A 112,928-nucleotide genomic window follows, 5' to 3' on the forward strand; every position below is an offset into this window, starting at 1 on the left:
GTCCGGCCGACAGCGCGTCGAGCGGTGCCGCGGACTGCGGAGCCGCGGCGACCGTCCGCACGATCAGCTCCTGCAAGTCGCCGGCGCCGGCGAAGAGCACCTCGCGCTTGTCGGCGTAGTGCCGGAAGAAGGTCCGCTCCGTGAGCCCGGCGCTCTTCGCGATCTCCGCCACGGTGGTCTGCTCGTACCCGCGCTCGGCGTAGAGGTCCAGTGCGGCTTGCGCCAGGCGTCCGCGCGCGTCCGGCTCCCATCTTCCCATGCCGAGATCTTACGTGATGACAGGGACTGACATCAGGTGTAGCGTCTATGACAGTCACTGACATCGAATGTCTGGGGTCTCCCATGCGCATCTTCGTCACCGGCGCCTCCGGCTGGATCGGATCCGCCGTCGTACCCGAGCTCATCGAGGCGGGACACCAGGTCGTCGGGCTCGCCCGCTCCGATGCCTCCGCCGCCGCGCTCACCGAGGCGGGCGCCGAGGTCGTCCGCGGCACCGTCGACGACCTCGACGTCCTGCGGGACGCGGCCGCCGCGTCGGACGGGGTGATCCACCTCGCCTTCAAGCACGACATCGCCTTCAGCGGTGATTTCAAGGGCGCGGCAGAGGCCGACCGCCGAGCCGTCGACGTCATCGGCGAGGCGCTCGCCGGCAGCGACCGGCCCTTCGTCCTCGCCTCCGGCCTGGCGGGCCTCACGCCCGGCCGGGCGGCGACCGAGCGGGACATGCCGACGCCCGACGACTCGCCGGTCTCGATCCGCGCGACCACCGCACAGGAGGTGCTCGCATTCGCGTCGCGCGGCATCCGCTCCTCGGTGGTGCGGCTCTCGCCGACCTGCCATGGCGACGGAGACAGCGGGTTCATGGCGATGCTGGTCGCCACCGCCCGCGACAAGGGGGTCTCCGGCTACATCGGCGACGGCGCCAACCGCTGGCCGGCCGTCCACCGCCTGGATGCCGCGCGCCTGTTCCGCCTGGCGGTCGAGCAGGCCCCGGCCGGATCGGTGCTGCACGGGATCGCGGAGGAGGGCATCGCGATCCGTGACGTCGCCGAGGTGATCGGCCGGCATCTCGACGTGCCGGTGGTCAGCGTGGCGCCCGAGGCCGCGGCCGGGCACTTCGGCTGGCTGGCCGGCTTCCTCGGCATGGACCTCCCGGCGTCGAGCACCCTGACCCGCGAACTGCTGGGCTGGCAGCCGGCCCACCCGGATCTCCTCGAAGACCTCGGCAAGGGGCACTACTTCACCACCCCTGCCGCCGGCGCCTGACGGGACGCCCGGCTGGAGGCCCGATGCGCACAGGCACCCTCCAGCCGGGTCCGTCCCCACCGGCAGGAGCCACGTCCCGCTACGGCAGGACGCGGATGACCGCCACGTCGCCGGGAGCGGCACCACAGCCGTAGACGCCGATCACCACGGGGCCGAGCCCCGCCACGGCAGCCCAGGCGTCGCCCACCGGCAGGAACTCGAACTCGGTCCTGCCCTCGCCCACCCCGATGCCGGTCCTCGTCGCCCATGCACGCCGGGCATCAAGCCGTCCGGCCTCGCGGAAGCCCTCCTCGGCTCGGTCCCCGTCGGAGTCCCGGGGGAACGCCAGGTGCAGGGCGCCCGCGAGGCTGTCGACGCGGGCATGGGTGAGAGCCTCCACAGGCCCGTGCTCGCCGTACCGGTCGGCGGCGACGGGCCGCCAGGTCGATACGACGACGGTGGCCCCCGCGTCCGTACGGTGCCCGTGGCTCACGAACCACAAGGGCCGGTCCGGTCTGCCCTCGACGGTGCCCCAGCCTTCGAGCCAGCGGGTTTCTGCCCCGCGCGCGAGGCCATGACCGGGGAAGTCCCGTCCCTCATCCGGAAGTTCGGGCATCAGGCCTGGGCCTCTCAACTCGGCCAGGCACGGAAGCGCGTAGGCCCGGTCCCAGTCGCCCAGGCGGCCGACATAGCCACCCAGCATGCGCCGCAACTCCCAGGCGCCCTCGGCCATGTATTCCGGAGCGAGCCGGGCCAGCGCGTAGGCGCCGTCGATGTTGTCCGACTCCTCGACATAGCCCCGGTACTCGTTGACGACGAGCCGCAGGGCACCCACGGCGCCCACCAGGTGGTCCCCGCCCAGGCCGGCGCGGATGCGGGCGGCTTCGATGCGACGGTCGGAGCCGAGATCGTGGTTGCTGGTGAAGACGAGCCCGAGGCGCCGGGCGGCCTCGTCGGTGTACTGCGGTCCCAGGGCGATCAGGCGCCGGGCGCCTTCGAGTATCGCGTCGGCGTCGACCCGCCACTCGGTGCCGAGCAGCCGCCGCGCCTCGCGGACCTCCTCGGCCTCGACCGGTTCCCCGTCCATCGTCCGTACTCCCTCCTGGCCGACCGCGCGGCCGGTGTCAGTGGTCCAGTGGCGGGAGGCCGGCCAGCCCCGTGTCGTGCATGATGTGGTCGACCGTCTCCGCCAGGGAGCTGCCGGCGCCGATGACGGTCTCCACTCCCCCGGGCAGCAGGTCCCGCCGCCTGTACCACTCCCGCAGGTCGGCCTCGCTCACATGGTCGGCGATCGGCTTCGTCGCGTGGCGGGCCAGGGTCTCGCCGAACGGCACGTCGAGGTAGTAGCCGTGGGTCGGACCCCGGTGGTCGGCGCGCAGCCGGGCGAGCATGTCGCCGTAGCGGTCGGCGTACAGGATGCCCTCCACGACCACGTGATAACCGGCGTCCAGGGCATAGCGGGCCACGGTGTCGATCAGGCCGATGTTCGCCGCCCCCGGCCGGTCCCGCTCGCGCAGCACGATCCGGCGGAGGTTGTCCTGTTCCACCAGGGCCAGCCCACGGCCGAACCGGTCACGGATCCCGGCCGCGACGGACGACTTGCCCGAGGCGCTGTTGCCCTGCAGCACCACCAGCCGGGTCTGCTCCGTACCGACTTCCATCTGCCGCACAGTACCGGTCCGCGGGACCGGTCAGGACAGCGTGGCCAACTCCTCGGCCGTGGGCTCCAGTGCGTGGGGTGAGTAGGGCAACGGGAGGTAGATGATGGCGAGTTCGGCGCCCTTGAAGGTGGTGGTCTGTTCCGGGCCGAGGAGGCCGGTGAGTACTTCGCAGGCGGGTGGCGGTAGTGGATGCCGGTGACCAGCGTGCCCAGGCGCAGTCGCCGGGTGGCCTGGGCGAGTGCCGCCAGGGTGATCCAGCCCTCCAGGCGAGGGGGGTGGGGCCGGCTCCGTGCGTGGCCTGGAAGTGGTCGGAGGTCCATCCCGACTCGAAGGTGTCGATCTGGTCGGCCGCCCGCCACACGTGGAGCATGGCTTCCCACGAGGTGCCCTGCGGCGGCGTCTTGAAGGCGAAGCGCATCGCGCCGACTCAGCTCAGCCGTAAGGCCGTTCACAGGTGTGCGGAAGCGGGCGATGCAGCACGCACCGTGTGTCCGACGCCCTCGCTTCGACTCAGGTAGGCGCTGAGGTGTGTGGCCGCGTGCAGCATGGCGAGGCCCTGTGCGGTGAGTTTTCGCTGCCAGGCGTCCAGGGAGGCGGCGAGTGCGTCCGTGCCGCCGGCGGTGCGGATCTGCTGGACCACGGTGGCGATGTGGTCCAGCAGATAGCCCCCGCGTCGCAGGAGGTGTGCGAGCTCGGCGTCGCGGATGTCGTCGGCGCGGTAGACGCGGTATCCCGTGGCCGGGTCCCGGGTGGGGGTGACGATGCCGGCGCTTTCCCAGTTGCGCAGGGTCGCCGGGGTGACGCCGAGTTGGTGCGCGAGTTCGCCGACCGTACGGGTCCCGAGCTCCGGTGCGGGATCCGGCGCGGCCCCGGACTCCGCCGTCAGGTGAGGTACCGCGGTGCGCACCGCTTCGAGGGTTTCCCGGTCGCGCAGCAGTTGGCTGTGGCCTCGGTCGACGATCGTCAGGGCCTCGTCGAGTTCGTCCCGGTGGAGGGCTTTCATGATCTGGCCGCCGGCCGCGTACCCGTACGCCGGGACCAGCGAGAGGTAGGCGCGGAGCGCTGCCGCGTGCACCTCGGTGTAGATCCGGTAGCCGCTCCGGGTGCGCTCGGCGGGCGGGATGAATCCGTGCCGCTCGTAGTTGCGCACCGCCTGGGTCGAGATGCCGTGCTCGCGCGCGAGGTCGGTTGGTCGCAAGGTCCTCACCGGTTGAGACTTTACCGCAGGCCCGCCCGCTGAACACGGCCCATTTGCCCGCCGACGCCGCCCAAAGCCTCAAACGGTCTTTCAAAGATACGATTGAGGTCCATGAGTCAGGACATCCAAGACTTCGTCACCCCGTCATGCCACCTCTTGGCACTGGGTGAGCCGACACACCAGGAACCGGCCTTCGGGCGGGTCCGGAACGACCTGTTCGCCCAGCTGGCCGGCCGTGGCTTCCGGTCGATCGCGCTCGAGACCGATCGCGTGGCCGCGCTCGCCGTGAACGACTACGTCCAGGGGGGATCCGGAAGCATCGACGCGGTCATGCGCGAAGGCTTCTCCCACGACTTCGGAGACCAGGACGCCAACAGGCGGCTGGTCGGCTGGATGCGCGACCACAACCGGAACCGGCCGCCGGAGGAGCGCCTGGCCTTCCACGGCTTCGACGCGCCGATGGAGACCACCTGCGCCCCCAGCCCACGGACCTATCTGGAACACGCCCGCGACTACCTGCAACTGGACCTCGACATCGCGGGCCTCACCGGCGACGACACACGGTGGAGCCGGACGGAGGCAGTCCTGGACGCCGCCATGTCCCCCGGCGCCACGGCCGAGGCAGAGCGGCTGCGCGTGCTCGCGGACGACATGCTCACCGCGCTCTACGGGCGCGCCCCGGAACTGATCACGGCAACCTCCCGCGACGAGTGGTTCAGGGCCAGGACCCACCTCACCGCCGGCCTCGGTCTGCTGCGCTACCACAAGCAGTCGGCGGTGCCCCTGGAACCGAGTCCCCGGATAGCGGGCCTGGCCGCCAGCCGGGACGCGCTCATGGCCCAGAACCTCATGGACATCCGAGGCATCGAGGAGGAGCGGGGCGCGACCCTGGTCTTCGCGCACAACCTCCACCTCCAGCGCAACGCGTGCGTCTGGCGCCTGGGCGACCTGGGTGCCGACTGGTCCGGTGCAGGCTCCATCGTGTCGTCTCTGCTGGGCGAGCGGTACGTCTGCGTCGCGGGCAGCCTGGGCCGCAGCGAGACCCTCGGGCTGCACGACCCCGCGCCGGACACCTACGAGGGTCTCCTCCAGCGTCGTATCGCCACCTGGAGTCTGGAAACGGCCGCCACGGTCCCGTCCGCCCGCACCCGGACGGACACGCACCCCAGGCAGGGCTACTTCCCGCTCGACCGGGCGACACTCGACGCCGTGGACGCGGTCCTGCACATCAGCGACGGATCGACCGCGGGCACGCCGGTACACAGCTGACCGCGAGCCCGATCCGGCGCCGCCGGGCCGCACTTACGGCATGATGACGGTCATGCACACCCAGCGAAAGGCCCATGCCGCGTAAGCGGCCCGGCGCGCTGCGCGCCGCACAGTCTCCCCGTCCGGCGCGGGCACTGCCACCGTTGCGGATCCACGGCCTCTCCCCCCGGACGAGCGCCGCGATAGCGCTGGTGGAGGCCCTCTCGGACGACTACTACCTGTACCCCGGCGCCACCGACCGAGCGCTGCGCCGGTACCGGGCGTTCCTGCACCCACCCGGACGACGGCCCCGGTATCCGCAGGACGCGGAGTGCGGATGCCGTGGTTGCTCCTTCGACGACGTGCGGCACGCCCGCGACATCCTGGAGGACGTCGTACGGCAGTTGCCGCCCGCGGCACGGAACGAGCTGAGACGCCGCGTACGGGCCCTGGACGAGACATACGTCCGGCGGACCCTGCCGGATCCCTTCGCCGCCACGCGGCAGTGGCGATCCGACCTGTGGTGGCGGCGCCGACTGGCCGGCGGCTGGGAGACGGGTCGGCCGACGGCATGACCGTCACCGCCCGCCTGCGGGGCGAGCGGGCGGTCGGCCCGTAGGGTGGGTCCGTGACCGGCGAGACTGATCTGCACACCTTGCTCAGCGGCATGCGTCCGGAGCTGAATCCGGGCCGCTATGTCTTCACGATGGCGGAGGGCGGCGTGCCGTCCGGGGTCACCCCCGTGGTGACGGTCGCCGAACAGGAGGGCCTGACCCTCGTCGTGCCGCAGGCGGAGGCGGACGCGGCGGGGATGGCGTACGACTACGTGGCGGCGTGGATCACCCTGCGGGTGCACTCCGCGCTGGCCGCGGTCGGGCTGACCGCCGCCGTCTCCCGCGCCCTGGCCGACGCGGACCTGAGCTGCAACGTCGTCGCCGGATTCCACCACGACCACCTCTTCGTGCCGTACGAGGAAGCCGAGCGGGCCGTGGACGTGCTGCGGCAACTGGCGGGCGGCTCCGCCTGAGGTGGCGCCCAGCCGTGCGGCCAGTGCGCAGGGGCAGCTCCCTCCGGGCGTAGATCCGGGCGCCGAGATCCGTCCACGGCAGCGCCGCGCTGAACCGGAGCCTGCCGGCCCGCCACTCCGAGCGCCTTGACCTTGCCCCTGAGGGCAAGGTCTAGCGTGTGGGCGAGGTGAACGGCATGAAGATCAGCGAGCTGGCGCGTCAGGCCGGCGTGACGACCAAAGCGGTGCGGTACTACGAATCGCTCGGGTTGCTCACACCCGAGCGCCTGGCCAACGGCTACAGGGACTACGACGAGGACGACGTACGCCTGGTGCGCGAGATCAGGACGCTGCACCGGCTGGGCATCCCCGTCGAGCGCACCCGGCCCTTCCTGGAGTGCCTGGCGGCAGGACGCGCGCACTCGGACGACTGTCCCGCCTCGCTCGCGAGCTACCGCGAGGCCATCGACGAGCTCACCGAGCGGATCGAGGCGCTGACCGCCCGCCGCGCGACGCTGATCGCCAACCTCAACGCCGCCGCACTCCGGGGCAGCGGCGTCGCACCGTCCGAGGAGAAAGGCACCGGAGCCATGGACCATCTGACACTGCCCGCGGACCTGCCCGTCCCCGAGGACGACGGCGCCACGGACCACCTGCCCGGCACGCCGGCGCCGAACCTCACCCTCCTCGACACCGCGGGGCGAGCGGTCCGCCTGGACACGCTCGGCCCCCGTCGCACGGTCGTCTACGTCTACCCCCTCACCGGCCGCCCCGGCACGGACCTGCCGGAAGGCTGGAACTCCATTCCCGGAGCCCGTGGCTGCACGCCCGAGTCATGTGCGTTCCGCGACCACTTCCACGACCTCCTCGAAGCCGGCGCCGGCCGTGTCTACGGGCTGTCCAGCCAGGACACCGACTACCAACGCGAGGTCGTGGAGCGCCTCGGGCTGCCCTTCGACATGCTCTCCGACCCGGCCCTCGGCCTGGCCGACAGGCTCGATCTGCCCACGTTCGAGGCCGGCGGGATGCGGCTGTTCAAGCGCCTGACGCTCGTCATCCGCGCCGGAGTGATCGAGCACGTCTTCTACCCGGTCTTCCCCCCGAACGAGCACGCCCAGCAGGTGCTGACCTGGCTGCGCGAGAACCCTCTGTAGAGCCGCACCGGAGGACCGAACGACTGAGGACGACGCGGCCGGGGCGCACCGCGATCGAGGTCACGGAGCCTGGCTTCGTCGGCGGCCCCCTCGGCAGACTCTTCGCAACGCCGATCCGGCCGCGAACACCCTGGCCGCTGCCTGGAGTTGCGGCATCCGGTACTTCGACGACTTCGACACGTCGCCGTACTACGGCATCGGACACTCGGAGTGCCGGACCGGCGAGTGCTTCTCGTGGAGCAGGACCCGGCCGGGCGCCGTCAACTCCGGCCTGCTCGCCACACCCCGTCCCGCATGACGGACGCCGGTTCGCGGACCATGAACACGTCCACCGGGTCCTCGGTCTCCACGGTGAACCCGTGGCGCTCGTACAGCCGACGGGCCGGGCTGCCCTGGAGCACGTTCAACCGGATCCGGGTGCCGTCGCGGTCACACCGCTCCAGCAGCATCCTCAGCACGGCCGATCCGATGCCCCGGCCCTGCAGGCTCGGGTCCAGGTAGAAGTGCTCCAGCCGGTGGGCGTCGTCGGCCGGCCGCAGCGCCACGCATCCGGACGGCACACCGCCTGCCTCGATCACCCAGGTGTGATCCGCCGCGAACCCGTCGCGCAGCCGCTGCCTCACCCGGTGCTCGTCGTACCGCCCGAGGCGCTCCAGGTCCGCCCGCATGACGACGGCGCGCAGTTCGGCCACCGCCTCGACGTCGGTCGCCGAAGCGGTTCGTATCTCCCAGTCCGCCATGATCACGATGCTAGCGCGCCGGGGTCGACCTCACCGGCGCCGTCGTACGAGATGAAAGGTCCCATGGTGTTCCGCCGCGCAACCCACAGGATTCACTGAGTAGAAACAGGTCGACACATCCGTATCATCCATGTGTCAGGGGTGAATCCCGCAGGACAACTCCCGCTCTGCCGGGAACCCACACCACAACTCCCGCTCCCCGCTTACCACATCGGAAGGCAAAGGAGCGCGCCACAGTCTCGATTGGAGCGACAGATGCCTGAGCCCAGCGCACCCGTTACCGAGTTGACCTCGCAGTACGTCAGCCAGGTGACCAATGACCTCGAACGCAACGTCAAGGAACAGGAACGCATCACCGCGGAAATCGCGGCCCTGCAGGAGCAGTTGGCCGCGCTGGAACACGATCACACGATTCTGGTGAGCATGCGGCAGGCGCTCGGCGTCGCGAGCTCGATGAGCACGCCTGTCGCCACCGAAGGCGCGGTGGTCCCCGCCCCGCGGAAGCAGACCGTCACCACATCCGGTACACGCCGTGCGCCGAAGAAGGAGGCTCCGGAGCAGACCGAGGGCAAGAAGCGGCCCGCCAAGAAACCCGCGACGACGAAGCCCGCGACTGCGAAGTCCGTGTCGACGAAGCCCGCGGCGAAGAAGGCGGCCGGCCAGCCGGCTCAGCCGACGCTCGTCGAACTGGTCCGCCGCCATCTCGCGGAGCAGCAGGAGCCCCGCTCCGCGGCGGAGGTCGCCGAGGCGCTCGGCACGGCACATCCCGACCGGGAGATCCAGACCAAGGTCATCCGCACCACGCTGGAGAACCTCGTGGCCCGCAACAGCGCCCAGCGCACCAAGCAGGGCTCGTCCGTCTTCTACACCCTTCCCGCCGCGGCGGAGTCGACGGCGCCGAGTGCACAGGAGTCCGGGCCCGACGCTGCCGGGTGAGCCGTCACCGTCGCCCCGTCCTGAACGGGTCCGGGAACCGGAGGGCTGCGTCAGTCCGTAACGGGGGCCGGTGCCGATCGGCACCGCCGGGCGTCTCCGGGTTCCGGACGGGGCTGGTGCAGTGGGGCTGTGCCCCTCGGCACGATCGGCCGAATCAGCCGAATCAGCCGAGTTGACGATGTGTCAGCTGCACGTCTTACCGCTCATAGTCCGACGGTGGCCTTCTGCCGCGTCTGGTCGAACTCGGCCACCGGGTCGCCGACGGTCTCCCAGGGCCACGCGGTGACGATGCCGCCGACCGCCTCGAAGACGGCACGTGCCTCGCCGCGACGGTCCGCGGCCACCAGTGCGTAGGCGAGGAGGTTGAGGTCGGCGAGCGCCTTGGCGTGGCGGAGAAACCCCGGCTGGCCCCATGTGTGCGCCGCGCGGTCGAGCGCCTGGGTCGCCATCGCCTGGGACCAGTGGTTCCGCGCGACCAGTGCCTCGAAGCCACCGCGGTCCAGGATGGAGTGGTACTGGAGGACCTGGGCGGTGAGTTCGGTCGCCACGCACGGCGCGTTGGCGGGCATGCGGGCGCGCAGGGTGTCCACGAACTCCAGGACCTGGATGCGCGAGCCCGCCTCCTCGGGACTGAGGTAGGCCAGCATGTTCAGGTAGGCCTCGCGGTTCCAGCGATCGCGTGCGAGCACCTCGTTCCACACTCCGAAGACCTGGGACTGGTCTCGGCGTTCCAGGCGTGCCACCGCGAGGAGGGCGACCCAGGGAGTGGGGTCCTCCGGGGCGACTTCGGCAGCACGGAGACAGCTCGCGATGGTGCCGTCGGGGTCCTCCAGGCGCCCCTGGTCGCGGGCCTGTGCGACCTGGGTCCAGGCGTACAGGACGAGTGCGTTCGCGTTGCGGGGCTCACGCGTGGCCCAGGCCCGCGGCAGGTGCGATCCGGCGAGGTAGCCCGCCAGGACGTCCATCCGGTGCGTCCGGCGGTCCCAGTCGTCCGGTTCCTGCTCCAGGACGCGGGACATCTGCGCCACACACAGGTCGATGGTCGCGATGGTGCCGGTCCTGGTGGTCGCCACGAGTGACTTCAGGAGCCTGCCCAGGTCCTGGTCGTCGAGCTCCGGAGCGAGGCGAGCCCTTTTGCGGCGACTGGAAAGAAATGCCATGTCAGGAGGCTAGAGCGGATCGACGGGTACACAAGACCTCGGCCGAGATCGTTATGGTTTACACGTATCATCCGGCATCTGCCGGTCCTCCGGCATGCGGCCGTTCGCTGCCAGGCTGTGGCAGGCGTGCGTATATTCCCGTCCATGCCCGAGATACAGCTGCTCTGTCCGGCTCACGCCCCCGCGCTGCTCGCCTTCGAGCAGGAGAACCGGGCCTACTTCGCCGCGTCCGTCCCCGATCGGGGCGAAGAGTACTTCGCCCGGTTCGACGAGCGACACCGTGCCCTGCTCGCCGAGCAGGAGGCCGGTGTCTGCTACTTCCATGTGCTGGTCGGCAGCGAAGGCGAGGTGCTGGGCCGGATCAATCTCGTGGATGTGGCGGACGGCGGCGCCGCACTGGGGTACCGGATCGCGGAGCATGCCTCGGGCCGGGGGCTGGCCACCTGGGCCGTTCGCCAGATCTGCGAACGTGCCGCCCAGCGCTACGGGTTGACCAGCCTGCGCGCCGCGACCACGCTCGACAACGCGGCGTCCCGGGCCGTACTGGCCCGCTCAGGGTTCGCCGTGGTCGGCGAGAGACGGCTCTCCGGCCGCCCAGGTCTGTCATATGTCCGCAGCCTCGCGGACCTCACCTCTCCATCCGGTGCGCCGACTGCCGGTTAGTGTGTCTCGGCTGAAACCCGGCGAAGGCCCGCCATCACATGGGCCGCACACGGTCCTCCCGCGATCCGACGACGTGCAGCGGTACGGCACTGCAGACCAGCGCCGCGAAGGCCGCCACGCCCGCCGCCGTTGCCAGGGCGCCGGGGAGGGACCAGGACGCCAGCGGACCGGCGATCGCCGCGCCCGAGGCGAAGCCGGTGATCTTCAGGCTGGCACCGGTGGTGAAGATCTGGCCGCGCAGACGGTCCGGGGCCTCCCGGTGGCGTACCGCGAACAAGGCGGTGAGCTGCGGCCCTTCGCCGATTCCGGTCAGCAGCAGTGCGAGGACGAGCACGGCGGGGCGGCCGGTTGCCGCCAGGGCGAGTGCACCGGCCTGGATCAGGGCACCGGCCCGGATGACCGAGTCGGGGGCGAAGGACTGCGGGAACCGGGCCAGCACCGCGTTGGCCACCAGTGCGGAGACGGCCGCACAGGAGAGCAGCAGCGCGCCGCGTCCCGCACCGCCGAGGACACGTTCACCCAGCAGCGGCACACAAGCCGTCAGCATGCCCTGCGCGGCACAGCACATGATCGACACAAGGGTCGCCCGGGCCAGTCTTGGTGTCCTGGCAATGACCCGCATTCCGGCGGCCAGGTCGCCGATCAGCGACTCCGGCTGCGCTTCCCGCACCCGTGCGGGAAGCCCCGGCAGGGTCCACGCAGCCGGCGCCGCCGAGCCGATGAGAGTCACCGACACCGCGACGGCCACCGACGCCCCCAGTGCCTCGGCCAGGCCGCCGGCGAGCACGGGGCCGGCCAGGCTCGCCAGGCCGAAGGTCATGGCGTCCAGCGCGTTCGCCCGGGGCAGCCGGTCCCCCGCCGCCAACCGTGGCAGCTGGCCCGTCCAGCCGCCGGACAGCGCAGGCCCCAGCAGTCCGGTCACCACCGCGATCAGCAGGGTGACGGGGAACGGAAGCCGGCCGAGCCCCATGAGGATCACCGCGAGGCCGGTCGCGTACAGGACGAGGGCTGTGGCCAGCAGCCGTCCCGGCCGCCGCTGCCGGTCGAGCACCGCCCCGAGCAACGGACCCCCTGCCGCCGCCGCAGCCGTGATGCCCGCGAGCAGCGCCGACGCTTCGGAGGCCGAGCCCGCGACGGCGTATCCCGCCAGCATCAGCGCCGGTCCCGACATCTCGTCCCCGACGCGGGCGGCCATCGCCCCCGCGAAATAGGAGGCCATCGCGTAACGCCTGATCATCTGAGTGACGTTACGTATGTAACTCAAAACTCCGCAATATGCGTTACATTGCCGTGGTGCCCTCCAGCAACGATGCCGACGGTGACTGGTCCACCAGGCACTCCGTCCTGACCATGGCCCGTCGCTCCGCCGCCCTCCTCAACGCCCTCGCCGAGGACCACCCCGAACCGGTCCGCGTGGCGGAGGTGCTCCGCACATACGGCGAGACGGGTCCCGTGGACCTCACCTCCCGGGATGTCGCGCAGATGCGCGAGGTCGCCGCCCGGCTTCGGAAAGTCTTCGCCGCCGAGCACACCGACGATGCCGCCGTCGCCCTCAATCGCCTGCTGAACGAGCACACCGAACCGCTCCGCCTCACCTCGCACGGCGGCGGCACGCCCTGGCATCCCCACCTCGATCACGACGACGACGCTCCCTGGGACGAGTGGTTCCTCGCCTCGTCCTGCCTGGCCCTGACCGTTCTGATCTGGGACCGCCAGCTCCCGCCCGGCCGGATCTGCGCGTCCACCGCCTGCCGGAACGTCTTCATCACCCAGGGGCCCGGCCCCGAACGCCGCTACTGCTCGCGGCGCTGCGCGACTCGTGAGCGGGTGGCGGCCCACCGGCGCACCCGCTCCGCGGGATCATCCGGGTGACTGGCGTGCCCAGCAGCGTGGCCGCCGTTGCCCCACGGTGCACCGCGTGCGGAACCGGGGTGCCGTACCGCCGGTCCGGCCGGTTCCGGAGCCCGCACAACAGGCTCCGCCGGGTGTGCCCGCCACGGCCGCCCGCTAGGAACCGCTGCCGTCGCACATCGACCAGACCTCCCGCAGCAGGGCCGGATAGTCCTCGCCGTATGTGCTGATGCCCGCGTACACCGCGTCCAGGGCCGCCTGCAGTGGGTCGGGCTCGGCGGCGCCGAGCAGGGCGGGGAGGGCCATGTGCGGCTGTGACACGGGCAGGGACCGGTCCGGCTCGCCGATCGTGACCCGCAGGGTGTACCGCGTCGCTCCGGTGGGGTCGGGTGTCGCCGGCTCGGTCGGTTCCGGCGCCGGTATCCGGTCGGCTGCGGGCCCGACGGTCAGGCCGGTCGGGTCGGGTGCGGGAATCGGCAGGGACAGTTCGTCCCAGGCGTGTGGTGCGTCGAAGGGCGGGCGCTCGGGCGGCACGGCTTGGCCGACGGTCCTGTCAGGCACCCTCGGGTCGCCTTCGAGGGCCTGCCAGACCCGGGTCTCGTCATCGAGCGGTGGAGGCAGCGGTCGTCCCTCGGTGACGGCGGTGAGTCCCGCGGCGATCCAGTCCAGCTGCGCGAGACCCGCCGCCTCGCACGCGCGACGCGCGGCCAGCAGGGCCACCGCCCGCTGTGTGGCGGGGCCGGCGGCGTCAATGGCGTGGACGAGCGCCGCGTCGAAGTCGAGCAGGCCGCGCACGTTCCCGTCGACGTCGCGCAGCGCCTGGCTCGGCGACTGCCCGCCCCACTCCCAGCGTTCGTAGGCCAGTTCGCGTTCTCTGTCCGCCTGTTCCCGCGCGAGGCGGGCCTGGCGTTCGGCCTCGGCGCGTTCGGCCGGGGTCGGAGGGGGCGGCAGTCGGCGAGCGTAGTCGTGCCAGTACGCCGCCGCCTGCGAGGTCTGGTGCACCACACGGTCCGGTGCGGGCGGTGCCGGCCAGAACTGCAGCAGATAGGAGTCCAGTTGCGGCTCGTCGTCCAGTCGGGTGTCCTCCTCGTGTGCCGCGTCCATGCCCTTGGCGCAGTACCGCACCCGGTGGTCGGTCTCCTCCAGGTCCAGCTCCCAGAATCCCTCGCCTCCCCACAGCACGAGCGCCCTGTGGTCCGAGACGGGGCGGAAGGACACCTCCACGACGTCCTCCCAGCCGGGCTCCAACGGCGGTGCCTCGTCGTGCACTTCGACGGTGAAGCCGACGTTGCCCGTGTGGAGACCGGTCGTCAGCCACAGGGTTCCGGGAATCGCCGCGCCGCACAGCCCGGAGGACTGGCCCGCGAACGCCTCGGCGAGGTCCGGGCCGTAACTGTCCGGATCGCTCTCGACGTAGAGCTGACCGTAATGGACGTGGACTTCTCCCTCGACAGGCCTGCGCACCATAACCCCCATCACCTCCAACAACCGGGCCGCACTCCGCACACTACGGCCCGGCACTGACAACGCCCCGGTACGGCCTGCGTCAGGCAGGCGCGGATGAGTACTCCTCGGCGGCCGCCTGCAGCGCAACCAGCACGACGAGCATGGCCGGCGCCATCTCAGCCGGCAGCACCACGGGTATGGCCGCCGCGCGGAGCAGCCAATCGACCTGGTCACGGCGTCCGGGCCGGTGGTGGGCGTACAGACTGATGCGTCACCCCGGGCAGAGGTCTGCCTGCCACGCTCGGCCGCCAGGTCGAGGTCCGTTCGCCGCCAGCATCGTTCAGCTCCCGCCGGTGGGATGGACCCATGACTTCACAGGCAACCCTGAATGGCAAGAAGGCCCTGGTCACCGGCGGCAGCCGGGGCATCGGCGCGGCGACGGCACTGCGACTGGCACGGGAAGGCGCGGACGTGGCCGTGACCTTCGTGCACGGGAAGGAGGCGGCGGAGGACGTGGTGCGGGCCGTCGAGGCGCTGGGGCGGCGAGCGGTCGCCCTGCGCGCCGACGCCGCGGACGCGGAGGAGGCGGCAGGCGCGGTGGGCCGTGCGGCCGAGGCGCTCGGGGGCCTCGACGTGCTCGTGAACAACGCGGCCGTCGGACTGATGCAGCCGCTGGAGAACATGTCGCTCGCCGACGTGGACCGGCTCATCGCCGTGAACGTCCGTGGGGTGTTCCTGGCCGCCCAGGCCGCTGCCGCGGTCATGGCGTCCGGCGGGCGGATCATCACCATCGGCAGCTGTGTCACCCACCACACGCCGGGCCCGGGCGGCACGCTGTACGCGATGAGCAAGTCGGCCGTCATCGGGCTGACGAAGGCGCTGGCCCGCGAGCTGGGCGGGCGCGGGATCACCGCGAACGTCGTCCATCCGGGCCCGATCGACACCGACATGAACCCCGCGGACGGTCCCTTCGCGTCCGGCCAGGCGGCCATGACCGCCGTCGGTCGTTTCGGCACGGCCGAGGAGGTGGCGTCGGCCGTGGCCTACCTGGCGGGACCGGAGACGGTGTACGTGACGGGCGCCGAACTCTCGGTGGACGGCGGGTACGCGGCGTGAGCGGGCGGGCGCACCGGGCACGCGGCTCGGTGCGCCCCGCCTCGGCCCAGCCGACGTTTTGCCGGTGCCCGGCTTGCCGGCGCAGTCCCGGCAGATGAGTTCCTCGTCAACGTGCGCGGACCGACGGCCACTCAGCGCGCCTGCCACCCGCCGTGCGTCCTGATTGACCGCACCACCGGGGTGGGTTTTGATGTGGCGCATGTCGAGTGGAGCACGCGCGGGTGGAGCGCGGAGCGGGGCCGATCCGGTGCTCGCCTTCGCCACGCCGCAGGCGTGGGAGGAATGGCTGGAGGAGCATGACACCGACGTGCGGGGTGTCTGGCTGAAGATCCCGAAGAAGGGCTCCGGGATCGACGGCATCGACTACGCCGGAGCGCTGGAGTCGGCGCTCTGCTTCGGCTGGATCGACGGGCAGAAGAAGAAACTGGACGAGCGGCACTGGCTGCAGCGCTTCACCCCGCGGCGGCAAGGCAGCAGGTGGTCGAAGGTGAACCGGCAGAAGGCCACCGAGCTCATGGAGCGGGGCCGTATGCGACCGGCCGGCCTGCGGGAGGTGGAGAAGGCGAAGGCGGACGGCCGCTGGGAGGCGGCGTACGCGAGTCAGAGCGCGGCGACCGTGCCCGACGATCTCCAGGAAGCCCTGGATGCCGCTCCAGGGGCGCGGGAGTTCTTCTCCACCCTGGACAGCCGTAACCGGTACGCCATCCTCTACCGCGTTCAGGACGCCAAGAAGCCGCAGACCCGGGCAGCACGCATCGAGAAGTTCGTGACCATGCTCGCCGCGCACCAGAAGATCTACCCCTGAACGCACTTGCTTGTCGGCGTCCAGGGCTTCGGGGCCATGGGCATCAGCGCCGCCTACGGGCAGACCGACGATGCCGCGGCCCGCGACACTCTGGAGGCCGCCGTCGAGGCGGGCGTCACCCTCATCGACACCGCCGACATGTACGGCGTCGGCGCCAACGAGGAGTTCCTCGCACCGTTCTTGGCCGCGCACCGCGACGAGATCACCCTGGCCACGAAGTTCGGCATCGAATACCGTGCGGACGACCCTGGTTACCGGGCCATCCGCAACGATCCCGGCTATATCAAGAAGGCCGTCGAGGCGAGTCTGCGCCGCCTGGACGTCGAGGTCATCGACCTCTATTGCACAAGATCGCCGCCGATCACGGGGCCACCACGGCGCAGATCGCGCTGGCCTGGGTGCAGCAGCGGGCCGAGGTGCACGGTCTGACCGTGGTGCCGATCCCCGGCACCCGCAAGCGCGGCCGCCTGCTCGAGAACGCCGGGGCCACCCGGATCACGCCGAGCGCCGGCGAACTGGCCGTGCTGGAGCCGATCGCCGGCCAGGTCGCGGGCCAGCGCTACGCGGACATGTCGCTCACGTCCGCGGCCCGGGAGGCCCAGGCGTAGGCAGCCCTCCCGTCCCACCGTCCCTGCGCTGTGGAGAGGTGCCTTCGCCTCCGTCGCGGACTCCTGATCCTGGACGGAGGCGAAGGGCAGGTCTCTCACACAGCCGGTGCGGTGCTCAGTGGGCGTTGGCGAATCGCTTGAACGCGGCCTGGGTGCCGGAGCCGGCGATGCCGTCGATGGGGCCGGTGTAACCCCAGCTGTCCTTCAGCAGGCGCTGCAGGGCCTTGACGGTGCCCTTGCCGACGACGCCGTCGATCGGGCCGGTGTAGCCCCAGTACTGCTTCAGGCAGCGCTGGAAGGCCTTCCAGCTGTTGGGGCCGAGCTGGCCGTCGATGGAGCCGGTGTAGTGCCAGTACGTCTTCAGCCAGCGCTGGACCTTCTTGGCCTGGGTGGCGTTCAGGCCGAGGTTGTTCACGGCCTGCGGGGTGACGGCCCCGGTGCCGGCCGCCGGGTGGGTGGCCGCGGGTGCGGCGACGCTGGTGCCCGCGGCGGCGAGGCTGCCGGCAGCCAGGGCGACCGCGGTGGTGGCGGTGAGGAGCGCCCTGGTCAGGATGTTCGTTCGCATGGATTTCCCCCTGGTTGTCGAGTGCCTCTCGGCACGTCACACAAGGTATGGGCCGGCGCTTCCGCCGTCGCCAACCCGGGAGTTGACTCCTCGCTCCACCGGCCGCGGTAGTACGGCGCCACGTACAACCTGCGCGGTATCCGGGACGGCCGCCCCAGGGGATCTGCGTCGTCGTCCGCGCCGCGAAGCCGGTACGGGACGCCGTACGCCGGGAGTTGGCGGCCGTGCGGCACATCGAGGGCGTCCTGAGGTCGACCAGGCACGTCTGCCGGGACCCGACACCGAGGCGCCGCACGGCCGCCGAGGCGCACGGCCTGTGGGCCGCTGTCAGGAGGCGGCCCGGACCCCCACGTGGCGCAGGGCGGACGCAGCGGCTCCGGCACCGCACATGCCGTGTGCTCCGGGGCCGGGCGGGGTCGCCGCAGAGCACAGGAACACCCCGGGCACGCCGGTCGAGTACGGGTCGAGGGTCGGGCGGGGACCCAGCAGGAGCTGAGGGGTCGTCCTGGCGCCGGTGATGATGTCACCGCCGGCGAAGTTGGGGTTGGCGGCGGCGAACGAGGCGGGCCGGGTGGCCCGGCTGCCCACGACACGCTCCCGGACACCGGGCGCGAACCGCTGCAGCTGACGGAGTATCGCCTCGGTCGCGTCCCCGTCGTAGCCGTACGGGACATGGGCGTAGGTGTAGACGGGGTGGACGTCGCCCACCGAACGGGAGGGGTCGGCCAGGTACTGCTGGCCGACCAGCACGAAGGGCCGCTCGGGCATGCGGCCGGCGACCACGTCCCGCTCCGCGCGGGCCACCTCGGCGAGCGGGCCACCGAGGTGCACGGTGCCGGCCCGGCGCGCGTGCTCGTTCGTCCACGGCACGCCGCCTTCGACGGCGAGGTCGAGCTTGAAGACGGCCGGGGCGCGCCGGAAGCGCCGGTAGGCATCGCGCACCCGGGGCGGGAGCCGGTCGCCGTAGAGGGTGGCGACCTGGCCGGGGTCGAGGTCCAGGAGGGTCACGTCGGCGGGCGGGAGACGGCGGTGGTCGGTGACGCGGACGCCGGTGTGGACGGTGCCTCCGTGTGTGCGCAGCACGCGTTCGATGCTGCGGGCGATGGACTGGGAGCCGCCCTCGGCCACGGCCCAGCCGGCGGCGTGACCCGCGGTGAGGATGGCGAGCCCGATCGCGGAGGTGAACGGGCGCGACAGCGGGCGGAAGGCGTGCGCCGCGACGCCGGCCCACAGGGCCCGCGCCCGCGGGGTGCCGAAGAGGCGGGCGAGGAGGGTGGCCGGAAGGGTGGTCGGCAGGCCGAAGCGGGCGAGGAGCAGCGGGTGTGCGGGGACGCGCAGCAGGGGGCCCATCACGTCGTCCGCCAGGGCGTCCCAGTGACGTACCGGGGATGCGAGGAGTGCCCGGTACCGGTCTGCGTCGGGTCCGAGCAGGCGTGCGGTATCCGCCACGGAACGCAGCAGTACCCCGGCGCTGCCGTCGTCCAGCGGATGGGCGCAGTCGATGTCCGCCGAAAGCCAGCGCAGGCCGTGCTGTTCGAGACCGAGCGCGCGCAGCGCCGGGGAGCCGACGGCCGTGGGGTGGATGGCCGAGCAGTGGTCGTGCACGAGTCCCGGCAGGATCGCCTCGTGGCTGCGGGTGCCGCCGCCGACCTGGTCCGCCGCTTCCAGGAGTGTGACCTGAAGTCCCGCCCTGGCGAGGAGTGCGGCGGCGACGAGCCCGTTGGGCCCACCCCCGACGACGACGGCGGACGTCATGCGGTGGACCCTACCCGAGTGGGGCTTCAGGACTGGGGTCGTTTCCCGTGATTGGCGCGATGGTTGCGCCGGGACTTCTTCTTCCTGCGTCGCTTCGAGGACATGGCAGCCTCCTGAGACAGAAGAGAGGGAAACCGATTCTGGAAAACGCTCTTAAATACGGTATATCCGTACTCATTACCTCTCCACCGCAGCGGGACCCCGTTGGTACGATGCGAAAAATGCCCGCCTTGTGAATATTCTCCCCAGGACCAGAGGAGCCGGAATGACCGGTGACCCGGAGCCGATCGGCAGCGCGGCCCGTCGCGCGCTGGAGCAGGAGCTGGCCGACCTGCGCGACGAGCGCCGGCTCGTCGCCGGAACCCTGCTCGACAGCACGGACGTGGGGGACCAGGCCGATCAGGCCGAGCAGTTGCAGCGCGCCGGCCAGCTCGATCGCCTGGACCGTCGTATCGAGGCCATCACCGAGCGGCTGCGCCAAGCGGACCTGGCCGGGCCGGCCTCCACGGACGTGGTCGGCGTGGGCAGCACGGTCACCGTCCGCTTCCCGGACGGCTCGGTGGAGTCCCTGCAGATCGGCGAGGTCGCCGAGGCCCTGGACCAGAACCTGGTCACCGCCGGCAGCCCGCTCGGGCGTGCGCTGCTCGGGCGCCGTGCCGGTGACTCGGTCCGCTTCGACACCCCGGACGGCCCGTCGAGCGCGGTCGTGGTGTCGATCGGGGAGCAGAGCGAGCAGGGCTGAACAGCCGCTCCCAGCCCGGCTGTTCACCCGCCGGCGGCGGAGCGGCTCGTCTTCCGTACCGTGCAGTGCAGGGAGTCGTGTTGCAGGTCGGCGACGATGGTGTCGCCGGGCTCGGCCTCGCCACTGAGCAGGAGGGTGGCGATGCGGTTGTCGAGTTCCGCCTGGATCGTGCGCCGCAGCGGGCGGGCCCCGAACTCCGGCTGGTGGCCGTGCGCGATGAGCAGCTTCTTCGCCGCCTCGGTCACCTCCAGCGTCATGCCCTGGGCATGGACGCGGCGCTTGCTCTGGTCCAGCAGATGGTCGACGATCCGCCCCAGGTCGTCCTCGGTCAGCGCGTGGAAGATGATGATGTCGTCGATCCGGTTGAGGAACTCCGGCAGGAACCTCCCCCGCAGATCCTCCATCAACTCGTCCTTCAGCTCCGACACATCACCCTTGTGATCGAGGATCCGGTGCGCGCCGATGTTGGACGTCATGATGATCACGCAGTGCCGGAAGTCGACGGTACGGCCCTGGGCGTCGGTCAGCCGGCCGTCGTCCAGGATCTGCAGCAGTGTGTTGAAGACGTCCGGGTGCGCCTTCTCCACCTCGTCGAACAACACCACGCTGTACGGCCGGCGGCGCACCTTCTCGGTCAGCTGGCCCGCTTCCTCGTACCCCACGTATCCGGGCGGGGCACCCACGAGCCGGGCGACGGTGTGCTTCTCCTGGAACTCGCTCATGTCGAACCGGATCATCCGGTCCTCGTCCCCGAACAGCAATGCCGCGAGGGTCTTGGCGAGTTCCGTCTTGCCGACGCCCGTGGGGCCGAGGAAGAGGAAGGATCCCACCGGACGGTTCGGATCGCCCATCCCGGCCCGGTTGCGCCGTACCGCCTGGGAGACCGCGGTGACAGCCTCGTCCTGGCCGACGATCCGGGCGTGCATCTCCTCCTCGAGCTTGAGCAGCTTCTCCTTCTCGCTCGCCGTCAGCTGCGACACCGGGATCCCGGTGCGGCGCGAGACGACATCGGCGATGTCCGCGGCCGTCACCGACACCACGCCCTCCCGGCGCTCCTCGATGCCGGCGAGTTCGCCCTCGACCTCGGAGATCTGCCGTTTCAGCTCCGACGCCCTCTCGAAGTCCTCGGCCGATACGGCCTGTTCGAGTTCACGGCGGAGCCCCGCGATACGGTCCTCGCGGCTGACCACCTCCGTGGAGCGGCCCACGCTGCGCAGCCGCACCCGGGCACCGGCCTGGTCCATCACATCGATGGCCTTGTCGGGCAGGAAACGGTCGGTGATGTAGCGGTCCGACAGCTCCGCCGCCGCGGCCAGCGCCGCGTCGTCGAACCGCACCTGATGATGGGCCTCGTACGAATCCCGCAGACCCTCCAGGATCTGCACCGTCTCCTCCACCGTCGGCTCCGGCACCATCACCGGCTGGAACCTGCGCTCCAACGCCGCGTCCTTCTCCACGTACTTGCGGTACTCGTCGATCGTCGTCGCCCCCACCACACGGAGTTCACCGCGCGCGAGGGCGGGCTTGAGCATGTTGCCCGCGTCCATCGAGCCCTCGCCGGTCGCCCCGGCGCCGACGACGGTGTGGAGCTCGTCGATGAAGAGGATGATCCGGCCCTTGGCCGCCTGGACGTCCTCGATGACCTTCTTCAGCCGCTCCTCGAACTGGCCCCGGTACTGCGCCCCGGCCACCATCCCGGACAGGTCCAGCGCGACGACCCTCTTGTCCTTGAGCGTGTCGGGGACCTCCCCCGCCACGATCCGCTGCGCCAGCCCCTCCACGATCGCGGTCTTCCCCACGCCCGGCTCGCCGATCAGCACCGGATTGTTCTTGGACCGCCGCGAGAGGATCTCGACCGTCTGCTCGATCTCCTCCGCACGCCCCACCACCGGATCCAGCTTGCCCGCCCTGGCCTCCTCCGTCAGATCCCGGCCGAACTCGTCCAGCGTCGTCGCCGGCGCCTTGCGTTCGGTGGGAAGTCCCTCGCTGCGGGCGGCCTGTTCGCTCAGACCCGCCAGTTTCTTCGTATCCATGCCCTCGGCGAACAGCAGCTTGGCGGCGCCCGTGTCGCTGTCGCCCAGCAGGGCGCCGAGGATGTGTTCAGGGCCGATGTACGACACACCGGCCGCCTGCGACTGGGCGTAGGCGGCGCGCAGGGTGCGCTTGGCCGCGGGGGTGAGGCCCGGCTGCGAGGACGGCTCGCCGCCCTCCCGGGGCAGGATCTCGGCGATCTCGGCAGCCAGCGTGTCGGGATCGACACCCACCTGTGAGAGCAGTCTTCGGGACGGCTCGACCTTCGTGGCCGCCCACAGCAGGTGCTCCGTGTCCAGATCGGACGTACCGTCCTCGACCGCCCGCTGCGCGGCCAGGTTGAGCAGTTCCTGCGACGACTCCGTCAGCAGCCGGCCGATGGGCATCCGCTGCACGGCGGGAGGCGACGACGCCGGCGACGTCCCGAAGAATCGGCTGAACAGCTCGCTGAACGGATCCGACGAACCGAACGGTGCACCGAACGACATCGACATGACGGCTCCTGGGCCCGGGCGTGTGCTTCGCGGGGTCGTTGTTCCGTTGTTCCATGGGGGTCCGTAATCACTGAACCCCGCCGTGCAGGGCACCGCAAACGGAGGACACAACGGCGCGCGGCCGGGCGGCGGGTCCCGGATTGGCTTTACGGCGGGTGGTCGGGTACACCCGTGCCGTGCTCTTCCGTCAACTGGAATACCTTGTCGCCCTCTCCCGGGAGCGGCATTTCGCCCGTGCCGCCCAGGCCTGCCACGTCTCCCAGCCCGCGCTGTCGGAGGCGCTGCGCAAGCTGGAGGAGGAACTCGACGTGCCGCTGGTGCGGCGCGGCCGCAAGTACGAGGGCCTCACCCCGGAGGGGGAGCGCATCGTCGTCTGGGCGCAGCGGATCCTCGCCGACCGTGACGCCCTCAAGGACGAGGTCGACGCGCTGCGCAGCGGGTTGAGCGGCCGGATGCGGATCGGTTCGGTGCCGACCGCCTCCGGTGCCGTGGCCCAGCTGACCGGCCCGTTCTGCGCTGCGCACCCGCTGGTCACGGTGGAGGTCATAGCGGATCTGCAGGCCACGGACATCCTGCGCCAGCTGCAGAACTTCGAGCTCGACGCCGCGGTCACATATCTGCGCGAGGACCTGCCGGAGCACTTCCACACGGTTCCGCTGTACCGGGAGCGGTACGTGCTGCTGCTCGCGGCCGCAGACGGCCTGGCCCGGCGTACGACGGCCACGTGGGCGGAGGCGTCACGGCTGCCGCTGTGCATGCTGACCCAGGCGATGCAGGGCCGCCGGGTGCTGGACGAGCTGTTCGCGCGGGCCGGGGCGCAGCCCTCGCCGCGGCTGGAGACCGACTCCGTGGCGGCGCTGTTCGCCCATGTGAGGACGGGGCAGTGGGCGAGCATCGTGCCGCATGCCTGGCTCCATGTGTTCGGCGTCCCGCACGGTATGCGGGCGGTGCGGCTGGTGGAGCCCGCCGCGGCGGTGCCCGTGGGACTGGTGATCGCCGCACGTGAGCCGGGGTCGGTGATGGCCAGGGCACTGATGGACATCGCCCGCACCACCGACGTGGCCTCGGCCCTGGAACGCGTACCCGGCGACCCGGTCCGGTAGCTCCCCTGTCCCGAAAGGCCGCGCCGATCCCCCGCGACGGCACCCCGGCTGTCCCGCGGTGCCTCAGGTGGTTCGGCCGGGTTCGGCCCGTGCGTCGGCGTGTGTGGGCTCCAGGCGGATCAGCACGCCTTTGGACGTGGGGGTATTGCTGATGTCGGCGACGCTGTCCAGCGGTACCAGGACGTTGGTCTCGGGGTAGTAGGAGGCGGCGGAGCCGCGGCTGGTGGGGTAGGCGACGACGCGGAAGTCCTCCGCGCGCCGCTCCAGCCCGTCGTGCCAGACGGCGACCAGGTCCACCCGGTCGCGGTCGGCGAGCCCCAGCGCCGCGAGGTCGGCGGGGTTGACGAGCACGACCCGGCGGGCGTTGTGGATGCCGCGGTAGCGGTCGCTCATCGCGTACGGCACGGTGTTCCACTGGTCGTGGGAGCGCAGCGTCTGCAGCAGCAGATGGCCCTCGGGGATGTGCGGCATCGTGAACTCGTTGACCGTGAAGACGGCCTTGCCGCTCGGTGTGCGGAACACGCGCTGGTTGACCGGGTTGGGCAGCCGGAAACCGCCGCGCCCGGCCACGCGCGCGTTGAAGTCCTCGAAGCCCGGTACGACGCGGGAGATCCGGTCGCGGACGGTGCCGTAGTCCGCCTCGAACTCCTCCCAGGGGATGTCCGGGGTGTCGCCGAGAGTCCTGCGGGCCAGCCGGCTGATGATCGCGACCTCGCTGAGCAGGTGCGGGGAGGCCGGCGCCAGGCGTCCGCGGGAGGCGTGCACCTCGCTCATGGAGTCCTCGACGGTGATGAACTGCTCGCCGGCCGCCTGGATGTCACGGTCGCTGCGGCCGAGGGTGGGCAGGATGAGGGCGGTGTCGCCGCAGACGGTGTGGGAGCGGTTGAGCTTGGTGGAGATGTGCGCGGTGAGCCGGCAGCGCCGCATCGCCTCCTCGGTGACATGGCTGTCGGGCGAGGCCCGCACGAAGTTCCCGGCGACGCCGAGGAACACCTTGGCCGTGCCGTCGCGCATGGCCCGGATGCCGTCGACGGAGTCCAGTCCGTGGTGCGCGGGCGGAGTGAAGCCGAACTCGCGGCCCAGGGCGTCGAGGAACGTCTGCGGCATGCGCTCCCAGATGCCCATCGTGCGGTCGCCCTGGACGTTGCTGTGGCCGCGCACCGGGCACACCCCCGCGCCCGGCCTGCCGACGTTGCCGCGCAGCAGGAGGAAGTTGACGACCTCGCGGATGGTGGGGACGCCGTGCTTGTGCTGGGTGAGCCCCATGGCCCAGCAGACGATGATCTTCCCGCTGCGCAGCACCCGGTCGTGGACGGCCTCGATCTCGTCGCGGCTCAGCCCGGTCGCGGCGAGGATGTCCTCCCACGCGACCTTCCGGGCGTGGTCGGCGAAATCGGCGAAGCCGGTGGTGTGGGCGCCGATGAAGGCGTGGTCGAGCACGGTGCCCGGGCGCGCGTCCTCGGCTTCCAGCAGCAGCCGGTTGAGCGCCTGGAACAGGGCGAGGTCGCCGCCGGGGCGGATCTGCAGGAACTGGTCGGCTATCGCCGTACCCCGGCCGAGCACTCCGCGGGCCTTCTGCGGATGCTTGAAGCGGATGAGCCCGGCCTCCGGCAGCGGGTTGACCGCGATGACCTTGCCGCCGTTGCGTTTGGTCTCCTCCAGCGCGGTCAGCATGCGCGGGTGGTTGGTGCCCGGGTTCTGTCCGACGACGAAGACGAGGTCCGCGGTGTGGATGTCGTCCAGGCAGACGCTGCCCTTGCCTATGCCCAGGGTCTCCATCAGCGCGGAGCCGCTCGACTCGTGGCACATGTTGGAGCAGTCCGGCAGGTTGTTGGTGCCATAGGCGCGGGCGAAGAGCTGCAGCAGGAAAGCCGCCTCGTTGTTCAGCCGGCCGGAGGTGTAGAAGAGGGCCTCGTCCGGGGAGTCCAGCCGGCGGAGTCCGGCGGCGAGCACATCGAGCGCCTCGTCCCAGCCGATGGGCTCGTAGTGCTCGGCGCCGGGCCGCTTGATCACCGGCTCGGTCAGCCGGCCCTGCTGGTTGAGCCAGTAGTCCGACTTGGCGCCCAGTTCGGCGATCGAGTACCGGCGGAAGAACTCGGCGGTGATACGCCGCGAGGTGGCCTCGTCACTGATGTGCTTGGCGCCGTTCTCGCAGTATTCGTTGCGGTGCCGTTTACCCGCTGCGGGCTCGGGCCAGGCGCATCCCGGGCAGTCGAATCCCTTGACCTGGTTGATGTTCAGCAGGGTCAGCGCGGTGCGTCGTACGGTCGTCTGTCCCAGCGAGTACTCCAGTGCGTGCGTCACCGCCGGCACACCGGTCGCCCAGCGCTTGGGCGGGGTGACCGACAGATCGTCGTCCGGGTCCTCGATGCCGCTCATGTTCCGGTCCGCCTCTTTCTCCGATGGGCACTGCGGGGCAGCATCCGCCCCTTTCCCGGGACACGTCAAAGAGGTGCTTTCGATGACGTGATAGGCGCGGGTTATCAAATAAGGGCCGCCTATCGGCAGACAAACGAGACCTCTTTGACTTCCTCGTACGACTCCTCAACGATGACCCGCATGACGGCATCCCGGACGGCCGATGGCACGGCGGCGCACGGACCGCGGACCGAGCCCGGCTCGCTCCGGCCCGCGCGAGCCTGGGAACGGGCCCGCGCGATCGCCCGGTCCTGCGCCGGGCAACCGCTGCCCCCGGTCCCGCGCACCCTGACCGATGCGCTGAGCCACGCGCTCGCCGAACCGCTCACGGCGCTCACCGACCTGCCGCCGTTCCCGACCGCCGCGATGGACGGCTGGGCCGTGGCCGGACCGGGACCGTGGCGGCTCGGTGGCACCGGTGTCCTGGCCGGGCAGGAGCCCGGTCCGCTGGCACCGGACACCGCCGTACCCATCGCCACCGGCGCCCCGGTACCGGTGGGCGCCACCGCCGTGCTGCGGCGCGAGCACGGCGAGGCGGACACCGAACGGAGTGTGCTGTACGACCGCTCCCCCACGCCGGTGCCCGAGGGGCAGGACATCCGGCCGCGCGCCCAGGAATGCCGCTCCGGCGAGCCGTTGCTGCCCTCCGGCACCACCGTGACCGAGCGGGTGCTGGGCCTGGCGGCGGCCGCCGGGTACGACCGGCTCACGGTGCACCGCCGCCCGAGCGTGGAACTGCTCGTCCTCGGCGACGAGTTGCTCCAGCGGGGCGTGCCGCACGGCGGGCGGGTCCGCGACGCGCTCGGACCGCTGCTGCCGCCGTGGCTGCATGCCTGCGGCGCCGAACTGATCGGGCATCGCCTGATCGCCGACGACCTGGTGGCACTCCAGGATGCAGTGCGCCGTTCGCCCGCCGACGTCGTGGTCACCACCGGGAGCACCGCCGCCGGACCGGTGGACTTCCTGCACGACACGCTCCGGGCGGTGGACGCCCGGCTGCTGGTCGACTCCGTGGCCGTTCGCCCCGGTCACCCGATGCTGCTCGCCGAGCTGCCGGGTACCGCCGACGGCCGGGCGCGATGGCTGATCGGGCTGCCCGGCAACCCGCTCGCCGCGGTGGCCGGCATGGTCACGCTGGCCGAGCCGCTGCTGCGCCGCCTCGGCGGGCACGCCGGGGGCGAGCCGGTGCGGCTGGTGGCCGGATCCGCCCTGCCCGGGCATCCGCGCGACACCCGGCTGCTGCCGGTGTTCACCTCGGGGCAGGAAGTGACGCCACTGCCCTTCGACGGTCCTGCGATGCTGCGTGGGCTGGCCCTGGCGGACGGTCTCGCCGTGGTTCCCCCGGGCGGAGTGCCGGCCGGTGCCGCCGTGGATGTGGTGGAGCTGCCGGGCGGGTGAAGCCGTGAGCTGCCGCGGCGGCCGACGGACGCTGTCATCTCCGTCGTGGCGCGGCGCCTGTCCGCCGCCGGAGCGGCTGCCGTACGACCGGCCCCGAGCTGCGACGCCGTCGTACGGCGGCCGGGGCCTGCCGGCGCTAGCGTGGTGGCATGCGCCACGAGGTGACCGAGGCCGACACCGCGGTGACGGTGGGCAGTGGTGATGTGCCCGTGCTCGCCACCCCGCGGCTGATCGCATGGATGGAAGCGGCCACCGTGCGGGCCGCCGCCCCGTTCACCGAGTCCGGTCAGACCACCGTCGGGACGGAGGTGCGGGTCCGGCATGTGCGGGCCACGCCCGTCGGTGGCCGGGTGGAGGTGAGTGCCTCGGCCGTCGCCTCCGTCGCGGGCGGGCCGCTCACTTTCGTGGTGCGGGCCGTCGACGGATCGGGCCGACTGGTCGCGACGGGCGAGATCGACCGGGCGATCGTGGACCGGCAGCGCTTCCTCGCGCGCACGCTGGATCCGCAGGCGGACCGGTGACCGGCAGACCGGGCGGGTCTCACACGGGCGTGTGCCCCCGAAGGTACGCGCGTACGGCTGCCGGAAGTACGGCGTCGGCGGCCTCGGGGATCGACGCCCAGCGCACCTGCTCCGGCGCGAGGCTCGCCCCGTCCGACGGGGACTCGCTCAGCAGCTGGCACACCACCGCCGGCGCCTCGTCCGCCCGTGCCCCGTCGTGCGGTGTCAGGGGCTCGGTGCCGTCGACGAGGTAACCGGTGAGTTCGTAGACGACGCGCGCCGCGGTGGCCTCGGCCGACTCGGCCGGTTGGGGAGTACCCGACGGCAGTACCCAGGCGTCGCCGTCCGCCACGAGCAGCAGCCGCCCGTCGTAGAGGACGACCGCCTGCACCACGCCCTCGGCGGGTTCGAGCGTCATGACCGACCAACCCCTCCCCCGGCGCGTCCGGCCAGGTCTTCCTCCCCATACCCAGGCCCGGCCGGTCATGCACCGACGCCGGGTCACTTCCCGATCCGCGCCGACCACTTCGCCGGCCCAGGTGGGACAGGTGTTGTGCGTGACTCCTGGGCGGCGAGGAGTGTCGCGGTCAGTACAGCACCGGCAGGTCCCCGGGCCGTACCCGCACCGTGACCGGCAGGGTGGCGTCGACCTCGCCGTCCGCGCCGTAGGGGACGGGCCGGTTCGCCTCGATGCGCAGCTCCTTGCCGCGCAGCACTCGTACCTCCGGGCGGTGCACGTGGCCGCCCGTCTTCAGCTCGTTCATGAGGGTGAAGAACAGCCGGCGCGGTGCCTCCCGGATCATCACCACGTCCAGCAGGCCGTCGTCGACGCGCGCGTCGGGGGCGATGAGCCGACCGGAGCCGTAGTAGGGGGAGTTGGCGGCCACGACGGTGTAGCCGCGGTGGGTGTGGAGCTCGCCGTCGACGGTGACGCGGTAGTCGGCCGCCCGCCAGGTGGTGACCGCGCGCAGGCCGCCCGCGTAGTAGGAGGCGGAACCGCGCAGCAGCCGGGCGTGGTTGGCGTGCCGGTTCGCCACCGCGTCCACGCCGGCGTAGACGCTGCCCAGGACCACGGTGCGCGGGTGGACGGCCGACTCCACCTCGATGGTGTCGACCGGCCGGGGCTCGGCGTGCAGCAGGAGGTCGGCCAGTGCGGCGGGGTCGGCGGGCAGCTTCAGAGCGCGGGCGAAGTCGTTGCCGCGGCCCGCGGGCACCAGGCCGAGGACGGTTCCGGTGCCGCTGAGCGCGCCGCCGATGCCGCCGGCGATGCCGTCGCCGCCGACGGCCAGCACGATCCGGCCGCGCTCGCCTGCGCGGCGGGCGATGTCCTGGGCGTGGGCGAGGCTGTGGCTGTACTCCGTCTCCAGCTCGGCTCCGGCCTCGCGCAGCAGCCGGGCCAGGTGCAGCAGTGTCGCCGCCCCGGTGGAGCCGCCCGCGGTGGGATTGACGACGGCGGTGAACTGTCGCATCGGTGTGCCTCCGAAGCAGGCGGATCGGTCGGTCGGGTCGGTCGGTGGGGTCAGTCGGTGGGAAGCAGGACGCCGGGGTTGAGCAGGCCCTCGGGGTCCAGTCGGCGCTTGACGGCGCGCAGGGCCGAGATGCCGAGCGGGCCGGCCTCACGGATGTACCAGTCGCGGTGGTCGGTGCCGACCCCGTGGTGGTGGGAGATGGTGCCGCCGGCCGCCAGCAGGGCCTCGTTGGCCGCGTGCTTGGCGGGCGTCCAGTGGGCCACCGGGTCCTCGCCCTGGGCGCTGACGACGGTGAAGTACAGCGAGGCGCCGTTCTCGTACACGTGGGAGATGTGGCACATCACCAGGGGCGGGGTGCCGGCCTCGGTGAGGGTGTCGGTGAGCGCGGTGCGGACGGCCGTGTAGAGGTCGGGGATGCGGGACCAGAAGGCCGCGGTCTCGAGGGTCTCGGCGAAGGCGCCGACGTCGAGCAGGGCGTCGCGCAGGTACGGCGCCGAGAAGCGGCCGTGGGCCCAGCGTTCGCCCGGTTCCGCTCCGACGAGGGTGCCGCCGCAAGCGGTGAGAACGGCCGCCGCCTGCTCCCGGCGCTGTGCGGTGTCCTCGGCCGTGCCCTCGTAGCCGGTGATGGCCAGGCAGCTGGCCGCGTTCTGCGACAGGTCGCCACCGATGGCGTCGGGCTGGGCCAGGCCGATGAGGGTCTCGGTCTCGTCGGACAGCCGCAGCACGGTCGGCCGGGGACCGTCCTGGGCGAGCCTGCGCAGCGCGGCGGCGCCCTCCTCGAACGAGGCGAACCGCCAGCCCTCGTAGATCCGCGCCTGCGGCACCGGGCGGATCCGTACGGTGACGGAGGTGATGACGCCGAAGGCGCCCTCGGAGCCGAGGATCAGCTGGCGCAGGTCGGGTCCGGCGGCGGAGCGCGGGGCCCGGCCGGTCTCGATCGTGCCCTCGGGGGTCGCGAGGGTCAGGCCGAGCACCATCTCGTCGAAGCGGCCGTACCCGGCGGACGCCTGGCCGCTGGAGCGGGCGGCGGCGAAGCCGCCGATGGTGGCCCACTCGAAGGACTGCGGGAAGTGGCCGAGGGTGAAGCCGTGTCCGGCGAGCAGGGCTTCGGCCTCGGGGGCGCGCAGGCCGGGCTGGAGTACGGCGGTGCGCGAGACGGGGTCGAGGTCGAGCAGGCTGTCCATGCGGCGCAGGTCCAGGGCGATGAACGCGGTGCGCTGGGGGGCGAGTCCGCCCACGACCGAGGTGCCGCCGCCGAAGGGTACGACGGCGAGTCCGTGCGCGGCACAGGCGCGCAGTACGGCGAGGACCTCGTCGTGGGAGGCGGGCAGGGCCACGGCCTGCGGGACGTCCGAGAAGTCCCCGGCGCGGATGCGCAGCAGGTCGGGCGTGGACTTGCCGCGGGTGTGCCGGATGCGGCTCTCGCTGTCGGTGCGCACGTGGTCCGCGCCGCCCACGGCCTCGGCGAGCGCCTTCAGCGCGGCGGGGCCGGCCGTGGGGGCGGGCAGGTCGATGTCCTCGAGGGAGCGGGTGGGGGTGGTGCGGGGCTTGACGCCGAGCAGGTCGCGCAGCAGGCCGGTCACCGAGTCGGGCAGGGGTGCCGCCTTGGCCGGGTCACCCCAGCCGTTCCACAGCATGTCCATTGAACGGTCGTCCTCACAGGTCGGTGTGCTCGGTTCGCGCGACGGCCCGGCGGCCGTGCCCCGGATCGACGGTGTCCGGTCCCGCCAAGCCCCCGGGGCGTTACACTGTGACACATGACGCCTATTCGTCACAACGGTTCGGACAACGATCACGTGCTCGACGCGGTGCGCGACTGTGTGCTGGCCGTCGGAGTCCGCCGCACCACCCTCGCCGACGTGGCGCGCCGCGCCGGCGTCTCGCGCATGACGCTGTACCGGCGCTGGCCGGACCTGCGGACCCTGGTGGGCGATCTGATGACCCGCGAGTGGATCGACGTGGCCACCCGAGCGATCCCGGAGCCCGCCGCCGGCACCGACACCCGCACCCGGATCGTGGACGGACTGGTGGCGGGCGTCGAGGCATTCCGGGCGCACCCGCTCTTCCGCAAGATCGTCGACGTGGATCCGGAGCTGCTGCTGCCCTATGTGCTCGACCGGCGCGGAGCGAGCCAGGAGGCGCTGCTGGCCCTGCTGGCCGACGGGCTGCGCGAGGGCCACGCGGACGGCTCCGTGCGCCCCGGGCATGTCGAACGGCAGTCCCGCGCCCTGCTGTTGACCGTGCAGTCCTTCACCCTGTCCCTGCGCACGATGACCGACGAGGACGATCCGGAGCTCGACTCCGACGCCTTCCTCGGCGAGTTGCGCACCCTCCTGGAGAGGACCCTCACGCCATGAGCCACACCAGGGCCGACGCCGGCTCGTCCCTCAGCGCACACCGCCGTAGCCGGGAACTGGCCGAGGCCGCGGACGGCAGGGTCGCCGACGTCCTGGTCGTCGGGCTCGGCGCCACCGGGGCCGGAGCGGCGCTGGACGCGGCGGCCCGCGGCCTTGACGTCGTCGCGGTGGACGCCCACGACCTGGCCTTCGGCACGTCCCGCTGGAGCTCGAAGCTCATCCACGGCGGGCTGCGCTATCTGGCCTCCGCGCAGTTCGACGTCGCGCACGAGAGCGCGGTCGAACGCGGGGTGCTGATGACCCGCACCGCCCCGCACCTGGTGACCGCCCAGCCGTTCGTCCTGCCGCTCACCCCCCTGGTGTCCAAGGGCCAGGCCTCGCTGGCATGGGCCGGGTTCCGGGCCGGGGACATGCTGCGGCTGGCCGCCCGGACCCCGCGCCAGATGCTGCCCGCCCCGCGCCGGCTGACGGCGACGGAGGCCCGGCACCTGGCGCCCTCGGTGCGCTCGGCCGGGCTGCGCGGCGGACTGCTGTCCTGGGACGGCAAGGTGACCGACGACGCCCGGCTGGTCACCGCCCTGGCCCGGACCGCCGCCGCGCAGGGGGCACGGGTGCTGACCCGGGTCAGGGTGCTGGAGCTGACCGGCACGGGCGCCCGGATCCGCGACGAACTCACCGGCGAGGAGGGCGAGATCAGGGCCCGCGCGGTCATCAACGCGGCCGGGGTGTGGGCGGGCGACCTCGTCGAGGGCATCCGGATCCGGCCGTCCCGCGGCACCCATCTGGTCCTGCGCTCGGAGCGGCTCGGCGCGCTGCCGGCCGGGCTGCACATCCCGATCCCCGGCGAGACCAACCGCTTCGTCCTGGTCCTGCCCCAGGGCGACGGCCGGGTGTACGTCGGTCTCACCGACGAGCCGGTCGAGGGCGGCATCCCGGATGTCCCGGACGTGCCCGAGACCGACATCGGCTTCCTGCTGGACGTGCTCGGTTCGGTCCTGGACGCGCCGGTGGCCCGGGAGGAGGTCGTGGGCGCCTTCGCCGGACTGCGTCCCCTGCTGGACACCTCCGGGCACGACGGCCGCGACGGCGCACCGGCCCGCACCTCCGACATCTCCCGCCGGCACGCGGTGCTGACGTCCCCCGACGGCGTCACGACGATCGTCGGCGGCAAGCTCACCACCTACCGGCGGATGGCACAGGACGCCGTGGACGCCGCGACCGCCGCCCGGGGACTGCCCGCCGCCCCCTCCCCCACCGCCGCGCTGCCGCTGGTCGGCGCCGCCGCACCCGGCCGGCTGCGCACCCTGTCCGCACCCCGGCACCTGGTCCGCCGCTACGGCACCGAGGCCGAGGCCGTCCACGCCCTCGCGGCCGGGGACCCCGCCCTGGCCGAGCCGGTGTTGCCGGGCCACCCGGTCACCCGGGCCGAACTCCTGTGGGCAGTCCGGCACGAGGGCGCCCTGGACGAGTCGGACCTGCTGGACCGCCGCACCCGCATCGGCCTGGTTCCACAGGATCGCGCCGAGGCGCTCACCGTGGCCCACGAGGTACTGGCGGAGGCGACGACCACGCGACGCTGACGCGCCGACCGGCCGGACCGGGTGCCGCGAGTGCCTCTCCGTGACGGGGACCGCTGGCGGGCACGGCCGGGGCACGTCCCCAACCGCAGCCGCCCTGGACAGCACACCGAGGCGAAGGCCGCGCAGCCGCCTTGAGACACCGACTGGCCGGACCCGGCGACGCAACAGCCTCACCGCGACAGGGACCGCTGGCGGGCACGGCCAAGGCACGTCCCCAACCGCAGCCGCCCTGGACAGCACACCGAGGCGAAGGCCGCGCAGCCGCCTTGAGACACCGACTGGCCGGACCCAGCGACGCAACAGCCTCACCGCGACAGGGACCGCCGATGGAGGCGGCGGGGGGTACACCCCTGACGCAGCCGGTCGGGCAGGGCGGCGGAGGTGCGCCTCGCCGCACGCACCCGCGAGGGGTTCGGCCTTGAGGTACCGGCCGGCTTGCCCCGGTGACGCGCGAGCCCCTCCGACGCGCGAGCCTCTCCGTGGCCGGGATCGCCGATGGGCGACGGCCGGAGAGCGTCCCGGCGCGGTCGGCCTGCCGGGCAGGGCGGCCGGGTGCCGGTCGGCTGGACCATGCCGCGGGGAGAGCGGGAGTGTCAGAGCAGGCGGCGGATGTCGCCGCGGACGCGGTAGAAGCCGCCCGCCGCGGGGTGCAGGGCGTCCACCACATAGCGGGCGCCCGGCTCGCGTATCGCGCGCGGGAACTGGACGTTCCAGGAGGTGTCGTAGCCCTCGGACAGCACGTGCACCCGCAGCCGGCCACCTTGCTGCACGCACTGGACCACGACGGCGCCGGCGGGGGCCTGGGCGACGGTGGACACCTCGGCCACGGCGGTGGCGGGCGCGTAGGTCGGCAGGGCGGCGGCGAGTTTGACGTCCCGCGCCACCGGCACCGTGCCCTGCTGGGCCGCGGCGATGGCCGTCTCGCTCGCGTCGACGCACACCAGTGAGCCGTCGGTGGTCACCAGGTACAACCGCTCGTCGTGGTACTGCATCGACAGCGCCGAACCGCCGCCCGTGCCGAGCTTCCACAGGCGCGTGCCGTGCTGGTCGAAGCAGTAGACGGACGACGCGGCGTCCCCGGCGAAGACGAACCGCCCGCCCGGGGAGGCGGCGCACGAGTAGACCGCGCTGTCGCAGGCGTACGTCGCCTCGATCGCGCCGGTCGCCTTCGACAGCCGCTGGACCACGCGGTGCCCGGTGCCCGCGTAGACGGCGTCGTCCTCCTGCCAGCCGAACAGCACACTGCCCTTGGTGGCCGTGTGCCACAACTCGCCCCCGCCGTCGGGCGCGTAGGCGGTGACGCCCCGGTGGTGGCCGTGGTAGACGGCCCGGTCGTCGGCACGGATCATCCAGGCGTGTTCGCCCTGGCTGCGGCGGGACCACTGGTGTTCGTCCTCGTGGTCGATGACGGTGAGGCGGCCTTCGCGGTCCGAGACGTTCAGGATGCCCTCGTGGATGTCCAGCCAGAAGATGTCGACGTCGGCGGCGATGTCGTACGCGGCGAACGGCAGCTTGGAGGAGAGGTCGTAGACCTTGCCGTCGTCGCAGCCGGCGTAGATCCAGAAGTCGTCGGCGACCAGGCACTTCACCCCGTCCGGCAGGCTGAACCGGGCGAGGACCGCGCCGTCGTGGCCCAGGGTGTAGACGTCACCGGCCTGATTGCCGACCCAGCAGTGTTCGTCGTCGACATGGATGCCGAACGCGGCGGAGCCGGTGCGGAACCGCCACAGCACGGGGGCCACCGCCCGCGCCGTGGACGGGGCCGAGCTGACCTGACGCCGGGTCACCGGGCGCGGGGCACGCTGTCCCTGGACGGCCGGGGCGTATCCCTTGCGGACCTTCTCCCCCACCTTCTTCGCGGCGGCCGCCCGGGCCTTCTCGGCGGTCGGGAACGTCGTCGTCTGGATCTGCCCGGCGGCGCCGATCCTGCCGTAGCGCACCGTCACCACTGTTCCGTCGACGGTCACTTCGTAGAACTTGTGGGCGCCGCCGCCCTCCTGTGACAGCTCCAGATACGTCGTCGACACCGCGGACGCCGTGGTCATGGCAGACCCCTCCCCAGGACGGACCCGCGGCCGTTCCGGCAGGTCCTCACTGGTCAAACCGTAAGGGCGACCACTGACAACGGGCCGGGCCCACGGTTCCCGCTGCCCCCTCCCTAGCCCTCGCCGGCGCCGTCGCCGTCCGGCCTCAACGCGCTCATTCCGCCCACCAGTTGGCGCAGACAGTCGATCGCCAGGGAAGCCGGTGAGTACTCGCCGGTGACTGCGGCCTCCGTGTCGGCCCAGGTCTCCAGTGCGATCCTGATCGCGTCCGTGGCCGCCGCCGCGACCATCCGCACCTGCACCGCCTCGAGGCGTCCGTCGGCGAGGCGGGCGACGACCGGGACGAGGCGTTCCTCGGACTCCTGGTTGACGCGGTACCACACCGCGCGCAGCGCGGGGTCGTCCGCGGCGGCGCGCAGCAGCCCGCGGGTCCTCAGCAGCGCCTGGGCGGCCTCCTCGTCCGGTGCCGCCAGAGACCGTTCCACCGCCGTCTCCAGCACCCGGGTCAGATCGGTGCCGGGCTCCGCCGCCTCCAGCAGGGCCCGCCACCGGTCGGCTCCGGCGGCCAGCAGCGGGCTCACCGCGTCCTGCTTGGAGCGGAAGTAGCGGTAGAAGGTCCGCAGCGCGACGCCCGCGTCCCGGGCGATCTCCTCGGCCGTGGTCGCGTGCGGTCCCTGTGTGGCGAACAGCTCGGCCGCCGCGTGTGCGATCTCGAGCTGGGTGGCGGCCTTGCGACGCTCGGTCAAGGAGGGGGGCGGCTTGGTGCTCACTCCAGAAGGGTACGGCGAGGGGCAGGGCTGACGTGGATTGACCTGATGGCAAAATGTGTCACCTCGGCGTAACGTGAAGGCCGTGAGGGCGCCGGCCGGCAGGAGAACCGGCGTCGTGAAGGCCCGGCCGCGCAGCGGCAGGGCGGGCAGGAGAAGACATGAACCGCTACGAAGGCCGCCGCGCGCTGATCACAGGGGGCGGCTCGGGCATCGGGCAGGCCACCGTGCTGCGCCTCCTCGCCGAGGGCGGCACCGTCGTGGCCGCGGACGTGAGCGAGCGGGGCCTGAAGGACACCCTGGAGAAGGCCGGAGCGCACGCGGACCGCCTCACCACGCTCGTCGTCGACATCGCGGACGAGACCTCGGTACGCGAGGGTGTCGCCGCCGCCGTCGCCGCCCTCGGGGGTCTGGACGTACTGGTCAACGCGGCGGGGATCCTGCGTTCCTCGCACACCCACGAGACGAGCCTTCCGGACTTCACCCGCATCCTTCAGGTCAACCTCGCCGGCACCTTCCTCGTCATCCGCGAGGCCATACCGGCGCTGCTGGCCGGACGTGACGCGACGGTCGTCAACTTCAGCTCCACGTCGGCCCAGTTCGCGCACCCCTACATGGCGGCGTACGCGGCGAGCAAGGGCGGCGTCCAGTCGATGACGCACGCCCTCGCCGCCGAGTACGCCCGGCAGGGCATACGCTTCACCGCCGTCCAGCCCGGCTCCATCTCGTCCGGGATGACCGACGGCAGCGGTGTCAGCGGGCAGAGCACCGGTCCTGGGCTGCCCGAAGACGCGGACCTGAGCCTGTTCGCCAAGCTCTCTCCGGCGCTCGGGCAGGGCTTCGCCGGTCCCGAGACGGTGGCGTCGGTCGTCGCCATGCTCGGCTCGGAGGACGGGAAGTTCATCACCGGCACGGAGATCCGCATCGACGGCGGCACCCACTTCTGACCACGAACAGGCCGGTCGATGACCAGGGCCTGTCCGGCGGATCAGGTCGCAGGAAAGTGACGGCCTCTCATCAGCCCCCGCGTCTGCGACAGGATCCGCCGGACAGGCCCTAGGCGAGGGCGACGAGTCCGCGGTACTCCTCGCTCCACAGATCGTCGTCCGCGTCCGGCAGCAGCAGGACACGGTCCGGGTGGAGGGCGTCGAGGGCGCCCTCGTCGTGGGTGACCATCACGATCGCGCCGGGATACGTGCCGACCGCGGCCAGGACCTCGTCGCGGGAGGCCGGGTCGAGGTTGTTGGTCGGCTCGTCCAGCAGCAGGACATTCGCCCCGGAGTGGACCAGGCCCGCCAGCGCCAGCCGGGTCCGCTCGCCGCCGGACAGCACACCCGCGGGCTTGTCGGCGTCGTCCCCGCCGAACAGGAACGCGCCGAGCACCCGGCGTGCCGCACCGGTGTCCAGGTGCGGCGCGGCGGCGCGCAGGTTCTGCAGGACCGTGCGCCCGGTGTCGAGCGTGTCGTGCTCCTGGGCGAAGTAGCCGAGGCGCAGCCCGTGTCCGTGCACCACCCGTCCGCTGTCCGGCCGTTCGACGCCGGCGAGGATCCGCAGCAGGGTGGTCTTGCCGGCGCCGTTGAGGCCGAGCACGACCATGCGGCTGCCCCGGTCCACCGCCAGGTCGACTCCGTCGAGGACGCGGTGGTCGCCGTAGGACTTGGCCAGGCTGATCGCGCCGAGCGGCGTCCGCCCGCACGGGGCGGGCTCGGGCAGCCGGATCCGCGCGGTCTTCTCGGTGCGCCGGACCGGTTCCAGCTCGGCCAGCATGCGGTCGGCGCGGCGGGCCATGCTCCTGGCCATGGTGGCGGTGGCGGAGCGGGCTTTCATGCGGTCCGCCTGTGCGTGCAGCGCGGCGGCCTTGCGTTCGGCGCCGGCCCGCTCCCGGGTACGGCGCCGCTCCTCCGTCTCGCGTCGGGTCGTGTACGTGTGCCAGCCGGTGTTGTGGATGTCGATCGTGGCCCGGCCGGGGTCCAGGTGGAAGACGCGGTTGACGACGTCGGCGAGCAGTGCGGTGTCGTGGCTGACGACCACCAGTCCGCCCTGGTGGCTTTGGAGGAAGCCGCGCAGCCAGGCGAGCGAGTCGGCGTCGAGGTGGTTGGTGGGCTCGTCCAGCAGCAGGGTGCCGTCGGTTCCGGCGAACAGGATGCGGGCGAGCTCCACGCGCCGCTTCTGCCCGCCTGACAGGGCTCCGACCGGTTCGCCCATGACCCGTTCGGGCAGGCCGACTCCGGCCGCCACCCGGGCGGCCTCGGCCTCGGCCGCATAGCCGCCGCCGGACTGGAAGGCGGCTTCGGCACGGGCGTAGGCGTTCATCGCCCGCTCCAGCGCCGCCGGACGGGCGGCGTCGGCCAGCGCCGCCTCGGCCTCGCGCAGATCGCGCAGCGCGGTGTCGAGACGGCGGGCGGACAGAATGCGGTCGGTGACCGTCGTGGCGGGGTCGGCGGCACGGGAGTCCTGGGCGAGGAAGCCGACCGGCGTGGTGTGCGTGATGGTGCCTGCGGCGGGCCGAGTTCGTCCCGCGAGTGCGGTCAGCAGGGTGGTCTTGCCGGCGCCGTTGCGGCCGACGAGGCCGATCCGGTCGCCGGAGGAGACGGTGAAGGAGATGCCGGACAGCAGCAGGCGCGCTCCGGCGCGCAGCTCGACATCGCGAGCGGTGATCATGGCGTAACGCTCCGAAATAGCGAGAGGACACACTTCTGGCGTGGAAGCGGGTCCTCAGCTAGGAAATTCGGGGCGTGGACATGCGGTCACGCTAACCGAGGCGCGCTGCGCGGCGCATGCGGTTTTCCGTGCCGGCCTCGTCAGGGCAGCACCTTGACCCCGACGCCCGCGATCCGGCCGGACGCGTCGAAGTCGACCTCGACCGCACTGCCGCCGGGCAGATCGGCGACGATCCGGCCGGCCTCGTCGCGCCGGGGCAGGCCGTGGTGGTCGAAGTAGCCGGTCACGACGTGTCGGGCCGAACGGCCGATGAGTCCGGCTCCGGTGAGCAGGGTCCGGGGCAGGGTGACGGGGTCGACCCCGGCACGCGGGACCTGCGGGTCGTCGGGGAGGAAGTAGACGCGGGTGGCGCCGCCCGCGGGAACGCCGATGTACCCGGGCGCCCCGGCCACTCCCATGCCGGTGAAGGCGAGCATCTCCGCGGCGCGCCGTGGATCGGCGAAACCGGACAGGTCCAGGACCTCCCCGGTCAGTTCGGCGATGCCGCCCGCCCGTCCGTACCGCTCGATGACACCGGTCGCCGCCACCACCTCGGTGCCCCGCAGTCCGGGATTCGCCCAGCCCCACATCCAGGACTGCTCGGCCATGTCGTACGTGCCCAGTACGGCCACGCGCAGGGCCAGCTCCCCCTGCTGGTAGAGGCAGGACGACAGCTCGGCGGTCCACGGCCCCTCGGGCAGGAACGCGGTCAGGGTCTCCAACTGAGCGGCACCCCAGGCGGCATGCCGCTCGGCCTCCAGCAGGAAGGCGTCGCTGAACTCACTCGTCATGCCCCGACCCTAGGAGACGCCCGCGCCGGAGCGGCGGCCGGGTCCGGTCCCCAGGGCAGCCCGCGATGGGCAGTTGGCTCGCCGGGCGCCCTGACACCGGTCACCCGCCGACGAGTTCGGCGAAGCGCCCGGTGTCGATGTTGCCGCCGGAGGCGATGATGCCGATGCGGGCGGGGAGGTTGTCGACGCGGCCGGCCAGGAGGGCGGCCAGGCCGGTCGCGCCGCTGGGTTCGAGGACGATCTTCAGGCGTTCGAAGGCGAAGCGCATGGCGGTGACGATCTCCGCGTCGCTGACGAGGGCGATGGCGTCGACCAGGTGCCGGTTGATCTCGAAGGTGATCTCACCGGGCGTGGGCAGGGCCTGCCCGTCGGCGATGGTCCGGGGCACGGGCAGGGTGACGCGGGCGCCGCTGTCCAGCGACCGCTTGGTGTCGTCCCCTTCCTCCGGCTCCACGCCGACGACCCGGATGCCGGGATGCAGGGCCTTGGCGGCGGTGGCGCTGCCGGCGATCAGGCCGCCGCCTCCGACGGGTACGAGCAGGGCGTCGAGCGGGCCGGTCTCGTCGAGGAGTTCGAGCGTCGCGGTGCCCTGTCCGGCGATGACATGGGGGTGGTCGTAGGGCGGGATGAGGACCAGGCCGCGGTCCTTCGCCAGCGCCGTGCCGAGCGCGGTGCGGTCCTCGGTGTAGCGGTCGTAGGTGACGATCTCGGCGCCGTATCCGGCGGTTGCCTCCCGCTTGGTGCGCGGGGCGTCCTCGGGCATCAGGATGACGGCGCTGGTGCCGAGTTCGCGGGCGGCCAGGGCGATGGCCTGGGCGTGGTTGCCGGAGGAGTAGGCGGCGATGCCCTTGGCCAGCTCTTCCGGGGTGAGCTGGGCGGCCGCGTTGTAGGCGCCGCGGAACTTGAAGGCGCCGGCGCGCTGGAAGTTCTCGCACTTGATGAACACCTCGGCGCCGACGAGGGCGTTCAGGGTGCGCGAGGTGAGGACGGGGGTGCGGTGGGCGACACCTTCGAGGCGTGCGGCGGCGGCACGGACATCGTCGAACGTTACGGGCGAAGCGGCGGCCATGACGGTCTCCCCTTCCCTTCCTGCGTTCCGCGAGGTTGCGGTCGCGTTGCTTGACGGTCGCTACTTGGACTGATTTTCCATTCTTGGACAGATACTCTAGATAGCCGTACGCCCGTCTGTCCAGGGAAGGGGCAGACGGGCGCGCGGGTGAGGGCGTGCCGTCACCGGTCCTTGGCCAGGGCGACGAGTTCGGCGAAGAGCCCGCCGGCCTGCACGAGGTCGTCGTAGCTGCCCTGCTCGACGACACGACCGCTCCGCAGGACGATGATCCGGTCCGCGAGGCGGGTGTTCTCCAGCTGGTGGGTGACCACGATGGTGATGCGCCGGGCGGCGATGCGTTTGATCTCCAGGAAGATCTGGTGCTCTCCGCGCGGGTCCATCTGCGAGGTCGGCTCGTCCAGGATGAGCAGGGGGGTACGGCGGTACAGCGCGCGGCCGCAGGCCAGGCGCTGCCACTGCCCGCCGGACAACTCGGCGCCGCCGAAGATCTCGCGGGCGAGCAGGGTGTCGAGCCCGCCGGGAAGGTGCTCGACCGCCTCGCGCATACCGACGGCGTCGATGGCGTCCCACACCGGACCGTCGTCATGGGTGCGGGGCTGGCCCAGCGTGATGTTCTCCCTGACGCGCAGCGGCCAGCAGGCGAAGTTCTGGGGGACGAGCGCGGTCCGGCTCCAGACGGAGTCGGGCCGGGCGCGCGCGAGGTCGACGCCGTCCCAGAGGACACGACCCTTGTCCGGGAGGAGGATGCCGGTGATGAGCCTGGTCAGCGTGGACTTGCCGGAGCCGTTCTCACCGACGATCGCCAGGATCTCGCCGCGCCGCAGGGTGAGGGAGACGCCGTCCACGGCGGGCTCGTCCTTGCCGGCGTACTGGTGGACCACCTCCTCGAGCCGGATCTCCTCTACCTGGTCCCGGATCGTCAACTCGCCGCGTTTCGGGGCGCGTTCGGCTGCCATGTCGAGGAAGGCACGCATGTCGGCGAGGTAGAGGGAGGTGTGGAACATCGCGGCGCCGTACTGCACGAACTGGGACAGCGCGGCGAGCGTGCTCTGCACGGCGACCACCGCTGTCGCGGCGACGGGCAGCGCGACCCGCCCGGTCATGGCCAGCCAGGCGAGGGCGGCCCAGGTGAGGAGCAGGAAGGCACCGCCGAGGGCGGAGGTCGCCAGGACGATACGGAGCATGCGGGGCGCGGCGGTCAGGGTGCGCCGGTCGATCCGCTCGGACAGCGCGCGGTACCAGTAGACGAGGTACTCGGTCATCCCGTTCGCGCGGACCTCGTCGCCGTGCCGCGAGAAAGTGGCCCACCAGCGCATCATGCCGCGTACGTTGCGGTCACCGACGTTGGCGTAGTGGGTCTCGTAGTCGACGCGGGCGGAGAGTACGGCGCCCAGACCCGCGGGCAGGACGGCGAGCAGCAACAGCGGGAGCATCAGCCAGTGCAGTGCGGTGATCACCCCGCCGGCGGCGATCATGCGGATGAGCGAGGCCAGGAACTGCTGAGCGTCCTTGACCATCGTGGTGGTGCGGGTGACTCCGACCTCGGCGGCCTCCTGCCGGTCGGCGAACCCGTCCTCGCTGTGGGCGGCGGCTTCCACACGGCAGACGGCGGAGACGAGCGCCACGTCGGCCTCGGTCACCAGCCGCGGGGTGATCCGCCCGTCGGCATAGGAGGCCAGGGCCCTGCCGATCCGGCCGACCGCCGCGGCCGCGGTGACGACCGCGAGGGCGGGCAGGGCGCCGTGCAGCCGTTCGGACACGGGGCCCGTGCCGAGGATGTGGGTCATCGCCCGTGCGGTACCGCCGAGCACCACGGCGGCCGTGAGGCCGGTGAGGAACTGGCAGACGAGGAGCAGGACGACCCCGGACCGGTCCACGGACCATGCCATGCGCGCGGTACGGCGCAGCACGGACGGCAGACGTCCGCACATCCTCCGGAAACTGGCTTCTTCCAGGGGGTTCTTGCCGAACTTGCCCGCGTAGCTGATCGTGGCCGGCGGTGGAGGGGGTGGCGGGGAGTCTTCTGTCGAGGCGTCGGTCACGGTCACCTGCGTCCCTCCTTCGGGTCGGCACCGCACCTGGGTGGTCCGGCGGTGCCCAACTCAACGAGGGTGCGGGCGAATCGAACGCATGCGTTTCCGGACGAAGAACGGACCCGTAAATCCGGGGCCGTCGAACGCGCGGTCGCAGTGGTGCAAGGCCTCCGCGACGGCGGCGGGTGGCCGAAACGCCGGTGATTGTTACGGCTGTTGCAGGTGAGGTTTGGCCCCGATCGCCGGCCGGCCGGACCGCGGGTCGCTAGTCGGCCAGCTGCGGATACAGGGCCGCCAGGTCTCCGGAGAGCCCCGCCTTCACGCTCCGGGTGATGTCGTCCGCCAGGACCTCGTGGACCCCGGCCTCGACGCCGTCCAGTGCCAGGGCGGCGATGTCGCCCGCGGTGGACTTGGGTGCGTCGATGTTCGTGGTCATGTCGGTGTCGATATAGCCGACGTGCAGTCCGGTGACCCCGATGCCGCGTGAACGCAGCTCCAGACGCAGGGAGTTGGTCTGGGACCACAGAGCGGCCTTGGTCGCGCTGTAGGAGCCGGCGACGCCGAGCCAGGAGAGCACGGAGTGGACGTTGAGGAGGTGACCGCCGCCGTTGCGCTCGATGACTGGGACGAAGGCACGGGTGAGCAGCAGCGGCCCGTAGAAGTTGATCTCGAATTCGCGGCGTACTACGTCGACGGGGGCGTCGAGGAAGGAGGTCGCGCCGAGTGAGACACCGGCGTTGTTGACCAGAATCGTGACGTCCTGGGCCCGCGCCACCGCGGCCTCGACCGATGCGGGGTCGGTGACCTCGAGGGCGAGCGGCACGGCGTCGGGGTGGGTCACGGTGCGCGGGTCGCGGGCCGTGGCGTACACCTTGGCGGCGCCGCGCGTGTACAGCTCCTCCACCAGCGCCTTGCCCAGGCCACGGCTCCCGCCGGTGACCAGCACCACGGAGTCCTTGATCGCAGTCATGTTCATCTCCAGAGCGCGAAAGAGAGGGATCGGAAACCGATCGGTTTCCGATCCACCGTAAACCGATCGGTTTCAGACTTCAAGCGCATCCATCGGACGCGCCCACCCGTCCGTGCGGGCCGCACTGGCCGCTCGATCGGCCGGGGGTCCGGTTACGTGCGCTGCGCCTGGAGGCCGGCGCGGACGACGCGGCGGCGGAGAGCCTGGACCACCCGACCTCGCCGGGGAGCGCGAACACGTGCTGGCCGCGCTGCCGGGAACGCGCTCGCTGGTCTCGCTGATGGTCCGCATGAACCGCGACAACACGCGTTCGCCCGCGCGCAGCGTGACCAACCAGGCGTTCCACAGACCGACGAAGGGATGGGCCTGCACCCGGCGGAGGGGCGGGGAACGAACCGAGCGCATGGATTCAACCGCTCCCCGCCCCCCGGTACGTCGGCCCGCCTGGTCACAGACACGGAGGGACGACTCGGCGACCGGTCGGACGAAGCACCGGCTCACCGATCTCGTTCAGACCCTCCGTCGCCGGCACCGCACAGGCCAGTGGAGCCGGGCCGCACGGGTGACACGCCTCATCGCACGGGGGTACACCGACGACTGCCGCCCGCCTACCGCCTACCGCCTACCGCCGCAGGGTGGCCCGCCGACGGCGGCCGGCCGACGGGACGGCCGCGTGAGACGCGCTCGACACCAGGGGCAGACCCGCAGCGACACCCGCCCTCACTCACCGCCCGGCCCACCACAACCGCCATGCGAGACAGCCACCGTGAGGCACGCCGGGCGCCTGGGAGACGACTGGAGACGACATCCCCGTGCCGCCCGCCTCGAAGATGCTGCACTCGTCGAGACCTGAGCTCCGGGAACTCCCCACGCGCTCCCGGTAGTTGATATGGGAAGCTTTGGCCAACCGTTTGCGGGACCGAGGCCGTGACGGTCATGGAGAGGAGCCCAGCGTGACTCAGGACGGCAGCCAGGCCGTGCGCATCGACACCAGCAAGCCGCATCCCGCACGGATCTACGACTACCTCCTGGGCGGCAAGGACAACTACGAGGTGGACCAGCAGGCGGGCGACCAGCTGGCCGCGGCGGCGCCCGAGGTGTGGATCTCCGTGCGGGCCAACCGCGCGTTTCTGCGGCGCACGGTCCGGTATGTCGTCGACAGCGGCGTCCGCCAGATCCTCGACATCGGCACCGGGCTGCCCACCTCGCCGAACGTGCACGAGGTCGCCCAGGAACTGGCCCCGGACGTGCGCGTCGCCTACGTCGACAACGATCCGATCGTGAAGGCGCACGCCGACGCGCTGCTCAGCCGGGCCGGCACGACCAGCATCGTGCTCGCCGACCTGCGCGATCCGCAGTCCATCGTCGATCATCCCGAGGTCCGCCGGACCATCGATTTCGGCCGGCCGGTCGCCCTGTTCCTCGTCGCCATTCTCCACTTCATCCGCGACACGGACGAGCCCGAGCGGATCGTGGCCACGCTGCGCGACGCGCTCCCGGCCGGCAGCTTCCTGGTGCTCTCGCACGCGACGGGGGACTTCGCCGACGACCGCAGCGAGGCCGAAGCCGTCTACAACAACGCGACCGCCACCATGAACCTGCGGTCCCGCGACCGGGTCGAGCGGTTCTTCGACGGCTTCGAGCTCGTCGAACCCGGACTGACCCAAGTTCCCTTCTGGCGCCCGGACACCACCCCGCCGCCCCGCTCCGAGGAGATCGGCTTCTACGGCGGAGTGGCCCGCAAGCACGGCTGAGTCCGGGACCTCCGGCACAGCCGTCTCCCCCGCCCTCACCCTCACCCCCGCCGCGCCCTGCGCGTCCCCGCCTCCGTCCCCGTCTCCGTCATCGCCTTCGCCTTCGCCTTCGTCTCCGAGCCGGGATCGCGCAGGGCGCGGTCCGCGTTTTACCCGCCACCCCTTGACCGCCCCCCCATCGGTCCCTCCATACTGACGGCCAAATCGATTTGGCCGCATCGTTTTGGCCGCCGTCCACGGCCGGATCGTCGAGGCCTGCGCCGAGCGAGCCGAACGGAGCCCGCGCGTGTCCAGTCCCGTACATCCCGTCGACCCCTCCCCCGTACCTCCTGTACCTCCCGACGCCCCCGGTGCCGTGCACCCCGTCGACGAGTCCCGGCCCCTCGGGCGGATCCTGCTCTTCGGCGTCCAGCACGTCCTCGTCATGGCGGCGACCCCGATCTCCGCGATCTTCCTGATGAGCGCGACCCTCCGGCTCGGCCCGGGCACGACCGTCGACCTGCTCTCGGCGGCCCTGCTGCTGTCCGGGGTCGGCTCCCTCGTCCAGTCCCTTGGCCCGTGGAAGTTCGGGCCACGGCTGCCGTTCGTGATGCTGCCGGGCGGGGCGCCGCTGATCCTGTTCCTGTCGATCGCGCAGCAGCACGGGCTGCGCACGGCGACCGGTGCGGTGCTCCTCACCGCCGCCTTCACCTTCCTGGTGCTGCCGCTGTTCGCACGGTTGCTGAGGTTCTTCCCGCCGCTGGTCATCGGCACGATGATCGTGATCGTCGGGGTCAACCTGGTGAAGGTCGGCGCGCTGCTGGTCATCGGGCAGCCCGGCACACCCGGATTCGCCGACCCGGTACGGCTGGGGCTGGCGTTCGCCACCATCGGTCTGATCGTCGTCTTCACCCGGCTGCTGCGCGGGATCCTGCGGCAACTCGCCGTACTGCTGGGCCTCGCGGCCGGCACGGCCCTCGCCTTCGCCCTCGGCCAGGTCCACCCGGGTTCCGCCCTCTCGGGTCAACTGGTGGGCGTGCCGAAGCCGTTGCCGTTCGGCACCCCCACCTTCGACATTCTGGCCGCGCTTCCGCTGATGCTGTACAGCCTCGCGTCCATGGCGGAGGCGACCGGGCAGACCGTCATCAACGCGGAGGCGGTCGGCAAGGAGATCGACGTCCGTACCGACGTGCCCCGCACGGTCCGCGGGGACGCCCTGACCTCGCTGCTCGGCGGCTGCTTCGGGCTGCCGTTGATGGTGACCAGCGGGGAGAACATCGGCATCGTCCGGGTCACCGGCGTGCGCAGCCGGTACGTCACGGCCGCCGCGGGCGTCGTCCTGGTCGCCCTCGGTTTTCTGACCCCCGTCGCTCGGGCGCTCAGCATGATGCCGTCGGCCGTGGTCGGGGGCGCCGCGATGGTCGTCTTCGCGGTGATCACCGTACTCGGCGTGCAGATGCTCGCCCGGGCCCGGCTCGAGGACCACACGGCCACGATGACCTGCGCGGTCGCCCTGTCGCTGGGGCTGCTGCCGATCCTGGTCCCCGGTGTGTACGCCGGTTTCCCCTCCGACGTGCGGATCCTGCTGGAGAGCGGGGTCGCCGTGGGCGCCTTCGTCGCCGCCGTCCTCAACGTCGTCTTCCACCACCAGAACAACGGAGAAGCATGACCGACCTGACCCTCGACCAGCTGCGTCATGACACGCTGCTGCTGGTCCCCGAGGTGACACTGACCCCCGACGGCCCGCTGGAACTCCACGCGGTGGTGGTGCGGGAGGGCGGGTTCCGCGATGTCGGCCCGGTCGAGCGGATCGTCCGTACGTATCCGTCGCTGCCCCCGGTGCGGCTGCCCGGACATGCGCTGGTGCCGGGCTTCGTCGACGCCCATCACCATCTGACGCAGAGCTTCGGTGGCGCCCTCGCGTTCGGCGAACCGTCGGAGATCTTCCGCCGGGTGTGGGTGCCGCTGGAACGTGCTCTGGACGAGGAGTCGGCGTACGTCGCCGCGAAGCTGGCCGCGCTGGAGTCCCTGCGGGGCGGTTTCACCACGGTCGCCGAGGCCGGAACGCGGGCCACGGTGGACGTGGACGTGGTGGCCCAGGCCGCACGCGACGCGGGGATCCGCTGTGTGCTGGGGCTGGTCTGCAACGACGCCTCGGACGGCACCGGTCAGGACGCGGATCCACGGGCCGTGCTCGCCGCCGCCGAGAAGCATCTGACCCGCTACGGCGGTGACGACCTGGTCCGTCCGTCGCTCGCCGTGTCCGTGCCGGAGGCCGCGACCGCGCGCACGCTGGCGGCGACGGCGCGGCTCGCCGCCGACGCGGGCACGGTCGTACAGATCCATGTGAACGAACACCTCGTCGCCGTCGAGCGTTCACTGGTCCGGCACGGGCTGCGCCCCCTGGAGTATCTGCACCATGTGGGTGCGCTGGGCCCGCAGTTGCTGGCCGCGCACGCCACGCTGCTCACCCCGGCCGAGGTCACGCTGCTCGCGGACAGCGGTACGGCGGTGAGCTACAACCCGGTGGCCAGCGCGTGGAAGGGCAACGCCGTCGCCCCGGCGACCGCTTTCGCCGAGCGCGGCATCCGGTTCGGGCTGGGCACCGACGGGACACGTGGGGACGGCTTCCGGCTCGCGGACGCCGCGGAGTCCGCCCAGCGGCTCACGTACGGCCTCGCCAGCGGCGACTCCTCCTGCGGTGCCGGCTGGACGTGGTGGGAGCGGGCCACGGCGGGCGGTGCGGACGCGGTCGGACTCGGCGGGCACACGGGGCGGATCGTGGCCGGTGCCGCGGCGGACTTCCTCCTGGTGGACATCACCGGCCCGGAGATGCAGCCGTCCTGGGACCTGCCGTGGGAACTGGTCCGGCGCGGCAACCGGGATCAGCTCACCGCCGTGTTCGTCGCCGGCCGGCTGCGGCTGTGGCGCGGCTGGCCGCCGGACTGGGACGGACCGGCACTGGTCCGCCGGGCCGCCGAGCTGGCCCCACGAGTGGTACGGCGCGCCGGGGTGGCACGGGCCCATCCGACGTCGGTGGCGGCACAGCAGCGGACGTCCGCGACGGCCCCGGCGCCAGCACCGCGCCGGGGGGATCCACCATCTGCGGTACCGGTACCGGTACCGGTACCGGCCCCGGTGCCGGGTGGGTCGCCGGACTCCGCCCCGCATGCCAACCGGACGTGGACCCGGGCTTCGGACACCGTGCCGTCGCCGGACGCGGTGCCGGACTCGTCGCCGTGCCGGTCCGCCGATTCGGCTCCGGTCCCGGCCGGGGACGTGTCCGCGGACGCGGCGCCCCACACCGCCGAATCCCCCGCTGCCGCGTCGCGCCCGCCCGCGCTCCCGGCTTCGCTCACCACGGTTCCGGCTGGGGACGCGCCCGCGCCCCCGCCCGCACCCTGTCAGGGTGGTCACCGATGAGCGGCGGCACGCTGGCGGTGCTGGCGCTGACCGTCGCGGCGGCCGCGTTCGTGCAGGGGGCCAGCGGCCTCGGGTTCGCGCTGATCGTGGCGCCGGTCGCCGGTCTGCTCGATCCGGGACTGCTGCCCGTGTTCGTGCTGACCGCGATGATCCCGCTCAATCTCTACGTCGCCTGGCGCGAGCGGCACAGTCTCGATCTGCGCGGCGCCCGGTGGATCACGGCGGCGCGGCTGGGCGCGACACCGGCGGGGCTGGCGCTGCTCTGGGCGATCCCGGAGGGCGCTCTTGGGGCCGTGGTCGGCGCGGCGACGGTGCTGGCGGCGGTGGTGAGCCTGGTCGTGCCGTCGTTCGTGCCCGGGCGCGGTGCCTATGTGGGCGCCGGCGTGGTCACCGGGCTGACCGAGACCGCGACCGGCGTGGGCGGCCCGCCCCTCGCCCTCGTCTACCAGCACCGGCCGCCCGGCGAGCTGCGGGCCACGGTCGCGGTCTGCTTCCTGGTGGGCGAAGTCGCCTCCCTGGCCCTGCTGTTCGTCAGCGGGCGGGGCCGACCCGCGGACATGGGCTGGGCGCTCCTGCTGCTCCCCGCGCTCGCGGCAGGGGCCTGGCTGAGCCGGCTCGTGCACCGGCGCGTCGACGCGAAGAAGATGCGCGCCCTCGTACTCGTCTTCGCCCTGGTGTCCGGAGTGGTGCTGATGGCCGGGCCGTGATGCGGCGTTCCACTCCGTCGCCGGGCAGGTCCCGTCAGCCGCGGTCGGCGGACGGCGCAGGGACGAGGCGCAGCTGGGCGCTCCTGCTGCTCCCCGCCCTCGCGGCGGGGCCGGCTCGTGCACCGGCGCGTCGACGCGAAGAAGATGCGCGCCCTCGTACTCGTCTTCGCCCTGGTGTCCGGAGTGGTGCTGATGGCCGGGCCGTGATGCGGCGTTCCACTCCGTCGCCGGGCAGGTCCCGTCAGCAGCGGCCAGCGGACGGCGGACGGCGCAGGGACGAGGCGCGCAGGACGAGCCGGGGCCCGGCGGCGGCCGGCGCCTCACCCTCGGTGTCCGCCGCGCCGGTGGCCGGTCGCGCGCCCAGCCGGGCGAGCAGCAGCTCCACCGCGTCCGCGGCGGCCCGGTCCAGCCTCAAGTCGACCGCGGTGAGGGGCGGTTCACAGGTCCGGGCGCGCAGTCCGTCGTACCGCGTGACGACCATGACGTCGTCGGGGATACGGCGGCCCGCCTCCCGCAGCGCCCGTACCGCGCCGACGGCGAAGGCGTCCACGAGCACGCACAGCGCGTCGATGCCGGGGTGCTCCGCGAGCAGTGCGGCGCACCGGTCGTACCCCGCCTGCTCACCGCCGTCCTCCGGGGCGGTGGCGACGATCGGCGGCCAGCCGTAGGCCGCGGCGGTCCGTTCGTAGGCCGCGCGGGCGTCGACCGAGGAGTGGCGGGCGCTCGCGCCGACAATGAGCGCGGGGCTGCGAGCGCCCTGGTCACGCAGGTGGTCCAGGAGCAGCTCGACGACCAGGCCGCCGTGCAGGTCCACATAGGGGGCGTCGTCGTCGGGTGCGGTGGGCCGGCCCAGCGCGACGTACGGCAGTCCGCGCTCGCGCAGTTGGGCCACGGCCGCGTCGTCCGCGTCGGGCTCGACCACGATCGCGCCGTCGATGTCGACGGAGTACAGCGCGGAACCCGACTGCACGGGCGGGATCAGCACCAGGGCGTAGTCGTGGACGAGGGCCCGCTCGGCCGCGGCGGCGGCCACCTCCATGTAGAAGCCGAGCCGCGAGGGGCCACCGGCCACCGCGAACGGCATCGAGGAGGCCAGCGCGATCGCCTTGGCCTGGCCGCGGCGCAGCCGTTGGGCGCGCAGATTGGGCCGGTACCCCAGCTCGGCGGCGATCTTCTTGATGCGTTCGCGGGTCCGCGGGTCGACCTTGCCGATGCCGTTGAGGGCGTGGGACACCGTGGTCCGCGACACCTGCGCCGCCGCGGCGACGTCGGCGATCGTGGGCCGGCGGGCGCCGTGGGACGTGGTCATGGGCCCATCTTCGCAACCTCCGCCGCCCCGGACCACGGCGCCGCCGCATATACGGGCGCTCTTCACGCTCTGTGCCCGCCCGCGTACAGGCCCCGGCGCTCGACCGCGTCCACGGCGGGCCGCGGCGGCGCGTACGTGGTGGGGCCCGCGTTCTGGTGCGACGCTGGGTGGTGAGGGCTGTGACGAGGGGCTTCCTGGAGGGACGATGGGGCGCGACGTCCCGGCGCTCGTCTTCACCCGCGAGGACCGCCGCCGGTACCGGATCAAGATGCACGCGTGCCTCGACGCGCTGGCGCAGATGCTGCGCGAGTCGCGGTTCGAGTCCGAGCGGCCGCAGGTCGGCCTGGAGATCGAGCTGAACCTGGTCGGCGACGACGCCGAGCCGGTGATGCGCAACACCGATGCGCTGCAGGCGATCTCCGACCCCGCCTGGTCCACCGAGCTGGGCCGGTTCAACCTGGAGATCAACGTCCCGCCCCGGCGGCTGATCGCGGGCGGCCCCGACGCGTGGGAGTCGGAGATCCGCGCCGCGCTGAACCACGCCGACGAGCGCGCCCGGTCGATCGGCACCCGGCTGATCATGATCGGGATCCTGCCCACCCTGCGCCAGGACGACATCGGCGAGGAGAGCCTGTCGGAGAACCCGCGCTACCAGCTGCTCAACGACCAGATCTTCGCGGCCCGCGGCGAAGACCTGCGCATCGAGGTGGACGGCGTGGACCGGCTGCGCACCTACGCCGACACGATCACCCCGGAGGCCGCGTGCACGAGCACGCAGTTCCATCTCCAGGTGTCTCCGGAGGAGTTCGCCCCTTACTGGAACGCGGCGCAGGCCATCTCCGGCGTCCAGGTGGCACTGGCGGCGAACGCGCCGTTCCTGTTCGGCAAGGAGCTGTGGCACGAGACCCGTATCCCGCTGTTCGAACAGGCCACGGACACCCGCCCGGAGGAGATCAAGGTGCAGGGCGTACGGCCCCGGGTGTGGTTCGGGGAGCGGTGGATCAACAGCGTCTTCGACCTCTTCGAGGAGAACCTGCGCTACTTCCCGGCGCTCCTGCCGCTGTGCGACGAGGAGGATCCGGCCGAGACACTGGACCGCGGCGACACCCCCGAACTCGGCGAACTGACCCTGCACAACGGCACGATCTACCGCTGGAACCGTCCGGTGTACGCCGTCTCCCACGACGTACCGCACATCCGGGTGGAGAACCGGGTGCTGCCCGCCGGGCCGACCGTCGCCGACACCCTCGCCAACGGCGCCTTCTACTACGGGCTGACCCGGGCCCTGGTGGAGGAGGACCGGCCGGTGTGGTCGCGGATGTCGTTCGCGGCCGCCGAGGACAATCTGCACACCGCCGCCCGGCACGGCATCGACGCCCTGCTGTACTGGCCGGGGATGGGCGAGGTGCCGGTGCCGGAACTCGTCCTGCGGAGGCTGCTGCCGCTGGCGCACCGGGGTCTGGAGCACTCGGGCATGGACGAGGCCTGGCGGGAGCCGCTGCTCGGCGTCATCGAGCAGCGCTGTGTGACGGCACGCAACGGCGCCGTGTGGCAGAAGGAGATGTTCCACCACCTCGACGCCACCACGCGTACCGGCCGCCACGAGGCGCTGCGCCGGATGACCCAGCTGTACATCGACTACATGCACCTCAACGCGCCGGTCCACACCTGGCCGGTGGACTGAGCCGGCTCAGCGGCGCCCGCTCAGCTGGTTCACCGCGGCGTCGAAGGCCGAGTCGCGGTTCTTGGCGAACTCCTCCTTGGTGAAGACCGGTTCGGTCAGCTGCGGCGGGATGCCCGTGCCGTCGAAGGTGCGGCCGGTGCGGGTCAGGTACTCCTCGTTCGGCAGGCCGAAGCCCAGGCCGTCAGGCAGATAGCGCACCATCACGTCCGAGAAGACGCCCTGGGTGGGCTGCCCGATGCGCACGGTCCGCCCTGGCCGGTCCAGGAGCGCCTGGGTGAAGGTCTCGCCGGCGCTGACCGTCGAGCCGCCGGTGAGGACGGCGACCGGGCCGGTGTAGCGGGGCGCGCCGGCCGGGACGACGGGCACGGGTTCGGGGCGGGTGTGCCGGGTGGGGTCGGCCGGGTCGTTGCGGGCCCGTTTCGAATAGGCGATGTACGGAGTGTCGGTCAGGCGCTGGGCGATCCGGATGCCGAGGGAGTCGTGGCCGCCACCGTTGACGCGCAGGTCGATGACGAGGCCCTTGAGCCGCCCGGTACGGCCCGGGGTGAGTACGGTGTTCAACGCCCGGTCGAGTTCGGCCTGTTCGGCGGTGTACGGCGCGTTGTCGCCGGCGTAGCCGCCGAATCCGGAGATGCGCAGATAACCGAGGTCGCCCGGCAGGTCGGCGTAGGTGATCCGGCCCGCGCCGAAGTCCTGGCGATAGGAGGCGTCCTTGAGGTCGCGGGCCTCGATGAACTTCTTGACCCGGGCGTCCAGTTCGGGGCCCGGCTTCTGGGTGCCGGGGCGGACCTGGCCGAAGCGACGGTCGCCGTCCATCACCGTGACATGGGCGTCGTACAGCGGACGCACCATCCGGCTGAGGATGCCGAAGAACTGGTCCCTGGTGGTGTCCTTGTGGACGAGCGGGCGGTACCGGTCGCGGACGGCGTGCCAGTCGATGCGCTTCTGGGCGAAGAAGGGGTAGTTCTCCTCGAAGGTCTGCCAGAAGACGTCGAAGGCGGTGCGCGGGTCCGTGGCGACGGGACGTGTGCAGTCGGTGGGCAGGGCGCTCACGCGGCGCAGCGTGCGGTGTCCGACCGAGCTGTCCGCGGCGAGCAGCGCGTGAGCGCGGTCGCGCACGGTGCGTACGGTCAGCACCGAACCGTCCGAGGCCGCGTACGTCCCCGGGCCGGTCTGCCGCGAGGTGTCGCCCTTCACGCAGCTGACGGACGTCGTCTGGTACTCCTGCAGCACTCCCCCGCCGAGGACGAGGACCGTGCCGTAGCCGTCCATGCGCCACACTCCGTCGGTGTCGGGCGGTCCGGCCGGTGCGGCGGCCGCGGCCGGTACGGCTCCGGCGGCGAGGAGCAGGGCGGCGACGGTGGCCGTGAGGGTGCGCACGAGCGTGTCCTTCCGATGGGTTTCCACGGGAGACCACCGTGACCGAAGCACCCTGGCCCGCACCATCCGGCAGTCCGGTGCACCGGTACGGGGGACACCCCCCGTACCCCCTCACCGGGACCGGGCCGCACCGCTCAGCGGAACGCGCCGCACGGACAGCTGACGACGTCCGGGGTGAACAGCTCGTCCAGGCGGTCGAGTTGCCCGTCGTCCACGAGGTGGCCGTGCCTGGAGATCAACTCGGTGATGGCGAGGCGGTCTTCAGGCGTGAGTGCCATGGGAGTCCTCTAGGGCTTCATGTGCCGAACGAGACCCTCGATCCTCTCTCAAGCCCCGCTGGCCGAGCGCACCGGCCCGCACTCGTCGACCGGCGCGGTCGGCTTTGGTCCAGCTGGTCCGCACCCACGGTGCGGTGATGTCCGTGTCCCGGCGTTACGCCGGCCCGGCCGGTCGCTCGCGCTCCAGGCCCGGGCACGGCGGCTCGTCCGGCAGGTATTCCTTGGCCCATTCGCCCAGTTCCCGGAGCGCCGGTTCCAGGGCGGCCCCCGCCTTGGTCAGCCGGTAGGACACGCGCAGCGGCGGGCCCTCGTCGACCTCGCGGAGCACCAGTCCGGCGGCGCCGAGTTCCGCGAGCCGGTCGGACAGCATGCGCTCGCTGATGCCGGGGATGGCCCGGCGCAGGTCGGTGAAGTATGCGGGCTGTTCCACGAGGACGGCCACGATCGGGCCGCTCCAGCGCTTTCCGAGCAGCTGGAAGACACGGGTGATGCCCTGGTCCACCCGCTTGCACGCCGCGCTGTCGTGGGTCATGTCCGCCGCCATGCGATCAGGGTACTACCTCGATGTAGGGGGGTGAAAAAAAGTAAGTCCCTGTGTTAGAGATAGTCGTGTACGAAACTTCAGCCCTATTGGAGACACCATGGCCACCCTGCTGCACATCGACTCGTCCGTTTTCCCGACCGAGGCCTCGGCCTCGCGCGCCGTGGCGGAGACCTTCCGCGCGCACTGGCAGGAGCAGCACCCCGAGGGCACCGTCGTCTACCGCGACCTCTCGGCGCAGCCCGTCCCGCACATCACCGCCGCCGCGCACACCGCCGGCTTCGCCGACCCGGCCTCGCACACGCCCGAGCAGGCCGCGGCCTTCGCCGAGCGCGTCCGGCTGATCGAGGAGCTGGAGCAGGCCGACGCGGTGCTGATCGGCGCCCCCATGTACAACTTCTCGATCCCCTCGACCCTGAAGGCCTGGCTGGACAACGTGATCCTCCTCGGCCGCACCGCGGGCGAGACCCAGTCCGCCAAGGGCACCCCGGTGACCGTCGTCGCCAGCCGGGGCGGCGCGTACGGACCGGGCACCCCACGCGAGGGATACGAATACGTGCAGAACTACCTGACCGCGGTCCTCGCCGACGCCCTCGGCCTGGACGTCGGCTTCATCGTCCCGGAGCTGACCATGGCCCCGCAGAACCCGGCGATGACCGAACTGATCCCCCTGTACGAGGCCTCCCGCGACCGCGCCTTCGAGGAGGCCGCGGCGAAGGTCAAGCAGCTCGCCGAGCGCCTCGCGGCCTGACCGGCACCGTCCCCGCCCGGGCGCCGCACACCTGCCGGCGGCGCCCGGGCCGAGCCACGTCAGCGCCCGAAGACCGTACTGGCCAGCGCGACCTCCCGGGGCTGTCGGCCGTGGGCTGGAGGTTCTGATCGACGTCGAGGTCAGCGCCAACGACCGTACGAGTCTGCCCTGTGTGCTGCGCATCGACTCCCACCTGACCAGGAAGACGATCAAGGCCGGGCCCTGAGTCGGCAGTGGGCAGGTGTACGGTGCAACGACCTGCTCGACGCCCCCATCCCGATGGGACACCTTGAGGAGAAGCACCGTTGGCCGCCAGCTACTACGAGCGCATCGACCGGCATCGCTACAAGCCGACCCCGCACGCGAGCGGCGCGTGGGACCCCGCCGAGCAGCACTTCAGCCCGCTGGCCGGACTGGTGGTGCACGCGATCGACCAGTTCCGCGCCGAGCGCCCGCCGAGCGGCCTCCTCCTGTCCAGGATCAGCTTCGACATCCTGGGGCGCCTCGCCCTGGACGAGTGCGAGATCCAGGTGGAGTCGGTCCGGCCCGGCCGCACCATCGAGCTCCTCGAAGCGGTCGTACGCATCGCGGACCGGCCGGTGGTACGAGCCCGCGCCTGGCTGCTCACCGAGGTGGACACCCGCGCCGTGGCCGGCGGTGCCGAGGCACGCCTGACTCCGCCGACGGAACTCGCCAGTCGGCCGCTCATATCGGTCTGGCCCGGCGGCCACTGCGCGTCGGTCGACGTCCGGCCGGTCGAGCCCCCGGCGCCGGGCCGCTGCACGGCCTGGATCTCCACACACCTCGACCTCGTCGCCGGCGAACCGAGCAGCCCGCTCGCGTCCTATGTCGCGCTGGTCGACACGGCCAACGGCATAGCAGTACGGCGGCCGCCCACTGAGTGGATGTACCCCAACGTCGACCTGACGATCCATCTGCACCGGCAACCGGTGGGGCGGTGGGTGGGCCTGGACACCACGGTCGTCTTCGGCCCCACCGGCCAGGGCCTCACCAGCAGTGTCCTGCACGACCTCGACGGCCCGGTCGGCCAGGCCCAGCAGAGCCTCACCGTGCGCCCGCTGCCCGGCTGACCGGCTGCTCGGCACCGTCCAGCGCCCGGCGTCCTCACGGAAGCCGATCTCTCCCGACGTCGTTGGTTCCGCCGCCGGGCGGTGTTGCGGCTCGATGCCGAGGGCCGGGCGACTCCCCGCTCGGCGGTGCGGATCAGAAAAGCGCCGCGTGTCCCGGCCGCCGACTACTCCACGCGCGTCCCGCCCGCCCCGGCACCTCCCGACCCGCGCCCCGCTTCGGTCACCCCTCAGTCCCGAGTGACTTCCACCCTTTCGCCCACGCCCGCCGTTCCCTCCCGCCCCTCCCCACGCGTCGCCCCCACCGAGGCGAGGCCCACCGCCGCGACCCCCGCCCACTGGGCCGCGGTGAGGTGCTGGCCCAGCAGACAAAGGCCGATCAGCGCGCCGATCGCCGGTTCCAGGCTGGTGAGTACGCCGAAGACGCGCGGTGTGAGGCGGCGCAGGGCCTCCAGCTGGAACGTGTAGGGCACGAAGCTGGACAGCACGGCGACCGCGGCGGCCACGGCGAGGGTGCCCGGGTCCAGAAGGCGGGTGCCCGCCTGCGTGATGCCGTAGGGCAGGCTGAGCAGTGCTCCCCAGGTGACGGCCAGCGCGAGGCCGCCGCCGTCGGGGACGCGTTCGGCGAGCCGTTTGCCGACCAGGATGTATCCGCCCCAGCAGCATCCGGCAACGGTGGCGCAGACGATGCCGGTGGCGTCGAGGGCCGTACCGGAGCTGCTGAGCAGGAGGACGCCGGTGGCGGCGAGGCCGGCCCACAGCAGGTCGGGGGCGCGGCGCGATCCGTACAGGGCGATGGCGAACGGGCCGAGGAACTCCAGGGTGGTGGCGGCGCCCAACGGCAGCCGGGCGACCGCCTCGTAGTACGCGAGATGGTGCACGGCGAGCAGGGTTCCGGCGGCGGCCGCGAGGCCGAGGGTGGTCCGGTCGCCGCGGATCCGGGGCCGCCACAGCGCGGTGAGGAGGAGCGCGGCGATGGCCAGCCGGAGGGTCACCACGCCTGCCGGTCCCACGGCGGGGTAGAGACGGGTCGTCAGTGCGGCCCCGCCCTGCAGGCCGAGGATCCCGCCGAGGACGAGGCCGGGGGCGGGCACGGTGCCGAGTCCCCGGCCGACGGCCGAGGCGGCGCGTGCGCGTGGGGTGAGTTGTTGGGTGATGGTTACCGGACTCCTGAGTGCGGTGGCCCTCGCACCCTAGGGGGAGGACCCGTTGTGGATCAACGGGTGGGGTGGGTGGCGGGGTCCGCGGCCGTACCGCTTAGCGTGCTGTCATGCGCGTCGACTACTCACCCGAGTCCCTGACGACCGGGGCGTTCTACCGTCTGCTCACCGCCGTGGTCGTACCCCGGCCGATCGCCTGGGTCTCGACCCTCGGGCCGGACGGCGAGACGGCGAACCTGGCCCCGCACTCGTTCTTCACCGTCGCCTGCACGGATCCGCCGGTCGTGCAGTTCACGTCGGTGGGCCGGAAGGACTCGCTGCGCAATGCCGAGGAGACCGGCGAGTTCGTCGTCAACTTCGCGCCCGAGCCGCTCTTCGCCCAGATCAACGCGACCGCCACCGACTTCCCCCGCGACCACGGCGAGTTCGACGCCGTGGGCATCGAGCGGGAGCCCTCGCTGCGGGTGCGGCCGCCGCGGGTGGCGGCCTCTCCGGTCGCCCTCGAGTGCACACTGCACTCGACGCTGCGCCTCGGCGATTCGACGGTGGTGTTCGGCCGGGTCGTGCACGCCGCCGTCCACGAGGACGTGCTGGTGGACGGCCGGCCCGACATCGGGCGACTGCGGCCGCTGTCCCGGCTGGGCGGGAACGAGTGGGGCACGGTCGGCGAGATCCACGAACTCGCCCGTGTGCCCTACCGGGACGGCACCCGCGACTGAGCCGCCCGCCTGCTGGGGCTCAGCCGAGCACCAGCACGAGGGGCACGCCCTGGCACGGCACGAGACGCATGCCGTCGTACGCGCCGGGCCGCGCCCCGCTGAGCAGTCGGCCGAAATCGGGGCCCTTGGTGAGGGAGCCGGCCAGGTGGGCGGGGTCGGCGGAGGCGGCGACCCTGCCCCGGGCGTTGACCAGGTGGGCGGGGCGCGACAGCCGCCGCAGCAGCGGGAGGGCGGCCTTCTCGAAGTGCCGCAGATAGACGTCGGCGGCGGCCACTCCGGCGAACCGGCCCTGGATCCGGACGGGTTCGGACAGGGTGAGGCTGTACTCGTCGGAACAGAGGTAGTCGACGTACGGACCGGCCACCGCCCGGCGCCCGGTGTCACGGGGCAGCGCGAACCAGTCCCAGTGCGTGTAGTCGGAGTACGCCGACTGGCCGGGATCGAGGTCGAGCAGGAGCGGGCGTACGTCGCCGTCGGCGCCGGACTGCCACCACTCCAGCCAGGCGGGTACGTCGGTCAGCAGGCCGGGGGCCGCGACGAAGCCGACGCCGGAGACGAGTTCCTCGCGGGTCAGGTGCAGGTGCAGTCCGGGGCGCAGGGCGGCGAGGTCGGCGCTGGCGGGCCGCCGGTCCTCGGCGACCACCCGGCCGAGCAGGGCTTCGGTGGCGGCGCGGGTGGCGGCGACCGTCTCGAAGACGGCTTCCAGCGCGCCGCCGATCTGCGCGGCCACCCACGTCTCGGTCTCCGTGTCGAGGGTGGCGAGCCCGGCGCTCCGGCCCATGGTGTCCTCCAGCGGACGGGAACCTGACGCGGCGGTCAGAGGGTGAGGCGTACGGCGACGAGCCGCGCCGTCGACTGCCTGACGCACCGCTCGGCCAGCGTGCCGGCCGTTTCGTGGGCCCCATCCTGCACGGCGGAGATCACGGCACGGTGACGTTCCGCAACTTCTTCACGAAACACGTCGTCGGCCAGGACCAGGCAGAGCAGTGCGCCGATCTCGCTCTGCAGGGCGACCTGTTCGCGGGTGAGCCGGGCGGACTGGGCGGCCGCCGCGAGTTCGACGTGGAAGCGGCCGTACAGCCGGCTGCGTGCCGCCGCGTCCACGGCCCCAGTCAACTCCTCGGCGGTACGGCGGAGTTGGTGCAGGTCCTCGGGTTCGGTGCGCTGTGCGGCGAGCCGGGCGGCGGCACCGGAGAGGGCGGCCCAGTGGTCGCCCAGGTCGCGCAGTTCCTCGGTGCTCCAGCCGCGCAGCCGAGCCTTGAGGCGGTCGTCGGCGGGGACTTCGGGGAGGGAGACGAAGCTGCCGCCGCCGCGGCCCCGGCGGGTGGTGACCAGGCCCTGCTGTCGCAGAGCCATGAGGGCCTCGCGCAAGGTCACCGTGGAGACCCCGAGCTGTCCGGCCAGTTCGCTCTCGCCGGGCAGCTGCTCGCCGTCGGCCAGGAGGCCCAGCTCGATGGCGTCGCCGATGCGGCGGACGACCGCGTCCACGCGGGCCCGGTTGTCCACCGGGCTGAAGACGGCCCTGCGGGCCCGGCCGTCCGTCTCCTGCTGTCTCACGGTCACCACCTCGTGCATTGACTCAAGCTTTACCCTAAGGGGACCTTGAGCTTAGAACTATGACTTCATATGTTTGCGGTCAACGTACAGCGCGCCAGAAAGGTTCCCGTATGGAGGGAATTGCGATCCGGCTGCACAACCTGCGGAAGTCGTTCGGCGAGACGACCGCCGTGGCCGGGGTCGACCTGGAGATCCGGGACGGGGAGTTCTTCTCGATGCTCGGCCCCTCCGGATCCGGCAAGACGACGGTCCTCCGGCTCATCGCCGGGTTCGGGACACCGGACCAGGGCCGGATCGAACTCGCCGGTCAGGAGGTCACCGGCCTCGCCCCGTTCGAGCGGGACGTGCACACGGTCTTCCAGGACTACGCGCTCTTCCCGCACATGACGGTCGAGCAGAACGTCGCCTACGGGCTGAAGGTCCGCAAGGTGCCGAAGGCCGAACGGCTCGTCCGCGCCCGCAAGGCCCTCGCCGAGGTCCGCCTCGAGGGTTACGGCCAGCGGCGCCCGGCCCAGCTCTCCGGCGGGCAGCGCCAGCGCGTCGCACTCGCCCGCGCGCTCGTCGGCCGGCCCCGGGTGCTGTTGCTGGACGAGCCCCTGGGCGCCCTCGACCTGAAGCTGCGCGAGCAGATGCAGATCGAGCTGAAGGCGATCCAGCGGGAGGTCGGCATCACCTTCGTGTTCGTCACCCACGACCAGGAGGAGGCCCTGACGATGAGCGACCGCATCGCCGTCTTCGACCAGGGCCGCATCGCCCAGGTCGGCACGCCCGCCGAGATCTACGAGCGACCCGCGACCCCGTTCGTCGCCTCCTTCGTCGGCACCTCGAACCTGCTCGAAGGGGAGGTGGCCCACCGGATCGTCGGCACCCCGGGCACCTACAACATCCGGCCGGAGAAGATCCGTGTCCTGAAGGAGTCCGCCGAGGCGGACGAGCCGGAGCACGCCACCGCGACCGGCACCGTCGCCGAGGTGGTCTATCTCGGCGACGCCACCCGCTTCCTGGTCGACCTCGACGGCGGGGGCCGGCTCACCGCTCTCCAGCAGAACCTGGAGACCTCCTCCGAGGACGTCGCCGCCTACCGCGGCACCCGGGTGCGCCTGACGTGGCACCGCCGGCACGCCGTCCGGCTGCCCTCCTGACCCCTCCCCGTCTCTACGTCCCCTTGGAGAACGCCGTGCGCCCCACCCGTACCCTGCGCACCGCGGCCTGCGCCGCCGCGCTGCTGCTCGCCGCCGCCTGTGACTCCTCCGGCTCGGGCGGCTCGTCCGCCACCGGGCTCAACCCTCCCGACCTCACGGCCCCGACGAAGCTCGGCAGGACGGAGGGCCAGGTCAATCTGATCGCCTGGGCCGGCTATGTCGAGGACGGCTCCAACGACCCGAAGGTGAACTGGGTCGGCGACTTCGAGAAGCAGACGGGCTGCCAGGTCCACTCCAAGGTCGCCGCCAGCTCGGACGAGATGGTCAAGCTGATGAAGACCGGCGAGTACGACGCCGTCTCCGCCTCCGGCGACGCCTCCCTGCGCCTGATCGCCTCCGGCGACGCGGCCCCCGTCAACACCGCGCTGGTACCCAACTACAAGGACATCTTCGCCGGGTTGAAGAACGGAGCCTGGAACTCCGTGAAGGGCCGGATGTACGGCATCCCGCACGGCCGGGGCGCCAACCTGCTGATGTACAACACGCAGAAGGTCAAGCCGGCGCCCACCTCCTGGTCCGCCGTCTTCGACGACGCCTCCAGGTACAAGGGGCACGTCACCGCGTACGACTCGCCGATCTACATCGCCGACGCGGCCCTCTATCTCAAGGCCACCAAGCCCGAGTTGAAGATCAAGGACCCGTACGCCCTCGACCAGAAGCAGTTCGACGCGGCCGTGGCACTGCTCAAGCAGCAGAACAACAACGTCGGCGAGTACTGGAGCGACTACCTCAAGGAGGTCTCCGCCTTCAAGAGCGGCGACTCGGTGGTGGGCACCACCTGGCAGGTCATCGCGAACCTCGCCTCCTCCGAGGGTGCCAAGGTCAAGGCGCTGGTGCCGAAGGAGGGTTCGACCGGCTGGTCGGACACCTGGATGGTCTCCAGCAAGGCCAGGCATCCCAACTGCGCCTACAAGTGGCTGAACTGGATCGTCTCGCCCAAGGTCAACGCCCAGGTGGCCGAGTACTTCGGCGAGGCGCCGGCCAACTCCAAGGCCTGCGCCGAGACCAGTGACAAGAACTTCTGCACGGTCTACCACGCGGCCGACGAGAGCTACTGGAAGAAGATCGCCTTCTGGAACACGCCCATCGAGCAGTGCCTGGACGGACGCAAGGACGTGACGTGCGTGCCGTACGCCAAGTGGGTGCAGGCCTGGACCGAGATCAAGGGCTGAGCCGTGACGACCGATGTGACGACCGCCGGCCGGAGGACCGTCCGGCGGCTCGCCGGAAGCCTGCACCGCAGACCCCGGCTGCGGCTGACCCTGCTGCTCACCGCCCCGCTGCTGTGGCTGGCCGTCCTCTACCTCGGGTCGCTGGCGGTGCTGTTCGTCTCCGCGTTCTGGACCACGAACTCCTTCACCTCGCAGGTGGTGAAGGTCTGGTCGACGGACAACTTCCACGAGCTGCTGACCACGCCCGTCTTCCGCGAGGTGATCCTGCGCAGCGTCGGCGTGGCGCTCGCGGTGACCGTGCTGTGCGCCCTGATCGCCTTCCCGGTCGCCTTCTACACCGCGCGGGTGGCCCGGCCGAGGTGGCGCCCGCTGCTCGTGGTGGCCATCCTCACCCCGCTGTGGGCGAGTTACCTGGTCAAGGTGTACGCCTGGCGGCTCATCCTGTCCCAGGGCGGTCTCGCCGACTGGATGCTCGCGCCGTTCGGGCTGAGCGGCCCCGGCTTCGGTCTGCCGGCCACGATCCTCACGCTGACGTACCTCTGGCTGCCGTACATGATCCTGCCGATCCACACGGCCCTCGAACAGCTGCCGGCCGGCCTGCTCGACGCCTCGGCCGACCTCGGGGCGCGGGCCGGGCGGACCTTCCGCTCGGTGGTGCTGCCGATGGTGCTGCCGTCGGTGGCGGCCGGCTCGGTGTTCACCTTCTCGCTCAGCCTCGGCGACTACATCACCGTGCAGATCGTCGGCGGCAAGACACAGCTGATCGGCAATCTCGTGTACTCCAACATCGAACTCAACCTGCCGATGGCCGCCGCGCTCGGCACCGTACCCGTCGTCGTGATCGTCCTGTACCTGCTGGCGATCCGCCGTACGGGCGCCCTGAACAGCCTGTAGGAGAAGACCGCATGCATCTCAGCCGCACCGCGCGCATCGCCCTGCGCACCGGCGCCGGGCTCGGTTTCGCGGTGATCTACGTCCCGCTGCTGCTCGTCCTCGTCAACTCCCTCAGCCCCGACCGCAGCGCGAGCTGGCCGCCGCCGGGGCTGACCTGGCACTGGTGGTCGGTGGCCGGGCACAACGCCGGGGCCCGGCAGGCGCTGTGGGTCTCGGTGAAGGCGGGCCTCGGGGCCACCGCGATCGCCCTGGTCCTCGGCACCCTCATCGCGTTCGCCGTGGCTCGGCACCGCTTCTTCGGCCGTGGCACGGTGTCGTTCGTCGTGGTCCTGCCGATCGCGCTGCCCGGCATCGTCACCGGCATCGCGCTCAACTCGGCCTTCAGCACGATGCTGGAGCCGCTGGGCGTGGGGCTCGGACTGTTCACGGTGATCGTCGGCCACGCCACCTTCTGCATCGTGGTGGTCTTCAACAACGTGGTGGCCCGGCTGCGCCGTACGTCCGCCTCCTACGAGGAGGCGGCCATGGACCTCGGCGCGACCTCCTTCCGCGCCTTCGCCGACGTCACCTTCCCGCTGGTCCGCTCGGCGTTGCTGGCCGGCGCCCTGCTCGCCTTCGCCCTGTCCTTCGACGAGATCGTGGTCACCACGTTCACCGCGGGGCCCGGGATCGAGACCCTCCCGATCTGGATCTTCGACAACATGACCCGGCCGCAGCAGGCGCCGGTGGTGAACGTCGTGGCCGCCGTACTCGTCCTGCTGTCGGTGATCCCGATCTACGTCGCCCAGCGACTGTCCGCGGACACGGCGACGTCAAGCCGGGTGTGACACCCTGTCAGGACCGAGGAACGGGGGACGCATGAGCACAGGGGATGCCACCGGTCCGGCGCGGGCGCTGCGCGCGGCGTACGAGGCGGCCTCGGCGGTCGTCGCGGGACTGGGTGACGAGGAGTCGTGGCTGCCGACCGGCTGCACCGGCTGGGCGGTCCGCGATCTCGTCTTCCACTGCCTGACGGACGCCCAGCGCGCTCTGGTGGCCCTGCACACACCGGCGCGGGAGCCGGTGGACCGGGACGCGGTGACGTACTGGCAGGACTGGCGGCCGGGCACCGTGGGTTCGGCGAACGGCCGGCGCTGGGTGCGGGTGAACGCGAGCATGTTCCTCGACTTCCGTCAGCTCCAGGGCCTGTATCTGGAGACACTGGCGGCGACCGTGCACGCGGCGGACGCGGCCGACCCCGCACAGCACGTGGGCACGCAGGGGCATGTGCTGACGGCCGGGGATCTGCTGACCACCCTCGCGGTGGAGGCGACCGTCCACCACCTGGATCTGACCGTCCGGCTTGCGCACGCCCCGGGACCGGCGCCCGAGGGGCTCGCCGTGGTGCGCGCCACCCTGGACGGTCTGCTCGGCCGGCCCGCGCTCCCGGAGTGGAGCGACGCGCACTATGCGCGCGTCGGCACCGGCCGGGCCGCACTCACCGAGGCCGAACGCGCCGCGCTGGGCGCGGCGGCGGACCGGTTCCCGCTGTTCGGCTGAAGGCGCGGCGAGCAGACAGGCCGGCGCCCGGCACACACCCAACACGGGGACACACGCGGGCGACCCCTGCGCGGCGCCGGGTCGGCCGGCCCGCTTGATGGAAACGTGCGCCCCATGAACAACCCACCCAGCATCAACAGTTACGTCGACCGGGTCACCGCCGGCCCCGGCGGGGCGCTGACCGACGAGGTCGGCGTCATCACCGGTGACCTGACGGTCGCCACCATCCTGCTGTCCGACGGCCACAGTGCGCGCGTCGCCATCCAGCAGTCCGGCACCGACACCTGGTACACCCTCGCCGGCGGCCCCGCGCCCGTGCCCGCCGGGCAACTGGCGGCCTATCACCGGGATCTGCTGGGCCGCATCCGCCGGGGCGGCGGCACCCGCGCCACCTGAGCGGGAGAGCGACGGCACAAGCGGCGCCGCAGTGGCGCCGCCCCGTCAACTCCCGCCCGGATACGGTCGGTTGACTCCCCATGAACACGTAAAAGGCGAATCCCGCACCTTGACCGGCGTTTGGTCCAGACCAATCATGGCCTAGACCAATAGCCCGGCCGGGCCGCACACCCCCTCTCCGCACGACGCTCGCTCGCCTGCCGTTCGCCACCCGGGAGTACCGATGACACGTCCGAGACCCGTACGCGCCCTGCTCGCCGGCCTGACCACCCTGGCCGCCTCCGCCGGACTCGCCCTGGGAGCCGGAGGCACCGCGCACGCGGCGACCCCGCTGCCCACGCATGTCTTCGCGCCCTACTTCGAGGCCTACAACGGCGACAGCCCCGCCGCGCTCGCCCAGGCCTCCGGCGCCAAGTACCTGACCATGGCCTTCCTCCAGGCCGACAAGAAGGGCTCCTGCACTCCGTACTGGAACGGCGACACCGGCACGCCCGTCGCCGCCTCCGTCTTCGGCGCCGACTTCAGCACCATCCGCTCGCGCGGCGGCGACGTGATCCCGTCCCTCGGCGGCTACGGGGCCGACAACGCCGGCACCGAGATCGCCGACAGCTGCACGAACGTGGACTCCATCGCCGCCGCCTACGAGAAGATCATCACCACCTACGACGTCTCCCGGCTCGACATGGACGTCGAGGACAACTCCCTCACGAACACCGCCGGCATCGACCGGCGCAACCAGGCCATCAAGAAGGTCCAGGACTGGGCCGCCGCGAACGGCCGCTCGGTGCAGTTCTCCTACACCCTGCCGACCACGACGACGGGGCTCGCCGACAGCGGCCTCGCCGTGCTGCGCAGTGCCAAGAACGCGGGCGCCCGGATCGACGTCGTCAACATCATGACGTTCGACTACTACGACGGCGCCACCCACCACATGGCGACCGACACCGAGACGGCCGCGAGCGGACTCCACGACCAACTGGCCGACCTCTACCCGAACCTGTCGGACGGTCAGCTGTGGAACACGGTCGGCGTCACCGAGATGCCCGGCGTGGACGACTACGGCCCGGCGGAGACCTTCACCACCGCCGACGCCACCACGGTGTACGACTGGGCGGTCGCCAAAGGCATCAACACCCTCTCCTTCTGGGCCCTCCAGCGCGACAACGGCGGCTGCCCGGGCTCCGGCGCCTCCGACACCTGCTCCGGCATCGCCCAGGACACCTGGTACTTCACCCACACCTTCGCGCCCTTCACCGGCGGTACGACGACCCCGCCGGCCAATGACTTCTCCGTCTCCCTCTCCCCCGCCGGCGCCTCGGTCGACCCCGGCGCAACCGCGACCGCCACGGTGAAGACCTCGGTGACCTCCGGCAGCGCGCAGCCGGTGGACCTGACGGTGAGCGGCGCGCCGAGCGGGGTGACCGCCACCCTCAGCCCGGCCTCGGTCACGGCGGGCGGCACCTCCACACTCACGGTGAAGACCGGTGCCACGACGACACCGGGCACCTACACCCTGACCGTCACCGGCACGGCGGGCTCCGCCCGGCACAGCTCCACGCTCACCCTGACGGTCCAGGGCTCCGGTGGGACGGCCGTCCTCGGCAACGGCGACTTCGAGACCGGCTCGCTCACGCCGTGGACCTGCGACGCCGGGGCCGCGGTGGTCTCCTCCCCCGTACACGGCGGCTCCCACGCGCTGAAGACCGCGCCCTCCGCCTCGCAGACCGGCCAGTGCGCCCAGACCCTCACCCTCAAGCCCCACACCTCCTACACCCTGAGCGGCTGGGTGCAGGGCCCGTACGCCTACCTCGGCGTCAGCGGAGGCGCGACGGCCAGCACATGGACCACGTCCACGTCGTGGTCGAAGCTCACGGTGCCGTTCACGACCGGCGCCTCGGGCACGGTCACGGTGTACGTCCACGGCTGGTACGGCCAGAACGCGGTCTACGCCGACGACCTGGCCCTGAGCTGATCCACCGTTCCGGCGGGCCTCGCTCGGCGATCACCGGGCGGGGCCGACGCATAGGGTCGGCCTGCCGACAGCGCGGGCCGTCAACCGGCACCCGGGCGTCGCCTTCCCTAGGCTGAAGAGACCCGAAGCTCCTCCGGGAGGCCTCCCGCAGGCAGGAGACGGTCGTGATCGAACTGGCCGCCGCGTTCGCCGTCGCCGGGGCGGCGAGCAACGCCGTCGGCACCGCCTTCCAGCGCAAGGCCGCGTCCGCCAGCAGCCGCGGCGGGCTCCGGCTGCTCGCGGAGCTGGTGCGCCGGCCCTTCTGGATGATCGGCATGTGCGGTGTCGTCGGCGCCGCGCTGTTCCAGAGCCTGGCCCTGGTCAACGGCCCGCTCGCGCTGGTCCAGCCGCTGTTCATCCTGGAGCTGCCCTTCGCGCTGCTCGTCGCCGCCCCGCTGATGCACCGGCGGCTGCCCCGCTCGGGCTGGTGGGGCGTCGGCGGCTGTGTGGTGGGCCTCGCCGTGCTCCTGATCGCCGCCGCCCCGCACGGCGCCACCCACCAAGCCCCGCTCACCCGCTGGATCCCGGCCCTGTCCCTGTGCCTCGGCGGGATGGCCACGGTCGTGCTGCTGTCCGGCCGGGGCAGGCCGCCGGCCCGGCGCGCCGCGCTCCTGGCCGCCGCCTCCGCCACGGGCAACGCGCTGACCGCCGCCCTGCTGAAATCGGCCACCGGCACCTTCGCCGACCATGGCTTCACGGCGTTCCTGCGGTCCTGGCAGACGTACGGCTTCGCGCTCACCGGGGTCGCCGCCGTGGTCCTGCTGGAGAACGCGCTCCAGGCGGGTCCGCTGGCCGCGGCTCAGCCGGCGCTGACCATCGGCGACGCGGTGGTGAGCCTGACCCTCGGCATGACCCTGTTCGGCGAGCGGATCCGGCTGGGCTGGTGGCTGGCGCCGGAGACGTGTGGTGCCCTGCTGATCGTCGTGGGCGTGGTGGTCCTCAGCCGGGCCGTCCAGCACATCACCGTGGTACAGGTCGCGGCCGAACAGCGGCACGTGGCGACCTGAGGCCAATCAACATCGCTCCGGCCCGGCCGATTTCGGACTTTCTCCGCTCACCCGCGCTCCACCGCGACCACGCGGCCCGCACAGCGGCGACCCCGCATCCCTGCCGGGCGCCCATGGGCCGATGGGGGCCGTGCCGGCCGTTCACTGGCGCGATGTCGCCGTTGACCTGGTTCGCGCCCCATGACACGTTCGGCCCGCCCCGGCCGAGCGGCGGGGCCAGGTCACCTGGAAGGGAATCGAAGCATGGCGTCGAGCGGTAGACGCGCGCGGCTGCGCGCAAGTGTCGTGGCGACAGCGGTGGTGACGGCCACCGTCGCGGCCGGGCCCTGCGCCTTCGCGGCGAGCGGCCCCCAAACCCGCGCGGCCGCACCTGTGGCGGCGGGTTCGCTCACCGATCCGACCGCCGATGAGCAGGAACACCTCAGGGCGGTGGCCGGGGCCATCTGGACGCCGGAGCTGGCCGCCGGCTGGAACATGAACTCCGACGTGGCCGACGTCCTGTCCACGGCCACCGGGGAGATCCTCAAGTGCAGCGAGGCCTTCGCCCTCGTCCCGCGCCCACCCGGCTTCCTGCCCGGGATCGGCTATCTGCTCGGCTACTGGAAGAACCTCCGCGACTATTTCCTCGTCGTGAAGGACAACCGCACCTACCGCGCGTGTGTCGTCACGGCCGCGCTCAACTACCGCTCACAGATCGAGATGGCGTCGATGGGTATCTGAACCACCGGGCGGGACACAGCCGTTGGGGAGGGCACGCGGCCGACGGCGCGCCTCCCCGACGGTTTTCGCTCCGCTATCGCCCCGCGATCGCGTCGATCCAGGACTGGAGACGTTCACCCTGGGCGGCCATCAGGCCGGGGTCGCGCAGGGTGTTGGTGAGGACGGACATGCCCTGGTAGGCCGCGACGAGTTCGACGGCGAGGGCGGCGGCGTCGGCGCGGCCCAGCTGGGCGAACTGGGACTCCACCCAGTCGAGCAGGGCCCGCATGACCTTCGCGGCGGCCCGGTCCAGGCCGTCGTCGCGCTTGTCGAGCTCGGTGGCGAGGGTGCCGAAGGGGCAGCCGAAGCGGGCCGCGGTCTCGCGCTGGTCGACCCAGCCGGCGACGAGCGCCTTCAGTCGCACGGCCGGATCGGGAAGGGCGTCCAACCGGCCAGTGAGCGCGTCGAGTTGCTCGCAGTGGGCGTCCACCGCGGCTTCGACCAGCTGGTCCTTGGCCTTGAAGTAGTAGTACACATTGCCGAGCGGCACCTCGGCCGCACGGGCGATGTCGCCGAGGGTGGTCTTCTCCACGCCCTGCTCGTGGAAGACCTGGACGGCCGCCTTCACCAGGCGCTCACGCTTGCCGCCCCGGCCGGACCGGCCCGGCTGTGCGGCCCCGGCCTTGACGGCGGATTCTGAGTCAGTCACCTGACTAAGCATAGACAACGGGCGACTCCGCGAGCTAGTGTCTGGACTTAGTTAGTCAACTAACTCAGCGAGGGGAATTTTCATGATCGTCGTCACGGGTACCACGGGGAATGTCGGACGCGCGCTGGTCGCCGGGTTGATCGAGGCCGGGGAGGCGGTGACGGCCGTCACTCGGCACATCGAGAACGAGGACGTGCCGCCGGGCGTGCGGGCCGTCGCCGCCGACCTCGCCGAACCGCAGAGCCTCGCACCCGCGCTGGCAGGCGCCAAGGCACTGTTCCTGCTGGTGGCGGGCGAGGACCCGGCCGGCATCCTGCGCCGGGCGGCCGATGCCGGTGTGGCGAAGGTGGTACTGCTGTCCTCGCAGGGCGTGGGCACGCGGCCGCAGACGTATGCGCACGCGGCGCGTTTCGAGGCGGCCGTGGCCGGGTCGGGACTGCCGTTCACCGTGCTGCGCTCGGGCGGGCTGGCGTCCAACGCGCTGGCCTGGGCCGAACCGGTCCGCCGGTACCGCACCGCGGCAGCACCCTTCGCCGATGTGGCGCTGCCGTTCGTCGACCCGGACGACGTCGCCGCGGTGGCGGTGGCCGTGCTGCGCGAGGACGGGCACGACGGCGCCACCTACACACTGACCGGCCCGGAGCCCACCACCCCACGGCAGCGTGCCGCCGCCATCGCCGCCGCACTCGGCGAGCCGGTGACGTTCGTGGAGCAGAGCCGCGAGGATGCCCACGCCCAGATGATCCGGTTCATGCCGCCCGCCGTCGTCGAGGGCACGCTCGCCGTCCTCGGCGCGCCGGCCCCCGAGGAGCAGGCCGTCGGCACGGACGTGGAACACCTGCTCGGCCGCCCTGCGGCCCCCTTCTCCGCATGGGCGGCACGCAATGTGGCGGCGTTCCGCTGATCCGCGACGCGCTCACCGCCGTAGACCGGCCGAGTGAGATAGGTGATTCTGGCTGCCCCTTTGCGCGCCACGCCGCACCAAATGGTCCATTTTGCATATTTATCGCATTTATGGTGCGGCGTGTCGGGAGTTTCGGCTGAGGGGATGGCGATGACGGGATTCAGCCGCCGGAGTGCGGCACGCCTCGGTCTCGGTGCCGGCCTCGGTGTGGCCGCCGCCTCGTTCGCCGCATGCGGAGGCCAGGACGGACGGGACGGCTCGCTCGAGCCCCTGCACGGGGCACCGAGGCTGATCGGGGACGGCTCGACGTCGTACACCGGACGCCAACCGCACCAGCCGGCGCCGCCCGTGCCCCTCGAACCCGGGCAGACTCCACCCCAGTTCGTGGTGTTCTCCTGGGACGGCGCCGGCGAGCTGGGCACCGGCCTGTTTCCGCGCTTCCTGGAGCTCGCGCGCGCCCACGGTGCGTCCATGACGTTCTTCCTGTCCGGCCTCTATCTCCTGCCGGAGGAGAGGAAGCGGCTCTACGACCCGCCGAACAATCCGCTCGGCGCCTCGGACATCGGCTACCTCACCGACGGACACCTCAAGGAGACACTGAAGTACGTCCGCCAGGCCTGGCTCGACGGCCATGAGATCGGCACGCACTTCAACGGGCACTTCTGCGCCGGACCCGGATCGGTGGCCAACTGGACACCGGCACAGTGGCGTTCGGAGATCGAGCAGGCGCGGTCGTTCGTCAAGTCCTGGCGCACGCACACCGGCTGGCAGGACGAGCCGTCCCTGCCCTTCGACTACGACAAGGAACTCGTGGGCGGCCGTACGCCGTGCCTGCTCGGCCAGGAGAACCTGCTGCCGGTCGCGCGTGAACTGGGCTGGCGCTACGACGCCTCCTCACCGGGCGGGCTGCAACGCTGGCCGAGGAGGCGGGGCGGAATCTGGGACCTGCCGCTGCAGAGCATCCCCTTTCCGGGGCACACGTTCGAGGTGCTGTCCATGGACTACAACATGCTGGCGAACCAGTCCAAGACCACGACGCGCGCACCCTCGTACCACTACCCCTACTGGCGCGCCCAGGCGACACAGGCGTACCTGGCCGGGTTCCAGCGGGCGTACGAGACGAACCGGGCGCCGCTGTTCATCGGCAACCACTTCGAGGAGTGGAACGGCGGCATCTACATGGACGCGGCCGAGGAGGCTCTCCGGCAGATCGCCGACCGGGAGGACGTACGTCTGGTCTCCTTCCGGCAGTTCGTCGACTGGCTCGACGCCCAGGATCCCGGGATCCTCGCGCAACTGCGCGCGCTCGAGGTCGGCGAGAAGCCGGACGGCGGCTGGACCGATTTCCTGCGCCCGGCGAGGCGCTCGCGGGACAGGTCGGGCGACACCGGGCAGGCCGCATAGGGACACCCATCGCCCCTCCCCGCCGTCAAGGCCACTTTCCGGTGATTGGACTTTGTCCAGACGAGATTGGCCTTCCTAGTCTGGGCGTCATGGCACCACATGAAACGAGAGGTGGCGGGCCGACCGGAGATGTCGTCGTCGGGGTGAGCGACTCGCTCGCCGGGTTGGCAGCCTTGCGCCGCGGCATCCTGGAAGCCCGGAGAACCGGTCGCACGCTGGTGGCCGTCCGAGCCTGGGAACCGCCGGAGGGCGACGCCCTCTACCGGCGCTGGCCCGAGCCCTCATGGGCGCGGCTGTGGGCCGACGAGGCACGGCAGCGGCTGGACCGCGCCTTCGAGCTGGCGGCCGGTGGGCCCCCGGCCGGCCTGCGGATCGTACGGCGGGTGGTCAGGGGCCCGGCGGGGCCGGTGCTCTGCTCGATGGCGAAGTCCGCGGACGACCTGCTGGTCATCGGCAAGGCCAGATGCCGGGGCCCGGCGGCCCTGCTGCACCGCAGGCCGGTGCACCGGCACATCCCGGCCCGGGCCGAGTGCGAGGTCCTGGTCGTGGCCGGCCCCCGGCTGCTGCCACGCGAGGCGCGGATGCTGCGACGCGGCGAGCAGCTGGAGCGGCGGGGCCGGACGGCGGGCCTGGTGCCGTAGTCCGGCCGCAGGACCAACCCGCGTCGCGTCCGGCCGCCGGATCAACCCGCGTTGCGGCGGGCGTACACCTCGATCTCGATCTTCATACGGGGGTCGGCGAGACCGCACTCCAGCATGGTCGCGGCCGGGCGGATCCCACCGAAGCAGCGGCGCAGCACCGGCCAGCAGGGCTCGAAGTCGGCGCGGTCCGGCAGCAGATAGCGCACCCGCACCACGTCGGCGAAGGTGCACCGCGCCTCGGTGAGCGCGGCCTCGATGTTGCGCAGGCACTGCTCGGCCTGCTCCACCACATCGTCCGAGATCGTCATGGTCGTGTAGTCGAAACCGGTCGTCCCGGACACGTGCACCCAGTCGCCGTCCACCACGGCACGGGCGTAACCGATCTGTTCCTCGAAGGTCGAGCCGCTGAGGATCGCACGTCGCTCTGTCATGCGGGGAACGCTAGGTGACCAGGGTCGATACGTCTAATACAGGCATCGGGATGATCTGATATCTCTGGAGATATGGACCGCCTGGACCGCCCCGGACTTCCGCTGCCACAGTTGCACGCCTTCGTCGTCCTGGCCGAGGAACTGCACTTCGGTCACGCCGCCGCCCGCCTGGGCATCGCCCAGCCCCCGCTGAGCCAGCAGATCCGCCGCCTGGAGGAGAAGGTCGGATATCCGCTCTTCGACCGCGCACCGGGGCGCGTGACGCTCACCCCGGCGGGCCGCGCGCTACTCCCGGCCGCCCGGCAGGCCCTGGCCGGGCTCGCCGACGGGCTGGCCGCGGCGCGGGCCGTCGGCAGCGGCCGGTCCGGGCGGCTGCGGATCGGCTTCGCCGCCTCGCTGGCCCTCACCGTCCTGCCGGGCCTGCTGCGCGACTTCCGGCAGCGGTTCCCCCACGCCGATCTCGACATCCACGAGATGACCACGGCACCGCAGCTGGACGCCCTGCGCGACAGGTCGATCGACATCGGCCTGCTGCGGGAGCCCCCGGACGACGACTCCGAACTGGACTTCAGGACCGTACTCAGCGAGCCGTTCGTGGCCGTGCTGCCGGCGGGGCACCCACTGGCTGCCCAACGGGCGCTACCGCTTGCGCAGTTGGCGGGCGAGCCGTTCGTCCTGCTGCCCCGTGCGGCCGGGCCCGGGCTGTACGACCGGATCACCGGCCTGTGCGAGGAGGCGGGGTTCACGCCCCGGATCTCGCAGCATGCGGTGGAGTGGCAGACCGTGTGCGCCCTGGTCGAGACCGGGCTGGGGGTGTCCGTTGCCCCGGCGAGCATTCGCCGTATCCGGCTCAAGGGCGTGGCCTTCCGCCGGATCGATCCGGGTACCGCTCGCACGCGGGTCGCCGTCGCATGGCGCCGGAACGACCACAATGCCCTGGTCGCCCGGCTGCTGGAGACGGTCGGTCAACAGCCGCGGCCCGGGCACCGAGGACCCAGGAGCGCTGTCACCGCTCCGGCCGCACGGGATGCCCGCTCATGATCGAGACCCGGTTGAACGCGTTGATCGTGACGGCCACCCAGATCACCGCCGCTATCTGGTCGTCGGTGAGCACGTCCCGCGCCGCCGCGTAGGCGGCGTCCTGCGCATCGGCGTCAGCGGCGGCGGTGGTCGACTCGGCCAGCGCCAGGGCGGCCCGTTCGGCGGGCGTGAACAGCTCGGTGTCCCGCCAGGCGGCGAGCACACCGAGGCGGTCGGGGGTGTCGCCGGCCCGCAGCGCGGCGCGCGTGTGGACACGCAGGCAGTAGGCGCAGCCGTTGATCTGCGAGACGCGGAGGTTGACCAGCTCCACCAGAGTGCGGTCCAGGCCGGCCTCGGCAGCGGTCGCCCGGACCGCCTCGGACGTCTGCACCAGCGCGTGATACGCCTTGGGGCTCTGCTTGTCGATGAAGATCCGCCGCGTGGCGTCGGCCTGGACAGGACTGGTCAACGTGGACTCCTCGGGGATCCGATCACCTATAGTTGTTGAATATATAACTATATCGGGAGGGTCAGTACCGTGATCCGGTTCACGCATCAAGCCCTCCCCGCTTGACCAGCTGGCTCGCGATGATGTTCCGCTGGATCTCATTGGTGCCCTCGCCGACGATCATCAGCGGGGCGTCACGGAAGTAGCGTTCGACGTCGAACTCGGTCGAGTAGCCGTAACCACCGTGAATGCGGACCGCGTTGAGAGCGATCTGCATCGCGGTCTCGGAGGCGAACAGCTTCGCCATCCCCGCCTCCATGTCCACCCGGCGGCCGGCCTCCGCCTCCCGGGCCGCGTAGAGGGTGAGCTGGCGGGCCGCGGTCAGGGACGTCGCCATGTCGGCCAGGTAGTTGCCGACGGACTGGTGCCGCCAGATCGGCTTGCCGAACGACTCGCGCCGCTGAGCGTAGGCGAGCGCGTCCTCCAGCGCGGCGCGGCCGACCCCGAGTGCCCGGGCGGCGACCTGCAACCGCCCCGTCTCCAGGCTCTTCATCATCTGGGCAAAGCCCTCGCCCTCGACTCCGCCGAGCAGCGCGTCCGCCGGGGCCCGGTAGTCCTCGAAGGACAACTCGCAGCTCTCCACGCCCTTGTAGCCGAGCTTGGGCAGGTCGCGGGAGACCGTCAGACCGGGTCCGTGCTCGACCAGGAGGATGGAGATGCCCTTGTGCGCCGGACTCGCCTGCGGGTCGGTCTTGCACAGCAGCGCGATCAGCCGGGAGCGGCGGGAGTTGGTGATCCAGGTCTTCGTCCCGTTGACCACGTAGCCGTCGGCGTCCCCGCGGGCCACCGTGCGCATCGCCTGCAGATCCGAGCCACCGCCCGGTTCGGTCAGCGCCATCGTCGCGCGGATCTCGCCGCCGGCCATCCTCGGCAGGTAGCGGCGCTTCTGCTCCTCGGTGCCGAAGCGCAACAGCAGCTTGGCTACGACCGTGTGGCCGCCCATCACGCCGGCCAGGCTCATCCAGCCGCGTGCCAGCTCCTCGGTGATCAGCACGTAACAGGGCATGGAGACGGGCGTGCCGCCGTATTCCTCGGGGACGGCGAGGCCGAAGACGCCGAGCTGTTTCATCTGCTCGATCAGGGCGGCGGGATAGGTGTTGGTGTGCTCCAGCTCCCGGGCGACCGGCTTCACCTCCTTGTCCACGAAGTCGTGCATCGTGCGGACGATGAACTGCTCGTCCTGGGACAGGATGTCGAGAGTGCCCATGCCGTGTTGCTCCCGCTCATGATGTGTGGTGTATCCGCCCGCGCAGTGATGTGTGCCCACTCAAAGCGAGCCCGCCGAGCGCGTCAGCAGCCTGGCCGCCGTCGCCCCCAAGCGGGGCCGCAGCGTCGAGCTGCCGTTCGTCACCGGACACCAGGAGTTCCGGCAGCACGGCCGGGTCTGCCTGGTGGAGGAACAGGAGGCTGTCCTACCGACTGCACCTGGCTGCTCGAAGCCGCGGCCGCCGCCAGTGAGATCAGCTCCGCCCTCGGGCCTACGAACTCATGCGCGGCGTCGGGAGCCTGATCACCGGCCTGCGCAGCGAACACACCGAGCGTCGGTCCGGCAGTTGAGGGAGACCGGCGGGCCGCAGCGCCGCGCCGTGCCTGAGGAACTGAGCCGGTGTCAGGACCAGATGCGGGAGGACAGCAGGCCCAGGCCCGCGGTCGCGGCCTGTCTCCACACCCGCAGTGGGCCGTCGAGGACCTCGGCGGGGTCCTCGTGCCAAAGCCAGTCGTCCATACGGCCCAGCACCTCCTCCCGCTCCGCTCCGGTCACTGCGAGGGCGGACTCGACGGCCTCCAGGTGGCGGCGCACTTCGCCGGCGGTCAGTACCGCATCGCCTGCCCAGCCCGGCAGCGCCCGGGCACGCTCCGGCCCCAGGCCGTGGAACAGGGCTGCCACCGGATTGCCCTTGCGGACAGAGGTGATGAAGGGCTCGATGTCCTCGTCGAACCGCTCCCACCACTGCATGATGTGCACCTCGCCCGACGAGTCGAGCACGTCGAAGGCCGAAGCGTTGACCATCTCGTACAGACGCAGTGCCTCGTCGGTGTTGTTGCCGTCCGGCCCGTACACCTGCACCGCCCCGCCACCACGGGCCACGTCGCTCTCCCAACGCGACCAGGCTTCCCGTGCCGACCTGCGCTGCCCCATCTCCCTGATCACCGGTGCCGCGACCCGGGCGATCTCCGCCACCTGCTCGTCGCGCAGCGCTCCCACCGCCCAGAAACTCGACATCCCCATGCCGCTCACCGTCCCCCGCATCCGACTTCACCGACACAGCACCCCGCTCCGCCACAGCCATGGGCGAGTTCGAGGCCGTATGCACATGATGGCAACGGGCACTGACATCGCCCCGGCCGGGAAACGCGCCTGCCGGTCGTGCCCCGCGAGTCCGCGACGCCCGTCCAGCTCCCGACGCGGGCCAGGAGTCAACCCCTACGGATACCCCGAGGGAAAGATCGGGGGCCTACCCGGATGTGCGGAGAGCCGACGGGCCGTCAGGCTTGATCCATGTCGAACCAGTTCCCGCGCCATAGCCGCAGGCTCACCCGACGGCGCGCGCTTGCCGTCGGCGCCGTCGCCGCGCTCTGCACCCTGACCGCCGCTCTCCCCGCCACCGCGGCCACCCGCGCCGCCCCGAACCCGTTATCCGCGCACGCCGCCCCGACCTCCCCGTCCGCCCGGCCCCTCGCCCTTCCCGCCCCGACCGGCCGGTATCGGGTCGGTGAGGTGGAGTTGCATCTCATCGACCACTCACGGCCGGACCCGTGGCACTCCGGCCGGACCCGGCGCGAGCTGATGGTCAGTGTGTTCTACCCCGCGACGCACACGACCGACCGCCCGGCGGCCCCGTACATGCTGCCCGCTGCGGCCGCCCACTTCGACGACGTCACGGCGAACACATACCTCGGGCTGCACGTTCCGGCGGGCCGGGCGGACTGGGCCCGTACGGTCACCCACGTAGCCCGAAGCGCCCCCGTGGCAGCCGGTCGCGATGGCCGGCTACCCGTGGTGCTCTATTCCCCGGGGACGGGCGAACCGCGCACCTGGGGCACGACGTCGGCGGCCGACCTGGCCAGCCGCGGCTATGCGGTCGTCACCATCGACAACACCTACGAGTCCCCCGAGGTCCAGTTCCCGAACGGCTCCCTCGCCACTTTGCCGTTGCCCTCGGGTAGTGCCGACGCCTTCGTCCGCAAGGCGCTGACCGTCCGGGTCGCCGACACCCGCTTCGTCCTGGACCAGCTCCAGGCGCTGAACGGCGGCCGGAATCCCGACGCGGACGGACAGCCGCTGCCGGACGGCCTGGCCGGGGCACTGGATCTGGCCGAGGTGGGCATGTTCGGCCATTCGATGGGCGGCACCGCCGCCGCGCTGGTCATGGACGCCGACCACCGGATCTCCGCGGGCATCGACATGGACGGCAATCTGACCAACTTCGACGGCTCTCTGATGCCGGTCGCCCGGCACGGGCTCGACCGGCCCTTCCTACTCATGGGCAAGGACGGCAAGACGGACACCGGACCCGGCTGGCAGGCGTTCCGCGCCCACACCCCTGGGTGGAACCGTCAGCTGACCCTACTCGGCTCGGAGCACGGCTCGTTCACCGACGCTGAGGCCCTCGTGCCACAGCTGCATCTGCGGCGCTGCGAGCGGATCGACGACATAGGCACCATCGACCCGGCCACCGCGATACGCACCAACGAGGCCTATGTCGCTGCCTACTTCGACCACTGGCTGCGCGGCCGCAGCGGACGGCTGCTGGAGGGACCGTCTCCGAAGTACCCGGACATGGTGTTCGTGAAGTGATCGCGGCGCCGTCGAGGACAGAGCACGAGCGCCACAGGGGCTAACAGGAGGGAGAGGAATAGCGCGCCAGCTGGTCCTTGACCCACGGGTCGAACACGGCCAGGCGATGGCGGGCGGCGGGGTCGAACGTCGCCAGCTGCCCGGCGACCCACCGATCGATGCACTGGAGACCGTGGTGGCGGTGCTCGGCGTGGCCGACGTGCCCCGCCCTGGCCCCGGCGGTGGCATGTCCCTTGCTCCCAGGAGCGGCCGCCGCCGCAGGGCTGCCGCCGGCGAGGAGCGCGCCTGCGGCTACCGCGATGGCAGCGCCGGCCGTGCCCGCGTTCCGTATCAGCTTCTTCATGGCCTTCTCCTTCCCGTGTAGCCCACGGCAGAGCCCGCGACGGCCCTGGCCGGACCGGGCGCCTACCCCGTAGGACGCACCTCACTCGCCCCCTGGTCACTCGGCCGCCCCGCCCGGCGATCAGCTCGTGGAAGGCGGGGTCCTTGGCCGCGTGGGGATCAAGGTTCAGGAACGCGCGTGTCGCAACGAACGCCGACGGCTCGCGGCGTGAACGCCGACGAGGTGCTGAACGCACCTCCGAGGGGACCGGGAGGCTTGACGGGGCGTCATACGGCCGGGCCGCCAAGGGGCGTTGCCGGTCAGCCGTAGGCCGGATCAGGCCGTGGATGCTGTGCTGTCCGCTGCGGCGGGCTTATGGTGGGCCGTCACTTGCGACCGTTCTGAGGGGGGCTGATGGTGCCCGGGACCAGGATCGCGCGATATGCCGCCGTCTGCGCGGCGGCCCTTCTGCTCTGTGCCGGCCTCAGCACCACGGCATCCGCCGACAGCACCACGGCCGGCCCGAACCCGCTCGCCGACGAGCTGGACGCCTACTGGACGCCGGCCCGCATGGCGGCCGCGCTGCCCGCCGACGTCGTCAAAGGCGCCGAGTCCCATGCGACGGTGCCCGGCGGTTCGCCTGCCGTGGACGGGCCGCAGCCGGGCGAGTACATCCCGCCGAGCCGGAGTTTCGACGGCATCCCCCAGGCGGGGACGTTCTTCTGGACGGACGCCACCGGTACCGGCCGCACCTGCAGCGGCTCGGTCGTGCGCAGCCCAGGGCACGATCTGGTGCTGAGCGCCGGCCACTGCCTGAAGGGCTATGCGGGCACTTCGCCCAAGCGCCACCTGGCCTTCGTCCCGCAGTACCACGACGCCGGCAAACCGTTCGGGATCTTCCCCGTGCGGACCGACGGCGTCTACGTCCCACAGCAGTACTACGACCTGGGCGAACACGCGGGGGCCGAGTACGACTTCGCCTTCGCGGTCACCGAGCCCAACCAGGACGGGACACGCCTGGAGGACGCGGTCGGCGGAGTGCGGCTGCTCACCGGGACGGGCTACTACCACGCCCCGGTCCGGATGATCGGCTACCCGGCGGGGGCGGAGAAGCCCCTGGAGTGCCTCGGCTGGACCACCAGATGGGAGAGTGACGATCCGGCGGAGCCGGGTGCGTTCCCGCGCATCGCCTGCGACGCCTTCGTGGGCGGGACGAGCGGCGGGCCGATGCTCGTACCCTGGCCCGGCGGATGGGCGGTCATCGGAGTGATCGGCGGGTATCACACGGGCGGCAACACGCCGCAGGTCTCCTACAGTGCCTACTTCGGCAGCGCCACCCAGTCCCTCTATCGCGCGGCGGTCACGGGTGCCCCGCCGGCCGGGCCGCGTCTGACCACCGGTTCGTAGTCGAGCGCAGCCCCCCTTCGGAACGAGTGCCCGCACGTTCGGTGCCATGACCGCGTCAGCGTGGCACGATAGTGATGCAGATCACACCACAGAGGGGGTGTCGACAATGGCGGTGTCAGAGGCCGCACCGGGCCCGAAGACCCACAAACCCGGGCTCCGGCGTGAGATCGGCTTTGTCGGACTCATCTGGGCCTCGGAGGGGTCCATCATCGGGTCCGGATGGCTATTCGGCGCACAAGGTGCCCTGGCGGCCGCGGGGCCCGCGGCGATCATCTCCTGGGCCATCGGCGGCCTCGCGATCCTCATCCTGGCGCTGGTGCACGCCGAGCTCGGCGGCATGTACCCGGTCTCGGGCGGCACCGCCCGCTTCCCGCACTACGCCTTCGGCGGCGCCGCCGGCGCATCGTTCGGCTGGTTCTCCTGGCTGCAGGCGGCCACGGTGGCGCCCATCGAGGTGCTGGCGATGATCACCTACGGCCAGCACTACTCCTGGGCGAGCGGCTGGGAGAAGGTCAAGGGCGGGGAGCATGTCCTGACCCCGCCCGGTATCGCCGTCGCGGTCGGGCTGATGGCGCTCATCACGGCCATCAACTTCCTCAGCATCCGGCTGCTGGCCCGCACCAACAGCGTCGCGACCTGGTGGAAGGTCGGCATCCCGCTGCTGACGATCTTCGTGTTCGCCATCGCGCAGTTCCACACCGCCAACTTCACCGCGGCCGACGGCTTCAACCCGTACGGGGCCAAGGGCATTCTGTCCGCGGTCTCCACCAGCGGCATCATCTTCGCGCTGCTGGGCTTCGAACAGGCCGACCAGCTCGCGGGCGAGAGCGCCAACCCCAAGCGGGACATCCCTCGCGCGGTGATCGGATCGATCGTCCTCGGCATCCTGATCTACATCCTGCTGCAGGTCGCCTTCCTCGCCGCGCTGCCCGCCGCCCAGATCGGCAGCCACTGGGCGAACTCCGCGTTCACCACGCTGAGCGGGCCCTTCGCCCAGGTCGCCACGCTCATCAGCCTGGGCTGGCTGGCCACGGTCCTCTATCTCGATGCCGTGATCTCCCCCGCCGGCACCGGCCTGATCTACATCACCGGCTCCTCCCGCGTCTCCTACGGCCTGAGCCGCAACGGTTATGTGCCCACCGCTTTCGAGACCACCAACCGGCGCGGTGTGCCCTGGGTCGGTCTGATCACCGCCTTCGTGATCGGCTGCATCTGCTTCCTGCCCTTCCCCAGCTGGCGTTCCCTGGTCGGCCTGATCACCAGCGCCAGCGTGCTGATGTATGCCGGCGCCCCGCTCTCCTTCGGGGTGTTCCGCAACCGGCTGCCCGACGCCCACCGTCCCTACCGGCTGCCCGGTGGGAGCTGGCTGTCGCCGCTCGCCTTCGTCGTCGCCAACCTGCTGATCCTGTGGTCGGGTTGGACCACCGACTGGAAGCTCGGCGTGGCCATCCTGCTCGGTTACGTCATCCTGATCGCCAACCGGGTGTTCAAGATGAACCCCATCACCCCCCAGCTCGACCTGCGCGCCGCGCAGTGGCTGCCGGTCTATCTGGTGGGCATGGGGCTCATCGTCTACCTCAGCGACTTCGGGCCGCTCAAGCACCCCTGGTTCCCGCTGTGGTGGGACATCGGCGTCACCGCCGCCTTCAGCCTCGTCATCTACTACTGGGCGATGGCGGTGGCCCTGCCGACCGAGCAGATCCAGCAGATGATCGACAAGGTCGTGGTCCCGGAGGAAGAGGAGATCCTCTGACTCCGGCAGCCGGGCTCACCACCTGCCCCGCCGTCAGCTCAGCCGGAACTTCTGGGCCGCAGAGCCGTTGCAGTCCCAGATCTGCAACCGCGTCCCGTTCGCCGTCGCACCACTGGGCGAGTCCAGGCACCGCCCCGACTGCGGATTGAGCAGCGAACCATCACCCTGCTGCACCCACTTCTGCCCACCGACACCATTGCAGTCCCACAGCTCGACCTTCGTGCCGTTCGCCGTGCCGTTGCCGTTGATGTCCAGGCAGCGGCCGAGCGTACGGAGGGAGCCGTCGGCGCTGTGGTACCAGTGCTGGTCGACCGCCCAGGACTGGCAGTCCCACAGTTGTACGGCCGCCCCGGCGGTGCCGGTGTCGTCGGCGGCGACGTCGACGCAGGTACCGCCGGGCCCGGTGACGGTGCCCTGCGGGCCGTTCGGCACGTTGCTCTCGCCGGAGTAGCCGACGGAGACGATGTTCGCCTGGACCGCGTTCTCGACGGCGTCGGTCGGGTAGCCGGAGACCATCACGCCCTCGAAGAACGTGCCCATGTTCCAGTTGCTGTTGTCACCGCCCGTGCCGAGGATGATGCCGCCCTCCTGGTGCATGGGCTGGTAGCCGCCCCGGGTGGGCAGGGCGCCGTCCCACCAGGTCGTGAGAGCACCCGACCGTGCGTCGCCGCCCTTGAGGGCGTACCGCGTCTGCCCGTCGTTCTTCAGCACCGCCGTGACGAAGGTGCTGCCGTTGCCCCGGTTGGCGGTGTTGGAGCCGTCGTCGCCCTGGAACATGCCGTTCTCCAGGTCGGCCTCGACCCACGGCCCGGAGCCGGTGCAGGGCGCGAAGTAGCAGGTGGTCGCGAGGCTGACGGCGTCCATGTGCCCGTTGCCGGTGTCGGCCGGTGTGCTCTCGGCGTTGCCGTAGTCGAAGCAGCAGGCGGAACCGACGTGGGTGCCGCTGGCCACCATGTAGGCGCCCTCCGGCTGCCCGTTGACGGCGACACCCGAGGCGGCTCCCGTGTACCGGTAGCCGACGCCCGGTGAGATCCACACGCCGTACACCTTGTGCCCGCCGGCGGTGACGGCGATCTCGGAGGCGTCGGCGCCCCGGTCCGCGCCCATGCCGGAGGTGCCGGCCGGGCCCGGGGTGAGGTCGTTGTGCCGGGAGGTCTGGTCGTAGATCTTCGTGATCGCGCACGTGGTGTCCGCGCAGAACCGGTCCTGCCGGGCGGCGTCGGCGTAACCGCCCGGGGCCGGCAGCCCGATGTCGGCGCCGGCCCCGTCGGAGGCGCGGGTGACCCGGTACAGCGGGCCGTCGTAGGAGGAGAAGAGCGCGCGCACCGTGCTGTGTGCGGCGACGCAAGGGGTGCCTGAGCCGCCGTAGATGTCACAGGGCAGCGAGCCGGCGGCCTGCGACGGTCCGGGCAGGCCGAGCAACGCGCCCAGGACGAGGGCGATGACGGCCAGAGGCGAGGCGAGCGATCTGGGGCTTCCGCGCATGCTGGGCTCCTCGATGGGGGGTAAGTGCGGTTCGGAAGGGCCGAGTTGGAGCGCCGGGGCGATCGTTGCGGAAGGTACGCACGCTGGTGATTGCCGTCAAGATTTGTTGCTTTTACCTTATGACAAGTTTTGAGGTTGGGCCAAGGTGTCGGTTTTCCCCCCGATGTGACGTCACATCAGGCGGACGGCTGGTTCTGCACCGCGCGTCCTTGACAGCAGGGGCCAAAGGGGCCAGCTTTCGGGACAACGTTGTCGAAGGGACATGGTCACGATGGTGCCGTTCCGACTTCTGTCCATGCTGGCCGCAGGCGCCCTGGCCGTGGGTGCCGCCTCCGCCCCCGTCCACGCCGATCCCGTCTCGCTCGCGCCGGTCACCGATCCGGCGGCCCTGGTGAATCCGTTCATCGGGACCTCGCACGCCGCCGACGACTTCCCCGGGGCCGACACCCCGTTCGGGATGGTCCAGTGGAGCCCCGACACCAGTCCCCACCGGCCGGACGGTGGCGGCTACGAGTACGCCGACTCGGCCATCACCGGATTCGGCCTGACCCACATCGCGGGTCCCGGCTGCCGGGCCGCCGGTGACATCCCGGTGCTGCCGACCGTCGGCGCGATCGACACGCTCGCCACGGACAGCTTCTCGCACGCCAACGAGTCCGCCACTCCCGGCTCGTACACCGTGTCCCTGGACAACGGCGTCAAGACCGAGCTGACCGCCACCACCCGCAGCGGCATGGCCCGCTTCACCTTCCCCGCCACCAGCCAGGCGAACCTCCTGTTCAAGCTGACGGCGAGCGAGAACGGCGACACCGCCACCCAGTTCGACGTGGTGAACGACAAAGAGGTCAGAGGCAAGGTCACCAGCGGCAACTTCTGCGGCGAGGGCAACTCCTACACCGTCTACTACGACATGGTCTTCGACCAGCCGTTCCAGCACAGCGGTACCGCCCTGGCCGCCGGCACGCCCACCACACCCAGGACCAACGCCTCCCCCAACGCCCCCGAGGCACCGAACAAACCGGTGCTGCACGGCGAGGTCCCCCGTACGCCGCACACCTTCGCTCCCCAGGCCAGCGGCTCCGACGGCTACGTCACGTTCGACACCACCAGCCACCAGGCCGTTCAGGCCAAGGTCGGCATCTCCTATGTGTCGGCCGCCGGCGCGGTGGGCAACCGCCAGGCGGAGAACCCCGGTTGGGACCTCGCCAAGGTGCGCGGCGCGGCACACGGCGCCTGGAAGTCCCTCCTCGGCCGGGTGCGCATCGCCGGCGGGACGCCCGATCGGCAGACCGTGTTCTACACGGCGCTCTACCACTCACTGCTGCATCCGAACGTGATCAGCGACACCAACCGCCGCTATCCCGGATTCGACGGCAAGACCCACACCGTCGATCCGGGCCACGGCGCCGCCTACGCCAACTACTCCGGCTGGGACGTCTACCGTTCGCAGGCCCAGCTCGAAGCCCTCGTCGCCCCGCAGACCGCCTCCGACACCGCCCAGTCGATGGTGGACGACTACCGCCAGACCGGCCTGTTCCCCAAGTGGTCGGAGAACAACGGGGAGACCTACGTCATGGTGGGCGATCCGGCGGACGAGATCATCGCCGACTACTACGCCTTCGGCGCCAGGAACTTCGACACCGCCACCGCGCTCAAGGGCATGATCGCGGAGGCGACCGTCCCCAACGGCAACCGGCCCGGGCTCGACTACCTGGAGCAGCTGGGCCGGCTGCCCAGCAACGGCAAGTACGGCTGCTGCAACTTCTACGGCCCGGCCTCCACCACGCTCGAGTACGACTCGGCGGACTTCGCGATCTCGGCCCTCGCCGGTGCCCTCGGGCACACCGCTGATCAGCGCCGGTTCGCGGACCGGGCGCAGGACTGGCAGAACCTCTTCGCCTTCGGCAGCGGATTCATCCAGCCGCGCGACGCCTCGGGCACCTGGACGGCCGGGTTCTCGCCCACCTCGGGCAAGAACTTCGTCGAGGGCAACTCCTGGCAGTACACCCCGATGGTGCCGTTCAACGTGCACGGACTGGCCACCGCGATGGGCGGCGACGCGGCCCTGGCCAAGTTCCTGGACACGGACCTGTCCTCCCTGACCGGCGCCGGCGGATACACCAACCTGGGCAACGAGCCCAGCCTCAACATCCCCTGGGAGTACGACTACATCGGCCGCCCGTACCAGACGCAGAAGGTCGTCCGGCAGGTCCAGGACCAGATCTGGACCGACAGCCCGTCCGGTCTCGCGGGCAACGACGACCTGGGCGAGATGAGCTCGTGGTACGTGTGGTCGGCCCTCGGTATGTATCCGGAGACCCCGGGCACTGCCGATCTGGCGCTGGGCAGCCCGCTGTTCGGCCAGGCGGTGATCACCCTGCCGTCCGGCCACACCCTCACCGTCAACGGGACGGGCGCCGCGGACGACGCTCCGTACGTCCAGTCGGCCACCTGGAACGGCGCGGCGTGGAACGCGGCCCACGCGCCCGACGGCGCGCTCAGCGGCGGCGGCACCCTCACCTACGAACTCGGCACCTCCCCCAACACGTCCTGGGCGTCGGACGCCTCCGCCGCCCCGCGCTCCTACCCGGGCACACCCGGCTACACCGACGTCGGCACATCCGGCGACACCGCCGCGGCCTCGGCCAACTTCGACGGGGCGGGCTACAGCTACTCCGCGCACGCCCTGGCCACGGCGGGTGTCACGCCCGGCTCGAAGGTCACCGTCAACGGGATCTCGTTCACCTGGCCCGAGGTGGCGTCCGGCGCACGGGACAACTACGAGGCGAACGGGCAGACGGTACGGGCATCCGGCTCCGGCAGCATCTCGTTCCTGGGTGCCGCCAACAACGGCCCGGCCTCCGGCACCGCGACGGTCACCTACACGGACGGCACGACCCAGTCGGTCGCCCTCGGCCTCTCCGACTGGACACTGAGCGCCGGCGCTGCCACGCCGCTCCCCGACAACACCATCGCGGCGATGCTGCCGTACCGCAACCACGCCGGCACCGCGTCAGACACCACCAGGACGTACCTGTTCGGCACGGCGCCGGTGGCACTGAGCCCGGGGAAGACGGTCAGTAGTGTGCGGCTGCCGTCCGACGTCGCCGCCGGGGGCCTGCACGTCTTCGCGATCGGCTTCGGCGCCGGCGCGGGGGCGCGCTGACCTGGCACCGGCCGTGCCCGGCCCCCGGAACATGCCGCTAGGTGGAGCAATCACCGGGGTACGGGGGCCCGGCGCACCAGGCTGGACGGGTGAAGCACCAACGGTCCGGACAGGATCCGGAGGCGCCGGAGGCCGCGCAGACCCGGCTGCCGGCGCCTCCGGCTTGGCTGCGCTGGCTGCCGGTCCTGTACGTCGTGGTCGTGCTGCTGCTGGAGCCCGCCACGCCCGTGGACTGGCCGGTGAGCTTCGTACTGATCGGCGTGCCCTTGGTGACCGCGTTCGGGTACGGGCCCATGGCCGTCGGCGCGGCGACGGTGTTCGCCGTCGGACTCGAAGGGGTGCTGGCCGGTACGCCGTGCTGTGCGGGCCGCTCCGTCGGCTATCTGTGGGACCGCCACTACGTCGCCTCCTACATCTGTACGGCCCTGGTGGGCGGCCTCGGAACGGTCCTGGCCGCCCACCGCATCCGGCGTGAACGCACGCTCGCCGACGTGCGGTCCGTGGCCGAGACGGCGCAGCGGGTGCTGCTGCGGCCCGTACCGCACCGGATCGGCAACCTCCGCCTGGAGAGCCTCTATCTCTCCGCCGCCGCGCAGGCCCGTATCGGCGGTGACCTCTACGAGGCGGTCCCCACCCGTTTCGGGGTCCGTCTGCTCATCGGCGACGTCCGCGGCAAGGGGCTGCTGGCCGTCGAGACCGCCGCCGCGATACTCGGGGCGTTCCGCGAGGTGGCGTACGACGAACCCGATCTGCTCGCGCTGGCCGACCGGGTGGACACGAGCATGAGCCGCCGGGCGGCGCAGCTCGGCGGAACCGAGACGGGCGAACGGTTCGTCACCGCCGTCTTCGCCGAGGTCCCCGCCGTCGGCCATGTCGTCCGGATCGTCAACTGCGGCCATCCGCCGCCGATCTCACTGCGCGCCGGTGAGGTGCGCGAGCTGGACAGCGGGCGGCCGGCGCCGCCCCTGAACCTCGGCATGCTGGTCGAGGACCCGTACCACGTCGACACCCACCCCTTCCGGCCCGGTGATCAGCTGCTGCTGTACACCGACGGCGTGACGGAGACACGGGACGCGGCCGGCACCTTCTATCCGCTTCTCGAGCGCCTCCGCTGCTGGGGCCCTCTCCCGCCGAAGGAGCTGCTCGAACGGCTCCATGACGACCTGTTGGCCTACAGCCACAACAGCCTCCAGGACGACACCGCGGCGATCGCGGTCTGTCTGCTGCCCGAAGAGCCGCCGCCTGCCCAGTGAGCGCGGCCCGGTCAGAAAGCCGTGTGGGCGAACCAGTTGTCGAGGACCTCGGTCCGGCCCGAGACCTCGAAGGCGGAGTCCCGGTACGACCGCCGCCCATAGAGGAGCAACAGGACGTCCGCCGCCTCACCGCGCACCGCCGCCGTGACCGGCTCGGGCTCCCCGGCCTCGTGCTCCGCGCCCGGCAGCGGGCGGAAGCCGTCCGGGTCCAGCCGTACCCGCCACTCCTCGCCGTCGGCGTCCGTGCACCGGAACGCGAGGGTCTCGCCGTCGCCGCGCAGCTTGGTCACGCCGGGGGCGAAGAGGCCCGCGTAAGGCAGGTTGACGAGGAACTCGTCCACGCCGTCCGCCGCGAGCACGGGGTCGATGTCCGAGGTCAGGCCGACGGCGCGCTCGGCGTCCACCCGGTGCACCAGCGTCTCGAACAGCATCCGGCGGACCCAGAACCGCGCATGCCGGTCCTCGCCCCAGACCCACATCGGTGCCTCGGGATCCGTGTCCCGCAGGACGGCCGTCACGCCGGGCACCCCCGCCGCCACCCAGTCGGGATAGTCCCGGGGGTCCTCCGGCAGTCCCAGCTCGACGTCGCGGCTGCGGGGAGGTTCCTGCACCAGCCCCGTCAGCAGGGTGCTGAACCAGCGCTGCAGCGCTCCCACGTGCCGGGTGAGGTCGGCCAGGGTCCAGTCGGGGCAGGAGGGCACGGCATCCGCCGGGTCGGCTCCCCTGACCGCCTCGGCGAAGCGCAGGGTCTCGCGGGCCACGGCCTCGCGGTAGGTGTCGTACGGCAGCGGATGTCCCGCCCTGCTGGTCGCTGTCATGTGCTGCTGCCGTCCTGTTCTGTCCTCTGCACGGATTCCGTCAGGGCAAGTCTGGCTGCTGGAGTCCACTCGAAGGCAAGTCCGGGCTCAGGGGATCTCCCGCTCGGCCCAGATGATCTTCCCGTCGGCGGTGTACCGGGCGCCCCAGCGCTGGGCGAACTGGGCCACCAGGAAGAGGCCGCGACCGCCCTCGTCCGTGCTCCTGGCGTGCCTGAGCCGGGGGGCGGTACTGCTGGCGTCGGAGACCTCCCAGGTGAGGCGGGTGTCGCGGAGGAGCCGTAGCCGGATGGGCGGGGTGGCGTAGCGGATGGCGTTGGTGACGAGTTCGCTGACGACGAGTTCTGTCGTCATGGCCAGTTCCTCGCCGATGCCCCAGTCCTGGACCTGCCGGGTGGCGCGGGCGCGCAGGGCGCCGACGGCGGCCGGGTCGGGGGGTACCTCCCAGGAGGCGACCCGGTCGGCGCCGAGTGCGTGGGTGCGGGTCAGGAGCAGGGCGATGTCGTCGGGTTGCGGCACCGGCACGAGCTGGCGCACGGCGGACGTGCACAGCGCGTCGAGGTCCTCGCCGGCGTGGCCGAGGACCTCCCCCAGCCTGGCCATACCGCGCTCCACGTCCTGGTCGCAGCCCTCGATGAGCCCGTCGGTGTAGAGGCCGAAGAGGCTGTTCTCGGCCAGTTCGATCTCGGTCGCCTCGAAGGCCATTCCGCCCAGCCCGAGCGGGGGTCCGGGGGGAATGTCCGGGAAGTAGGCGGGTCCGTCCGGTGCCACGACGACGGGCGGGGGGTGTCCGGCGCGGGCCATCGCGCACCGCCGGGTGGCCGGGTCGTACACGGCGTAGAGGCAGGTCGCGCCGAGGAAGGTGCTCCGGGCAGCCGTGCCGGCGGCGGCCTCCTCGTCGCTCAGCCGGAGCACGAGGTCGTCGAGATGGGCGAGCAGTTCGTCGGGCGGCATCTCCATGGCGGCGAGGGTCTGCACGCCCGTGCGCAGCCGGCCCATGCTCGCCGCCGCGGTGATGCCGTGGCCCACCACGTCGCCGACGACGAGGCCCACCCGTGCGCCGGACAGCGGGATGACGTCGAACCAGTCGCCGCCGACGCCGCCGGAGGGGTCCGCCGGCAGATAGGAGGAGGCCACCTCCAGCGCGGTGCCGCCCGTCAGGGCGGGTGGCAGCAGGCTGCGCTGCAGGGTGACGGCCGCCGCGTGCTCCCTGGTGTAGCGGCGGGCATTGTCGACGCACACCGCCGCGCGGGCCACCAGCTCCCGGGCCAGCAGCACGTCGTCCGGTCCGAAGGAGACGGGGTTGAGCGACCGGGCGAAGGTGGAGAGGCCGAGGGCGGTGTTGCGCGCCCGCATGGGCACGGCGATGAGCGAGTGCAGGCCGTACTCGCGGATACGTTGTGCGCGCTCGGGTTCGCGGGTGGCCCACAGCTTGTCGGAGGGGTCGAGGACCGGGATGAGCAGCGGCTCACCGTCGATGATGAGGTGCGAGTCGTGGGGCGGCGGGAGGAAGTCGACCCGCTCACCGATCTGGACGACGGCCTCCGGAGAGCCCTCGCGCACCGAGCGCAGCGCCGCCCGGCGCATCACCGGCCGGGCGGGCGCGGGTCCCGCGTCGGTCAGCCACGCTCCATGGCCCTCGGTGCTGAGCACGGGTTCCAGCAGGTCGACGATGACGAAGTCGGCGAAGCGGGGGACGGCGAAGTCGGCGAGTTCCTGAGCGGTCCGCATCACGTCGAGTGTCGTGCCGATGCTCGCGCCGGCTTCGTTGACCATGGTCAGCAGCTTGCGGGCGTTCCATCGCTCGGTGACGTCCTGGACCATGTAGCAGACGCCGGTGATCGCGTCGTCGGCGTCCACGAGGGGGAAGAACGAGGTGGAGTAGGCGTGCCGGCGGTGCGGGTCGGCCCAGCTCCAGCCCACGTACTCGTAGTCGGTGACCGGTACGCCCGTCGCGATCACCTTGCGCATCAGCCCTTCCAGGGCATCCGCCTGCAGCCCGGGCAGCAGCTCGCTCAGCCGCCGCCCGAGCCGTTCGTCCCGGGGAACCCCGCCGAACCGTTCCAGGGTGTCGTTCAGCCAGACGTAGCGCAGCTCGGTGTCCATGACGGCCATGCCGACCGGGGCGCGGGTGAGGAATCCGTCCAGGACCGACTGGCCCATGGTCCACCGCTGCCGCTGTTCACGGGCCGACACCAGGAAGCACTCGGTGCCGGCCATGCGGAACGAGGCCGAGACCCGCAGCTGGATGGTGAAGCCGCGGCCGTCCCGGTGCCGTACGGTGATCTGCCCGCTCCAGCCGTTTCCTGCGCGGCAGCGCTGCGTGACGCCGGCGAGCCGTACGGGGTCCGCGGGCATGGCCAGCAGGCGCGCGGCGGAGGCGCCGACGACGTCCGGTGCCGCGTAGCCGAGGAGTGCTTCGGCGCTGCGGGTCCAGCCGACCACGACGCCGTGTTCCGATATCACCGCAGCCGCGTCGGTGGACGCGTCGAAGAGATCACCCGGTCCCCCGGGCGGGGCTGCGGCGGAGCTTTCTCGCGCAGTTTCCATCGATTCCACCCATACACCACTATGAGCATGATTGTGCGCTGATATGGGGGAACGCGGCGAGGGATGGCCGGTCCCTCCCGATGCGACGTGCGGTTGGACCGGGCGGACGCCGGAGGGACCATGGAAGGCGCGGTCGTCAGCGTCTGCGCGCCCGTCCGGACGGTGGAGGTGAACCCGGCATGGCAGTGGACTCCTTCGAAGCCGACCGCGACGAGCCGCACACCGAGCTGCCCCGGCCGACCGGGCTGCTGGACGTGCTGAGTGTGGCCGCGGTGGCCCTCGACACCCGCGGCCGTATCGTCTTCTGGACCCCGCAGGCCGAGGACCTCTTCGGCTACTCCGCGGAGGAGGCCCTCGGCAGGCCCGCCTCGCGTCTGCTCATCCACCCCGAGCACCTGCAGGCCGTGGTGAGTCTGTTCGCGGAGGTGCTGGAGACCGGCCGGGGCTGGGCCGGTGCCTTTCCGGTCCGGCACAAGGACGGCAGCAGCCGGCTGACGGAATTCCGGACCATGCGGCTGCTGGACGACCTCGGGGACGTCTACGCCCTGGGCATCGCGGCCGACCACACCCTGCTCCAGCGCGTCGAGACGGATCTGGCGCTCTGCGAGCAGTTGATCAACCAGTCCCCGATCGGGCTGGCCCTCCTCGATCCCGAGCTGCGGTATCTCCTGGTGAACCCGGCACTGGAGCGGATCGACGGCATTCCCGCCGAGGACCACATCGGCCGCGATCTGAGGGAGACCCTGCCCTTCCCGGACGTCGACACCGTCGAGTCCGCGCTGCGTCAGGTGCTCACCACCGGTACGCCCCTGCTGGACCAGTACCACGTCGGCCGTCCCCCGGCCGATTCCGGCCATGAGCACGCCTGGTCGCTGTCCTTCTACCGCCTGGAGGATCCCGGCGGGCGGGTCCTGGGAGCGGCCGTCTCGGTCGTGGACGTCACCGAGCGGCACCGGGCGGCCGCCGAGGCCGACCGGGCGCGGCGGCGCCTGGCGCTCATCGCGGACGCCTCCGCACGGGTCGGCACCGCGCTGGACGTGGAGCAGACGGCCCATGAGCTGGCCGAGATCGCCGCGCCGGCGCTGGCCGACGTGGTCGCCGTGGACGTCCTCGACTCCGCGCTGTCCTGCCGTCGGATGCGCAGACCGGACAACGGCCCGGAGCTGTTCCGGGCTCTCGCCCTGAAGGCGGCCCATCCCACGGTCGCGGTGCGTGCCGCCGACGCGCCCGGCGATGTCGCGGCCTACGAGGGCGACCGTCTGGTCACCCTGTGCGTCCACACCGGGCGGCCGGTCATGGTGCGTCAGGTAGGGCCGCGCGATCTGCCACGCATCGCCCGGGACGCCGCGGCCGGCGCTCTGCTCGCGCAGGCCGGTGTCCACTCGTACCTGGCCGTGCCGCTGATCGCCCACGGCGAGGTGCTCGGCGCCCTCGATCTCAAGCGGACCCGCAATCCGGCGCCGTTCGACGAGGACGACGTGGTGCTGGCCACCGAACTCGCCGGCCGGGCCGCCGTGGCCATCGACAACGCCCGCTGGTTCCAGAGCGTCCGCAACACCGCGCTCACCCTGCAGCGCAGTCTGCTGCCCGAGCACGCGGCGCACCACACGGGCCTAGAGCTCGCCTCCCGCTACCAGCCCGCGCAGGCCACCAGCGAGGTCGGCGGCGACTGGTACGACGTCATCTCGCTGGCCGACGACAAGACCGCCCTGGTGGTGGGCGACGTCATGGGCAATGGCATCGACGCAGCCGCCACCATGGGCCGGCTACGCACCGCCACCTGCGCCTATGCCGATCTCGACCTCGAGCCCGGCGCGGTGCTGCAACACCTGGACAAGATCACCTGCGATCTGGAGCACTACATCGTCACCTGTCTGTACGCGGTGTACGACCCCCACTCCGGGCGGTGCGATTTCGCCAACGCCGGGCACATGCCGCCCGCGCTCGCCCGGCCCGGGGACGCGCCGAGGCTGCTGGAGCTGCCGACCGCGGCGCCACTCGGCGTCGGCGGTGTGCGGTTCGAGAGCGCCGCGGTCACCCTGCGCCCCGCTGACGTGCTGGTCCTGTACACCGACGGCCTCGTGGAGACCCGCCGGCACGCCATCGACGACCGGCTGAACGCCCTGCTGGACCTCCTGGACGAGCCGCGCAGGCCGCTGGAGGAGACCTGCGACGTCCTGCTGTACGGGCTGCGCACCGCCGACGACCACGACGACGTGGCCCTGCTCATCGCCCGGGCCCTGTAGGCCGCGCCGCGCCCCTTCCCTGAACCGTGTCACGTGGTGGACACTCCGCGCACCGGACCGACGTCGCCACCCTGGTCGCCCCGCTCTCCCCACCCCCTACAGTCAAGGGCCCCCAGATGCCGAACACCCCTGCCGCCCTGCGCCTGGCCGCCGCCGTCGCGGGCTTCCTGCTCGCCGCCGTCCCGCCCGGCGCGGCCTCCGCCGCCCCGCAGGCGCCACCCGCCGCCTCAGTCGACGCCACGGCACCGGCCGCGTGGTCCGCGCCGCTTTCCACGCAAGGCCGGTACATCGTCGACAGCCAGGGCAACCGCTTCCGGCTGAAGGGCGCCAACTGGGACGGCGCACAAGGCTCGTGGACGGGCAGCGGCAGCGTCGACGACCCCGCCAACCACCACGCCGGCCAGGACTCCCACGGCATCCCGCTCGGCCTTGACCGCGTCCCGATCGACCAACTGCTCGCCGATTTCCACCAGTTGGGCATCAACACCATCCGGCTGCCGTTCTCGAACGAGATGATCCACCGTACGACCCCGGTGCCCGACGGCGCGGTCGCCGCCAATCCTCAACTGCGGGGCAGAACACCGCTGCAGATCTACGACGCCGTGGTCGACGCGCTCAGCGCGGACGGGTTCGCCGTGATCCTCAACAATCACACGAACACCTCGCGCTGGTGCTGCGGCATCGACGGCAACGAGCGCTGGAACAGCTCGCAGTCGACGCAGCAGTGGGCCGACGACTGGGTGTTCATGGCCCGCCGCTATGCCGACGTTCCGCGGGTCGCGGGAGCCGACCTGTACAACGAGGTACGGCGCGATGTGCTGGACGACCCCAACTGGGGCCTGGGCGACGGCCACGACTGGTACGCCGCGGCCCGGCTCGCCGCGGACCGGATCCTCACGGAGGCCGACCCGCGCCTGCTGATCGTCATCGAAGGCATCAACTGGACCGGCATCCCCGTGGACGGACTCCCCCACGGCCGGCCCGTGCTGACGCCCGCCCGCACCCTGTCGCACACCCTCGCCGACGCCCACAAGCTGGTGTACTCCGCGCACTTCTACGGCTACACCGGCCCCCACCACAGCGGCGCGACCGGTATCGGCGTAACCCACGACCCCCGCTACCAGGACCTGAGCCGGGACGACCTGTACGCGGCGCTCCAGGACGAGGCGTTCTTCGTCGAGGAGCCGGGCCGGCACTACACCGCACCCGTCTGGGTCAGCGAATTCGGCATCGGCGCGAGCGAGACCGACCCGGCCGCGCGCACCTGGTTCACGAACACCACCGACTACTTCGCCGACCACGACACCGACTTCGCCTTCTGGCCCCTGGTCGGCTTCGCGGGCCACGACGACTGGGCCCTGCTGCGCTACGACGAGTCGGGGCATCGCTCCGGCATCCTCGACGCCGGCGACTGGCGCGCCGCGGCGTGGCAGCACCTGATGAGCGGGACCGGTGACAGCGGACCGGTACCGGCCACTCCCGTCTGGCGGATGCTCGCCATCGACCACGGCGACGCGGTGGAGTCGGTGCGTGTGCGGGCCGCGGGCGACTGGGATCCCGGGGCGTACAAGGCCACCTGTCCCGACGGGCTGCGGCTCGCCGGCCTCGGCCATACCAGCGGCCGGGGGCTGTGCACCGACAGCACCGGCAGCGGCCCGGTCGATCTGCGGGCGGTCTCCGGCGGCCAGACGGTCGTCACGGACGAGCGTCATGTCCCGTCCGGCGGCGACTGGGCGTCCGGGTACACCAAACTGCAGTGCCCCGAGGGCAGTTTCCTCATCGGTTACAGCGCCCGCGGAGAGCGGGTGTCGGCGGCCCTGTGCGCGCCCGCCCGGGGTCCGCTTGCGGGAGCGGGCCGCACGGTGTGGTTCGACCGGTCCGACAACCGTCCCGCCGGCGCCGCCGGCGGCGACTTCGCGTACGGCGACTACAACGGCCAGTGCGCCGACGACGAATACGCCGCCGGAATCGCCTTCACCACCCGGGTGGGCGCCCGGCCCGGGCCGGCCGCCCTACTGTGCCGTCGGCTCTCCTGAAGCGGCCGTGCCCGACCGGCCGGCGGCCCCTTGCACCAGCAGCAGGAGGGCGTCGACCAGGTCATCGGCGGGGCTGCCCGTGGCCAGTCGCCGCAGTTGCAGGCCCATCACGAGGGCGACGGTCGTGGCCGCCAGGCGGTCCGCGTCGGGGACGCCGAGCGCCCTGAGGATCCGGGCGGCGAGCAGGTCGTAGGCCCCGAACGCCTCGGCCGCCGCCTCCCGGAGCCGTTCGTCGCGCCCGGCGTGGAGATACAACTCGAACGGCGCGAGATGGGCGCTGTCCAGCGCCGCGCCGCAGGCGACCTGACCGGCCAGGGAGGCCGCGTCCGCCACGTCCAGGCCCTCCGTCTGGCACTGCTCGGCCAGTTCGGTGAAGTGCCGCGCCTCCTCGCGCACGAAGTGCAGCAGGCTCTCCCGCAGCAGCTCGTGCTGGGTCTCGAAGTGGTAGGTGACCGAACCGAGGGACACCCCCGCCTCCTTGGCGATCCGGCGGTTCGTGACCGCCGCGACTCCGTCCTCGCCGATGATCCGCAGGACGGCGGTGATGATGCGCTGGCGCATCGGGGCGGAGGAGGCGGCGTGCGGCATGGCGTGCATTCTCCCATCTCCGGGTATCCGCCCCGGCGCCCCTGTGGACAGGGTTGCTCGGGGTTCCCTATTGTTCGTTCGAACGAACAGGACTGGAGGTAGGTCGTGCGCATTGCCGGGTCAACCGTTCTGCTCACCGGCGTCACCGGCGGGATCGGCGGCGCGCTCGCCGGCGAACTGTCCGCTCGCGGCGCCCGGCTCGTGCTCACCGGCCGCCGGGCCGAGGCACTCGAACCCCTCGCCGACCGCTACGGCGCCCGGACGATCCCGGCTGATCTGGCCGACCCCGACGACGTGCGTCGGCTGGCCGAGGAGGCCGCCGGTACGGACATCCTGATCGCCAACGCTGCCCTGCCCTCCAGCGGCGACGTCCTCGACTACACGCCGGAGCAGATCGACCGGGCGCTCGCGGTGAACCTGCGCGCCCCCGCGATCCTGGCCCGGCTGCTCGCTCCCGGCATGGTGGCCGCCGGACGGGGCCACATCTGCTTCGTCGGGTCGCTGTCCGGCATGGCGGCCACCAAGTCCTCGTCCCTGTATACCGCGACGAAGTTCGGGCTGCGCGGCTTCTCGCTGGCCTTCCGCCAGGATCTGCACGGCACGGGTGTCGGCGTCTCGATCGTCCAGCCGGGTTTCGTCCGCGAGCTCGGCATGTTCGCCAAGACGGGCTCGTCGACGCCCGGCGGGGTCCGCACCGTCTCACCGCAGCAGGTGTGCAAGGGCGTGACGCGGGCGATCGAACGCGATGTCGCCGAGATCAACGTGGCGCCCGCCGAGCTGCGGTTCCTCACCAAGGTCGCGTCACAGTTCCCGGGGTTCGCGGAGCGGGTGCAGCGGCTGGCGGGGGCGGAGCCGACGGTGAACGCGATCGTGTCCGCGCAGCGCTCGAGCCGCTGAGCCGCCCTCTCCGCCCCCGTACCGTGCTCAGCGCTGGCTCGCCGGACTGCTCGGCAGTGGAGAGCGGCTGCCCTTGCAGGAGTAGACGATCTCCACGGCCCCGCCCGGCAGGGCGCGCTCGCGCTGGAAGGTGAGCCCGACGGACGGGTCGAGCGCGGGCGTCAGTCGCATGCCGCCGCCGAACAGCAGCGGCACGACGACCAGCTCCAGCGTGTCGAGGGCGCCCAGGGAGTGGAAGGCCTGGATCGTGCGCGGGCCTCCGACCAGGTGGACGTCACCGCCCCGGTTCGCCGCGCGGATCCGCTCCAGCAGTCGCTCCGGATCGCTGTCGGTGACGACGTGGTCGGGGGTGCCGGCCGGACGGTGGGAGCCGAGCACGAACACCTCCAGGTTCGGCCATGGCCAGCGGTCGTTGGTCAGCGCGGGCTCGAAGGTGGTACGGCCCATCAGCGCCGCCTCGCACCCTTCGAGGAACTCCCGGATGCCGTGGCTCTCGCCGGACACGAACGCGGGGTCGGCCGTATGCGCCGGCCACCCGGTCGGCGTGGTGACATAACCGTCGATGCTCATGCCCAGGCGCGCTCGGATCTTCATGACGTCTCCAGTTCGGTCTGTCCTGCCGAGGCGGGTTCCGCCTCCGTCTACGCGTCGAACGGGACACGCGTACCTCGACACACCGCCGCGAGAAACTTCCACGTGGCCGCCGGGCGGCTCGGCCGCTTGTCATGTCCTGCCGCGCTGTGGCAAGCTCCAGCGAGCTCGACTGCGCATCCGATCACTCGTCATGAAGGACTGAGGTCCATGGTTCCGGCGCCCCCCAGCGGCCGCCGTCGGTACTGAGCCGTCTGCCCAGCGGCAGCGCTCCGCAGTACCTTTCGCATCTCCTCACGGCGGCCCGACGACCGTTCCCGTATGCCCGGCCACGCCCGCGCTCACCAGCCCGTGGCCACCTTCACCGTGAGGTCTTCATCGTGCGCATCGATGTCCAGAGCTTTGCCGTCGCCCACCTCCTGCGCCGTCCGGCGGCGCGTGAAGTCGGCGGCTTCGTCGTGGGGTTCGACCCCGCGACAACCAGCCCCTACGTCAACTACGCCACCCCGTTGCCCGGTGCCGAGCCCACCGACCGGGACGTCGCCGAGCTGATCGCCGCGTTCCGTGAGCGCGGGCTCACCCCACGGCTGGAGTTCGCCCCGGACGCCGCGCCCGCCGTGGAACCCGTACTGCGCCGGGCCGGTTTCGGCACCGAGGCGGTGCACGAGTACCTGGTCTGCACCCCCGCCACCCTGACCGTGCACGGCCCGGGCCATGGCCCGGCGGACCCGGTCGAGGTGGAGGCCCCGGCCACGGAGGCGGACTACACCGCGATCGACACCGCGCTGGCCGAGGCATTCAGCGGCGAGTGGGCCCCCTCCCCGGAAAGCGCGGCACGGTTGCGGCGGACCGAGGAGGGCGGCGGGGCCGTCCGGTTCGTCCGCGCTCCCGGCGGCGGCTGCGCCGGCGGCGCGCTCTGTTCGGCGCCCGCCGAGGACACCGCCGAGCTGGCGGGCGTGGGCACCCTTCCCGCCTACCGGGGCCGTGGCATCGCCGCGGCGGTCACCTCGGCCCTGGCCGGGACCATGTTCGGCCGGGGAGCGCGGTCCGTGTGGCTGGAGTACTCGGGCGACGGCTCCCGTCGCGTGTACGAAAGGGTCGGCTTCCGGCCGGGCGGCACCCGCCTGTACGTCTCACTCGACGGCTGACCTCTGAGCCGGGGCGCCGGTGCCGTCGCTGGCGCGCGCTCAGCCCTCTCCCGGCAGCGGGTGGTCCTTGACGAAACGGCGGATCTCCTCCGTGAGCGCCGCCGGGTTGTCCAGCTGGACCAGGGTGCGGGCGCCGGGGATCTCCACATAGCGGGCGTCCGGCAGCAGTTGGGCCAGGCGGCGACCCGTCACAGGAGGCATCATGCGGTCCTCGGCGCCCCAGGCGACCAGTGCCGGGCGGGTGAACCCCGGGAGGTTGCGGGCCGCTTCCAGGTAGCAGTCCTTCCGGGTCGTACGGAGGAACTTGGCGAAGTCCCGGCGGATATGACGGTTCGTGAGCAGGGGGCCGTACCAGCGGGCGATGAGTTCCTTCGGCAGCCGCGTCTTCGCCATGCCGCCGAGCGAGGTCTGCATGCGGGCGAGGAAGGGGAAGCGGAAGGACTGCAGGAGGAGGAAGATGCCACCGGGGACCCTGCAGACCGCGGACAGTATCCGGCCCTGGACACCGGGCGGGTAGTTGTCCAGGGCCTCGCAGGAGGTCAGGACGAGCCGGGCGATGCGCTCGTCCCGTACACCGACGAGGAGTTGGGCCGTTCCGGTGTCGTTCTGGACGAGGGTGACGTCCCGTAGGTCGAGGCGTTCCATGAACTCGGCCAGCAGCCGGGCGATGCCGTGCGCGGAGAGGTCCGCGTCCGGCCGCATGGGGCGCCGGTGGCTGCCCAGGGGCAGTACAGGGACCAGGACGCGGAAGTCGGGGCGCAGGGCGGACACGACGTCGGCCCAGACCGACTCGTCGAAGCCGAGTCCGTGGGCGAGGACCACGGCGGGCCCGTCACCTCCGGTGTCCTGGTAGTCGATGGTTCCCGCGCTCAGCTCGATCTGCGGCATGCCTGTGCCTCCGACCCGGTTGGCTGCCTCTTCTGTCTCTTGATAGATCGTTCTAGTGACAGAATAGGGCCCGACCGCCCCTTGGCAACAGCGGCTTACCGGAGGTGCCACCCGTGAGCGAGGGCAAGGCCATCAGCACGCACGAGACCCGGCTGCGCATTCTGAACGCCGGCACCGAGCTGTTCCGGCGCTCGGGCTACACCGGGACCGGGATGAAGCAGATCGCCGAGGCGGCGGGGGCGCCCTTCGGCTCGATCTACCACTTCTTCCCCGGCGGGAAGGCCCAGTTGGGCGAGGAGGTGGTCCGCACCTCCGGGGCCGTCTACCTGGGGCTCATCGCCACGCTCATGACGCCGTACGAGGACCGGGTGGCGGCCACCGCCGACGCCTTCGCCGCCGCGGCCGGCACCCTCGCCGAGCTGGACTTCGCCGACCCGTGCCCCATCGCGACGGTCGCGATGGAGGTCGCGAGCACCAACGAGGCGCTGCGGCAGGCCACTTCGGAGGTCTTCGACAGCTGGATCGACCATCTCGCCGCCTACTACGCCCAGGGCGGCATCCCCGAGCCCGCCGCCCGGGAGACGGCGAGCTCGGTCATCGCCCTGCTGGAGGGCGCCTTCATGCTGGGCCGTGCCGCGCGCAGCACCGAACCGGTACGGGCCGCGGGGACGGCGGCAGCGGCGATCGTTCGGGCGGCGCTGGCCGGAGAGTGAGCCGACGCCGCCGTCAGGGCTGCCGGTTCGCTCGGTAGAGGTCGCGGAGCAGGGCGACCTCGGCGCCGTGGTGCAGCACTTCCTGGTTGACCCACCACACGATGTCCAGGAAGGGCTCCTCGGCGTCGCTGCCGTAGGGGTAGGCGCAGTACCCGACGGTGTCCAGCGCCGCGTCATCGGCGCTCAGCAGTGCCTGCCGCCAGGCGGCGGCACCGGTCTCGAAGGCCGCGATCGCACCGGCGGCGTCCCCGCTGACGGGATGGTTCTCCCGGGTAGCCGAGCGGTCGCCGGCCGTGTAATCGGCGCGCAGGGACAGCATCTCGGTCAGGTGGCTCAGCCGCCAGGCGAGGGTCGTGACGGGCGGCGGCCAGGGGTGCGGATACGGCGCCGCGTCCCGCCCCCACGGGCCGCCACCGGCCAGGAAGGTCGCCCGCGCTCCCGGCCCGTCCACGCGTCGCCTGACCGTCCAGCAGCCGGGCACCGGTTCCCAGAAGTACTCGTCGTCGCTCAGCGGCTCGACCTTGGTGTCCCCTCCGTCGCCGCTGTCCATGACGGGCCCGGTCAGCCGGCGCAGGAGGCGCTCGGACGCGAAGTCGAACTGGTCGAGCAGCGGGAGCAGTCGGGGCGGTGTGGTCGTCATCGGACACTCCTGGGTGGACGGGCCGGCCCCTGCCGAGCCGGCCGACGCCGCGGACGGGGCGGACTTCTGCCGGCCGGCCAGCCTGACACGCCCGGCCCTGGACCGCGCCCCTTTTTTTCAGACGCTAGGAGCGGGCCGCGTACCGGTCGGTTGCCGCGACCAATGCCTCCGCCATACCGGGCGCCCCGGTGGTGTGGCCGGTGTCGTCCACGACGACCAACTCACTGTCGGGCCAGGCCTGTTGGAGTCGCCAGACGATGCCGAGCAGGTTGCCGAAGTCGAGGCTTCCCTGGACGAGGGTGCCGGGGATGCCCTTGAGCAGGTGGGCGTCGCGCAGGATCACGCCGTCGTCGTTGCCCTCGCCGAGGAAGTGGTCGTTGCCCCAGTAGTGCGTGACGGTGCGGGCGAAGCCCAGACGGAAGAGCGGGTCCTCGTAGCGGGCGACCGAGCGCGGCGGCGCGGGAATCGTGGCCGTTTCCCAGTCGGTCCAGGCCCGCGCGGCCCGTTCCCGTACCTCGGGGTCGGGCGATTCGAGAAGCCGGTTGCAGGCGACGGCGAGGTTGCCGTCGCGCTCGTCGGCCGGCACAGCGGACCGGAAGCGTTCGAAGGCCTCGGGGAAGATCCGACCCAGTCCCCTGGTCAGCAGCTCGACCTCGGCGTTCGAGCCGGTGGCGACGCCCGTGAGTACCAGCTCGGAGACGACGCCCGGGTGGGTCTGCGCGTAGCGCAGCGCGAGCACCGACCCCCAGGACACGCCCCACACCAGCCACCGTTCGACGCCCAGATGGCGGCGCAGCAGTTCCAGGTCGGCCATGAGGTGGGCCGTGGTGTTGACACTCATGTCGGTGTCGTGGGCGCTCGCGTGCGGGGTGGACCGGCCGCAGCCGCGCTGGTCGAGCAGGACGATCCGGTAGGCGGCCGGGTCGAACAGGCGTCGGGGGTACGGGGTGCACCCGGATCCCGGTCCGCCGTGCAGGACGACAGCGGGCTTGCCGTCGGGGTTGCCGCAGGTCTCCCAGTAGACGTGGTTGCCGTCGCCGACATCGAGCATGCCGTGCGCGTAGGGTTCGATCTCCGGATAGAGGGCCATCCGGGCACCGTAGCGACTCCGGCGGCCAAGGGGCAGGATGGTGCAGTTCCAGGGGCATGACGAACGCCAAGAGGAGCAGCATCGTACGCGTTTATCCGCGGTGTCCTCCGTCTCGCCCGCCCCGGTCCTCGGGGAATCTGTCGCGGAACCGCCCCGGAATTGTCCGTGATCGGTAACAGACGGATCCCGCGGTCAACCTTGGCCGTCCTGACAGGTGCACGGAAGACACGTGCACACGACCACAGGGACACGGCAGGGATCGGGGCGGGGCATGGCGCGGCATGGCGGGCGGGGATGGTACGGCCGGGTGATCGCGGCGGCGGTCGGTGTCACGGCGGTGGCGGCCGCCACGTCGGTGTGGACCGCGGAGGCCGGCCAGCCCGGTGGCGGTTCGGCCGCGCCGGGTGTCTCGGCCCGGCCCGCCGCGCCGAAGGCAGCGCCCGTGTCCGCCGAGATCGCCCACGCCTCGGAGGGCGGCGCCCACGCGGTCAACATCACCATCGACGACGGCCCGGACCCGGTCTGGACCCCGCAGGTGCTCCAAGTGCTGCGCGAGAACGGGGTGAAGGCGACGTTCTGCATGGTCGGCACGCAGGTCCAGGCGCACCCGGAGCTGGTCCGGCAGGTGGTGGCGGCCGGGCACCGGCTGTGCGACCACACCGTGTCGCACGACACCACGATGGACAAGAAGTCCGAGGCCTACCAGTCGCAGCAGATCGTGGACGCCGAGCGGGAGATAACCAAGGCGTCCGGTGGGGTACGGCCGATGTACTACCGGGCCCCGGGCGGTGCCTTCACCCCGTACAGCCGGCACCTGGCGGCCTCGCACGGGATGCGCCCGCTCGGCTGGAACGTGGACTCCAAGGACTTCGAGCGGCCGGGCACCGGCGCCATCATCACCACCGTCAAGACCGAGCTGAAGAACGGCCCGACGCTCCTCTTCCACGACGCGGGCGGCGACCGCTCCCAGACCGTGGCCGCGCTGCGCACCCTGCTGCCCTGGCTGAAGCAGCAGGGCTACTCGTTCGGCTTCCCGGTGCACTGAAACGGAGGCCGTAGCAGGCCACTCCAGGCGAACCGGTGGTCGGTGCCGCGGACCACGACGGTACGGCCGACGGGCGCGCCCAGCACCGCCGGGTCGGCGGTGGCGAACCGGTCCGGGACCTTCACGGGTCCGCCGCCGAGCAGACCAGCCCCCCGGCCGCCGACCCGCCCGTACTCGGCGTTGACGACCGCGCAGCCGCTCTCCCACGCGAGGGCCCGGACGGACCCGGTGACCGCCGCGACCAGCCGCGCTGTGTAACGTCAGCGTCAGGGCACGCGCCGGTGAACCCCGGGGGAAATCTTGGTCATCGAAGTCCTGGGACGCGCGTTCGGATCCGGAGCGGCGCCTACCATGAGGCCCTGCGTACGTCGTCCCGGAAAGGCTCGCCATGCCGTTGCCTCGCCTCGGCACGCGGTCCGTTCGTCTCCGGACGGCCCCTGCCGTGTTCGTCGTCCTCGCCGTGGCCCTCGCGGGCACGCTGCTGGCCGTCTCGCTCGGCGGCCCACGGCACGCCCGGACCGCGGCCGCCTCGTCGGGGCACATCGTCATCGACGTGTCGGAGAGCCGCTGCGGCCGCGGCTGGACCCGGCCCGAGCCCGGGCTGCGGACCTTCGACCTGCACAACTCCTCCGACGGCGCCGCCGAGGTCTATCTGGAGGACCCCGGCAGCCAGGTGGTGTACGGCGAGGTCGAGGGCATCGGACCCGGCACGACACGGCAGTTGACGGTACGGCTGGGCAAGGGGACGTACGCCTTCAAGTGCGTGCCCGACGACGCCGACGCCGTCACCGGGCCCACCGTGCACCTCACCAGCGGGCAGCGCGGCCCGGGCGCCGCACCGGTCTCGGAGCACGACCTGATCCCGCCCGCCCTCGCCTACCAGAAGTGGGTCGGCGGCGGCCTCGACGACGTCGTCCGGCTGACGACGAAACTGAAGGATGCGCTCGACCGGGGGGACCTCGCGGCCGCGAGGTCGGCCTGGTTGCCGGCGCATCTGCAGTACGAGCGGCTGGGGGCGGCGTACGACGCCTTCGGGGACGCGGACGGAGCGATCAACGGTACCGATGCCGGTCTGCCCGGCGGGGTGCACGACAAGGACTTCGCCGGGTTCCACCGTATCGAGTACGGGCTGTGGCACGGTGAGTCGGCCGACGGGCTGCGCGCCCCTGCGGCGGCGCTGGTGAAGGCGGTGACCGGGCTGCGGGACAGCTGGTCGCAGACCCGTATGGACCCCGCCCAGCTGGGGCTGCGTGCGCACGAGATCCTGGAGAACACCGTGCAGTTCGAGCTGACCGGCCGCACCGACTACGGAAGCGGCAGCAATCTCGCCACTGCCCGCGCCAATCTGGACGGCACGCGCGAGGTGTTGTCCCGGCTCAAGCCCCTGCTGGCGACCCGGTACGCCGGTCTTCCGGAACTCCAGAAGAAGTTGGACCGCGCCCGGCACACTCTCGACGCGCTGCACCACGGAGGTCCCTGGACCCCGCTGGACCGGCTCTCCCGTGCTCAGCGGGAGAACGTGAACGCGCTGCTGGGCGACCTGGTGGAGCGGCTGGCGTCGGTGGCCACCCTGTGCGATCCCCGGAGGACCGTGTGAGCGACATCGACCGAACCGGGGCAACGGGCGGGCGTGCCATGGACCGAGCCGATGGACAGGACCGGCGCCGCACCGACCACCCTGACAAACTCGACCGACCCGAAGGACCCGACCGACCCGCGGGACCGGGCCGGCGCGCGCTCGACCGCTCGGACCGGCTGGCCCGGCGCGGTTTTCTGCGTGGTGCCGCGCTGGCCGGTGCCGGGCTTGCCACGGGTGCCGCCGCGCCCGACGCCCCGGCGGTCGCGCCGGCAGCCCGGTCGACGGCTGTCGCCCCGTTCCACGGCGTCCACCAGGCCTCGGCCATCGCGGCCCCCCGCCGGACCTGTGTCTTCGCCTCCCTCGATGTGACCGCCGGGAACCGCGCCGAACTCACCGACCTGCTGCGCACGCTCACCGACCGGGCCCGCCTGCTCACCTCGGGCGGGACGCCGTCCCCGGTGGGCATCACCGGCCCGCCCGCCGACTCGGGCGTCCTCGGCGACCGGCTGCCCTCCGGTCAGCTGGCCGTCACCGTCGGCGTCGGTGCCTCGCTCTTCGACGAGCGGTTCGGGCTGGCCGCGCGCAGACCCCGGCGGCTGACCGCCATGCCCGCCTTCCCGGACGACGACCTCCAGACCGACTGGTGCCACGGCGACCTCAGCCTCCAACTGCACGCCGACGAGCCGGACATCACCCTGCACGCGCTGCGTGACATCGCCCGGCACACCCGGGGCGCCGCGCAGGTCCGCTGGCGGCTGGACGGCTTCTCCAGCCCGCCCCGGCCCTCGGGCACCCCGCGCAATCTGATGGGGTTCAAGGACGGCACCGCGAACCCGGACGCCGGCAGCGCCCGCGAGATGGACCGCCTGGTGTGGGTGGGCAAGGGCATGGGCGAGCCGGACTGGGCGGTCGGCGGCAGTTACCAGGTCGTGCGGCTGATCCGGATGCTGGTGGAGTTCTGGGACCGGGTCTCGCTCGGCGAGCAGGAGCGGATGTTCGGCCGCGCTCGCTCCTCCGGCGCTCCGCTGGACGGCGACCACGAGCATGACACGCCGAAGTACGCCGACGACCCCAAGGGGGACGTCATCCCGCTGGACGCGCACATGCGCCTGGCCAACCCGCGCACACCCGCCACTGCCGACCAGCGTCTGCTGCGCCGCGCGTACAACTACGACCGGGGCATGGACGCCAACGGCAACCTCGACGTGGGCCTGCTGTTCTCCTGCTACCAGCAGGACCTGAAGCGGCAGTTCGAGACGGTGCAGCACCGGCTGGCGGGCGAGCCGCTGACGGACTACATCAGCCCGTTCGGCGGCGGTTACTTCTTCGCGCTGCCCGGTGTCCGGGACGCCTCGGACTGGTACGGGCGTGGCCTGTTCGGCTGAACCTGTCCGGACAACTCGACCACCGAATGGGTCAACACACAGTCAAGTTTTGCCCTAACATCCCTGACTTGGTGTTCACCCGCGGGTCATCATGGCTCCGCCGGCGCGCCCCGCAACGGGCGCAGCATCCGTGCTCGTACGACGCACAGACGTTCTGTCCAAAGGGGTAGACCACCATGGTCAGTAGAGGAAGAGGAGCCGCGCTGCGGACTCTCGGCGCGGTCGCGGGAGCCGCGGCACTCACCGTGCTCGGCAGCAACGCGCCCGGCTGGGCGGCCGGGTCCGCGGGCCAGTCCTCGACCGCGACGCCGATCAAGCACGTTGTCGTGCTCTTCGACGAGAACATCTCCTTCGACCACTACTTCGCCACGTACCCGAAGGCCGCCAACACCGACGGCACGAAGTTCACCGCGTCGAAGAACACCCCGAAGGACATCGACACCCTCGCGCACGCCGGGCTGCTGAAGAAGAACCCGAACCAGTACGCGCCGAAGCGGCTGTCCCCGTCCCAGGCGATGACCTGCGACCAGAACCACAACTACGGCGCCGAGCAGCTTGCGTACAACGGCGGCAAGGCCGACCAGTTCGTGCAGAACACCGAGGTCGACAAGTGCAGCGGCGGCCTGTTCGGCGAGCCGGGCCTGGTCATGGACTACTACGACGGCAACACCGTCACCGCGCTGTGGAACTACGCCCAGCACTACTCCCTGAGTGATCGTTCCTTCAGCTCGAACTACGGCCCCTCGACGCCCGGCGCGCTGAACCTGGTCTCCGGCAACACGCACGGCGTGATCTCGGTCGACCCGACCACCGGCAAGCAGACGTCGACGCCCGACCCGTACGCGGTGAAGTCCCCCGACGCCAAGGGCGTGGGCACGGTCATCAACGACCCCGACCCGGCCTTCGACGACTGCTCCGGCAAGGACCACACGAGCAGCAACGCGTTGGCGTCGATGCAGGGCAGGAACATCGGTGACCTGCTCAATGCCAAGAACGTGAGCTGGGGCTGGTTCCAGGGCGGCTTCCGTCCGTCGACCGCGTGGAGCGGCACGTCGGGCTCGTACGCCAAGTGCGACACCGCGCACACCAACCTGGGCGGCGCGTCCGTGGTCGACTACAGCCCGCACCACAACCCGTTCGCGTACTACAAGTCGACGGCGAACCCGCACCACCTGGCGCCGAAGAGCGTCTCGGAGATCGGCCACAACGGTCGGGCCAACCACAACTACGACCTGACCGACTTCTCCGCCGCGCTGAAGGCGGGCAAGCTGCCGGCCGTCAGCTTCGTCAAGGCCGGTGAGTTCCAGGACGGCCACGCCGGCTACTCCGACCCCACCGACGAGCAGCACTTCATCGTCAGCCAGATCAACGCGATCCAGAGCTCGCCGCAGTGGAAGTCCACCGCGATCGTGGTCGCCTACGACGACTCCGACGGCTGGTACGACCACGCCTACGTCACGCCGAGGAACGGCTCGGCGGACACCTCCCTCGGCTCCAACGGCAAGGCCACCGACAGCCCGGCCTGCCAGAAGGGCCCGAAGGCGTCCGGCGGTTACGCGGACCGCTGTGGCCCCGGCACGCGCCAGCCGCTGCTCGTCATCTCGCCGTACAGCAAGGTGAACAAGGTCGACCACACCCTGACGAACCAGGCGTCGATCACCCGGTTCATCGAGGACAACTGGAGGACGAGCCGCGTCGGGGACCACTCCTTCGACGCCACGGCGGGCTCCCTGTCCGGGATGTTCGACTTCCAGCACCCGAACAACAAGCAGGTGCTGCTGAACTCCGACGGCTCGGTCAAGCACGTCGGCCCGATCAAGCACGTCGCCCCGGTGTCCACGAGCATCACCCCGGGCCCGGCGATGCAGAACACGGCCGCGACGACGGACGCCTCCGGCTTCCCGGCCCTCCCGGTCGGCCTCGGCGTGGGCGCCCTGCTGGCCGCGGGTGCGACCGGCACGTACCTGACGCTGCGCCGCAAGCAGCAGGCCTGATCCCGCGGTTCCGCACACAGTGACGCGCCCCCGGTCGGTGACCGGGGGCGCGTTCGTGTGGCGGTGAGCGTCCAGGTGTAGGAGCCGTTCGGCACGAGCTTGCCGGACTGGTTCTCGCCGTCCCAGGCGATGTGCACGGCGCTGCGGGTGGCGCCGCCCTGCCAGGTGCGCTGGACGGCGCCGGTGGTGGCGCGCGAAACGGGGTGGTCGGCTGCCGGCCGTGATGGTGGGATGGCGCGGTGCAGCGTGAGTTTTCGATCGTCGTGGACCGGAGCAAGTACCAGTACGCGCCCACTCCGTGGGAGCAGGAGGCGTGGCGGGCTTCGGCGCTCGACTGGGTGGTGGAGCAGCTCGCCGTACACGGCTTGCGTGCGAGCGGTGAGTTGAAGGTGCGGCTGCGGCCGTGGTCCGTGCTGGTGCGGATGCCCGTCGTAGGGCGGGACACCGTCTGGTTCAAGACGAATCCGCCGGCCAGCGCCTTCGAGGGGCCGTTGACCGCCGTGCTGGCCCGTTGGGTGCCGGAGTTCGTGCTCGAGCCGCTGGCCGTGGACGCCGAGCGCGCGTGGGTCCTGCTGCCCGACGGAGGGGAGCTGTTCCGCGACGTGCTCGCCCGGGCGCCGGTCGAGCCGCGGACCTGGGAGGAGTTGCTGGGCCGGTACGCGAGTATGCAGCGGGCGCTCACCGGGCACGTGGCCGAGATCGAGCGGCTCGGGGTGCCCGCCGCCCGGACCCTCGACCTGCCCGGGGTGTTCGACACGCTGCTCGCGAGAAGCACCGCGCTACGCCCGGAGGCACGCGCCCGGCTGGAGCGGCTCCGGCCCCGCCTCGCGGACTGGTGCGCCGAGCTGGCGTCCCTCGGCATCGAGGACACCCTCGACCACGCGGACCTGCACGACGGCCAGCTGTTCCATCCGGCACCGGGTCGCTTCACCTTCTTCGACTGGGGCGACGCCGCCGTGTCGCACCCTTTCTGCAGCCTGCGCATCCCCGCCGACAAGGCTCGCGCACGGTACGGGCCGCAGGTCCTGGCCCGGCTCCTCGACGCCTACCTGGAGCCCTGGACGGGTCCCGGCCGCACGCCGGCGGACCTGCGCCGGGCCGCACACCTCGCCTGGCGCGTGAGCACCCTGGGTCGCGCGGCGTCCTGGGGTCGCACGTTTCCCGACCCCTCGGGCACCGCCCTGAGCGCCGAGCAGAGCTCCGAGTCCCTGCTGGAGCTTCTCGACGACCCGCCGTTCTGAGGGGCCGCGGGCGTGGCCCCGGAGGTATCGCTCGCCCGCACCGTCCCCCCGACGGACACTGGCCCCTATGACCCGCACTCGTGCGCCCGTCGCTCCCCCGCCCGGCCGCCGTACCGTGCTGGCGGCGCTCGCCGGTATCGCGCTCGGCGCGGCGGGCTGTTCCAGCCGTACGGCCCCGGCCGCACAGCCGCCCCGCACCGGCTCGCCCTCCGCGTCGCACTCCCCCGGTCTGCCGCGCACCACCCCCTGGCGGCCCACCTCCGCCGAAGTGCAACCGGCGGCGAAGCTGCGGGCCGTGCAACTCGTCGAGGCGATCGGCGCGTGGGGCGAGGGGCACGGTGGAGCGGCGGCGGCACGGGCGAGGGTCGCGGCGCTCCGGCTGCCCACGGCGCTCGTCGACCAGGCCGGGCCGCTGCTGCCGGCGGCCGACCAGGCGGCGCTGCAGGTCGTGGACGCACAGTACGGCGGGATCCTGTCGACCTCCGCCAGCGTGCTCGTGGTGTGCCGGCAGTGGACGCGGCGCTGCGGCACGGTGAGTGCCGGCGGGACCACGGTCGACGTACGCCTGTCCCGGTCGGGGTCCGGCTGGACGGTCGACGCCCTGCATCCGGCGGAACCGGGGCCGGCCGCCCGGTCGTTGCCGTCGGGCATCCGGACCGTGCTCGCCGACGACCGGATCGTGCTGCCGCCCGCCGCAGCGGCGGACCTGCGCAGCGGTCGGGTGCACACCAGCGTGGCGCAGGCGATGCTCGCGCTGGCGCGGACGTACCGGCTGGAGGTGAGCGTCGTGCGTTCCGGGCATCCGCTGGACGTGTTCGGCACCAGCCGGCCCAGCGACCACCCACGCGGCCGGGCCTTCGACGTATGGCGGATCGACGGCCACGCGGTCGTCGACCCGGCGACGCCGCGCAGCCTGATCGAGCGGTTCATGCGGGACGCGGCGGCGGCCGGGTCGTACAACGTGGGCGGTCCGGTACTGCTGTCGGGCGGCGGCGCCGGTCAGTTCTTCAGCGACGCCACCCATCACGACCACGTGCACATCGGCTTCCGTACCTGACGGCACCCGACAGCGCCGACAGCGCCCGCCGGCCCCGAGGCAACCGGCGGCACCCGACCACGTCACCCGTTCGGCCGTACCGTCGGCGCCCCGGCCGGGCATGCCCACGCGGCCTGCGTGCCGGTGTTCGCCGGGCTCCGCGGGTTGCGCCGGCCGCGCGGGCGTCCTGACGCTGGAGCTGACACACCCCGGGAGGTGCAGTGGCTCCGGCACACGACCCCACGCCGTCGGACGGCCTCGGCCGCCGGCGATTCCTCACCCTGTGCGCGGGCGCCGGCCTCGGCACGGCCGCCGCATGCACGGCGGCACCGCCGCATCCGCACTCCACCGCGGCCCGTGACGCGCGGCTGCGGCCCGAGGCGGAGCGGGACGCCCCGGGCACAGCCGACTGGCAACTGGGCTCCACCGGCCCGCCGGACGCGGTGGCCGGCTACCCGGACCGGGTGAGCGTGACCCCGGGCGAGCGGTTCGGGCTGCATGTGTCGACCACCGCCGCGGCGTTCCGGGTGTCTGCCTTCCGGGTCGGCTGGTACGGCGGCCGGCAGGCCCGCCGGATATGGACGTCCGGCCGCATACCCGGCCGCGCCCAGCCGGACCCGCGACTGCTGCCCGCCACCCGCACCGTGCGCGCCGACTGGCCCCTGACGCTTCCGGTGGACACCACCGGCTGGCCGGAGGGCGCCTATCTGCTGCGGCTGGAGGCGGAGAGCGGTCATCAGCGGTACGTTCCGCTGATCGTCCGCTCCACCGCGGGCGCGGGCCGTACGGTCCTGCTGCACGCGCCGGCCACCTGGCAGGCGTACAACCGCTGGGGCGGCAGCAGCCTCTACAACGGCGCCTCCGGCGCGTACGCCACCCGCTCCCTCGCGGTGAGCTTCGACCGCCCCTACGACGGCACGGGCGCCGAGAAGTTCCTGGTGTACGAGCGGGCGTTGGTGGTACTGGCCGAGCGCCTCGGCATCCCGCTCGCCTACACCACCGGCGTCGACGTCCACCGCGATCCCGGGGTGCTGCGGGGCGCGCACGCCGTCGTCTGTCTGGGCCATGACGAGTACTGGACGCCGGAGCAGCGAGCCCATGTGACCGCCGCCCGGGACGCCGGGACGAACCTCGCCTTCCTCGGCGCGAACACGTGCTTCCGCCGGGTCCGGCTCGAGGCCGGGGAGGCAGCGGACGACCGTACGGTGGTCTGCTACAAGAGCTCCTACCGCGCCGACCCCTGCTACGACTCCCACCCCGCGCTGGTCACCACCGACTACCGTCTGGCGCCTGCCCCGGATCCCGAGTCCTCCCTGACCGGCGTGCTCTACGAGGGCTATCCGGTCGACGCCCCCTATGTCGTCCGGGCCGCCGATCACTGGCTGTACGACGGCACCGGCGCGCGTTCCGGAGACGCCTTCGCCCATCTCGTCGGCGTCGAGTACGACCGGATCACCCCCGGCGCCCCCACCCCGGGACCGCTGGAGATCATCGCGCACTCCCCGCTGGTCTGCGGCGGGCGGCCCAGCCACAGCGACTCGGCGTACTACACGGCTTCCGGCGGCGCGGGCGTGTTCGCGACCGGCACCATGCGCTGGGTGGAGGGCCTGGTGGCCGGCACCGGCATGCTGGGGCGCGACCACGGCATGGACGCCCGCACCCGCGCCTTCGTCACCCGGACCACGGAGAACCTCCTGCGGACGTTCGCGAAGGGCCCCGCCGCCCGGTACGCCCCGCCGCCGCGCGCCAATGTGAGCGCGGTGTACGGTGCCTGACGTCACGTCAGCTGAGAGGCGCGATCAGTTCGTCGGGGCGTGCTGCCCTCCCGAGCGCAGGTAATCCCTGCGGGCGTTGTTGTAGATCCGCAGGAGATGCTTGGCCACGGCGCAGGCCGCGCCGTCGGCATGGCACTGACGGCACGTCCGGACGTGCTGCTCATAGGTGAGTCGCGCGTTTTCCAGCGCATCGTTGAGAGAAGACATGGACATCTCCGGGCAGGGCGCGGCCGTGGGACCGCGCCAAGTTGACTGACTGGTACACCCAGAGCAAGGTGATCATGTTACTGGCGGTACTGGGAAACCCGTACTGCCGCTCACCGCTGCGCGGTGGTGTTCGCCCCGTCCAGCGCCTCCCGGATGATGTCCGCGTGCCCCGCGTGCTGGGCCGTCTCCCGGATCAGGTGCAGCAGGATGCGCCGGGCGGACCAGTACACGGTCTCGGGCGGGGACCAGGGGGTTGTGGGCAGCGGCACGGTCCGGTCAAGGCCGGGCAGGGCCGCGACGGCCTCCTCGATCGCGCGGGTTCCCGCCGCGTACTCGACCAGCAGCCCGGCAAGCGTGTCGCCGTCGGCCATCCGGTACTGGCCGAGGTCGAGCATGCCCTCCGGCAGCTCCCCGTCGCCCTTCGCCATGATCTGTGCCCACACCCGCTCGCCGCGCGCCAGGTGTTTGACGATGCCGCCCAGCGTCAGCTCGCTCACCGTGGTCCGCCGCGCGGCCTCCGCATCGGCCAGGCCGCGCACGGTGATGAGCAGCAACTCCCGCTGTTCGGCGAGGGCTTGGAGCAGCTCGGCGGACTCGTCCGACGACAGGGACGCGTGGTTCTCCGATGAAGTGACCATGGCTCCACCGTAGGGAGCATTTAGGTCGGATACTGACCGCTTGGCGAGGAAGCGTGCGGGGTGGGCGATCGAATGCGTGCCGTATCACCCCCGGCTGCCGGGCCGACCTCACCGCGCTGACCGTGGATCCCGTGCATGCGCCGGGCGACG

At 71.9% G+C, this 112,928-nt stretch carries 99 protein-coding genes and 2 pseudogenes (1 of these 101 running past the window's edge); 56 read left to right on the forward strand and 45 right to left on the reverse strand.

Annotation, left to right across the window (positions count from 1 at the left end):
* Window positions 1-259 carry the 5' portion of a TetR/AcrR family transcriptional regulator gene (locus ACWC0C_RS09995; RefSeq protein ID WP_450863005.1) on the reverse strand. Its footprint begins 308 nt before the window's first position, so 259 of the gene's 567 nt are visible here — the first part of the coding sequence; its start codon is at window positions 257-259; the stop codon falls past the left edge of the window.
* An 83-nt stretch (window positions 260-342) separates the two neighbouring features.
* On the opposite strand from ACWC0C_RS09995, the gene ACWC0C_RS10000 reads away from it, so the two are divergent.
* A complete protein-coding gene (locus tag ACWC0C_RS10000) occupies window positions 343-1,266 on the forward strand; it encodes an SDR family oxidoreductase (protein WP_450863187.1) in 924 nt (307 codons plus the stop codon).
* A gap of 79 nt (window positions 1,267-1,345) precedes the next feature.
* Here the strand turns inward: ACWC0C_RS10000 and ACWC0C_RS10005 are convergent, their stop codons facing one another.
* The 3 genes from ACWC0C_RS10005 to ACWC0C_RS10015 form a co-directional block, all read right to left on the reverse strand.
* Complete coding sequence (locus ACWC0C_RS10005) at window positions 1,346-2,332, reverse strand: hypothetical protein (protein ID WP_450863007.1); 987 nt, start codon at window positions 2,330-2,332, stop codon at window positions 1,346-1,348.
* Between the two features lie 37 nt (window positions 2,333-2,369).
* Complete coding sequence (locus tag ACWC0C_RS10010; RefSeq protein WP_450863008.1) at window positions 2,370-2,906, reverse strand: kinase; 537 nt, start codon at window positions 2,904-2,906, stop codon at window positions 2,370-2,372.
* Window positions 2,907-3,354: 448 nt separating this feature from the next.
* Complete coding sequence (locus ACWC0C_RS10015) at window positions 3,355-4,104, reverse strand: TioE family transcriptional regulator (RefSeq protein WP_450863010.1); 750 nt, start codon at window positions 4,102-4,104, stop codon at window positions 3,355-3,357.
* Between the two features lie 111 nt (window positions 4,105-4,215).
* Here ACWC0C_RS10015 and ACWC0C_RS10020 point away from each other — a divergent pair, with 111 nt between their 5' ends.
* From ACWC0C_RS10020 to ACWC0C_RS10035, 4 genes are all read left to right on the forward strand, one after another.
* The gene (locus tag ACWC0C_RS10020) at window positions 4,216-5,373 is read left to right on the forward strand and encodes an erythromycin esterase family protein (protein WP_450863011.1); all 1,158 of its coding nucleotides are present in this window, start codon (window positions 4,216-4,218) and stop codon (window positions 5,371-5,373) included.
* Window positions 5,374-5,447: 74 nt separating this feature from the next.
* Window positions 5,448-5,927 (forward strand): hypothetical protein, encoded by a 480-nt coding sequence (locus ACWC0C_RS10025; protein WP_450863013.1) that lies wholly within the window; start codon window positions 5,448-5,450, stop codon window positions 5,925-5,927.
* Window positions 5,928-5,980: 53 nt separating this feature from the next.
* Window positions 5,981-6,379, forward strand: a complete 399-nt coding sequence (locus ACWC0C_RS10030) for an ACT domain-containing protein (protein ID WP_450863015.1) — start codon at window positions 5,981-5,983, stop codon at window positions 6,377-6,379.
* Between the two features lie 176 nt (window positions 6,380-6,555).
* Window positions 6,556-7,512, forward strand: coding sequence for a MerR family transcriptional regulator (locus ACWC0C_RS10035; RefSeq protein WP_449194229.1), 957 nt, complete (start codon window positions 6,556-6,558; stop codon window positions 7,510-7,512).
* Window positions 7,513-7,772: 260 nt separating this feature from the next.
* Here the strand turns inward: ACWC0C_RS10035 and ACWC0C_RS10040 are convergent, their stop codons facing one another.
* Window positions 7,773-8,252: a GNAT family N-acetyltransferase gene (locus ACWC0C_RS10040; RefSeq protein ID WP_449194228.1), complete on the reverse strand. Its 480-nt coding sequence runs from the start codon at window positions 8,250-8,252 to the stop codon at window positions 7,773-7,775.
* A 255-nt stretch (window positions 8,253-8,507) separates the two neighbouring features.
* On the opposite strand from ACWC0C_RS10040, the gene ACWC0C_RS10045 reads away from it, so the two are divergent.
* Complete coding sequence (locus ACWC0C_RS10045) at window positions 8,508-9,188, forward strand: hypothetical protein (protein ID WP_450863016.1); 681 nt, start codon at window positions 8,508-8,510, stop codon at window positions 9,186-9,188.
* A gap of 203 nt (window positions 9,189-9,391) precedes the next feature.
* Here the strand turns inward: ACWC0C_RS10045 and ACWC0C_RS10050 are convergent, their stop codons facing one another.
* On the reverse strand, window positions 9,392-10,348 hold the full coding sequence (locus tag ACWC0C_RS10050; protein WP_449194226.1) for a hypothetical protein: 957 nt from the start codon (window positions 10,346-10,348) through the stop codon (window positions 9,392-9,394).
* A gap of 144 nt (window positions 10,349-10,492) precedes the next feature.
* On the opposite strand from ACWC0C_RS10050, the gene ACWC0C_RS10055 reads away from it, so the two are divergent.
* The gene (locus ACWC0C_RS10055) at window positions 10,493-11,011 is read left to right on the forward strand and encodes a GNAT family N-acetyltransferase (protein WP_450863018.1); all 519 of its coding nucleotides are present in this window, start codon (window positions 10,493-10,495) and stop codon (window positions 11,009-11,011) included.
* 34 nt (window positions 11,012-11,045) lie between these two features.
* On the opposite strand, the gene ACWC0C_RS10060 is transcribed toward ACWC0C_RS10055, so the two are convergent.
* Complete coding sequence (locus tag ACWC0C_RS10060) at window positions 11,046-12,248, reverse strand: MFS transporter (protein WP_450863020.1); 1,203 nt, start codon at window positions 12,246-12,248, stop codon at window positions 11,046-11,048.
* Between the two features lie 38 nt (window positions 12,249-12,286).
* On the opposite strand from ACWC0C_RS10060, the gene ACWC0C_RS10065 reads away from it, so the two are divergent.
* Window positions 12,287-12,883, forward strand: a complete 597-nt coding sequence (locus ACWC0C_RS10065) for a CGNR zinc finger domain-containing protein (RefSeq protein WP_450863022.1) — start codon at window positions 12,287-12,289, stop codon at window positions 12,881-12,883.
* 135 nt (window positions 12,884-13,018) lie between these two features.
* Here ACWC0C_RS10065 and ACWC0C_RS10070 read toward each other — a convergent pair whose 3' ends face one another.
* Window positions 13,019-14,329 carry a hypothetical protein gene (locus tag ACWC0C_RS10070; RefSeq protein WP_450863024.1) on the reverse strand — a complete coding sequence of 437 codons (1,311 nt, stop codon included), beginning with the start codon at window positions 14,327-14,329 and terminating at the stop codon, window positions 13,019-13,021.
* A 345-nt stretch (window positions 14,330-14,674) separates the two neighbouring features.
* On the opposite strand from ACWC0C_RS10070, the gene ACWC0C_RS10075 reads away from it, so the two are divergent.
* The 3 genes and pseudogenes from ACWC0C_RS10075 (at window position 14,675) to ACWC0C_RS10085 (ending at window position 16,837) form a co-directional block, all read left to right on the forward strand.
* Complete coding sequence (locus tag ACWC0C_RS10075; protein WP_450863026.1) at window positions 14,675-15,424, forward strand: SDR family oxidoreductase; 750 nt, start codon at window positions 14,675-14,677, stop codon at window positions 15,422-15,424.
* Between the two features lie 199 nt (window positions 15,425-15,623).
* Complete coding sequence (locus ACWC0C_RS10080) at window positions 15,624-16,229, forward strand: YdeI/OmpD-associated family protein (protein WP_450863027.1); 606 nt, start codon at window positions 15,624-15,626, stop codon at window positions 16,227-16,229.
* A 6-nt stretch (window positions 16,230-16,235) separates the two neighbouring features.
* Window positions 16,236-16,837: pseudogene (locus tag ACWC0C_RS10085) on the forward strand (aldo/keto reductase).
* Between the two features lie 115 nt (window positions 16,838-16,952).
* On the opposite strand, the gene ACWC0C_RS10090 reads toward ACWC0C_RS10085, so the two are convergent.
* Window positions 16,953-17,402 (reverse strand): peptidoglycan-binding domain-containing protein, encoded by a 450-nt coding sequence (locus tag ACWC0C_RS10090; RefSeq protein ID WP_449194219.1) that lies wholly within the window; start codon window positions 17,400-17,402, stop codon window positions 16,953-16,955.
* A 327-nt stretch (window positions 17,403-17,729) separates the two neighbouring features.
* On the reverse strand, window positions 17,730-19,157 hold the full coding sequence (locus ACWC0C_RS10095; RefSeq protein ID WP_450863029.1) for a phytoene desaturase family protein: 1,428 nt from the start codon (window positions 19,155-19,157) through the stop codon (window positions 17,730-17,732).
* A 265-nt stretch (window positions 19,158-19,422) separates the two neighbouring features.
* Between ACWC0C_RS10095 and ACWC0C_RS10100 the strand changes: the two genes are divergently transcribed.
* Window positions 19,423-19,899 (forward strand): GreA/GreB family elongation factor, encoded by a 477-nt coding sequence (locus tag ACWC0C_RS10100; RefSeq protein WP_449194217.1) that lies wholly within the window; start codon window positions 19,423-19,425, stop codon window positions 19,897-19,899.
* Window positions 19,900-19,922: 23 nt separating this feature from the next.
* Here ACWC0C_RS10100 and ACWC0C_RS10105 read toward each other — a convergent pair whose 3' ends face one another.
* Window positions 19,923-22,424 (reverse strand): ATP-dependent Clp protease ATP-binding subunit, encoded by a 2,502-nt coding sequence (locus tag ACWC0C_RS10105; RefSeq protein WP_450863031.1) that lies wholly within the window; start codon window positions 22,422-22,424, stop codon window positions 19,923-19,925.
* Between the two features lie 176 nt (window positions 22,425-22,600).
* Between ACWC0C_RS10105 and ACWC0C_RS10110 the strand changes: the two genes are divergently transcribed.
* Window positions 22,601-23,527 (forward strand): LysR family transcriptional regulator, encoded by a 927-nt coding sequence (locus ACWC0C_RS10110; protein ID WP_450863033.1) that lies wholly within the window; start codon window positions 22,601-22,603, stop codon window positions 23,525-23,527.
* Between the two features lie 63 nt (window positions 23,528-23,590).
* Here the strand turns inward: ACWC0C_RS10110 and ACWC0C_RS10115 are convergent, their stop codons facing one another.
* A complete protein-coding gene (locus tag ACWC0C_RS10115; protein WP_450863035.1) occupies window positions 23,591-25,906 on the reverse strand; it encodes an FdhF/YdeP family oxidoreductase in 2,316 nt (771 codons plus the stop codon).
* A 180-nt stretch (window positions 25,907-26,086) separates the two neighbouring features.
* Between ACWC0C_RS10115 and ACWC0C_RS10120 the strand changes: the two genes are divergently transcribed.
* Both ACWC0C_RS10120 and ACWC0C_RS10125 read left to right on the forward strand, forming a co-directional pair.
* Window positions 26,087-27,343 (forward strand): molybdopterin molybdotransferase MoeA, encoded by a 1,257-nt coding sequence (locus tag ACWC0C_RS10120; RefSeq protein WP_450863036.1) that lies wholly within the window; start codon window positions 26,087-26,089, stop codon window positions 27,341-27,343.
* Window positions 27,344-27,492: 149 nt separating this feature from the next.
* On the forward strand, window positions 27,493-27,864 hold the full coding sequence (locus ACWC0C_RS10125) for a thioesterase family protein (RefSeq protein WP_449194212.1): 372 nt from the start codon (window positions 27,493-27,495) through the stop codon (window positions 27,862-27,864).
* A 19-nt stretch (window positions 27,865-27,883) separates the two neighbouring features.
* Here ACWC0C_RS10125 and ACWC0C_RS10130 read toward each other — a convergent pair whose 3' ends face one another.
* The 3 genes from ACWC0C_RS10130 to ACWC0C_RS10140 form a co-directional block, all read right to left on the reverse strand.
* Window positions 27,884-28,261, reverse strand: a complete 378-nt coding sequence (locus tag ACWC0C_RS10130; protein ID WP_449194211.1) for an NUDIX hydrolase — start codon at window positions 28,259-28,261, stop codon at window positions 27,884-27,886.
* 169 nt (window positions 28,262-28,430) lie between these two features.
* Window positions 28,431-29,312 carry a YegS/Rv2252/BmrU family lipid kinase gene (locus tag ACWC0C_RS10135; RefSeq protein WP_449194210.1) on the reverse strand — a complete coding sequence of 294 codons (882 nt, stop codon included), beginning with the start codon at window positions 29,310-29,312 and terminating at the stop codon, window positions 28,431-28,433.
* 50 nt (window positions 29,313-29,362) lie between these two features.
* Window positions 29,363-30,955 (reverse strand): FAD-binding oxidoreductase, encoded by a 1,593-nt coding sequence (locus ACWC0C_RS10140; RefSeq protein WP_450863037.1) that lies wholly within the window; start codon window positions 30,953-30,955, stop codon window positions 29,363-29,365.
* 114 nt (window positions 30,956-31,069) lie between these two features.
* On the opposite strand from ACWC0C_RS10140, the gene ACWC0C_RS10145 reads away from it, so the two are divergent.
* Both ACWC0C_RS10145 and ACWC0C_RS10150 read left to right on the forward strand, forming a co-directional pair.
* Window positions 31,070-31,669 (forward strand): TetR/AcrR family transcriptional regulator, encoded by a 600-nt coding sequence (locus ACWC0C_RS10145; RefSeq protein ID WP_450863039.1) that lies wholly within the window; start codon window positions 31,070-31,072, stop codon window positions 31,667-31,669.
* Window positions 31,666-33,249, forward strand: a complete 1,584-nt coding sequence (locus ACWC0C_RS10150; protein WP_450863041.1) for a glycerol-3-phosphate dehydrogenase/oxidase — start codon at window positions 31,666-31,668, stop codon at window positions 33,247-33,249. The genes ACWC0C_RS10145 and ACWC0C_RS10150 overlap by 4 nt, the downstream gene beginning before the upstream one ends.
* A gap of 593 nt (window positions 33,250-33,842) precedes the next feature.
* Here the strand turns inward: ACWC0C_RS10150 and ACWC0C_RS10155 are convergent.
* Both ACWC0C_RS10155 and ACWC0C_RS10160 read right to left on the reverse strand, forming a co-directional pair.
* Window positions 33,843-35,294, reverse strand: coding sequence for a WGR domain-containing protein (locus tag ACWC0C_RS10155; RefSeq protein WP_450863044.1), 1,452 nt, complete (start codon window positions 35,292-35,294; stop codon window positions 33,843-33,845).
* A 113-nt stretch (window positions 35,295-35,407) separates the two neighbouring features.
* Complete coding sequence (locus ACWC0C_RS10160; RefSeq protein ID WP_449194205.1) at window positions 35,408-36,064, reverse strand: TetR/AcrR family transcriptional regulator; 657 nt, start codon at window positions 36,062-36,064, stop codon at window positions 35,408-35,410.
* Between the two features lie 158 nt (window positions 36,065-36,222).
* Here ACWC0C_RS10160 and ACWC0C_RS10165 point away from each other — a divergent pair, with 158 nt between their 5' ends.
* Entirely contained in the window at window positions 36,223-37,008 is a 786-nt protein-coding gene (locus tag ACWC0C_RS10165) for an SDR family NAD(P)-dependent oxidoreductase (protein ID WP_450863046.1), read from the forward strand.
* A gap of 109 nt (window positions 37,009-37,117) precedes the next feature.
* On the opposite strand, the gene ACWC0C_RS10170 is transcribed toward ACWC0C_RS10165, so the two are convergent.
* From ACWC0C_RS10170 to ACWC0C_RS10190, 5 genes are all read right to left on the reverse strand, one after another.
* Window positions 37,118-38,722, reverse strand: coding sequence for an ABC-F family ATP-binding cassette domain-containing protein (locus tag ACWC0C_RS10170; protein ID WP_450863048.1), 1,605 nt, complete (start codon window positions 38,720-38,722; stop codon window positions 37,118-37,120).
* Window positions 38,723-38,862: 140 nt separating this feature from the next.
* The gene (locus ACWC0C_RS10175; protein ID WP_450863050.1) at window positions 38,863-39,552 is read right to left on the reverse strand and encodes a DUF6882 domain-containing protein; all 690 of its coding nucleotides are present in this window, start codon (window positions 39,550-39,552) and stop codon (window positions 38,863-38,865) included.
* A gap of 100 nt (window positions 39,553-39,652) precedes the next feature.
* Window positions 39,653-40,621, reverse strand: coding sequence for a threo-3-hydroxy-L-aspartate ammonia-lyase (locus tag ACWC0C_RS10180; RefSeq protein ID WP_450863052.1), 969 nt, complete (start codon window positions 40,619-40,621; stop codon window positions 39,653-39,655).
* A 161-nt stretch (window positions 40,622-40,782) separates the two neighbouring features.
* On the reverse strand, window positions 40,783-42,663 hold the full coding sequence (locus tag ACWC0C_RS10185) for an ATP-binding cassette domain-containing protein (protein WP_450863189.1): 1,881 nt from the start codon (window positions 42,661-42,663) through the stop codon (window positions 40,783-40,785).
* A 256-nt stretch (window positions 42,664-42,919) separates the two neighbouring features.
* Window positions 42,920-43,624 (reverse strand): SDR family oxidoreductase, encoded by a 705-nt coding sequence (locus ACWC0C_RS10190; protein ID WP_450863054.1) that lies wholly within the window; start codon window positions 43,622-43,624, stop codon window positions 42,920-42,922.
* Between the two features lie 953 nt (window positions 43,625-44,577).
* Between ACWC0C_RS10190 and ACWC0C_RS10195 the strand changes: the two genes are divergently transcribed.
* The 4 genes and pseudogenes from ACWC0C_RS10195 (at window position 44,578) to ACWC0C_RS10210 (ending at window position 49,487) form a co-directional block, all read left to right on the forward strand.
* Complete coding sequence (locus ACWC0C_RS10195; RefSeq protein WP_450863056.1) at window positions 44,578-45,378, forward strand: SAM-dependent methyltransferase; 801 nt, start codon at window positions 44,578-44,580, stop codon at window positions 45,376-45,378.
* A 355-nt stretch (window positions 45,379-45,733) separates the two neighbouring features.
* Entirely contained in the window at window positions 45,734-47,026 is a 1,293-nt protein-coding gene (locus ACWC0C_RS10200) for a uracil-xanthine permease family protein (protein WP_450863191.1), read from the forward strand.
* Window positions 47,023-48,417: pseudogene (locus ACWC0C_RS10205) on the forward strand (amidohydrolase family protein); the annotation flags it as partial. The gene ACWC0C_RS10200 and the pseudogene ACWC0C_RS10205, both read left to right, overlap by 4 nt.
* Window positions 48,418-48,776: 359 nt before the next feature.
* Window positions 48,777-49,487 (forward strand): sulfite exporter TauE/SafE family protein, encoded by a 711-nt coding sequence (locus tag ACWC0C_RS10210; protein WP_449194197.1) that lies wholly within the window; start codon window positions 48,777-48,779, stop codon window positions 49,485-49,487.
* Window positions 49,488-49,728: 241 nt separating this feature from the next.
* On the opposite strand, the gene ACWC0C_RS10215 is transcribed toward ACWC0C_RS10210, so the two are convergent.
* A complete protein-coding gene (locus tag ACWC0C_RS10215) occupies window positions 49,729-50,796 on the reverse strand; it encodes a LacI family DNA-binding transcriptional regulator (protein WP_450863058.1) in 1,068 nt (355 codons plus the stop codon).
* 205 nt (window positions 50,797-51,001) lie between these two features.
* Here ACWC0C_RS10215 and ACWC0C_RS10220 point away from each other — a divergent pair, with 205 nt between their 5' ends.
* Window positions 51,002-52,480: a glutamate--cysteine ligase gene (locus ACWC0C_RS10220; protein WP_450863060.1), complete on the forward strand. Its 1,479-nt coding sequence runs from the start codon at window positions 51,002-51,004 to the stop codon at window positions 52,478-52,480.
* 6 nt (window positions 52,481-52,486) lie between these two features.
* Here the strand turns inward: ACWC0C_RS10220 and ACWC0C_RS10225 are convergent, their stop codons facing one another.
* The 3 genes from ACWC0C_RS10225 to ACWC0C_RS10235 form a co-directional block, all read right to left on the reverse strand.
* Complete coding sequence (locus ACWC0C_RS10225; protein ID WP_450863193.1) at window positions 52,487-53,860, reverse strand: S41 family peptidase; 1,374 nt, start codon at window positions 53,858-53,860, stop codon at window positions 52,487-52,489.
* Between the two features lie 134 nt (window positions 53,861-53,994).
* A complete protein-coding gene (locus tag ACWC0C_RS10230; RefSeq protein WP_450863061.1) occupies window positions 53,995-54,138 on the reverse strand; it encodes a nuclear transport factor 2 family protein in 144 nt (47 codons plus the stop codon).
* 154 nt (window positions 54,139-54,292) lie between these two features.
* Complete coding sequence (locus tag ACWC0C_RS10235) at window positions 54,293-54,682, reverse strand: winged helix-turn-helix transcriptional regulator (protein ID WP_450863063.1); 390 nt, start codon at window positions 54,680-54,682, stop codon at window positions 54,293-54,295.
* A gap of 97 nt (window positions 54,683-54,779) precedes the next feature.
* On the opposite strand from ACWC0C_RS10235, the gene ACWC0C_RS10240 reads away from it, so the two are divergent.
* Together ACWC0C_RS10240 and ACWC0C_RS10245 are read left to right on the forward strand one after the other, a co-directional pair.
* Complete coding sequence (locus tag ACWC0C_RS10240; protein ID WP_450863064.1) at window positions 54,780-55,430, forward strand: FMN-dependent NADH-azoreductase; 651 nt, start codon at window positions 54,780-54,782, stop codon at window positions 55,428-55,430.
* A 305-nt stretch (window positions 55,431-55,735) separates the two neighbouring features.
* The gene (locus tag ACWC0C_RS10245; RefSeq protein ID WP_450863066.1) at window positions 55,736-56,521 is read left to right on the forward strand and encodes a thioesterase family protein; all 786 of its coding nucleotides are present in this window, start codon (window positions 55,736-55,738) and stop codon (window positions 56,519-56,521) included.
* Between the two features lie 227 nt (window positions 56,522-56,748).
* On the opposite strand, the gene ACWC0C_RS10250 is transcribed toward ACWC0C_RS10245, so the two are convergent.
* Window positions 56,749-57,612 (reverse strand): EamA family transporter, encoded by an 864-nt coding sequence (locus ACWC0C_RS10250; protein ID WP_449194187.1) that lies wholly within the window; start codon window positions 57,610-57,612, stop codon window positions 56,749-56,751.
* Window positions 57,613-57,788: 176 nt separating this feature from the next.
* Between ACWC0C_RS10250 and ACWC0C_RS10255 the strand changes: the two genes are divergently transcribed.
* Window positions 57,789-58,397 (forward strand): flavin reductase family protein, encoded by a 609-nt coding sequence (locus ACWC0C_RS10255; RefSeq protein ID WP_449194186.1) that lies wholly within the window; start codon window positions 57,789-57,791, stop codon window positions 58,395-58,397.
* 19 nt (window positions 58,398-58,416) lie between these two features.
* Here ACWC0C_RS10255 and ACWC0C_RS10260 read toward each other — a convergent pair whose 3' ends face one another.
* Window positions 58,417-59,178, reverse strand: coding sequence for a cache domain-containing protein (locus ACWC0C_RS10260; RefSeq protein ID WP_449194185.1), 762 nt, complete (start codon window positions 59,176-59,178; stop codon window positions 58,417-58,419).
* Window positions 59,179-59,213: 35 nt separating this feature from the next.
* Complete coding sequence (locus ACWC0C_RS10265) at window positions 59,214-59,954, reverse strand: FadR/GntR family transcriptional regulator (RefSeq protein ID WP_450863069.1); 741 nt, start codon at window positions 59,952-59,954, stop codon at window positions 59,214-59,216.
* A 110-nt stretch (window positions 59,955-60,064) separates the two neighbouring features.
* Here ACWC0C_RS10265 and ACWC0C_RS10270 point away from each other — a divergent pair, with 110 nt between their 5' ends.
* From ACWC0C_RS10270 to ACWC0C_RS10310, 9 genes are all read left to right on the forward strand, one after another.
* Window positions 60,065-61,096, forward strand: a complete 1,032-nt coding sequence (locus ACWC0C_RS10270) for an ABC transporter ATP-binding protein (protein WP_449194183.1) — start codon at window positions 60,065-60,067, stop codon at window positions 61,094-61,096.
* Between the two features lie 35 nt (window positions 61,097-61,131).
* Window positions 61,132-62,328 (forward strand): ABC transporter substrate-binding protein, encoded by a 1,197-nt coding sequence (locus ACWC0C_RS10275; RefSeq protein WP_450863072.1) that lies wholly within the window; start codon window positions 61,132-61,134, stop codon window positions 62,326-62,328.
* A 3-nt stretch (window positions 62,329-62,331) separates the two neighbouring features.
* Window positions 62,332-63,222, forward strand: a complete 891-nt coding sequence (locus tag ACWC0C_RS10280; RefSeq protein WP_450863074.1) for an ABC transporter permease — start codon at window positions 62,332-62,334, stop codon at window positions 63,220-63,222.
* A gap of 11 nt (window positions 63,223-63,233) precedes the next feature.
* The gene (locus ACWC0C_RS10285) at window positions 63,234-64,049 is read left to right on the forward strand and encodes an ABC transporter permease (protein WP_450863076.1); all 816 of its coding nucleotides are present in this window, start codon (window positions 63,234-63,236) and stop codon (window positions 64,047-64,049) included.
* A gap of 31 nt (window positions 64,050-64,080) precedes the next feature.
* Window positions 64,081-64,761 carry a maleylpyruvate isomerase N-terminal domain-containing protein gene (locus tag ACWC0C_RS10290; protein WP_449194179.1) on the forward strand — a complete coding sequence of 227 codons (681 nt, stop codon included), beginning with the start codon at window positions 64,081-64,083 and terminating at the stop codon, window positions 64,759-64,761.
* Window positions 64,762-64,875: 114 nt separating this feature from the next.
* Complete coding sequence (locus tag ACWC0C_RS10295; protein WP_449194178.1) at window positions 64,876-65,157, forward strand: hypothetical protein; 282 nt, start codon at window positions 64,876-64,878, stop codon at window positions 65,155-65,157.
* Between the two features lie 223 nt (window positions 65,158-65,380).
* A complete protein-coding gene (locus ACWC0C_RS10300) occupies window positions 65,381-67,129 on the forward strand; it encodes a carbohydrate binding domain-containing protein (protein WP_450863078.1) in 1,749 nt (582 codons plus the stop codon).
* A gap of 164 nt (window positions 67,130-67,293) precedes the next feature.
* Window positions 67,294-68,175, forward strand: a complete 882-nt coding sequence (locus ACWC0C_RS10305; RefSeq protein ID WP_450863080.1) for a DMT family transporter — start codon at window positions 67,294-67,296, stop codon at window positions 68,173-68,175.
* 243 nt (window positions 68,176-68,418) lie between these two features.
* On the forward strand, window positions 68,419-68,895 hold the full coding sequence (locus ACWC0C_RS10310) for a hypothetical protein (protein WP_450863081.1): 477 nt from the start codon (window positions 68,419-68,421) through the stop codon (window positions 68,893-68,895).
* 73 nt (window positions 68,896-68,968) lie between these two features.
* Here ACWC0C_RS10310 and ACWC0C_RS10315 read toward each other — a convergent pair whose 3' ends face one another.
* Window positions 68,969-69,583, reverse strand: coding sequence for a TetR/AcrR family transcriptional regulator (locus ACWC0C_RS10315; RefSeq protein ID WP_450863083.1), 615 nt, complete (start codon window positions 69,581-69,583; stop codon window positions 68,969-68,971).
* A gap of 82 nt (window positions 69,584-69,665) precedes the next feature.
* On the opposite strand from ACWC0C_RS10315, the gene ACWC0C_RS10320 reads away from it, so the two are divergent.
* The 3 genes from ACWC0C_RS10320 to ACWC0C_RS10330 all read left to right on the forward strand — a co-directional run bounded on the left by ACWC0C_RS10320 (window position 69,666) and on the right by ACWC0C_RS10330 (window position 72,532).
* The gene (locus ACWC0C_RS10320) at window positions 69,666-70,487 is read left to right on the forward strand and encodes an SDR family oxidoreductase (protein ID WP_450863084.1); all 822 of its coding nucleotides are present in this window, start codon (window positions 69,666-69,668) and stop codon (window positions 70,485-70,487) included.
* 150 nt (window positions 70,488-70,637) lie between these two features.
* Window positions 70,638-71,891 (forward strand): hypothetical protein, encoded by a 1,254-nt coding sequence (locus tag ACWC0C_RS10325; RefSeq protein WP_450863085.1) that lies wholly within the window; start codon window positions 70,638-70,640, stop codon window positions 71,889-71,891.
* A gap of 89 nt (window positions 71,892-71,980) precedes the next feature.
* Window positions 71,981-72,532, forward strand: coding sequence for a universal stress protein (locus tag ACWC0C_RS10330; RefSeq protein ID WP_449194171.1), 552 nt, complete (start codon window positions 71,981-71,983; stop codon window positions 72,530-72,532).
* A gap of 41 nt (window positions 72,533-72,573) precedes the next feature.
* On the opposite strand, the gene ACWC0C_RS10335 is transcribed toward ACWC0C_RS10330, so the two are convergent.
* Window positions 72,574-72,963, reverse strand: coding sequence for a RidA family protein (locus ACWC0C_RS10335; RefSeq protein WP_450863087.1), 390 nt, complete (start codon window positions 72,961-72,963; stop codon window positions 72,574-72,576).
* Between the two features lie 81 nt (window positions 72,964-73,044).
* Between ACWC0C_RS10335 and ACWC0C_RS10340 the strand changes: the two genes are divergently transcribed.
* Window positions 73,045-74,004 (forward strand): LysR family transcriptional regulator, encoded by a 960-nt coding sequence (locus ACWC0C_RS10340; protein ID WP_450863195.1) that lies wholly within the window; start codon window positions 73,045-73,047, stop codon window positions 74,002-74,004.
* Here ACWC0C_RS10340 and ACWC0C_RS10345 read toward each other — a convergent pair.
* From ACWC0C_RS10345 to ACWC0C_RS10355, 3 genes are all read right to left on the reverse strand, one after another.
* The gene (locus ACWC0C_RS10345) at window positions 73,970-74,452 is read right to left on the reverse strand and encodes a carboxymuconolactone decarboxylase family protein (RefSeq protein ID WP_450863088.1); all 483 of its coding nucleotides are present in this window, start codon (window positions 74,450-74,452) and stop codon (window positions 73,970-73,972) included. The genes ACWC0C_RS10340 and ACWC0C_RS10345 overlap by 35 nt on opposite strands.
* A 79-nt stretch (window positions 74,453-74,531) precedes the next feature.
* The gene (locus ACWC0C_RS10350) at window positions 74,532-75,698 is read right to left on the reverse strand and encodes an acyl-CoA dehydrogenase family protein (RefSeq protein WP_450863090.1); all 1,167 of its coding nucleotides are present in this window, start codon (window positions 75,696-75,698) and stop codon (window positions 74,532-74,534) included.
* Window positions 75,699-76,100: 402 nt separating this feature from the next.
* A complete protein-coding gene (locus ACWC0C_RS10355) occupies window positions 76,101-76,721 on the reverse strand; it encodes a hypothetical protein (protein WP_450863091.1) in 621 nt (206 codons plus the stop codon).
* A 270-nt stretch (window positions 76,722-76,991) separates the two neighbouring features.
* Between ACWC0C_RS10355 and ACWC0C_RS10360 the strand changes: the two genes are divergently transcribed.
* Complete coding sequence (locus tag ACWC0C_RS10360; RefSeq protein ID WP_450863093.1) at window positions 76,992-78,290, forward strand: alpha/beta hydrolase family protein; 1,299 nt, start codon at window positions 76,992-76,994, stop codon at window positions 78,288-78,290.
* Window positions 78,291-78,330: 40 nt separating this feature from the next.
* On the opposite strand, the gene ACWC0C_RS10365 is transcribed toward ACWC0C_RS10360, so the two are convergent.
* A complete protein-coding gene (locus tag ACWC0C_RS10365; protein ID WP_450863095.1) occupies window positions 78,331-78,633 on the reverse strand; it encodes a hypothetical protein in 303 nt (100 codons plus the stop codon).
* Between the two features lie 393 nt (window positions 78,634-79,026).
* On the opposite strand from ACWC0C_RS10365, the gene ACWC0C_RS10370 reads away from it, so the two are divergent.
* Window positions 79,027-80,019, forward strand: a complete 993-nt coding sequence (locus ACWC0C_RS10370; protein WP_450863097.1) for a trypsin-like serine peptidase — start codon at window positions 79,027-79,029, stop codon at window positions 80,017-80,019.
* Window positions 80,020-80,125: 106 nt separating this feature from the next.
* Window positions 80,126-81,772, forward strand: a complete 1,647-nt coding sequence (locus ACWC0C_RS10375; RefSeq protein ID WP_449194162.1) for an APC family permease — start codon at window positions 80,126-80,128, stop codon at window positions 81,770-81,772.
* A gap of 33 nt (window positions 81,773-81,805) precedes the next feature.
* On the opposite strand, the gene ACWC0C_RS10380 is transcribed toward ACWC0C_RS10375, so the two are convergent.
* The gene (locus ACWC0C_RS10380; protein WP_450863098.1) at window positions 81,806-83,257 is read right to left on the reverse strand and encodes an arabinofuranosidase catalytic domain-containing protein; all 1,452 of its coding nucleotides are present in this window, start codon (window positions 83,255-83,257) and stop codon (window positions 81,806-81,808) included.
* Between the two features lie 271 nt (window positions 83,258-83,528).
* On the opposite strand from ACWC0C_RS10380, the gene ACWC0C_RS10385 reads away from it, so the two are divergent.
* A complete protein-coding gene (locus tag ACWC0C_RS10385; protein WP_450863099.1) occupies window positions 83,529-86,423 on the forward strand; it encodes a lectin in 2,895 nt (964 codons plus the stop codon).
* Between the two features lie 89 nt (window positions 86,424-86,512).
* Window positions 86,513-87,676 (forward strand): PP2C family protein-serine/threonine phosphatase, encoded by a 1,164-nt coding sequence (locus ACWC0C_RS10390; RefSeq protein WP_450863100.1) that lies wholly within the window; start codon window positions 86,513-86,515, stop codon window positions 87,674-87,676.
* Window positions 87,677-87,687: 11 nt separating this feature from the next.
* Here the strand turns inward: ACWC0C_RS10390 and ACWC0C_RS10395 are convergent, their stop codons facing one another.
* A complete protein-coding gene (locus tag ACWC0C_RS10395; RefSeq protein WP_450863101.1) occupies window positions 87,688-88,494 on the reverse strand; it encodes a maleylpyruvate isomerase family mycothiol-dependent enzyme in 807 nt (268 codons plus the stop codon).
* A gap of 87 nt (window positions 88,495-88,581) precedes the next feature.
* Window positions 88,582-91,041 carry a SpoIIE family protein phosphatase gene (locus tag ACWC0C_RS10400; RefSeq protein WP_450863102.1) on the reverse strand — a complete coding sequence of 820 codons (2,460 nt, stop codon included), beginning with the start codon at window positions 91,039-91,041 and terminating at the stop codon, window positions 88,582-88,584.
* Between the two features lie 179 nt (window positions 91,042-91,220).
* Here ACWC0C_RS10400 and ACWC0C_RS10405 point away from each other — a divergent pair, with 179 nt between their 5' ends.
* Window positions 91,221-93,287: a SpoIIE family protein phosphatase gene (locus tag ACWC0C_RS10405; protein WP_450863103.1), complete on the forward strand. Its 2,067-nt coding sequence runs from the start codon at window positions 91,221-91,223 to the stop codon at window positions 93,285-93,287.
* Between the two features lie 116 nt (window positions 93,288-93,403).
* Entirely contained in the window at window positions 93,404-95,323 is a 1,920-nt protein-coding gene (locus ACWC0C_RS10410) for a glycoside hydrolase family 5 protein (RefSeq protein WP_450863104.1), read from the forward strand.
* On the opposite strand, the gene ACWC0C_RS10415 is transcribed toward ACWC0C_RS10410, so the two are convergent.
* Entirely contained in the window at window positions 95,300-95,911 is a 612-nt protein-coding gene (locus tag ACWC0C_RS10415) for a TetR/AcrR family transcriptional regulator (protein WP_450863106.1), read from the reverse strand. The two genes, ACWC0C_RS10410 and ACWC0C_RS10415, sit on opposite strands and share 24 nt — an antisense overlap.
* A gap of 105 nt (window positions 95,912-96,016) precedes the next feature.
* On the opposite strand from ACWC0C_RS10415, the gene ACWC0C_RS10420 reads away from it, so the two are divergent.
* Entirely contained in the window at window positions 96,017-96,808 is a 792-nt protein-coding gene (locus ACWC0C_RS10420; protein ID WP_450863107.1) for an SDR family NAD(P)-dependent oxidoreductase, read from the forward strand.
* A gap of 27 nt (window positions 96,809-96,835) precedes the next feature.
* Here the strand turns inward: ACWC0C_RS10420 and ACWC0C_RS10425 are convergent, their stop codons facing one another.
* Complete coding sequence (locus tag ACWC0C_RS10425; RefSeq protein ID WP_450863109.1) at window positions 96,836-97,402, reverse strand: dihydrofolate reductase family protein; 567 nt, start codon at window positions 97,400-97,402, stop codon at window positions 96,836-96,838.
* 377 nt (window positions 97,403-97,779) lie between these two features.
* On the opposite strand from ACWC0C_RS10425, the gene ACWC0C_RS10430 reads away from it, so the two are divergent.
* On the forward strand, window positions 97,780-98,547 hold the full coding sequence (locus ACWC0C_RS10430) for a GNAT family N-acetyltransferase (protein WP_450863110.1): 768 nt from the start codon (window positions 97,780-97,782) through the stop codon (window positions 98,545-98,547).
* A gap of 39 nt (window positions 98,548-98,586) precedes the next feature.
* On the opposite strand, the gene ACWC0C_RS10435 is transcribed toward ACWC0C_RS10430, so the two are convergent.
* Window positions 98,587-99,435, reverse strand: coding sequence for an alpha/beta fold hydrolase (locus tag ACWC0C_RS10435; RefSeq protein WP_450863112.1), 849 nt, complete (start codon window positions 99,433-99,435; stop codon window positions 98,587-98,589).
* A 113-nt stretch (window positions 99,436-99,548) separates the two neighbouring features.
* Here ACWC0C_RS10435 and ACWC0C_RS10440 point away from each other — a divergent pair, with 113 nt between their 5' ends.
* The gene (locus ACWC0C_RS10440) at window positions 99,549-100,148 is read left to right on the forward strand and encodes a TetR/AcrR family transcriptional regulator (RefSeq protein WP_449194150.1); all 600 of its coding nucleotides are present in this window, start codon (window positions 99,549-99,551) and stop codon (window positions 100,146-100,148) included.
* A 13-nt stretch (window positions 100,149-100,161) separates the two neighbouring features.
* Here ACWC0C_RS10440 and ACWC0C_RS10445 read toward each other — a convergent pair whose 3' ends face one another.
* On the reverse strand, window positions 100,162-100,788 hold the full coding sequence (locus ACWC0C_RS10445; RefSeq protein ID WP_450863113.1) for a DinB family protein: 627 nt from the start codon (window positions 100,786-100,788) through the stop codon (window positions 100,162-100,164).
* A 124-nt stretch (window positions 100,789-100,912) separates the two neighbouring features.
* Window positions 100,913-101,878: a prolyl aminopeptidase gene (gene pip, locus ACWC0C_RS10450; protein WP_450863115.1), complete on the reverse strand. Its 966-nt coding sequence runs from the start codon at window positions 101,876-101,878 to the stop codon at window positions 100,913-100,915.
* A gap of 271 nt (window positions 101,879-102,149) precedes the next feature.
* Here pip and ACWC0C_RS10455 point away from each other — a divergent pair, with 271 nt between their 5' ends.
* From ACWC0C_RS10455 to ACWC0C_RS10485, 7 genes are all read left to right on the forward strand, one after another.
* A complete protein-coding gene (locus ACWC0C_RS10455) occupies window positions 102,150-102,923 on the forward strand; it encodes a polysaccharide deacetylase family protein (RefSeq protein WP_449194147.1) in 774 nt (257 codons plus the stop codon).
* A gap of 388 nt (window positions 102,924-103,311) precedes the next feature.
* The gene (locus ACWC0C_RS10460; RefSeq protein WP_450863117.1) at window positions 103,312-104,520 is read left to right on the forward strand and encodes an EfeM/EfeO family lipoprotein; all 1,209 of its coding nucleotides are present in this window, start codon (window positions 103,312-103,314) and stop codon (window positions 104,518-104,520) included.
* A complete protein-coding gene (gene efeB / locus ACWC0C_RS10465) occupies window positions 104,517-105,887 on the forward strand; it encodes an iron uptake transporter deferrochelatase/peroxidase subunit (RefSeq protein ID WP_450863118.1) in 1,371 nt (456 codons plus the stop codon). Before ACWC0C_RS10460 ends, efeB begins: the two co-directional genes overlap by 4 nt.
* A gap of 176 nt (window positions 105,888-106,063) precedes the next feature.
* Window positions 106,064-107,881, forward strand: a complete 1,818-nt coding sequence (locus ACWC0C_RS10470) for a phospholipase C (RefSeq protein ID WP_450863119.1) — start codon at window positions 106,064-106,066, stop codon at window positions 107,879-107,881.
* Between the two features lie 239 nt (window positions 107,882-108,120).
* Complete coding sequence (locus ACWC0C_RS10475; RefSeq protein ID WP_450863121.1) at window positions 108,121-109,122, forward strand: phosphotransferase; 1,002 nt, start codon at window positions 108,121-108,123, stop codon at window positions 109,120-109,122.
* A gap of 67 nt (window positions 109,123-109,189) precedes the next feature.
* A complete protein-coding gene (locus tag ACWC0C_RS10480) occupies window positions 109,190-110,179 on the forward strand; it encodes a hypothetical protein (RefSeq protein WP_450863123.1) in 990 nt (329 codons plus the stop codon).
* A 200-nt stretch (window positions 110,180-110,379) separates the two neighbouring features.
* Window positions 110,380-111,933, forward strand: coding sequence for a N,N-dimethylformamidase beta subunit family domain-containing protein (locus ACWC0C_RS10485; protein WP_450863124.1), 1,554 nt, complete (start codon window positions 110,380-110,382; stop codon window positions 111,931-111,933).
* A 24-nt stretch (window positions 111,934-111,957) separates the two neighbouring features.
* Here ACWC0C_RS10485 and ACWC0C_RS10490 read toward each other — a convergent pair whose 3' ends face one another.
* Complete coding sequence (locus ACWC0C_RS10490; RefSeq protein WP_449194140.1) at window positions 111,958-112,140, reverse strand: hypothetical protein; 183 nt, start codon at window positions 112,138-112,140, stop codon at window positions 111,958-111,960.
* Between the two features lie 110 nt (window positions 112,141-112,250).
* Window positions 112,251-112,778, reverse strand: coding sequence for a DinB family protein (locus tag ACWC0C_RS10495; RefSeq protein ID WP_450863125.1), 528 nt, complete (start codon window positions 112,776-112,778; stop codon window positions 112,251-112,253).
* Window positions 112,779-112,928: the final 150 nt, after the last annotated feature.

This window comes from Streptomyces sp. NPDC001709 (assembly GCF_053596375.1).

Coding starts and splice junctions, on each gene's coding strand:
- ACWC0C_RS10000 (WP_450863187.1), top strand. CDS start 343: ATGCGCATCTTCGTCACCGGCGCCTCCGGCTGGATCGGATCCGCCGTC.
- ACWC0C_RS10005 (WP_450863007.1), bottom strand. CDS start 2,332: ATGGACGGGGAACCGGTCGAGGCCGAGGAGGTCCGCGAGGCGCGGCGG.
- ACWC0C_RS10010 (WP_450863008.1), bottom strand. CDS start 2,906: ATGGAAGTCGGTACGGAGCAGACCCGGCTGGTGGTGCTGCAGGGCAAC.
- ACWC0C_RS10020 (WP_450863011.1), top strand. CDS start 4,216: ATGAGTCAGGACATCCAAGACTTCGTCACCCCGTCATGCCACCTCTTG.
- ACWC0C_RS10025 (WP_450863013.1), top strand. CDS start 5,448: ATGCCGCGTAAGCGGCCCGGCGCGCTGCGCGCCGCACAGTCTCCCCGT.
- ACWC0C_RS10035 (WP_449194229.1), top strand. CDS start 6,556: ATGAAGATCAGCGAGCTGGCGCGTCAGGCCGGCGTGACGACCAAAGCG.
- ACWC0C_RS10040 (WP_449194228.1), bottom strand. CDS start 8,252: ATGGCGGACTGGGAGATACGAACCGCTTCGGCGACCGACGTCGAGGCG.
- ACWC0C_RS10045 (WP_450863016.1), top strand. CDS start 8,508: ATGCCTGAGCCCAGCGCACCCGTTACCGAGTTGACCTCGCAGTACGTC.
- ACWC0C_RS10050 (WP_449194226.1), bottom strand. CDS start 10,348: ATGGCATTTCTTTCCAGTCGCCGCAAAAGGGCTCGCCTCGCTCCGGAG.
- ACWC0C_RS10055 (WP_450863018.1), top strand. CDS start 10,493: ATGCCCGAGATACAGCTGCTCTGTCCGGCTCACGCCCCCGCGCTGCTC.
- ACWC0C_RS10060 (WP_450863020.1), bottom strand. CDS start 12,248: ATGATCAGGCGTTACGCGATGGCCTCCTATTTCGCGGGGGCGATGGCC.
- ACWC0C_RS10065 (WP_450863022.1), top strand. CDS start 12,287: ATGCGTTACATTGCCGTGGTGCCCTCCAGCAACGATGCCGACGGTGAC.
- ACWC0C_RS10070 (WP_450863024.1), bottom strand. CDS start 14,329: ATGGTGCGCAGGCCTGTCGAGGGAGAAGTCCACGTCCATTACGGTCAG.
- ACWC0C_RS10075 (WP_450863026.1), top strand. CDS start 14,675: ATGACTTCACAGGCAACCCTGAATGGCAAGAAGGCCCTGGTCACCGGC.
- ACWC0C_RS10080 (WP_450863027.1), top strand. CDS start 15,624: ATGTCGAGTGGAGCACGCGCGGGTGGAGCGCGGAGCGGGGCCGATCCG.
- ACWC0C_RS10090 (WP_449194219.1), bottom strand. CDS start 17,402: ATGCGAACGAACATCCTGACCAGGGCGCTCCTCACCGCCACCACCGCG.
- ACWC0C_RS10095 (WP_450863029.1), bottom strand. CDS start 19,157: ATGACGTCCGCCGTCGTCGTCGGGGGTGGGCCCAACGGGCTCGTCGCC.
- ACWC0C_RS10100 (WP_449194217.1), top strand. CDS start 19,423: ATGACCGGTGACCCGGAGCCGATCGGCAGCGCGGCCCGTCGCGCGCTG.
- ACWC0C_RS10105 (WP_450863031.1), bottom strand. CDS start 22,424: ATGTCGATGTCGTTCGGTGCACCGTTCGGTTCGTCGGATCCGTTCAGC.
- ACWC0C_RS10115 (WP_450863035.1), bottom strand. CDS start 25,906: ATGAGCGGCATCGAGGACCCGGACGACGATCTGTCGGTCACCCCGCCC.
- ACWC0C_RS10120 (WP_450863036.1), top strand. CDS start 26,087: ATGACGGCATCCCGGACGGCCGATGGCACGGCGGCGCACGGACCGCGG.
- ACWC0C_RS10125 (WP_449194212.1), top strand. CDS start 27,493: ATGCGCCACGAGGTGACCGAGGCCGACACCGCGGTGACGGTGGGCAGT.
- ACWC0C_RS10130 (WP_449194211.1), bottom strand. CDS start 28,261: ATGACGCTCGAACCCGCCGAGGGCGTGGTGCAGGCGGTCGTCCTCTAC.
- ACWC0C_RS10135 (WP_449194210.1), bottom strand. CDS start 29,312: ATGCGACAGTTCACCGCCGTCGTCAATCCCACCGCGGGCGGCTCCACC.
- ACWC0C_RS10140 (WP_450863037.1), bottom strand. CDS start 30,955: ATGGACATGCTGTGGAACGGCTGGGGTGACCCGGCCAAGGCGGCACCC.
- ACWC0C_RS10145 (WP_450863039.1), top strand. CDS start 31,070: ATGACGCCTATTCGTCACAACGGTTCGGACAACGATCACGTGCTCGAC.
- ACWC0C_RS10150 (WP_450863041.1), top strand. CDS start 31,666: ATGAGCCACACCAGGGCCGACGCCGGCTCGTCCCTCAGCGCACACCGC.
- ACWC0C_RS10155 (WP_450863044.1), bottom strand. CDS start 35,294: ATGACCACGGCGTCCGCGGTGTCGACGACGTATCTGGAGCTGTCACAG.
- ACWC0C_RS10165 (WP_450863046.1), top strand. CDS start 36,223: ATGAACCGCTACGAAGGCCGCCGCGCGCTGATCACAGGGGGCGGCTCG.
- ACWC0C_RS10170 (WP_450863048.1), bottom strand. CDS start 38,722: ATGATCACCGCTCGCGATGTCGAGCTGCGCGCCGGAGCGCGCCTGCTG.
- ACWC0C_RS10175 (WP_450863050.1), bottom strand. CDS start 39,552: ATGACGAGTGAGTTCAGCGACGCCTTCCTGCTGGAGGCCGAGCGGCAT.
- ACWC0C_RS10180 (WP_450863052.1), bottom strand. CDS start 40,621: ATGGCCGCCGCTTCGCCCGTAACGTTCGACGATGTCCGTGCCGCCGCC.
- ACWC0C_RS10190 (WP_450863054.1), bottom strand. CDS start 43,624: ATGACTGCGATCAAGGACTCCGTGGTGCTGGTCACCGGCGGGAGCCGT.
- ACWC0C_RS10210 (WP_449194197.1), top strand. CDS start 48,777: ATGAGCGGCGGCACGCTGGCGGTGCTGGCGCTGACCGTCGCGGCGGCC.
- ACWC0C_RS10215 (WP_450863058.1), bottom strand. CDS start 50,796: ATGACCACGTCCCACGGCGCCCGCCGGCCCACGATCGCCGACGTCGCC.
- ACWC0C_RS10220 (WP_450863060.1), top strand. CDS start 51,002: ATGGGGCGCGACGTCCCGGCGCTCGTCTTCACCCGCGAGGACCGCCGC.
- ACWC0C_RS10230 (WP_450863061.1), bottom strand. CDS start 54,138: ATGGCACTCACGCCTGAAGACCGCCTCGCCATCACCGAGTTGATCTCC.
- ACWC0C_RS10235 (WP_450863063.1), bottom strand. CDS start 54,682: ATGGCGGCGGACATGACCCACGACAGCGCGGCGTGCAAGCGGGTGGAC.
- ACWC0C_RS10240 (WP_450863064.1), top strand. CDS start 54,780: ATGGCCACCCTGCTGCACATCGACTCGTCCGTTTTCCCGACCGAGGCC.
- ACWC0C_RS10255 (WP_449194186.1), top strand. CDS start 57,789: ATGCGCGTCGACTACTCACCCGAGTCCCTGACGACCGGGGCGTTCTAC.
- ACWC0C_RS10260 (WP_449194185.1), bottom strand. CDS start 59,178: ATGGGCCGGAGCGCCGGGCTCGCCACCCTCGACACGGAGACCGAGACG.
- ACWC0C_RS10270 (WP_449194183.1), top strand. CDS start 60,065: ATGGAGGGAATTGCGATCCGGCTGCACAACCTGCGGAAGTCGTTCGGC.
- ACWC0C_RS10285 (WP_450863076.1), top strand. CDS start 63,234: ATGCATCTCAGCCGCACCGCGCGCATCGCCCTGCGCACCGGCGCCGGG.
- ACWC0C_RS10290 (WP_449194179.1), top strand. CDS start 64,081: ATGAGCACAGGGGATGCCACCGGTCCGGCGCGGGCGCTGCGCGCGGCG.
- ACWC0C_RS10295 (WP_449194178.1), top strand. CDS start 64,876: ATGAACAACCCACCCAGCATCAACAGTTACGTCGACCGGGTCACCGCC.
- ACWC0C_RS10300 (WP_450863078.1), top strand. CDS start 65,381: ATGACACGTCCGAGACCCGTACGCGCCCTGCTCGCCGGCCTGACCACC.
- ACWC0C_RS10310 (WP_450863081.1), top strand. CDS start 68,419: ATGGCGTCGAGCGGTAGACGCGCGCGGCTGCGCGCAAGTGTCGTGGCG.
- ACWC0C_RS10320 (WP_450863084.1), top strand. CDS start 69,666: ATGATCGTCGTCACGGGTACCACGGGGAATGTCGGACGCGCGCTGGTC.
- ACWC0C_RS10325 (WP_450863085.1), top strand. CDS start 70,638: ATGACGGGATTCAGCCGCCGGAGTGCGGCACGCCTCGGTCTCGGTGCC.
- ACWC0C_RS10330 (WP_449194171.1), top strand. CDS start 71,981: ATGGCACCACATGAAACGAGAGGTGGCGGGCCGACCGGAGATGTCGTC.
- ACWC0C_RS10335 (WP_450863087.1), bottom strand. CDS start 72,963: ATGACAGAGCGACGTGCGATCCTCAGCGGCTCGACCTTCGAGGAACAG.
- ACWC0C_RS10350 (WP_450863090.1), bottom strand. CDS start 75,698: ATGGGCACTCTCGACATCCTGTCCCAGGACGAGCAGTTCATCGTCCGC.
- ACWC0C_RS10355 (WP_450863091.1), bottom strand. CDS start 76,721: ATGGGGATGTCGAGTTTCTGGGCGGTGGGAGCGCTGCGCGACGAGCAG.
- ACWC0C_RS10360 (WP_450863093.1), top strand. CDS start 76,992: ATGTCGAACCAGTTCCCGCGCCATAGCCGCAGGCTCACCCGACGGCGC.
- ACWC0C_RS10365 (WP_450863095.1), bottom strand. CDS start 78,633: ATGAAGAAGCTGATACGGAACGCGGGCACGGCCGGCGCTGCCATCGCG.
- ACWC0C_RS10370 (WP_450863097.1), top strand. CDS start 79,027: ATGGTGCCCGGGACCAGGATCGCGCGATATGCCGCCGTCTGCGCGGCG.
- ACWC0C_RS10375 (WP_449194162.1), top strand. CDS start 80,126: ATGGCGGTGTCAGAGGCCGCACCGGGCCCGAAGACCCACAAACCCGGG.
- ACWC0C_RS10380 (WP_450863098.1), bottom strand. CDS start 83,257: ATGCGCGGAAGCCCCAGATCGCTCGCCTCGCCTCTGGCCGTCATCGCC.
- ACWC0C_RS10385 (WP_450863099.1), top strand. CDS start 83,529: ATGGTGCCGTTCCGACTTCTGTCCATGCTGGCCGCAGGCGCCCTGGCC.
- ACWC0C_RS10395 (WP_450863101.1), bottom strand. CDS start 88,494: ATGACAGCGACCAGCAGGGCGGGACATCCGCTGCCGTACGACACCTAC.
- ACWC0C_RS10400 (WP_450863102.1), bottom strand. CDS start 91,041: ATGGAAACTGCGCGAGAAAGCTCCGCCGCAGCCCCGCCCGGGGGACCG.
- ACWC0C_RS10405 (WP_450863103.1), top strand. CDS start 91,221: ATGGCAGTGGACTCCTTCGAAGCCGACCGCGACGAGCCGCACACCGAG.
- ACWC0C_RS10410 (WP_450863104.1), top strand. CDS start 93,404: ATGCCGAACACCCCTGCCGCCCTGCGCCTGGCCGCCGCCGTCGCGGGC.
- ACWC0C_RS10415 (WP_450863106.1), bottom strand. CDS start 95,911: ATGCCGCACGCCGCCTCCTCCGCCCCGATGCGCCAGCGCATCATCACC.
- ACWC0C_RS10425 (WP_450863109.1), bottom strand. CDS start 97,402: ATGAAGATCCGAGCGCGCCTGGGCATGAGCATCGACGGTTATGTCACC.
- ACWC0C_RS10435 (WP_450863112.1), bottom strand. CDS start 99,435: ATGCCGCAGATCGAGCTGAGCGCGGGAACCATCGACTACCAGGACACC.
- ACWC0C_RS10445 (WP_450863113.1), bottom strand. CDS start 100,788: ATGACGACCACACCGCCCCGACTGCTCCCGCTGCTCGACCAGTTCGAC.
- pip (WP_450863115.1), bottom strand. CDS start 101,878: ATGGCCCTCTATCCGGAGATCGAACCCTACGCGCACGGCATGCTCGAT.
- ACWC0C_RS10455 (WP_449194147.1), top strand. CDS start 102,150: ATGGCGCGGCATGGCGGGCGGGGATGGTACGGCCGGGTGATCGCGGCG.
- ACWC0C_RS10460 (WP_450863117.1), top strand. CDS start 103,312: ATGCCGTTGCCTCGCCTCGGCACGCGGTCCGTTCGTCTCCGGACGGCC.
- ACWC0C_RS10470 (WP_450863119.1), top strand. CDS start 106,064: ATGGTCAGTAGAGGAAGAGGAGCCGCGCTGCGGACTCTCGGCGCGGTC.
- ACWC0C_RS10480 (WP_450863123.1), top strand. CDS start 109,190: ATGACCCGCACTCGTGCGCCCGTCGCTCCCCCGCCCGGCCGCCGTACC.
- ACWC0C_RS10490 (WP_449194140.1), bottom strand. CDS start 112,140: ATGTCTTCTCTCAACGATGCGCTGGAAAACGCGCGACTCACCTATGAG.
- ACWC0C_RS10495 (WP_450863125.1), bottom strand. CDS start 112,778: ATGGTCACTTCATCGGAGAACCACGCGTCCCTGTCGTCGGACGAGTCC.